This window comes from Armatimonadota bacterium (assembly GCA_029907255.1).
Lineage (GTDB): Bacteria > Armatimonadota > UBA5829 > DTJY01 > DTJY01 > JAIMAU01.
Genome location: JARYMF010000004.1, coordinates 115344 through 230686 on the forward strand (window position 1 = coordinate 115344; position 115343 = coordinate 230686).

The 115343-nt window shown below is 47.7% G+C and carries 93 protein-coding genes, 1 other RNA gene, 1 pseudogene and 1 riboswitch (2 of these 96 cut by a window edge); of the genes and pseudogenes, 52 read left to right on the forward strand and 43 right to left on the reverse strand.

Annotated elements, in window-relative coordinates; translation table 11 throughout:
• From QHH26_04500 to dnaN, 3 genes are all read left to right on the forward strand, one after another.
• A protein-coding gene (locus QHH26_04500; protein ID MDH7481225.1) for a 4Fe-4S dicluster domain-containing protein crosses the window boundary here: on the forward strand, positions 1 to 342 show its end. 687 nt of this gene lie to the left of the window's left edge; only the last 342 of its 1029 coding nucleotides appear in the window; its start codon lies beyond the left edge, outside the window; it ends in the stop codon at positions 340 to 342.
• A gap of 47 nt (positions 343 to 389) precedes the next feature.
• On the forward strand, positions 390 to 1223 hold the full coding sequence (locus tag QHH26_04505; protein ID MDH7481226.1) for an FAD/NAD(P)-binding protein: 834 nt from the start codon (positions 390 to 392) through the stop codon (positions 1221 to 1223).
• A gap of 296 nt (positions 1224 to 1519) precedes the next feature.
• The gene (dnaN, locus tag QHH26_04510; protein MDH7481227.1) at positions 1520 to 2620 is read left to right on the forward strand and encodes a DNA polymerase III subunit beta; all 1101 of its coding nucleotides are present in this window, start codon (positions 1520 to 1522) and stop codon (positions 2618 to 2620) included.
• On the opposite strand, the gene QHH26_04515 is transcribed toward dnaN, so the two are convergent.
• Both QHH26_04515 and QHH26_04520 read right to left on the reverse strand, forming a co-directional pair.
• Positions 2621 to 3742, reverse strand: coding sequence for a serine hydrolase domain-containing protein (locus QHH26_04515; GenBank protein ID MDH7481228.1), 1122 nt, complete (start codon positions 3740 to 3742; stop codon positions 2621 to 2623). It abuts the gene before it with no gap.
• A complete protein-coding gene (locus tag QHH26_04520; GenBank protein MDH7481229.1) occupies positions 3739 to 4914 on the reverse strand; it encodes a family 10 glycosylhydrolase in 1176 nt (391 codons plus the stop codon). The genes QHH26_04515 and QHH26_04520 overlap by 4 nt, the downstream gene beginning before the upstream one ends.
• Before the next feature lie 240 nt (positions 4915 to 5154).
• Here QHH26_04520 and QHH26_04525 point away from each other — a divergent pair, with 240 nt between their 5' ends.
• The 22 genes and pseudogenes from QHH26_04525 (at position 5155) to QHH26_04630 (ending at position 28711) form a co-directional block, all read left to right on the forward strand.
• Positions 5155 to 7680 carry a TIGR03960 family B12-binding radical SAM protein gene (locus tag QHH26_04525; protein MDH7481230.1) on the forward strand — a complete coding sequence of 842 codons (2526 nt, stop codon included), beginning with the start codon at positions 5155 to 5157 and terminating at the stop codon, positions 7678 to 7680.
• A gap of 6 nt (positions 7681 to 7686) precedes the next feature.
• Positions 7687 to 9417 (forward strand): Rne/Rng family ribonuclease, encoded by a 1731-nt coding sequence (locus QHH26_04530; protein MDH7481231.1) that lies wholly within the window; start codon positions 7687 to 7689, stop codon positions 9415 to 9417.
• A 244-nt stretch (positions 9418 to 9661) separates the two neighbouring features.
• On the forward strand, positions 9662 to 10081 hold the full coding sequence (locus QHH26_04535; protein MDH7481232.1) for a MarR family transcriptional regulator: 420 nt from the start codon (positions 9662 to 9664) through the stop codon (positions 10079 to 10081).
• A 65-nt stretch (positions 10082 to 10146) separates the two neighbouring features.
• A complete protein-coding gene (locus QHH26_04540) occupies positions 10147 to 11457 on the forward strand; it encodes a TolC family protein (GenBank protein ID MDH7481233.1) in 1311 nt (436 codons plus the stop codon).
• A gap of 1 nt (position 11458) precedes the next feature.
• Positions 11459 to 13147: an efflux RND transporter periplasmic adaptor subunit gene (locus QHH26_04545; protein MDH7481234.1), complete on the forward strand. Its 1689-nt coding sequence runs from the start codon at positions 11459 to 11461 to the stop codon at positions 13145 to 13147.
• Between the two features lie 14 nt (positions 13148 to 13161).
• Complete coding sequence (locus tag QHH26_04550; GenBank protein ID MDH7481235.1) at positions 13162 to 13887, forward strand: ABC transporter ATP-binding protein; 726 nt, start codon at positions 13162 to 13164, stop codon at positions 13885 to 13887.
• Positions 13884 to 15098 carry an ABC transporter permease gene (locus QHH26_04555; GenBank protein ID MDH7481236.1) on the forward strand — a complete coding sequence of 405 codons (1215 nt, stop codon included), beginning with the start codon at positions 13884 to 13886 and terminating at the stop codon, positions 15096 to 15098. Before QHH26_04550 ends, QHH26_04555 begins: the two co-directional genes overlap by 4 nt.
• Before the next feature lie 71 nt (positions 15099 to 15169).
• Complete coding sequence (locus QHH26_04560) at positions 15170 to 15745, forward strand: hypothetical protein (GenBank protein MDH7481237.1); 576 nt, start codon at positions 15170 to 15172, stop codon at positions 15743 to 15745.
• 163 nt (positions 15746 to 15908) lie between these two features.
• Positions 15909 to 16214 (forward strand): annotated as a pseudogene (gene rplU / locus QHH26_04565) (50S ribosomal protein L21).
• Positions 16215 to 16325: 111 nt separating this feature from the next.
• Positions 16326 to 16580 (forward strand): 50S ribosomal protein L27, encoded by a 255-nt coding sequence (gene rpmA, locus QHH26_04570; protein ID MDH7481238.1) that lies wholly within the window; start codon positions 16326 to 16328, stop codon positions 16578 to 16580.
• A gap of 135 nt (positions 16581 to 16715) precedes the next feature.
• A complete protein-coding gene (gene obgE, locus QHH26_04575) occupies positions 16716 to 18017 on the forward strand; it encodes a GTPase ObgE (protein ID MDH7481239.1) in 1302 nt (433 codons plus the stop codon).
• 16 nt (positions 18018 to 18033) lie between these two features.
• Positions 18034 to 19140, forward strand: coding sequence for a glutamate 5-kinase (gene proB / locus QHH26_04580; protein MDH7481240.1), 1107 nt, complete (start codon positions 18034 to 18036; stop codon positions 19138 to 19140).
• 62 nt (positions 19141 to 19202) lie between these two features.
• Positions 19203 to 19802 carry a nicotinate-nucleotide adenylyltransferase gene (gene nadD / locus QHH26_04585; GenBank protein MDH7481241.1) on the forward strand — a complete coding sequence of 200 codons (600 nt, stop codon included), beginning with the start codon at positions 19203 to 19205 and terminating at the stop codon, positions 19800 to 19802.
• A gap of 7 nt (positions 19803 to 19809) precedes the next feature.
• Positions 19810 to 21048, forward strand: coding sequence for an LCP family protein (locus QHH26_04590; GenBank protein MDH7481242.1), 1239 nt, complete (start codon positions 19810 to 19812; stop codon positions 21046 to 21048).
• A gap of 8 nt (positions 21049 to 21056) precedes the next feature.
• Positions 21057 to 21470: a ribosome silencing factor gene (gene rsfS / locus QHH26_04595; GenBank protein MDH7481243.1), complete on the forward strand. Its 414-nt coding sequence runs from the start codon at positions 21057 to 21059 to the stop codon at positions 21468 to 21470.
• A complete protein-coding gene (locus tag QHH26_04600; protein MDH7481244.1) occupies positions 21448 to 22095 on the forward strand; it encodes a DUF5683 domain-containing protein in 648 nt (215 codons plus the stop codon). The genes rsfS and QHH26_04600 overlap by 23 nt, the downstream gene beginning before the upstream one ends.
• 45 nt (positions 22096 to 22140) lie before the next feature.
• Positions 22141 to 24417, forward strand: coding sequence for an amylo-alpha-1,6-glucosidase (locus tag QHH26_04605; protein MDH7481245.1), 2277 nt, complete (start codon positions 22141 to 22143; stop codon positions 24415 to 24417).
• Positions 24418 to 24548: 131 nt separating this feature from the next.
• A complete protein-coding gene (locus QHH26_04610; GenBank protein MDH7481246.1) occupies positions 24549 to 25223 on the forward strand; it encodes a hypothetical protein in 675 nt (224 codons plus the stop codon).
• A 194-nt stretch (positions 25224 to 25417) separates the two neighbouring features.
• The gene (locus QHH26_04615) at positions 25418 to 26224 is read left to right on the forward strand and encodes a polysaccharide deacetylase family protein (GenBank protein ID MDH7481247.1); all 807 of its coding nucleotides are present in this window, start codon (positions 25418 to 25420) and stop codon (positions 26222 to 26224) included.
• Positions 26214 to 27476, forward strand: a complete 1263-nt coding sequence (locus QHH26_04620; protein MDH7481248.1) for a DegT/DnrJ/EryC1/StrS family aminotransferase — start codon at positions 26214 to 26216, stop codon at positions 27474 to 27476. The genes QHH26_04615 and QHH26_04620 overlap by 11 nt, the downstream gene beginning before the upstream one ends.
• 20 nt (positions 27477 to 27496) lie before the next feature.
• On the forward strand, positions 27497 to 28348 hold the full coding sequence (locus tag QHH26_04625; protein MDH7481249.1) for a DUF4382 domain-containing protein: 852 nt from the start codon (positions 27497 to 27499) through the stop codon (positions 28346 to 28348).
• A 174-nt stretch (positions 28349 to 28522) separates the two neighbouring features.
• Complete coding sequence (locus tag QHH26_04630; protein MDH7481250.1) at positions 28523 to 28711, forward strand: hypothetical protein; 189 nt, start codon at positions 28523 to 28525, stop codon at positions 28709 to 28711.
• Positions 28712 to 28839: 128 nt separating this feature from the next.
• On the opposite strand, the gene QHH26_04635 is transcribed toward QHH26_04630, so the two are convergent.
• On the reverse strand, positions 28840 to 29487 hold the full coding sequence (locus QHH26_04635; protein MDH7481251.1) for a GNAT family N-acetyltransferase: 648 nt from the start codon (positions 29485 to 29487) through the stop codon (positions 28840 to 28842).
• A gap of 541 nt (positions 29488 to 30028) precedes the next feature.
• Between QHH26_04635 and QHH26_04640 the strand changes: the two genes are divergently transcribed.
• A complete protein-coding gene (locus tag QHH26_04640) occupies positions 30029 to 30685 on the forward strand; it encodes a hypothetical protein (protein MDH7481252.1) in 657 nt (218 codons plus the stop codon).
• A 119-nt stretch (positions 30686 to 30804) separates the two neighbouring features.
• Here QHH26_04640 and QHH26_04645 read toward each other — a convergent pair whose 3' ends face one another.
• Positions 30805 to 31716: a hypothetical protein gene (locus QHH26_04645; GenBank protein ID MDH7481253.1), complete on the reverse strand. Its 912-nt coding sequence runs from the start codon at positions 31714 to 31716 to the stop codon at positions 30805 to 30807.
• A 164-nt stretch (positions 31717 to 31880) separates the two neighbouring features.
• Positions 31881 to 33422 (reverse strand): sodium-dependent transporter, encoded by a 1542-nt coding sequence (locus tag QHH26_04650; GenBank protein MDH7481254.1) that lies wholly within the window; start codon positions 33420 to 33422, stop codon positions 31881 to 31883.
• Between the two features lie 200 nt (positions 33423 to 33622).
• Between QHH26_04650 and QHH26_04655 the strand changes: the two genes are divergently transcribed.
• Positions 33623 to 34906 (forward strand): alpha-glucosidase/alpha-galactosidase, encoded by a 1284-nt coding sequence (locus QHH26_04655; GenBank protein ID MDH7481255.1) that lies wholly within the window; start codon positions 33623 to 33625, stop codon positions 34904 to 34906.
• Between the two features lie 10 nt (positions 34907 to 34916).
• On the opposite strand, the gene QHH26_04660 is transcribed toward QHH26_04655, so the two are convergent.
• The 3 genes from QHH26_04660 to QHH26_04670 form a co-directional block, all read right to left on the reverse strand.
• Positions 34917 to 36077, reverse strand: a complete 1161-nt coding sequence (locus QHH26_04660; GenBank protein MDH7481256.1) for a multiheme c-type cytochrome — start codon at positions 36075 to 36077, stop codon at positions 34917 to 34919.
• A gap of 84 nt (positions 36078 to 36161) precedes the next feature.
• The gene (locus tag QHH26_04665) at positions 36162 to 36332 is read right to left on the reverse strand and encodes a hypothetical protein (protein ID MDH7481257.1); all 171 of its coding nucleotides are present in this window, start codon (positions 36330 to 36332) and stop codon (positions 36162 to 36164) included.
• Positions 36333 to 36710: 378 nt separating this feature from the next.
• Complete coding sequence (locus tag QHH26_04670) at positions 36711 to 37589, reverse strand: phosphate ABC transporter substrate-binding protein (GenBank protein ID MDH7481258.1); 879 nt, start codon at positions 37587 to 37589, stop codon at positions 36711 to 36713.
• A gap of 429 nt (positions 37590 to 38018) precedes the next feature.
• Here QHH26_04670 and QHH26_04675 point away from each other — a divergent pair, with 429 nt between their 5' ends.
• Positions 38019 to 38267, forward strand: coding sequence for a hypothetical protein (locus QHH26_04675; protein ID MDH7481259.1), 249 nt, complete (start codon positions 38019 to 38021; stop codon positions 38265 to 38267).
• Positions 38268 to 38291: 24 nt separating this feature from the next.
• Positions 38292 to 38573: a hypothetical protein gene (locus QHH26_04680; protein ID MDH7481260.1), complete on the forward strand. Its 282-nt coding sequence runs from the start codon at positions 38292 to 38294 to the stop codon at positions 38571 to 38573.
• A gap of 106 nt (positions 38574 to 38679) precedes the next feature.
• On the opposite strand, the gene QHH26_04685 is transcribed toward QHH26_04680, so the two are convergent.
• Together QHH26_04685 and QHH26_04690 are read right to left on the reverse strand one after the other, a co-directional pair.
• A complete protein-coding gene (locus tag QHH26_04685; GenBank protein ID MDH7481261.1) occupies positions 38680 to 39798 on the reverse strand; it encodes a site-2 protease family protein in 1119 nt (372 codons plus the stop codon).
• Between the two features lie 165 nt (positions 39799 to 39963).
• A complete protein-coding gene (locus QHH26_04690; protein MDH7481262.1) occupies positions 39964 to 42372 on the reverse strand; it encodes a DUF4838 domain-containing protein in 2409 nt (802 codons plus the stop codon).
• A 342-nt stretch (positions 42373 to 42714) separates the two neighbouring features.
• On the opposite strand from QHH26_04690, the gene QHH26_04695 reads away from it, so the two are divergent.
• A complete protein-coding gene (locus tag QHH26_04695; protein ID MDH7481263.1) occupies positions 42715 to 45108 on the forward strand; it encodes a PQQ-binding-like beta-propeller repeat protein in 2394 nt (797 codons plus the stop codon).
• A 39-nt stretch (positions 45109 to 45147) separates the two neighbouring features.
• On the opposite strand, the gene QHH26_04700 is transcribed toward QHH26_04695, so the two are convergent.
• The 5 genes from QHH26_04700 to QHH26_04720 all read right to left on the reverse strand — a co-directional run bounded on the left by QHH26_04700 (position 45148) and on the right by QHH26_04720 (position 53246).
• Entirely contained in the window at positions 45148 to 46407 is a 1260-nt protein-coding gene (locus QHH26_04700; GenBank protein MDH7481264.1) for a DegT/DnrJ/EryC1/StrS family aminotransferase, read from the reverse strand.
• Between the two features lie 64 nt (positions 46408 to 46471).
• The gene (locus QHH26_04705) at positions 46472 to 48136 is read right to left on the reverse strand and encodes a sulfatase-like hydrolase/transferase (protein ID MDH7481265.1); all 1665 of its coding nucleotides are present in this window, start codon (positions 48134 to 48136) and stop codon (positions 46472 to 46474) included.
• Between the two features lie 3 nt (positions 48137 to 48139).
• A complete protein-coding gene (locus QHH26_04710; protein MDH7481266.1) occupies positions 48140 to 49402 on the reverse strand; it encodes a right-handed parallel beta-helix repeat-containing protein in 1263 nt (420 codons plus the stop codon).
• A 93-nt stretch (positions 49403 to 49495) separates the two neighbouring features.
• Positions 49496 to 50806, reverse strand: coding sequence for an alpha-L-fucosidase (locus QHH26_04715; protein ID MDH7481267.1), 1311 nt, complete (start codon positions 50804 to 50806; stop codon positions 49496 to 49498).
• A gap of 166 nt (positions 50807 to 50972) precedes the next feature.
• A complete protein-coding gene (locus QHH26_04720) occupies positions 50973 to 53246 on the reverse strand; it encodes a hypothetical protein (GenBank protein MDH7481268.1) in 2274 nt (757 codons plus the stop codon).
• A 206-nt stretch (positions 53247 to 53452) separates the two neighbouring features.
• Between QHH26_04720 and QHH26_04725 the strand changes: the two genes are divergently transcribed.
• The 3 genes from QHH26_04725 (at position 53453) to QHH26_04735 (ending at position 57379) form a co-directional block, all read left to right on the forward strand.
• Positions 53453 to 53872: an SRPBCC family protein gene (locus tag QHH26_04725; protein MDH7481269.1), complete on the forward strand. Its 420-nt coding sequence runs from the start codon at positions 53453 to 53455 to the stop codon at positions 53870 to 53872.
• 106 nt (positions 53873 to 53978) lie between these two features.
• Positions 53979 to 54116: riboswitch (cyclic di-GMP riboswitch) on the forward strand.
• 427 nt (positions 54117 to 54543) lie between these two features.
• Positions 54544 to 56919 (forward strand): diguanylate cyclase, encoded by a 2376-nt coding sequence (locus tag QHH26_04730; GenBank protein ID MDH7481270.1) that lies wholly within the window; start codon positions 54544 to 54546, stop codon positions 56917 to 56919.
• Positions 56920 to 56929: 10 nt separating this feature from the next.
• Entirely contained in the window at positions 56930 to 57379 is a 450-nt protein-coding gene (locus QHH26_04735) for a DUF5658 family protein (GenBank protein MDH7481271.1), read from the forward strand.
• Between the two features lie 117 nt (positions 57380 to 57496).
• Here QHH26_04735 and QHH26_04740 read toward each other — a convergent pair whose 3' ends face one another.
• Positions 57497 to 58108 (reverse strand): hypothetical protein, encoded by a 612-nt coding sequence (locus QHH26_04740; protein ID MDH7481272.1) that lies wholly within the window; start codon positions 58106 to 58108, stop codon positions 57497 to 57499.
• A gap of 331 nt (positions 58109 to 58439) precedes the next feature.
• Here QHH26_04740 and QHH26_04745 point away from each other — a divergent pair, with 331 nt between their 5' ends.
• Genes QHH26_04745 through QHH26_04765 form a run of 5 tightly spaced genes read left to right on the forward strand, consistent with a single transcriptional unit; the run spans position 58440 to position 62178 of the window.
• The gene (locus tag QHH26_04745; protein ID MDH7481273.1) at positions 58440 to 58694 is read left to right on the forward strand and encodes an Lrp/AsnC ligand binding domain-containing protein; all 255 of its coding nucleotides are present in this window, start codon (positions 58440 to 58442) and stop codon (positions 58692 to 58694) included.
• 13 nt (positions 58695 to 58707) lie between these two features.
• Positions 58708 to 59736 (forward strand): anthranilate phosphoribosyltransferase, encoded by a 1029-nt coding sequence (gene trpD, locus QHH26_04750; protein ID MDH7481274.1) that lies wholly within the window; start codon positions 58708 to 58710, stop codon positions 59734 to 59736.
• Positions 59733 to 60428 carry an indole-3-glycerol-phosphate synthase gene (locus QHH26_04755; GenBank protein MDH7481275.1) on the forward strand — a complete coding sequence of 232 codons (696 nt, stop codon included), beginning with the start codon at positions 59733 to 59735 and terminating at the stop codon, positions 60426 to 60428. The genes trpD and QHH26_04755 overlap by 4 nt, the downstream gene beginning before the upstream one ends.
• A gap of 3 nt (positions 60429 to 60431) precedes the next feature.
• Positions 60432 to 61112, forward strand: a complete 681-nt coding sequence (locus tag QHH26_04760; GenBank protein MDH7481276.1) for a phosphoribosylanthranilate isomerase — start codon at positions 60432 to 60434, stop codon at positions 61110 to 61112.
• 10 nt (positions 61113 to 61122) lie between these two features.
• Complete coding sequence (locus QHH26_04765; GenBank protein MDH7481277.1) at positions 61123 to 62178, forward strand: uroporphyrinogen decarboxylase family protein; 1056 nt, start codon at positions 61123 to 61125, stop codon at positions 62176 to 62178.
• Positions 62179 to 62257: 79 nt separating this feature from the next.
• Here the strand turns inward: QHH26_04765 and QHH26_04770 are convergent, their stop codons facing one another.
• From QHH26_04770 to QHH26_04785, 4 genes are all read right to left on the reverse strand, one after another.
• Positions 62258 to 63271, reverse strand: a complete 1014-nt coding sequence (locus QHH26_04770) for a stalk domain-containing protein (protein ID MDH7481278.1) — start codon at positions 63269 to 63271, stop codon at positions 62258 to 62260.
• A 44-nt stretch (positions 63272 to 63315) separates the two neighbouring features.
• Positions 63316 to 63996, reverse strand: a complete 681-nt coding sequence (locus tag QHH26_04775; GenBank protein ID MDH7481279.1) for a D-lyxose/D-mannose family sugar isomerase — start codon at positions 63994 to 63996, stop codon at positions 63316 to 63318.
• Between the two features lie 21 nt (positions 63997 to 64017).
• Positions 64018 to 65043 (reverse strand): uroporphyrinogen decarboxylase family protein, encoded by a 1026-nt coding sequence (locus tag QHH26_04780; protein ID MDH7481280.1) that lies wholly within the window; start codon positions 65041 to 65043, stop codon positions 64018 to 64020.
• A 121-nt stretch (positions 65044 to 65164) separates the two neighbouring features.
• Positions 65165 to 67129, reverse strand: a complete 1965-nt coding sequence (locus QHH26_04785) for a hypothetical protein (protein ID MDH7481281.1) — start codon at positions 67127 to 67129, stop codon at positions 65165 to 65167.
• 297 nt (positions 67130 to 67426) lie between these two features.
• On the opposite strand from QHH26_04785, the gene QHH26_04790 reads away from it, so the two are divergent.
• Positions 67427 to 68866, forward strand: coding sequence for a sulfatase (locus QHH26_04790; GenBank protein MDH7481282.1), 1440 nt, complete (start codon positions 67427 to 67429; stop codon positions 68864 to 68866).
• 18 nt (positions 68867 to 68884) lie between these two features.
• Entirely contained in the window at positions 68885 to 72259 is a 3375-nt protein-coding gene (locus tag QHH26_04795; GenBank protein ID MDH7481283.1) for a hypothetical protein, read from the forward strand.
• 89 nt (positions 72260 to 72348) lie between these two features.
• On the opposite strand, the gene QHH26_04800 is transcribed toward QHH26_04795, so the two are convergent.
• From QHH26_04800 to QHH26_04810, 3 genes are all read right to left on the reverse strand, one after another.
• On the reverse strand, positions 72349 to 73698 hold the full coding sequence (locus QHH26_04800; protein MDH7481284.1) for a sulfatase: 1350 nt from the start codon (positions 73696 to 73698) through the stop codon (positions 72349 to 72351).
• Between the two features lie 98 nt (positions 73699 to 73796).
• A complete protein-coding gene (locus tag QHH26_04805; GenBank protein MDH7481285.1) occupies positions 73797 to 75224 on the reverse strand; it encodes an MFS transporter in 1428 nt (475 codons plus the stop codon).
• A 73-nt stretch (positions 75225 to 75297) separates the two neighbouring features.
• Entirely contained in the window at positions 75298 to 76599 is a 1302-nt protein-coding gene (locus QHH26_04810; protein ID MDH7481286.1) for a GDSL-type esterase/lipase family protein, read from the reverse strand.
• 244 nt (positions 76600 to 76843) lie between these two features.
• On the opposite strand from QHH26_04810, the gene ahbD reads away from it, so the two are divergent.
• The gene (ahbD, locus tag QHH26_04815; GenBank protein MDH7481287.1) at positions 76844 to 77911 is read left to right on the forward strand and encodes a heme b synthase; all 1068 of its coding nucleotides are present in this window, start codon (positions 76844 to 76846) and stop codon (positions 77909 to 77911) included.
• A 48-nt stretch (positions 77912 to 77959) separates the two neighbouring features.
• Complete coding sequence (gene selD / locus QHH26_04820; protein ID MDH7481288.1) at positions 77960 to 79009, forward strand: selenide, water dikinase SelD; 1050 nt, start codon at positions 77960 to 77962, stop codon at positions 79007 to 79009.
• Positions 79010 to 79181: 172 nt separating this feature from the next.
• Here selD and QHH26_04825 read toward each other — a convergent pair whose 3' ends face one another.
• The 9 genes from QHH26_04825 to QHH26_04865 form a co-directional block, all read right to left on the reverse strand.
• Positions 79182 to 80348, reverse strand: a complete 1167-nt coding sequence (locus tag QHH26_04825) for a hypothetical protein (protein MDH7481289.1) — start codon at positions 80346 to 80348, stop codon at positions 79182 to 79184.
• Between the two features lie 45 nt (positions 80349 to 80393).
• The gene (locus QHH26_04830) at positions 80394 to 83426 is read right to left on the reverse strand and encodes a hypothetical protein (GenBank protein ID MDH7481290.1); all 3033 of its coding nucleotides are present in this window, start codon (positions 83424 to 83426) and stop codon (positions 80394 to 80396) included.
• Positions 83427 to 83725: 299 nt separating this feature from the next.
• Entirely contained in the window at positions 83726 to 83926 is a 201-nt protein-coding gene (locus QHH26_04835) for a cold-shock protein (GenBank protein ID MDH7481291.1), read from the reverse strand.
• Positions 83927 to 84137: 211 nt separating this feature from the next.
• A complete protein-coding gene (locus QHH26_04840) occupies positions 84138 to 85772 on the reverse strand; it encodes a beta galactosidase jelly roll domain-containing protein (protein ID MDH7481292.1) in 1635 nt (544 codons plus the stop codon).
• 27 nt (positions 85773 to 85799) lie between these two features.
• Positions 85800 to 87068, reverse strand: a complete 1269-nt coding sequence (locus tag QHH26_04845) for a Gfo/Idh/MocA family oxidoreductase (GenBank protein ID MDH7481293.1) — start codon at positions 87066 to 87068, stop codon at positions 85800 to 85802.
• On the reverse strand, positions 87068 to 87649 hold the full coding sequence (locus QHH26_04850) for a nitroreductase family protein (GenBank protein MDH7481294.1): 582 nt from the start codon (positions 87647 to 87649) through the stop codon (positions 87068 to 87070). Before QHH26_04850 ends, QHH26_04845 begins: the two co-directional genes overlap by 1 nt.
• 118 nt (positions 87650 to 87767) lie before the next feature.
• On the reverse strand, positions 87768 to 88244 hold the full coding sequence (locus QHH26_04855; protein MDH7481295.1) for a hypothetical protein: 477 nt from the start codon (positions 88242 to 88244) through the stop codon (positions 87768 to 87770).
• A 94-nt stretch (positions 88245 to 88338) separates the two neighbouring features.
• On the reverse strand, positions 88339 to 88710 hold the full coding sequence (locus tag QHH26_04860) for a DUF2752 domain-containing protein (GenBank protein ID MDH7481296.1): 372 nt from the start codon (positions 88708 to 88710) through the stop codon (positions 88339 to 88341).
• Positions 88711 to 88995: 285 nt separating this feature from the next.
• Entirely contained in the window at positions 88996 to 90300 is a 1305-nt protein-coding gene (locus QHH26_04865) for a thymidine phosphorylase (protein ID MDH7481297.1), read from the reverse strand.
• Between the two features lie 200 nt (positions 90301 to 90500).
• Here QHH26_04865 and QHH26_04870 point away from each other — a divergent pair, with 200 nt between their 5' ends.
• The 4 genes from QHH26_04870 (at position 90501) to QHH26_04885 (ending at position 95778) form a co-directional block, all read left to right on the forward strand.
• Positions 90501 to 92144, forward strand: coding sequence for a hypothetical protein (locus QHH26_04870; GenBank protein ID MDH7481298.1), 1644 nt, complete (start codon positions 90501 to 90503; stop codon positions 92142 to 92144).
• 27 nt (positions 92145 to 92171) lie between these two features.
• The gene (locus QHH26_04875) at positions 92172 to 94004 is read left to right on the forward strand and encodes a hypothetical protein (protein MDH7481299.1); all 1833 of its coding nucleotides are present in this window, start codon (positions 92172 to 92174) and stop codon (positions 94002 to 94004) included.
• A gap of 64 nt (positions 94005 to 94068) precedes the next feature.
• Positions 94069 to 94264: non-coding RNA, 6S RNA (gene ssrS, locus QHH26_04880), on the forward strand.
• Between the two features lie 125 nt (positions 94265 to 94389).
• Positions 94390 to 95778: an AAA family ATPase gene (locus QHH26_04885; GenBank protein MDH7481300.1), complete on the forward strand. Its 1389-nt coding sequence runs from the start codon at positions 94390 to 94392 to the stop codon at positions 95776 to 95778.
• Between the two features lie 95 nt (positions 95779 to 95873).
• Here QHH26_04885 and QHH26_04890 read toward each other — a convergent pair whose 3' ends face one another.
• Both QHH26_04890 and QHH26_04895 read right to left on the reverse strand, forming a co-directional pair.
• Positions 95874 to 97265: a glycine--tRNA ligase gene (locus QHH26_04890; protein ID MDH7481301.1), complete on the reverse strand. Its 1392-nt coding sequence runs from the start codon at positions 97263 to 97265 to the stop codon at positions 95874 to 95876.
• 165 nt (positions 97266 to 97430) lie between these two features.
• Positions 97431 to 97943 carry a CAP domain-containing protein gene (locus QHH26_04895; protein ID MDH7481302.1) on the reverse strand — a complete coding sequence of 171 codons (513 nt, stop codon included), beginning with the start codon at positions 97941 to 97943 and terminating at the stop codon, positions 97431 to 97433.
• Positions 97944 to 98352: 409 nt separating this feature from the next.
• On the opposite strand from QHH26_04895, the gene QHH26_04900 reads away from it, so the two are divergent.
• Positions 98353 to 100047, forward strand: a complete 1695-nt coding sequence (locus QHH26_04900; protein ID MDH7481303.1) for a proline--tRNA ligase — start codon at positions 98353 to 98355, stop codon at positions 100045 to 100047.
• A 6-nt stretch (positions 100048 to 100053) separates the two neighbouring features.
• On the opposite strand, the gene QHH26_04905 is transcribed toward QHH26_04900, so the two are convergent.
• From QHH26_04905 to QHH26_04920, 4 genes are all read right to left on the reverse strand, one after another.
• Positions 100054 to 101232, reverse strand: coding sequence for a galactokinase (locus QHH26_04905; GenBank protein ID MDH7481304.1), 1179 nt, complete (start codon positions 101230 to 101232; stop codon positions 100054 to 100056).
• A gap of 32 nt (positions 101233 to 101264) precedes the next feature.
• On the reverse strand, positions 101265 to 102242 hold the full coding sequence (galT, locus tag QHH26_04910) for a galactose-1-phosphate uridylyltransferase (GenBank protein ID MDH7481305.1): 978 nt from the start codon (positions 102240 to 102242) through the stop codon (positions 101265 to 101267).
• 185 nt (positions 102243 to 102427) lie between these two features.
• Positions 102428 to 103420: an ROK family protein gene (locus QHH26_04915; protein MDH7481306.1), complete on the reverse strand. Its 993-nt coding sequence runs from the start codon at positions 103418 to 103420 to the stop codon at positions 102428 to 102430.
• Positions 103421 to 103495: 75 nt separating this feature from the next.
• Positions 103496 to 104563, reverse strand: a complete 1068-nt coding sequence (locus QHH26_04920; GenBank protein ID MDH7481307.1) for a sialidase family protein — start codon at positions 104561 to 104563, stop codon at positions 103496 to 103498.
• A gap of 143 nt (positions 104564 to 104706) precedes the next feature.
• On the opposite strand from QHH26_04920, the gene QHH26_04925 reads away from it, so the two are divergent.
• A complete protein-coding gene (locus QHH26_04925; GenBank protein MDH7481308.1) occupies positions 104707 to 105387 on the forward strand; it encodes a glycosyltransferase family 2 protein in 681 nt (226 codons plus the stop codon).
• Between the two features lie 12 nt (positions 105388 to 105399).
• Here QHH26_04925 and QHH26_04930 read toward each other — a convergent pair whose 3' ends face one another.
• Positions 105400 to 106128, reverse strand: a complete 729-nt coding sequence (locus QHH26_04930; protein ID MDH7481309.1) for a polyprenol monophosphomannose synthase — start codon at positions 106126 to 106128, stop codon at positions 105400 to 105402.
• A 242-nt stretch (positions 106129 to 106370) separates the two neighbouring features.
• On the opposite strand from QHH26_04930, the gene QHH26_04935 reads away from it, so the two are divergent.
• Together QHH26_04935 and QHH26_04940 are read left to right on the forward strand one after the other, a co-directional pair.
• Positions 106371 to 107570, forward strand: a complete 1200-nt coding sequence (locus QHH26_04935) for a hypothetical protein (GenBank protein ID MDH7481310.1) — start codon at positions 106371 to 106373, stop codon at positions 107568 to 107570.
• A gap of 184 nt (positions 107571 to 107754) precedes the next feature.
• Positions 107755 to 108459: a LysE family transporter gene (locus tag QHH26_04940; protein ID MDH7481311.1), complete on the forward strand. Its 705-nt coding sequence runs from the start codon at positions 107755 to 107757 to the stop codon at positions 108457 to 108459.
• A gap of 38 nt (positions 108460 to 108497) precedes the next feature.
• Here the strand turns inward: QHH26_04940 and QHH26_04945 are convergent, their stop codons facing one another.
• Genes QHH26_04945 through QHH26_04955 form a run of 3 tightly spaced genes read right to left on the reverse strand, consistent with a single transcriptional unit; the run spans position 108498 to position 111701 of the window.
• Positions 108498 to 108965: an AAA family ATPase gene (locus tag QHH26_04945; protein ID MDH7481312.1), complete on the reverse strand. Its 468-nt coding sequence runs from the start codon at positions 108963 to 108965 to the stop codon at positions 108498 to 108500.
• Between the two features lies 1 nt (position 108966).
• Positions 108967 to 111015 carry a family 10 glycosylhydrolase gene (locus QHH26_04950; protein MDH7481313.1) on the reverse strand — a complete coding sequence of 683 codons (2049 nt, stop codon included), beginning with the start codon at positions 111013 to 111015 and terminating at the stop codon, positions 108967 to 108969.
• Positions 111015 to 111701: a hypothetical protein gene (locus QHH26_04955; protein MDH7481314.1), complete on the reverse strand. Its 687-nt coding sequence runs from the start codon at positions 111699 to 111701 to the stop codon at positions 111015 to 111017. The genes QHH26_04950 and QHH26_04955 overlap by 1 nt, the downstream gene beginning before the upstream one ends.
• Before the next feature lie 145 nt (positions 111702 to 111846).
• Between QHH26_04955 and tsaB the strand changes: the two genes are divergently transcribed.
• Positions 111847 to 112581, forward strand: a complete 735-nt coding sequence (gene tsaB, locus QHH26_04960; GenBank protein ID MDH7481315.1) for a tRNA (adenosine(37)-N6)-threonylcarbamoyltransferase complex dimerization subunit type 1 TsaB — start codon at positions 111847 to 111849, stop codon at positions 112579 to 112581.
• A 131-nt stretch (positions 112582 to 112712) separates the two neighbouring features.
• Positions 112713 to 114302, forward strand: coding sequence for a phosphoglycerate dehydrogenase (gene serA / locus QHH26_04965; protein ID MDH7481316.1), 1590 nt, complete (start codon positions 112713 to 112715; stop codon positions 114300 to 114302).
• A 716-nt stretch (positions 114303 to 115018) separates the two neighbouring features.
• On the opposite strand, the gene QHH26_04970 is transcribed toward serA, so the two are convergent.
• Positions 115019 to 115343, reverse strand: partial view of a hypothetical protein gene (locus tag QHH26_04970; GenBank protein MDH7481317.1) — the end only. The gene runs 2768 nt beyond the window's last position; 325 of the gene's 3093 nt are visible here — the last part of the coding sequence; its start codon lies off the right edge, out of view — the gene reads right to left on this strand; the stop codon is at positions 115019 to 115021.

The window sequence follows — 115343 nt, forward strand, 5'->3', positions numbered from 1 at the left end:
CTTGCGAAGAAATGCCTAAGCTGCGGTGCATGCGCATTTTTATGCCCAACATGCCACTGCTTCGACATACAAGAGCATCCAAAATTGAAAAAAGGCAGCAGGTACCGCTGCTGGGACACATGCCAGTTTGAAAAGTTTACGCTAATGGCATCCGGTCATAACCCCAGGGAGACAAGGAAAGAACGAACTAGACAGCGTGTTTTTCACAAATTCAAGTACTCGCAAGAGCGGTATTGCATGCTCGGCTGCGTAGGATGCGGCCGATGTATTGCCGCTTGCCCTGTGAACATTGACATTCGGAAGGTATTGGAAGAGCTTGAAAAGACGGCGGTAGCAAAATGACAACACCAAATATCGAAACTACAGCTTCAAACGTCGAAAAAGGAACGATGAGAATCGAAAACCCTTATATTCCAAAACTGGCGACAATTGAAAAGATAATCACCGAGACCTGGGATACCAAAACTTTTCGGGCGGTCTTTAAGGACGAAGAGCTCCGTGAGAGCTTTACCTATGAGCCCGGCCAATTCCAGGAGATTTCTGTTTTTGGAGTCGGCGAGGCGCCATTTTGCCTAACCTCATCGCCCACACGAAAGGGGTTCGTCGAGTTTTCAGTAAAGAAAATTGGGAGCGTAACCTCTGCACTCCATGAAATTGATGAGGGAGCAACCATCGGCATCCGTGCGCCGCTTGGCAATTGGTTCCCATATGAGGAGTTCAAGGGCAAAGACCTTTGGTTTATTGGGGGTGGGATTGGTATGGCTCCCCTCCGTTCGCTCCTGAATTTTTGCCTCGACAACCGCAAAGATTACGGCAAAGTAAACATTATTTATGGCGCAAGATCATCGGGCGACCTTTGCTTCACATACGAGTTTGACGAATGGCAGAATTCACCTAATACCGAACTCTTCCTTACAATTGACAAGGAAGAGGAAGGGTGGAACAAGAATGTCGGTTTTGTGCCAGCATATGTCATGGACCTTAAGCCATCTCCGAAGAATGCCATTGCCATAACTTGTGGGCCACCGATTATGATTAAATTCACTTTGCAAAACCTCAAAGAACTTGGGTTTGAAGACAATCAAATCTGGACGACGCTCGAGATGAAGATGAAATGCGGCATTGGCAAGTGCGGACGATGCAATATCGGCCCTAAATATGTTTGCGTTGACGGGCCAGTGTTTTCTTATGCTCAATTGAAAGAGCTCCCGCCCGAGTACTAATTAGGCAGCAATGCAATTATCCGCGCTCCAAAGCCTTCGGCCTGCCGAAGGCTTTTTTCCTAAAACCCACCAAAAACCAAACGCTGATAGAATGCTTCACCACGTGCCAACGCCGGCATAGTATCCCAATTGCCAAGCAGCAACATTCAAACAACACTGCACCATTCAACTGGCTAGCGGTAACACAGAAACTTAGTATTGCCTCCTCGATATACTTGTGATATACTGATGTGGCTTGTGGCCGTAAAAGAGGCGGTTGGGCCATTTTAAAGCAATCTTCACGCGGAGGGAAACGCATGAAAGCAATTTGCGCCAGAAAGGACTTCTACGAAGGTGTTCAGACAGTAAGCAGGGCAATAGCTGGGCGTAGTGCGCTCCCAATCTTAAACAATGTTTTGATTAAAAGCGAGGATGGCAACCTGCGGCTCGTTGCTTTTGACCTCGAACTTGGTATGCAATCTGTCATTCCAGCCACCATCGAAACAGAAGGAGCCCTCACGGTCCCCGCAAGAGTGCTGGCGGAAGTTCTCGCTACCCTGCCCGACTTGGATGTGGTTGTATCTGTTGACGAAAATAACTCAGTAAATCTGAAATGCGAAAAATCCGACTACACAATATTGGGCCTTCCGCCTGAGGAATTTCCCGCCCTTCCTGACGTGCCTGACGACCAAAGCTTTGAGATTACACAAGTTGCCCTGCGCAACATGATAAAACAAACAATATTCGCCGTCTCGCCTGATGAATCACGAGCAATATTGACCGGCGTTCTGCTTGTGCTCAAGGGAGATGAAATTCGTCTAGCCGCCACTGACAGTCATAGACTGGCAATTCGCACATCACCAGTGGCAAATGCAAAAGGGGAAACAAGCTGTATTGTTCCTGGCCGTGCGCTAAACGAGCTTGGCCGAATGCTTGGGGAAGAAGACACTCCAGTGAAGGTTGCCATCTCAGAGAACCAAATTAAGTTCACAGTTGGCGATGTCACTATGGTATCCAGGCTTATAGAAGGGCAGTTTCCGAATTACGAACGAGTTATACCAACGGCGTGCCAAAGAAAACTTACCATGCAAGCAGAGGGTCTCCTCAGCCGCATACGCCGTGCATCCATAGTAGCCCGCGAGAACGCCAACCGCGTGATTCTCAAGACGGAAGGCGACAGGCTAATGGTCACAGCAGAAAGCGGCGACGTGGGAAGAGCATACGAGGAAATCGAAATTGTGAAAGAAGGCGATGATATAGAAATTGCTTTTAATGCGAAGTATCTAATAGATTTCCTTAGTGCGCTCGATACCGAAGGTGTCAGCTTTGAGCTAAATGGGTCGCTTGAACCAGGCCTCTTACGACAGGTGGGCAAGGAAGATTATATCTATGTTGTCATGCCGATGCAGATAATGTAATCATCGAACTGCCGAGGCGACGATATTATGGAACAAGCGCCTTCGACGCAGAAAGTCAGGTGCCTCACGCTTCTTATAGACCCTATTCGTTAGAAGGATAACAAACATATCATATTCTGGATCTATCAGGAGCGACGTTCCTGTGAATCCTGTATGCCCTGCGCAACGCTCAGAAAACAAATCTCCGCATGGAGTCATCTCGTTCGGCGGCGTAAAGAATCCAATTGACTGCCCACCAATTTCGGGGCTAATTTGACTAGTCAACATCTTCCGCACACTCAGAGGGCATAGTATCCTTACCTCTTCCTGCTTGTCCGATTGTCGAACCGAACCACCGTTGATGAGCATCTGGGCATAAGTGGCGATATCAGGAGCCGTTGAAAACAGCCCCGCATTCCCACTGTTACCCTGCATCGCATGTGCGTTCTCATCGTGGACTTCGCCGCAAAGGACTCGATCACGTCCCCGACTATTTGCAGTCCGAGCAATACGACCCGACTTTTCAGCTGGCGGATTAAAACAGCTATCTACCATTCCCAGGGGCTCAAAAATATTTTTGCGAGCAAACTCCTCCAAAGGCATACCCGCCGCCTGCTCTATTACCAAACCCAGAGTGATATAGCCCAAACAACTATAGACATGCTTCTTCCCAGGCTGGTTTTCAAGTGGGGTTTGCAGAAGCCGTTCAATCGCTCCCTCACGCGTCCCGTCCTCCGAAAAAAGATCACACCATGCCGGTAGACCCGAGGTATGAGTCGCCAGATGTTTGACGGTAACACCCGAAAGGTGCGGGAGCTTTCTGTTCGGGAAGAAGTCAGTGACCGGCTGGTTTAAATGCAGTGCTCCGCGTTCCACAAGTATCATCAAAGAGGTAGCAGTGGCGACTGGCTTAGTCACTGATGCCATATCGAAAATGGAGTCAGGTCTAGCAGGTGGGTCACTTTCTTCATCACCCAGACGCCCTATTGCCTCCCACACTGCAACTTTTCCATGCCGCGCAACAAGCCATACGGCGCAAGTATACTCACCGTTTTCAAGCCCCCGAAAAAGCAGCTCCTTAGCAGCTTCCAATCTCTGTGTATCAAGGCCAATATCAGCAGGATTAGCAAAATCTAAAGTCATTTTTGTGTAAGCCATTCCATTACTGGAACTTGCGCAGGTTCCTGGTAAACCGTCTCTTTAATCTTCGCAAGATATTCGTCGTCCGTGCCGTCCTTTGTAACCGAGCTGTAAGCGAAAAAGCTAACTCCCTGTGCACCAAGTTCCCTAGCTTTCAATATTCTTTGGATTGACCCCTCAACATCCGTCTGCCATGCGCCAATGCCCAAATATACGTGCCGACCGCTAGCATTTTCCACAGCATCTTTTGCGTATTTAACCCAGCTGTCGAAATTCGGCGTGTAGTTCATTGGGCAAAGTAGATCCATTATGCCCATCTTCACCCAAAGTTTCCAATCTTGGAAGCGGTTGTTGAATGCATCATCGTAATCGGGAAATACATCAGCGGAGACTATAATATTAGGCTTAATCTCGTGTGCCCTACGATAAATTTGGCCAACTAAGTCAGTGATTTGCTTGCGCCTGAAATCATCCCACTTCTTTGGGAACGCCTGCACATATGCCAATCTATCCTTCATCGCGGAGAGCGCCTCAATCTTATCAGGGGGAAGTTCCTTGTCCATCCATTCTTTGAACCGGCTTAGACAACCGTCGCAGTAGCAATAATCCCCACTCGGATAGCGCACATAGTCAAAATTGATGCCATCTACGTCGTAGTTTTCTACCACATCGAGAAAGCAGTTGCGTATATGCTCTTTGACTTCTGGGTTGCTTGGGCAAGTGTATGCCCCCTCAGCTTGTCCAGCAGGCCCAAGCGTAATCTTATTTTCCGCATTTCTCATCAACCACTCAGGATGCTTGTTTACGATGTGTTCCGGCGATTTTGGCGGCGTACTCGAGCTCCAAGTGTAGTGAGTATTCAACCAAGCATGAATTTGAATGCCAGCTTTGCGGCATTCCTCAATGTACATTTGAAGCGGGTCAAAATCCTCAGGTTGCCCCTCAAGAGCTTCCGCTCGGGGCTCATAGCGAGACTTGTAGAATGCGTCCCCTCGACCCCTAACCTGCACAATTAGTACATTAATGTTGTTTTTCTTTGCATAGGAAACTGCATTGCGAATCTTTTCCGGCGAAGTCGTGTCAAACCGAACTACCCATATTGCCCTGGCTTCCGCCCTGGCGTTTTTAGCGTCGCTACCCAAAGCTGCTACCTCCGCTTGTAGTACCGCGATCATTACGACCGCCAAAATAATCATAAATCTCAATACCTAAACACCGCCTTGTCTTCTAGCCAACGGCCGATGTCTCTCCAGATATTTTACTTTCCAAAAGATGCCATGTCAATCAATTAGAATTGACATTTCCATTATTTTATGGTAGTATTTAAAAACCGGAGCAATCCTGTGCGTGCTGGCCTCCCGAAATATCGGGGGCGCCAGCTTTTTTCTTGCCTGCTCCCCAGGCGCTGATGAGACATGCTCGAACTGCTGGATAATGTGTTATCGAAAGTAGCAAAACCTGCAAGATATATTGGCGGCGAATTTAACGCTGTAATTAAAGACTTAAACAGCGTGGACGTTAAATTTGCGCTAGCCTTTCCCGATGTCTACGAAATAGGGATGTCGAACCTCGGTTTAAGGATAATATATGAGATCCTAAACCGGAGGCTCGATACTGCTGCCGAGCGCATATTTGCACCCTGGCCTGATATGGAAGCGGAAATGAGAAGATGCAGGCTTCCTCTATTTACCCTAGAAAGCCATACGACGGCGCGTGAATTCGATATCATCGGTTTCTCGCTCAGCTATGAGCTCACATATACCAATGTGTTAAATATGCTTGACCTAATTGGAATACCAATTCGCTCTGCAGAGCGAAACGAAAGCCACCCTTTGATAATCGCAGGTGGATGCTGCGTGTATAATCCCGAACCTATGGCGGATTTTGTGGATGCTTTCGTAATCGGAGAGGGAGAGGAAATCGTCCACGAGCTAGTCGAAGTATTCAAGCTTAATCGCTCACTCAGCAGAAAAGCACTGCTTGAGAAGCTTGCAGAAATTCCTGGTGTATACGTGCCAGCTCTCGGACAACACCCGGTCAGAAAGCGGCTTGTTAAAGATCTTGATACCGCAGAGTATCTTGAGCGTCCCATAATTCCATTCATCGAAACAGTGCACGACCGCCTGCCAATCGAGGTTATGCGCGGATGCTCTCGTGGCTGTCGGTTCTGCCAAGCTGGGATGATCTACCGGCCTGTTAGAGAGCGGTCCCAAGAAAGAATCCTCAAGCTGACAGAGCGTTTGAATGCCCACGCCGGCTACGACGAAATAGGTCTGCTGTCGCTATCTACTGCAGACTACACCGGCATCGAAGATTTAGTTCATAAACTAATCGAAAAGTACGAACCCGAGAAAATTGGAGTCTCACTTCCTTCAATTAGAGCCGATGCTTCGTGCGTCGAGCTGGCATCGGAGATTCAGAAGGTGCGGAAGTCGGGATTAACGCTCGCACCAGAGGCAGGCACGCAACGGCTTAGGGATGTAATCAACAAGAACGTTACAGCGGAAGATCTTCTCAGCGCTGTGGAGGCAGCTTTTAGGTATGGCTGGCGAACCATCAAGCTATATTTTATGATAGGCCTTCCTACAGAAACCGATGAAGACGTTCTAGGAATTGCACAGCTAGCCGAGAAGGTTTCCCAAGTCGCCAAAAAGATGGGAATTCGACCGACAGTAAATGTGAGCGTCTCATCCTTCGTGCCGAAACCCCACACGCCATTTCAGTGGCGGCCGCAAGATACGATCGAAGAGCTACAACGGAAGCAGTCGCTTCTCCGAAGTGCAATTAAAGATAAAGCCATTCAACTTAGTTGGCACGACGCCCGAATCAGTGCTCTTGAGGGAGTGCTTTCACGAGGTGACAGGAAAGTTGGGGAAGCCATCTACCATGCGTGGAAAAACGGATGCAAGTTTGACGCCTGGGATGAGTATTTTGACTATGAAAAGTGGCTAAGCGCATTCTCTGCTGCTGGCATAACCCCTGCATCTTATGCGAATCGGCCTAGGGACTATGCCGAGCCGCTTCCTTGGGATCACATTGACTGCGGGATTAGCAAGCAATTCCTAATCAACGAAGATAAGCGTGCCAACAGAGGAATTGTCACACCCGATTGCCGCGAGGAAGGCTGTGCTGGGTGCGGAGTGGCCCTAATCAGCGGGGGATGTCCTGTCTCGAAAAACACGAAACAAGAGCATGATGAACTGCCAAACGCCAAACTTCAAATGACAGACGGCAGGCAGCAACCAACAATTTCTCAACAAGCACAGCCGTCCCGCCATCTTGTTATGCTCCAACTACGTAAGGGCGAAGACGTCAAATATCTAGGGCATCTCGACATGCTCAGAACCTTCGAGAAAGCTTTGCGGAGAGCGAGAATTCATTTAGCTTACACAGCTGGATTTAACCCACGCCCTAGAATGTCATTTGGAACCGCAATAGGCGTCGGCACTACCAGCGACGACGAAAGAATCATTATTGAACTCACCTGCCCAGAGTCAGTTAAGGAAATCCAGGAGAAGCTGAACTCCCAGCTTCCCCCAGGACTGCGAATACTATCGGTAGAACAAGTGCAAAAGGAAGCAAAGTCCCTGCTGACCGGGCTAAATGTTTCCGTATTTCGAATCGCTGCCGAATGCCAGGAAGCTTTAGACTCGGCCGTAGCAAAAAAATTGCTTGAAAAAATGCTCTCTTGCCCAGAACTTAGAATTTCTCGCATTCGAGCCAATAAGAGTAAAGAGATAGATATACGTCCATACATACTTTCCGCGAATGTGATAGAATGTTCACAAAAACTTATCGAGTTCGAAGTCACACTTAAAACCAACGGTTCGGGGGGAGCAGGCCCGCGTGACTTCTTGGAAGCGGCTCGGCTTTTCTTCCCCGGCCTAGAAGCAAAACGCATTCACAGGATAAAACAAACAACCGAAGACGAAAGGAGGTGAAAAACAGTGGCTAAGGAGATTATTGTTAACGTGGACTCACGCGAAACGCGAGTAGCACTCATTGATGGTGGCAAACTCGTCGAGCTCCACATCGAACGCGAAGAACAAGTTTCTGGAAGTATATACAAAGCTAAGGTAGCAAACGTCCTGCCTGGCATGGATGCAGCGTTCGTTGATATAGGCCTTGAGCGCAACGCTTTTCTCTATGCGGGCGACGTCCTTCCTGAAGCCGGAGAAGAATTCCCAATGGCAAAGAAAGAGGCCGAGAAATGGGTAAGCATAAAAGATCTTCTCAAAGTTGGCCAGGAGGTCCTAGTCCAAGTAGTCAAAGGCCCTCGCGGCACGAAAGGAGCAAGAGTCTCAACGCGCATATCGCTGCCCGGTCGCTACCTAGTTTTGATGCCCGAGGCAGATAATATCGGCATTTCTCGAAAGATAGATGATACCGCCGAACGAGAAAGATTAAAGAAAATTGCTGAAAAAATCAGGCCTATGGGCTTTGGCATAATCGTGCGAACCGAAGCTGAAGGCAGGGGTGAAAGGGAACTGCAAAACGATTTGGAATTCCTCCTTCGAATGTGGGGACAAATCCAAGAAAAAGCAAAAGTTACACCTGCCCCCGGCTTGATTCATCAGGATTTGAGCTTGATTTACAAAACAATTAGAGACGTCTTCAGCTCCGATGTCCAAAGGATGTTCATAGACTCTCCTGTGGAATATGAAAAGTGCCTCGAATGGATTCAGCTAATTTCGCCTAGATTGAAGTCAAGGCTCCAACTTTACGATGAACCGGAACCAATATTCGAGCACTTCAGCATCGAGAACGAAATTGAACGCCTTTTAAAGCGCAAAGTTTGGCTAAAATCTGGCGGGCACATAACAATTGACGAAACCGAAGCGCTTACAACAATCGACGTCAACACTGGAAAGTTTATCGGCAGCACCAGCTTGTCAGATACGATTCTGAAGACGAATCTCGAAGCCGCCGCTGAGATTGCAAGGCAGATAAGACTGCGCGATATCGGCGGCATCATCATCATTGACTTTATCGACATGGCGAGCGCGCGTGACCGAAATCACGTGGTTCAAAGTTTAGAAAAAGCGCTAAAGAAAGACAGAACACGCACGAAGATTTCTCACATAAGCCCGCTGGGACTAGTTGAAATGACACGAAAGCGCACAGGAGAAACGATCTCTGAACTTGTAAACGAACCATGTCCTTACTGCCAGGGCCGAGGAGAAATTCTATCGCCTGAATCCGTAAGCATTCAAGTTGAACGCGAGCTCAGAGATCGTGCTGTCCATGAAGATGAGGAGGCTTTCTTAGTAACCGTTCACCCTGAGGTGGCAGCTTATCTCATAGGAGCGCGTGGCGAGACAATCCAGTCTATTGAACAGCGTATCGGTCGTCCGGTTTATGTCCGAGCAAATGAAAACCTTCACATCGAGAAATATGAGATTGTAGCCAGCGACGTCCACGAGATAGAAAGCCAAGTGCTCCCCTTCAAGCGCTCGGAAATTTTAGAGTGTGAGGTAGTAAGAAATCCATTTATCAGCCTCCCAAGGTCAGCAGCATGGGCAGACGGGTACATGCTCGATCTCGTAAATGGCGGAAAATACATTGGCCAGAGAGTAAAAGCACGCCTTACATCCATTGGCAGGTCATACGGAGAAGGAGAAGTCGTAGGCACGGTCAAGACCGCGCATAGCAGCGACTTGGAGAAATCCCAATCCTAGAGTGAAGTCCAATATTGTTTAGCAACTGGCATTCAAAAAGCCCAGGGCAAAATCCCTGGGCTTTTTATAATAATCCCAAAACCACACCTGCTCAAACTACGCTATGCCTCGTAATCCCACTCCACAAATGATTATTTTTCCAAAATTTCGCCACCTTCACGTTGACAAACGCCACCGCAAAAAATATACTTAGAATATGCAATTATTAGAAAAGCAAACTAACCATTATCATTGCGCAGGCCTAGTGCTAGACATAATTCCCCAAGTTATGCGCCTGATACGCTCTGAAATTCGCAAGCGCAAGCCTGCGGAATTGTCGGTGCCCCAATTCCGCGTCCTTGCCTATCTGCGGCATCATGAAGGTGCCTCGCTCTCCGATTTAGCTGAGCACACTGGCCTTACATTGCCAACCATGTCTAGGATGGTGGATGGACTTGTCGCACGAAAATATGTAACGCGAGAAAACTCATCTGATGACCGTCGGCGCATTGCGTTGAGGCTTACACATAATGGTAAGGCGGCGTTCGACTCTGCCGCACGCGGAGCGCAAAAGCGAATAGCCGAACTGCTGAGCAAACTCTCGCCTGAGGAGCAGACCACCATTATCCAAGCTATGGAGATGCTGCGACTCGTTGTAGACGAAGTAAAGAAAAAAAGCGTCTAATATCAGGCGATATCTCCATCTTCTATAACTTGGGAAGAATGCACTTTGGAAAGGCAACTTTGCATATGAGGTTCTTTAGAATTGTTTGTCCAATTATTCTACTATTTACTGCCGGCCAAGCGACCTTGAATGCCGCGAATCATTCCGAAACCATACCGCTAGATAGACCTTTAACGCTTAAAGAATGTATAAACATAGCCTTGCAGAACCACAGTAGCGTCTTGACGGCCGAAAAGGACGTAGAAGCAAGCAAAGCGGGGTTAAAGCAGGCTAAAGCAGGATATCTACCCGACATTACCTTAGGCACTGATTACTCAAAATCGGGATATGAGGGCGGCCAAGTAGGCACGGGATTGAGGCGCGTAGGCACATTTACAAACAACCAAACAACGCTCAGTATCACCCAAACGTTCTTCGACGGCGGACGCACCCGAACCGCAGTACGGCAAGCGCTCGCTCAAGAACAAATTGCCAAGGCCGAGATGGAAATGGCGAAACAAGAACGGGTGCTTGCAGTTACACAAGCATACTTCACCGCCCTGCTAACCAAACGACTTGCAGACATTGCCAACCAATCGGTCAAGGAAGCAGAACAACAGCGAGAGATGATTCAAGCTAGGATTGAAGCCGGAGATGCCGCACGAGTAGATTTGTATCCAGTGGAGGTACAGGTCGCAAACGCAAAGCTGAGCAAGCTCCAAGCGGATAATAACGCACGAATTGCCGCTAACATCCTCAGAAATGTTATGGGTTTAGGAAAAGGCCCCGAGCTTCAATTGGCAGAAGTTGAGGCGCCCGATTTCAACATCCCACCACTGGAAGAATGTCTGGCACGTGCACTCAAAGACCGCCCAGAGGTAGCACGCTCGAACGCACAAATAGATTCAGCTAAGGCGGCGCTCTCGCTTGCAAAACAGCAGCTTTTGCCTGTTCCAAGCGCAAACTTAAACTATGACCGCGGACTGGCTGGCAGCGGATATGACAGTCAATGGTCTATCGGGGCCCGATTAAGTTTGAACGTATTCGATGGCGGCGCAGCAAGGGCCGCAGTGGAAACCTACAAGGCAAGAGTCGAATCTCTAAAGCTTGCCTATGAACAGTTAAATAAAGATATTACAACCGAGGTTGAGGAGGCACACCTCAACCTAACCAACGCTCTCGAGCGGCTGGCAGCAAGCAAAGCCAACGTCGAACTCGCACGTACAAATCTTGAAGTAGCACGTGAAAAATACAACCAAGGCCTTGCCATTCCGCTTGAAATAGTAAGCGCTCAGATTTCCTATGCGGATGCCTTAGCCAGCAATGCTCAGGCTCTTTATGACTGCTACATTGCGCATGCGCAACTCGAAAAAGCTATGGGGAAAAGGAGTTATTAGAGTGAAGCGTCGTTCAAAAATAACCATTGTAGGATTGGCAATGTTGTTGATTGTCACCTGGGTTGTGGTTGGAAAGATTCGAGCCGCCCAGGCGAACAAACCAATAATCGAAACTGCGCGAGTGGAAAGGGGCACGGTCGTTAGCTCGGTTTCCGCCAGTGGCGTTTTGCAGCCGCTAACGACAGTTGATGTAAAATCAAATGCAGCCGGCCGCGTAGACGTTCTAGCTGTTGATGTCGGCAGCTTCGTGCGCAAAGGTCAACTGATAGCTAAGATTGACCCAACCGACAGCCTTACTGCCCTAGACCAAGCCGAAGCCGACCTCGCCGCCGCAAAAGCCCGCCTTTCACAGTCAAGAGAATCCTTGCTCCTACAAATAGAACAAAACTCATCGCAAATCAAACAGGCTGAGGAGGCATACCTAGCAGCGAAGGCGCGGCTAGCACAGGCGGAAGCACAGGCAAAAGCTCAACCTGCCATTACCAAATCTGCCATTCAGCAAGCCGAAGCAAACTACAAGTCCGCAGTGGAGTCGCTGCGGCAATTGAAAGCGGCTGGTATCCCCCAAGGCACTGCCCAAGCCAAAGCATCTTACGACCAAGCTAAAGCGTCGCTAGACAAAGCTAAGCGCAATCTGGACCGCCAGGAAAAACTATATTCAAAAGGGTTCATTTCTCAAAATCAGCTCGAATCCGCAAGGCTCGAATATGAAACCGCAAAAGCACAGTTCGATTCAGCAAGCGAGCGAATGAATACCCTCAAGGAAGAATATGATGCCGAATTGAAAGCCGCTGAGGCACGAGTGGAGCAAGCCCATGCGGCCCTGGAGAATGCAAAGGCAAGTGCAATTCAAGATGAAATCAGACGAAAGGAAGTTATAGCAGCACGCTCTGCACTTAAACAAGCGGAAGCAGCTCTTGCCGCGGCAAAGGCAAACCAGCGCCAAGTTCCCATAAGGGCGGGTGATATCCGTGCCGCCGAAGCCCAAGTCATTCGAAGCAAGGCACAGGTTAAGAATGCCCAGACCCAACTCGACTATACGGTAATAAGAGCACCAAGGGATGGCATCATCTTGAAAAAATACGTCGAGGTGGGCACGATTATAACCTCTGGACGTTCTTCGTTCGCAGGAACAGGTCAGGGCACGAGCATAGTTCAGCTTGGCGATTGCAGCCGAATGTTTGTGCTAGCCTCGGTTGATGAAACCGATATCGCCCAAGTAGAGGTAGGACAAACAGTAGACATAACTCTTGATGCCTACCCTGATGAACTGTTTGAGGGAAAGGTGACAAAGATAGACCCTCAGACTGTAGTAGAGCAAAATGTAACCACCATACCGGTGACCGTTGAGATAGAAAACCCCGACGCACGCCTAAAGCCCGGCATGAATGCTACTTGTGAGTTCATAGTCGAGCGAAAAGAGAACGTACTAGTTGTTCCAACAGAAGCTGTGAAAGACCAAGATGGTAAGTACACTGTCACCGTCATTAAAAATGGAAAACAAATCGAGCGCAAGGTTGAAATAGGCATAGCCGGCGATGAATTAACCGAAATTGTCTCCGGGTTAAAGGAAGGCGAAGAAGTCGTGACCTCCATAATCGAACGACAGGCAACTGCTCAGCAGACAGGAGTAGGAAGCAGAAGCAGGTTTGGAGGGCCAATGGGTTTCGGTGGAGGACGACTGCGCTAAACAAGGTTACCGATATGATAGAAGTAAGCAATCTCAGCAAAGACTATCGGTTGGGCAACACTTGTGTACATGCCCTCCGTGGAATCTCACTCAAGGTCGAGACCGGCGAGTTCGTGGCAATAATGGGGCCGTCGGGCTCAGGCAAATCTACATTTATGAATATAATAGGCTGCCTGGACACTCCGGATAGCGGTTCGTATTATTTGGACGGAGCCGACGTCAGCCGCCTGACAAGCGACGAACTTGCCAATATTCGAAATACACGGATTGGCTTCGTATTTCAATCGTTTAACTTGCTTCCCAGAATGCCTGCGGTTAACCAAGTTGAGCTACCTCTGCTTTATAACGGCACCCGTGACAGGCGTGAACGCGCACTTCGGGCGCTTGAACGCGTTGGCTTAAGAGACCGTGCCAACCATAAACCAAACGAACTTTCCGGTGGGCAGCAGCAAAGAGTGGCAATCGCACGTGCATTGGTCAACAACCCAGCGATTATTCTTGGCGATGAACCCACAGGGAACCTCGACACTCGCACAGGAGAAGAGATATTAGCGATTTTGCAAGAACTCAACCGAGAGGGCAAAACCGTTTTAATTGTTACGCACGAGCTAGATGTCGCTATGCATACAAAAAGAATAATTAAGTTCAGAGATGGCAGGATAGTGAGCGACGAAAAAGTTGACAAGCAGCGTGACGCTCGAGAGATACTTGCCTCAATGCCTCCGGAGGTAGAGGAATGAACCTTTCAGAAAGCATAAAGGTTGCGCTCGATGGACTGTCAGCAAATAAAGTGCGCTCAGGATTGACAATGCTCGGGGTGATTATCGGCGTAGCCGCTGTCATCGCAATGATTGCAATCGGCCAAGGTGCGCGCCAGAGAACCATGAGCATGATTCAATCCATGGGTACCAACGTCCTAACGGTGATATCCGGGCAAGCTAGGTTCGGTATGGTTAGAGCCGGCATGGGCTCCGTGCAAACGCTTACCTATGATGACGCTCTTGCAATTGAAAAAAGCTGCCCAGCCGTTGACAAGGTAGCACCCGAACTTCGAATGCAAGCCCAGGTAAAATACAAGAACATGAATACCATGACCTCCATTATCGGCACAACCCCAGATTACCCATCTATCCGTAACTACAGATTAGAAAAAGGGCGATTTTTCACCGAAAAGGATTTACGCTCAATGCGAAGGGTCGGCGTCATTGGCCCCACAGCTGCTTACAACCTGTTCGGGCAAAACTCGGCTTTGAATAAGATAGTGCGAATAAACGGTATAAACTTCAAGATAATCGGCATTACCGCAGCAAAAGGCACGGGAGGCTGGATGGACCAGGATGATGTTATATTCATTCCCTTGACGACCGCAATGAAGCGCGTTTTCGGAGTTGATTATATCAGGTCAATCAGTGTCCAGGCGAAAAGTTTAGATAGGATGACAGAGGCTTCTACCCAAATAGAAGAACTCCTAAGAAAAAGACATAAGATTGGGCCCGCTAGCGAATCGGACTTTATGATTCGCAACCAAGCCGAATTTTTGGAAACCGCCGAACAAACAAGCCGCACGTTTACTATGCTTCTTGCAGGTATAGCTGCAGTATCCCTTCTGGTGGGCGGCATCGGCATAATGAACATAATGCTTGTTTCAGTTACAGAACGTACTCGCGAGATCGGAATTCGTAAAGCTGTGGGGGCAAAGGGACGTGATATTCTCCTCCAATTCCTCATAGAATCCATGGTTCTTTCAGTTTTCGGAGGGTTCATAGGCATTCTAGCTGGAATAGGAGGAGCAAAGTTACTTGGGAAAATGGCAGGCTGGGATACACTGATTTCTATGCCTTCAATTATACTAGCATTTGGATTCTCAGCCGCAGTAGGGATATTTTTTGGCATCTACCCTGCACAAAAAGCATCTTCGCTTAAGCCGATAGATGCATTGAGATATGAATAGCTAAGTAAGTTGTTAGACAACTTAAACGCCAACGCAAATCAGACATCCAACCTAAGAAAGGAGAGGAAAAAATGAGGAGATTTATAGTACCTATTGGAATTTGCTTGCTCGTGGTATTCACTGCAGCCGTGGTTTGTGCCCAGCAACAGCCCTCTGGCGCAAACCAATTCCAGGCATTCCGAGAAAAACACAAATATACGTTCCAGCTAATGCAGATGGTTAGGCACATTGGAGAGATAAACAAAGACAAGAAATACACCTTGACGCCTGAACAGGCGAAAAAGGTCCTTGCCGTTTTGAAACCACTTCGTTCCAAGCCAAAGCTTACGCAAGATGAAGCAAAAAAGGCTTTGAAAGATCTCAAACCAATCTTCACAGCGGCTCAACTAAACGCCATGGCGCGTATCAAGCCGAAGTTCGAACAGCACCGTGGCCCCGGTGGACCCCCAGGCGGACCAGGCGAACAACAACGCAGACCGCCACAAAACGTTGAAAGACGAAGGCCCAATCTGAATGCAATGAAAGACTTCAATCCATTCTATTCCAAGGTGCCAAAGGGCGATGAGCGTGCCGCCGAACGTGTAAAACGCATGAATGAATTCTTCGCAGCTTTAGAGAAGAAGGCAAACAGCAAGAAGACAAAATAAAACAGCAAGCACCAATATAGCATTAATGAATTTCAGCGCTTGCTTCTAAAGAAAAATAAACGTTTACTTAATATTGACAAGTCAGCCTCGGCGTGGTATTATATCCAGGCTTGCCAGAACTTTAAACGGCGTTGGCATCCTTTACTAAGAGGGGACTTTACAGATGTACGCAGTTTTGAAAACGGGCGGAAAGCAATACACCGTTCACGAAAACGAAACTATCAAAGTAGAGAAGCTGGATGTACCGGTTGGCGAGGAAGTAGTATTTGACGATATTCTTTTCGTCAACACAGATAAGGCTCAAATCATCGGAACACCGACTGTATCCGGTGCGAAGGTGATTGGGAGAGTCCTACGCCACGGACTTGGAAAGAAAATAATTGGGTTTACGTATAAACCCAAGAAGCGCGAACGCCGAAGATTTGGTCACAGGCAGCCATTTACAGAAGTTTCAATCGAGAAAATCGAATACAAAACTAGAACAACACGTAAGGCCGAGGCACCCAAAGCCCCAAAGGCTGAGGAAGCAGGCGAGGCAGCCGAATAGACTTGCCCACGGCCCGTTTGGAGGTGAAAAGAATTGGCGCATAAAAAAGGAGTAGGTAGCTCACGGAACGGACGAGACAGCAAGTCGAAGAGGCTGGGCGTCAAAGAGTTTGCTGGAGAATATGTAAAAGCTGGAAGCATTCTTATTCGGCAGCGTGGCACAAAGATCCATCCCGGCTTGAACGTCGGTCGCGGTGGGGATGACACCCTATTCGCCCTGGTGGATGGCTACGTGAAGTTCGAAGGCAAGAAGACGCGCAAAGTAAGCATATATCCTTCCGTAGCGTAGAAAAGCAGGAGCAATATTATTTCTCCCATAATCTGACGGGAGGGATAATATTCTTCTATACAAAGTTCTTGCGACTCGATTATCGTTCCGATGATCGAGTCGTTTTATTATGGCGCCTTCTCAAGGAGGGCAGCAATGTTTGTTGACGAAGCAACAATCAGCGTAAAAGCAGGCGACGGTGGCGACGGCATGGTAGCCTTTCGCCGTGAAAAGTTTGTGCCTCGAGGCGGTCCAGCAGGCGGCGACGGCGGCAGAGGTGGCAATGTTATCCTAGTCGCAGATGGCCGGCTCACAACCCTAATTGACTTCCATTACAAGCGAAGTTACAAGGCACCCAGAGGCGGCGACGGCGGCCCTAATAACATGACTGGGAAAGACGGCGAGGACCTTTATATTCACTTGCCAGTTGGAACCCAGGTCTACGATGCCGACTCTGGCGAACTCCTTGTTGACCTGGACACAGAAGGCCAAATGTTTATTGTTGCACGAGGAGGACGAGGCGGCCGTGGAAATGCAAGATTTGCCACCCCAACACAGCGTACGCCAAGATTTGCCGAGCCCGGAGAACCAGGAGAAGAACGAAATCTTCGGCTTGAACTTAAGCTACTTGCAGATGTCGGACTAATTGGTTTCCCGAATGTTGGCAAATCCACGCTAATAGCAAAAGTCTCGGCAGCCAAGCCCAAAATTGCAAATTATCCCTTCACTACCCTTACGCCAAACCTTGGCGTCGTGCGCGTTGATGAAGAAAACTCCTTCGTCATGGCGGACATACCCGGCCTGATTGAAGGTGCTCATGCGGGAGCAGGACTCGGAGACAGGTTCCTTCGCCACATAGAGCGAACCCGACTTCTAGTGCATATCCTCGACATATCCGGCTTGACGGGGAGAAACCCTTTGAATGACTTCGACGTCATAAACCGCGAGCTTCGTCTTTATAACCCTGAATTGGCCAAGCTTCCCCAGGTCGTCGCATTGAACAAAGTTGACATAACCGGAGCCATGGAAACAGCTAGAGAGCTTGCACCCATATTCGAATCAAGAGGATTCAAAACATTCGCAATCTCAGCGGCCACCGGCTTTGGAGTCCAAGAATTAATTTACTTCCTTGCAGAAGAGCTTCGCAAACTAGACAAAATAGTGCCAACCCCCGCTGAAACACACGAAATAGTCCGCATCGCACCAGAAAAGAGAGATCTCAAGCGCTGGGAAGCCAAGAAAGTCGGCGACCACGAGTTTGTCGTCGAAGGAAAACGCCTGGAAAGCGAGGTAGCGATGACTAACATAAATAATGAAGTGGCAATTCGCCGATTACACCGCAAGCTTGATCGCTTAGGTGTGCTGAAAGCTCTCAAGGAGCTTGGGATAGAAAACGGCGACACTGTCAGAATCGGGGCAATCGAGTTTGACTACATAGCAGAAGAAGAAGTAGAATAAGGCAGTAGGTACTAAAGTGGACAAGAAGGCTAAAAGGGTTATTATTAAAGTCGGCACAAGCACCCTAACAAATAACTCAGGCAAAATAGACCGCCCGTATTTGACTTCGCTAGCCAGTCAAATCGCGAACCTTAGGTCGCAATCAATCGACGTCGTGCTAGTCACGTCTGGAGCAATTCGAGCCGGGATGGAGCGAATGGGGTTGCCTGAGCGCCCGATGACAATGCCTGAAAAGCAAGCTGCCGCCGCCGTCGGGCAGGGTCTACTTATGCAAATGTATTCCGAGATATTTGAATGGCACGGCCTCACTACTGGTCAAATACTCCTCACCCGCGAAGACTTTGGCGATCGGCGGCGCTATCTCAACGCTCGTAACACCATGCTATCGCTCCTTCACCATGGCGTAATACCAATAGTCAATGAAAATGACACTGTTGCGGTAGATGAAATACGGGTGGGCGATAATGACAATCTAGCCGCCCTCGTTGCTTCAAGCCTTGGAGCAGATTTGCTTATTCTGCTTTCTGATGTACCTGGACTATGCAAGACAGATCCAGCAAAATCTGCGCCGTCCGAAGTTATCCCGCTAGTTACAAAAATTGACGACAATATCTGGGCAATCGCTGGCAAAGCTCGAAGTGGCACTGGCGGCATGCGCACAAAAATTGAAGCCGCAAAGATTGCAACAAAATCAGGCGTTACAATGATTATTGCCGACGGGAGGCTGCCAAACGTTATCGTTGATATCGTTTCTGGCAAGCAAATCGGTACGAAATTCGTTCCACAGAGATCAAGCCTAAGTGGTCGGAAGCGGTGGATTGCATTCGGAGCCCATGTTCGCGGCGAGATAATTATAAACGAAGGCGCAAAACGCATGATTCTAGAAGGAGGTAAGAGCCTGCTTGCCGCCGGAATAACAGGAGTGCAGGGAAGCTTCTCCACAGGCGACCTAGTAAGAATCGTAGACGAAGAAGGAAACCAAATTGCTCGAGGATTCGTCAATTATAGTGCAAGCGAAATTGAAAAAATCAAGGGACGGCAAAGCTCAGAAATCGAAGATATACTTGGATACAAGGACTTCGACGAAGTAATCCATCGTGACAATATGGCATTGGGAGTATAGCGCTCTTTTCCCACTAACCCCAAGCTAATGCAGGCAAAAACCTGTAAAAGCAGGATAAAGATATGTCTCGAATTGGCATAATGGGCGGCACATTTGACCCTCTGCATTGGGCGCACTTGATTATAGCAGAGGAATCGCGGGAAAAATTCAACCTGGGGAAAGTGATTTTCATCCCGGCCGGCCAACCCCCACATAAGCTTACATATCCGGTTTCCGATGCCGAGCACAGATACGCTATGACGCTACTTGGAACGGCGTCCAACCCATATTTTGAGGTCTCTAGGCTTGAAATCGAACGTTCCGGCCCTTCATATTCAGTCGATACTATCCGCGAAATAAAAGGAATTTATGGGCGGAAAACGGAAATATATTTTATAGTAGGCGCAGACGAAATACTTGAAATTGAGAGCTGGCATGAAGCAGACCAGCTTCCCAAACTGACGCGATTCATCGTAGCACCTAGACCTGGTTTTGACCTAACGGCGCTTGAGCAGCATCTGCCGCTCAAGTTCTTAAAAAGCATTGAGATACTTCCCATAGCACCTGTGGACATCTCGGCAACTAATCTAAGAACAAGAATCGCAACGGGTAAAACTATTCGATATCTTGTACCTGAAGAAGTCGAGCAGTATATCCACAAGCATGGCTTGTATCTGGAGTGAGGGTACGATGGCACGCAGGCTCCCTCATTTAACAAATAATAATCGTGGTGTAGCACCAATACTGCTTGTTCTGCTTATCATCCTCTGCTTTGCAGCAGCAGTTGGCTTAGGAACACTCCTTGGCTACTACACCACTCACAGTGGATTCTCGCGTAGGGTAAAAGAAATTATCGAGCCGCCTTTCGATGGCAAGAAAACCGTCCGCATACTCGTCATTGGCGAAGATGACACAGGAAAAAGAAACGAAACAAAACGCGGCCTCTCTGACTCAATCATAATCGCCTCCGTTGATTTTGATAAACAGCAAGTGGCAGCTCTCTCCATTCCTCGAGACACAAGGGTAGACCTCAATGGATATGGAGGCATGCAAAAAATAAACGCAGCGCATGTGTTTGGCGGACCCATGCTCACCCGCTTAGCCGTTGCTCAACTTACTGGCATCGAGGCAGACTATTACATAAAAACAAACACCAAAGGGTTCAAGAAATGCGTGGATATTCTTGGCGGCGTGGAAATTGACGTCGAAAAAAACATGCATTACAGAGACAGATGGGGTGGCCTATATATAAACCTGAAGAAAGGCCGGCAGGTTCTTGACGGCGAACACGCAATGCAGTATGTTCGCTTCCGCCACGATGCCCTAGGTGACATCAGCCGCATCCAGCGGCAACAGAAATTCCTTCGTGCCCTAGTAAAAAAAGCAGTCTCACCAATCAACCTGCCAAAGCTACCCCGATTGATTTCTACCATGCTCGAAAATGTTGAAACAGATATGACTCCGCGTGATTTGATTGCGCTGGCAAACCTAGCATCCAAACTGGACCTAAGTCAAGTAGAGATGGAAACACTTCCCGGCGCACCGCAGAATATCAATGGAATCAGTTATTGGATTGCAGACTCGCAAAAAACCGCAGAGGTCGTTGCTAAGCTTTTCTTCAAACCAGACCCAACGCCAATCCCAGCAAAAATTGAAGTGCTAAACGGAAGCGGAGTACAGGGTGTGGCAAAAAAAGTTGCCGAGAGTTTAAAGCAAAGCGGCTATGAGATAACATCAGTCGGCAATGCTCCCAACTTCAACTACACCACCAGTGAGATAGTGTGTCGGATGAGAACCGACAAGGCAGCACGCCATGTTGCCGAAGTCACAGGAATCAGCGTCATTAAACGCGCAACAGATGAATCCGTTGGAGCCGACCTTACGATAATCATCGGGAAGGACCGAGCATTAGCATTTCAAGGGACTTAGAGGAAGCATTGTCACCTAAAGCTACTCTTACTTCGGAGAAAAAAGCAAAGCTTGCACTATTAGCGGCTGAGGACAAAAAGGCTGTCGATCCAGTTGTGCTCGATGTCCGCGACAGAACAATCATGACCGACTTCTTTCTCATTGTTACCGGCACATCCGATGTCCACGTTAAAGCAATTGCTGACAATATCATAGAAAAGTTTGCAGACAAAGGCATAAAAAACAAGCGAGTTGAAGGTTATGAAGAAGCAGTTTGGGTGCTCCTGGATTATGGTGACATAATCATTCATATCTTTGCACCACGCGAACGGCAATATTACAATCTCGAGTCATTTTGGACGGGCGCTGAAAGTAGTAGCCCTCCACCTCTGAGCCCAGAAGAGAGGCATGGTGAAACTTATGTCGCAGGAACTGAGCTATGAACAAGAACGTGAGATTGAAAGGTTAATTGCGCTTGCAACCCTCCAACGTATGCGAGGGCAGTTGACAGATGCCGAAACTTCCGCCCGGAAGGCTCTCGATATCAGCCCAAAGGACGTAACAATCCGTGAACTCCTAGCCGACATCCTCCACGAAAGCGGCAAACTCGAAACAGCACTGAGCGAATACCGGTTGGCTCTCGACCTTGCACCGGGAAAGAAGTCACTTGAGATAAAATTTGCCAAAGTAACCCTCGAAATCGCTCAGCGGGAGCGCGAACGGGCATTAGCAAAAGACATGCTCGAAAATCCTCACAAATACGCACAGCCCGAAAGAAGCCCTCTTTTTGCCTTGATTCTTGCGCTCGTGCCGGGTTGCGGACAGTTCTACAACCGCGACTATTTCAAAGGCTCGATTATTCTAGGAATTTTTATGGCGTTTCTTTTTACTTTCGCCTTTCTATCTCACTCCTACAGCGGAGTACGTGACATCCCGACGCTTATTCAGAACACGCACCCAGCCGCAATTTTTATGGGCGTTGCGACACTTGCCTCATATATATACGGCCTCTTCGATGCTGCATTCTCTGCAAGCAAGACAAGCCGTAGTGAGAACATCGAAACTTAAGCCAGCATATCAATAGCTGCTTCAACTTTTAGGAGGAATCACTCTTTGTCTAGCTCTCATACACCTCTAAAACGACCTCACGGAGCATCTTTCGTCCTTCCGGGAACTTTGGTAGACTTCCAACCTATACAAAAATTCGAACTGCCCAAATCAGGCTTATCGCTGACGCGCGCCTGCAAGCATGGGCAGTTCTATGCAGTAATAGGACATAGGTGCGCCCTTCTCGGCAAGGAAGCTGGACCTTTTGAGGTGTGGGGACACCCATTCAAGTATGCCTTCAATTGCAAGCTGACATTCGAAAAAGGCGGAAAAACGTTCCAAACAAGCGACTTGTGCAGTAAAATCGATGTTACCCCCGAAGCAACGTTTTTTAATTATGAAGGCAAGGGCATCAAGATTAGAGAAATCATCATTACTCCGATTAAGCAACCTGGAGTAGCTATTCTTTTAGATATTCAGGAAGGTACGCCGCTTAAGATAATATTCTCATTCCAGTCCGACCTCAAGCTTATGTGGCCAGCGGATTGGCAGGCGCGCCAGCCCGATTATGCGCTTGACGAAGCAACGGGGGCGTGGGCAATAATCTCCGGCGCAGAAGAACACACCGTCTTGATTGGCGCACCAGGAGCAAGAGCATGCAGCCTTGGCATTCATGACGAAAACCGCTATATTGCAATCGATGTTTCTGCCGAAGAAGCAGCTACTTCGTTTGTGCCACTCGTCATATCAGGCGACGTAGGCGGAGTTAATCAAGCCAGAGAGACCTTCATCGAAATTGGACAAAACATACCAAAAATCGCCGCTGAAAACGCTTCATACTACCGCAACCTCATCGAGACCACTTTGACCATTGAGACGCCAGATGCCGAAATCAACGAAGCATTTACGTGGGCAAAGGTTGGCCTCGATAAATGTTTCATGGAAACACCTTCAATCGGTGCAGGTTATGTCGCAGGATGGAATACATCAAATGACAGTGGTAGACCGGGCTTTGGATGGTACTTTGGGCGTGACTCAGTATGGGAATCGCTTGCTGCATGCCTTTACGGCCAGTATGAGAAAGTTAGGCGCAACCTCGACCTCCTAGCAAAGCATCAAATTCTCTTTGGCGAAAACCGAGGCAAGGTGTACCACGAGCTAAGTGCCGCCCATGACTTCTGCTTCGACAAGAACTATGCTTACGTTGCCGGCGACTCAACTCCACTTTTCGTCATATGCATGGCTGCTTTTCTCCGCTGGACCGGCGACCTCGACTACATTAAGATGAACTGGGGCCGAATTCGATATGCCATGGATTGGTGCTATCGTATGGATATAGACCGCGACCTACTTATAGACAACCCCCCCGCTGGCCATCAATGGTACGACTATGGCGAGAAAAACATGGTAGATCTTGTCGCAATTTGGGCACATGCTCTTGACCAAGCCGCCTGGATGGGCCGACTGCTGAATGATTCCGACGCCGAACGATGGGCGGCAGATGCCTCAAAAGTGCGCTTAATACTTAACTCAGATTTCTGGAACACTAAAAGGGGATATATCTATGATCGCAAGCTCCCAGATGAGACCTTCTGCCAGCTTACTACCGCCAATCCAGCAGTCCCACTCCTTTGGGGGCTTGTTCAACCTGAAAAAGCACAACGGACAATCAATGTGCTTTTCAGCCCTGCCATGTATACTCCTTGGGGTACAAGAACAAACTCAAACCAGGACGACATCTACAATCCGTGGGGGTATCACGAGGGAACTGTATGGCCGCTGGTAACCGGCTGGGCGTCCCTGGCGGCTTACGAGAATCATCGGCCTGAAGAAGGTCTCCGCGCGCTAAAGGCAAACGCGGAGCTTACAAAGGACTTCTCCTTAGGTTATATTCCAGAGATACTCTGCGGCGACGAACGAGTCGCAGGTGGGTGCCCACACCAAGGCTGGTCGGAAGCAATGATAATAATGCCACTTGCCAAAGGGATGCTAGGACTCGATGCAAATATCCTCGAGGGAACAATTCGCTTCGGCCCACACTTGCCTCAGGAATGGGATAAAGTTCGGGTCCGCAACTTCCGCGCAGGGAATAATACTTTTGATATCAGCTTTGAAAAAACTGAGGATTTAATCTCCACCGTTGTTCGCCGTACCTCCGGTTTCAGACATTTGAGCCTTCACTTTAATCCAGCAATTCAAAAAGATGCCAACGTCAAACTCGTTACAGTTAACGGAACAGTATTACCGGAAGCTGAATGGAATACACGGACAACAGCAACCGACAAGCACATAGAGCTAGTACTGCCAATTGGGGACATGTTGGAAATAGCAATAACCTTCTAACATACCAAGATATCCAGCAGGAGGTTGTCACCTTGAAGAAGGAACTACTCCGTCGTAGCCCCTCGCTTGATATTTTAGAGCGTTTTGGTTAAACTTGCTTAAAAGCATTCCTTAACCCAGGAGGTAGGAGCATGAAACGGCTGATTTCTTTCTTAACTTTCATATTATTCGCAACTATAAACGCAACGTGGGCTCAGGATGCGGCAAACCCCGCAGACACATCAGCCGCCGGCACACCTAAACCTGCAATGATTGGCGATAATAACTCAAAAGACGCCAGCAATCCAGCCGAGTCGCAATATGAAATCGAAAAGGTAAGAAGGCGGACTGTTCCGTTTGCTGTTACAATTGGCGTATATTACCCAACCAGTAAAAAAGTTAGAGACATTTTCGGCAGCAAATGGACAAGGTACGGTCTAAGGCCCCTCCCGATGGCAGAACCGCGAATCTGGCGACCAACATTTGATATTTGTTATTACAGGATGTCGCGAACCATTAATTCAGCCGAAAACTCCGTTACTCTTATCCCGGTAACAGTAGGGTTAATTCGTGGATTTGGAACACCCGAAAATGTGCGCGGCTATGCCGCTGTCAATGCCGGAGTATATTTTTGCAACCTGGATGCCCCTACCGCGGGTGTGAGTAAAGATGGCATTGGGCTAACCACAAATGTTTCCTTGGGCTTGCTTCTAGGAAAAAGATTCTCTGCAGAAGGCAGATATGAGTTCATGGACAAGTTTGCTGGGTTTGACTTCGGTGCGTTCACACTATCCGCGGCATTTACAGTCTTTACAGCCAAATTCTAGAGGGATTCAGATCGCTTAGAGAGACCTCTCAAAATATTATCCACGTCGCGGCTGAGCTATTTTTGCTAAGCTTAAATACCAATTTATATATTCGAAACAACCTCGCCTTATGCTTTAAAAAGGACAACTTTTATATTTTATAGAATCATCTATTACCGCATTTTTGCTCGTTTCTATTCAAAGGACGGGTGACTATGGCAACACTACTTATAGGTTACGATGTTGAGTGTGAAAGTAAACCAGAGATTACAAGGCATTTCTTACATACGGTGGCGGAAGTCCATGCTAAGCATCCATGCACTTTGTTCCTACTAGGCCTAGTCATCGAAAAGAATGCTGATTATTTAAAGAAAGTTGCAAACAATCCAATGTTTGACTTTCAACAGCACACTTATTCACATAAACTTTTGAAAACCATCTGTATTGATAGAAGAAACGGAACAATCGAAGTCCACAAAGGAGTCTCGCTTCAAGAGATTGAAGAAGAAGTTGCAAAAACCTCAGAACTCATCCGACAAGAATTCGGCAAAGAATGCATTGGCTTAACCGGCCCATGGGGATATTATCGAGGGCTAGCAGACCGCCCGGATATCCTCGAAGTACTTCATCGGCTTGGAATACGCTTCACGCGGACATATGGCCGTGACCAATTTGATTTTCAACCAGTAGCTTTCGAGATTCAACCCTTCTGGTATGATGCCCAGGGCTTCCCTGATATATTGGAAATCCCAATCCACGACTGGCAAGACGTTTACTGGCGCGGAATGCACGGCTGGGACGATATCAAAGGCTATTCTGACCACCTTCTATGGTGTCTTGATTACGTTGCACAAAGAAACCTCGTTTGGAGCTACGCCTCCCACGACTGGTCCAGCATTTTAAAGGATTCCGACATGACCATTATACGCACGCTCCTCGAAGCCGCGGATAAGCGAGGGGTTAAGGTTCAGTCATACCTAGATTATTACATGGAGCAAAAGGAGAAAAGAAATGCACAATAAATTGGCAATTGAAGGTGGCACGCCTGCGAAAACCACTCCAGAACCGCCAATGCTTCCAGGCGCATGGGAAATAGGAGAGGCAGAAAAGAAAGCCGTTCTCGAGGTGCTCGACGAAAAAATTCTCTTCCGCTACTACGGACTGCCGAACCGAAAGTCTAGAGTGCAAGAGTTTGAAGAACGATTTGCAGCTCATATTGGCACAAAATATGCGCTAGCAGTGAACTCAGGAACAAGCTCTCTCATTGCAGGCCTCGTAGGAGCGGGAATTGGGCCAGGCGATGAGGTCATTGTGCCAGCATATACATTCGTTGCGTCGCCTGCTGCAATAATTGCAGCGAAAGCTATCCCAGTCATCGCTGAAGTTGATAATTCACTTACGCTCGACCCGAATGATTTCGAACGCAAGATTACAAAATACACGAAGGCTGTAATGCCAGTCCATATGCGCGGAACTCCCTGCGACATGGACCGAATAACAAACATTGCAAAAAAGCATGGCATAAAAATAATCGAAGATGTAGCCCAATCGTGTGGTGCAAGCTACAAAGGCAAGCCGCTCGGTACTTTTGGCGATGTCGGCTGTTTTAGCTTGCAAATGTACAAGGTTATTACCTCAGGTGAAGGCGGAGTCGTTGTTACTGATAATTCGGACATATACGACAAAGCACGCATGTATCACGACGCTGCCGTTCGCTTCTGGGGCGAAGACACAGGCATGGCCATCTTCCCAGGTGTAAACTTTCGCATGAGCGAGCTTGCTGGTGCACTAGCCCTCGTTCAGCTTTCAAAGCTGGAGGATTTACTTGCACGGATGCGAGAAAACAAGCGTCGGATTAAGAGTCAAATTGAACCCAAGAAAGGTTTGGAATTTCGCAAGATTTACGATGAAGAAGGCGAGGCAGGTCTTAGCTTGGTTATGTTTATGCCGAATCCTGAGATAGCAAAACAAGTTGCGGCCGCACTCCAAAAAGAAGGTATTGGCGCCGGGACAATCTACAATCAGGGGATTCCAGACCGCCATATTTACACTAGTTGGGTTGAAATTTTGTCAAAGACCCCTGATGTGCAAAAAGGATGTCCCTTCACCTGCGCTTTTTATAAGGGAAATGTCGAATATTCACCAGATATGTGTCCACAGACACTAGATTATCTTGGCAGGGCAATACACTTAAACGTTAGCCCACTTCTTAGCCCAGAGGATTGTGATGCGATTGCCTTTGGTATAAACAAAGTAATGACAGCAATGCTGTAAAAAGAAAGGAAGGATTAATTATGGGACGAAAAACCATGAAAATTCTCATTATTTTTGGGATAGCGGCAATATGTGCATGGGTTCTTACAGGCTGCGGTGGGTCATCAAGCAGAAACGGGCATATTCAAATATCCTTGACGGATGCCCCATTCGATGCCGACCAGATTAACATTAGTATAAAGAGCATAGATGTACATAAGGCAGGCGGCAGCTGGACCAATGTTAAAACGTACGACATACCACTAAAAGTGAACCTTCTAGACTATGCTTTCGGTAATCCTCCGCTCCTGCTTGTGGATGCACCACTTTCAAGTGGCCATTATACTCAAATCCGTCTGATGCTCGATTCGGCTGAGATAGTCAAAGGAGCCGACAGGTATGATGTTGATCTTCGAAATGTTGAGCAAACCGGCGTCAAGTGTGTTGGCGAGTTCACAGTTGAGCCCGGCCAGCTGTGTGCCATAATCCTCGACTTCAATGCCGGCAGGTCCTTTGTAAATAACCCACCTGGGAGCTCTAACTTCATGCTCATACCCAAGCTAACAATGTCGCCTTTGAACATTGCAACCAAAGTATTCGGCAAAGTTGAGGTGAAAGACCAAGGTGGCACACCCCAACCGATACCTGACGACGCCGTCATCAATGTCTACGCCGCTGGCCATATTGGTGAGGCAGAGTTCCTAATCTCCACTGCTGACATTGAACCCTCGGATGCCAATCCACTGATAGGATTATTCACAATCTCAGTCCTTCCGCAAGGAAACTATGATTTCCAAATCGTCTTCAATGGCACGGTTGTAAAAGAAATTACGGGCCAAGCAATCACACCACCCGAAATCGACCTCGGTACAATTCTTATAACGCTTCAGTAGTTCCAACCGCAGGAGCGTTCGGCTAGGCTGAACGCTCCACAACCCCTATATATTTAAGAAACCAGTATTTTTGCGAGTACTAACCGTCTCCAAACCCTCAGTTGGTTTTCCGATAATCCCAAATGAGTGCAAAGTAACGGCTGTGTCCGTTACCGTCTATCGAGGGAGGTTCTGATGTCCGAGTGCCATTTCTGGTGGAGAGCCGGTGAGGTCCAATGGTGTGATATGACTGGCGAGTCCTGCAAATGTGGCGGCTGGGAAGAGAACTGCGATATGCGAAAGAAAAAGCGCTCAAAAGAAAAAGCCCGGCTAGTCGCAAAAGCCCATGCTTTGGCAGATGAAGATTTTTACGAAGATTATTAGGCAAAGTTTCTGAATTAACTTAAAGGTGACTCGCTTGCAATGTTGACAATGTAAATCCCTTATGCAAACGCCCACAGCTTCATGACAGAAGTGTGGGCGTTTGCCAATATTTTACTTATAGATTCCAATCAAAGCAATTCTTCTAATGAACCTAGACGTACATTCAAAGGAACTTCCTCTTTTCGACCCTTGAGATACCAAAGCCAATCCTCAATAATGCGAGCTATCTTTGGGCCATCGCACTTGCTTCCATCCAAAATATGGAGCATAAGGTCGAGCCTTACCTCGTCATGCGGCGGTATTGGCTTTTGAAAGAACTCATAGCCAATTATTATTCGTGCGCCAAGCCTTTCGTAAAATCGCAGGCGTTTAACTGGGTCCCCATAGATTGGATGTGGCGGCGTCGAAATCGGGTCAACCTCGAAGATCATGCTCGTGGCACCCTCTTGTGCAAGTAGTTCCAGAGTTCTCTGATAGAGACGAGAGCCCAAACCCAACCTTCTTGCTGAAGGTGCAACACACAAATACCAAAGGTAGCCGAGTCGAGCCTCTGGCGCAAATTGAAAAATACTTAAGCCAACGACTTCATCGTTGTCCAAAGCTACAATCATACGAGTGCGCCTTGGAACTTCTTCTTTCTCAAGCAAAGTGCGTAATTTGTCAAACGGGTGGCGTTCTGGTGGTGGAAACGATTCCTCGTAGAGCCATTCCACCTTCTCCATCAACTTGTCGAACCCTTCGGCTGAAGGAAAAACCTCTTTCAAAACTATCTTCATTTTCACTACACCAAAAATCTATTATACGAACAAGTAGTTTCTTTCCTCCCAGAAGGTGACAGAACGCCTCCTGTGAAACCTTTGGAATTTCCCGGTCTGGTTAGAAGCTCAAGGATAACCGCTGAACCCAAAGCAAAAACCTCTTAACAAGACATTTTGGTGAAACTTATCATTACTCTGGGTATTTACAATAAAAGGTCTCTTAGTAAAGTTGGCATAAAAACAATCATTGACATGGGAATGACTTTGCCAGATTTTTCGCAAGTATAATTTTTACAGGTCAACCGCCTAATATTTTACTAAAGGAACTCCTTTCTAATCGGAGAAAATCTCAAAAACATGCATGGTATAAGAAATGCGGAAAATTTAGGTATTTTTACCTGTTGCCTGAAGCGTTTAGAAGTGCTAAATTGAATAAGAAGAATATTACTAATTTCAAACTTATCACCAACGAACAAAGCTCAAGTTCAGTGGAAGCTAAGCAAAGTATTGACAAAGCATAAGGGCAGTCGTATAATCTGCCAATGGGAGGCTGAGGCCAATGAAAAAGTTTTTGATTTTAGCGCTAGCAATAATGACACTCGCGGTCCCTGCTACTGCTGGCATCACAACGTTCACCTCGCCAATAGAGGGGAGCCCAGATGCGATTTGGCCAGGATGGAACCTAATTGCCTTACCAGGAATCCCACTTAATCCAGACCCACCCTCAATCTTTGGAAGTATTCCCATCACTCCATCCAAACTCTATCGCTTTAATGCGGCTACGAAGTCTTTCATCCCCTACGACGAGTGGGCGCCATACGAATTCGGCGGCATGCTCTTAACCGACGGATACTGGCTGAATTCGGATACATCCTGCAGATTCTCTTATGAAGGGCTAAATGACAATGAATCAATGGATATATGGGTTAGCCTGCCGAAGACAGGATGGACTTTGATGGGAAATCCTTTCAACCGTGAATTCACGTGGGCAGACGCAAAAGTCACAGACGGCAATATAACTGTAAGCCTTGAAACTGCAGGCCGCACACACGGATGGCTTTCAACTGTAGCGTGGTGGTGGGATGCACAATCCCAGAGCCTAAGGACGCTCGGGCTTCCAGACGATTTCCCTGCGGCAGAAAGCATGGCTGCCTGGCATGGATATTGGGTCGAAAGCTTTGTAGACAAGATTGCTCTAATATTTGAGACCCCATAAGCAGCAAACACCTAAGCCAATCCAAACTCTAACATTTCAGAGCAATCAGATTGAATTGGAAATTCACCGGCCGCCGATATGTTCGAGTCTTAATTGCATATCCGGCGGCCAGCTTGCTTTTATTTCTCCGAGCCACTACCTGCCGTTGTGAGATGGGCAACACGAGCATTCAGCGCATCTGCCGCGCCTGGATTGTTTAGGATTCCCACCAACATGTCAAACAATTGCATGCGGACTTCCAGCTTTGGCCTGAGGTACGAGCATACATTGTTAATTGCTATCTGCCTAAGCTTAGAATCTGCAAACCGTATTTTAGTCAACAGCTGGCTAATTTCGGTCTCCATCTGCTTGACATCGGTTTCCTTCTGCTTCTCAAGCTCTTTGCGCGCGTTTTCACGCTCCTCGCTAGTCAAACCTTCTAGCTTTTCCTTCTCCGCTTTGTCCCATTCAACCTTTTTATCCACCTTGCCGATTTCAACTAACTCAGCGGTCAACTCCGATAGCTTCTGAGGCCACTTATCCTCAGGAGTAGATCGAACTTCCGCAACGATTTCAGCCGCCCTCTTTTGAGCCTCCGGGCTTCTTGTAAGAATGCGTATTTGCTTCTCGGTCATCAATTGGTTCACAGCACCAGCTGCGGACATAAGCTCCTTTTGATAACTCATCCTAAGCTCTTGAAGTTCCTTTAGCTTTGCTTCGGCAACACTCGAGACCGACGAAGGCACAGGTTGGCCTGCTGCAAGCTTGTCTCTCATTTGGCGAAGAGGTTCTTTGATTGAGGCGAGAATTTCATCCTCGCGCTTCTGAAGCTCCTCTCGCTTCTGCTTAAGCGCCGTAGCTTTCGAGGCAAGCACCTTGATTTGATTCTCATCCAACTGCAAATCTACAACCATCTGAAGCACATCCACCTGCTGTCCAAGCTGACGAGGACTCAGCTCTGGCGATGCCTCCTCGGCGCAGAATGATATTACTGACAATGAAGCCAAAATTAATGCCGTCAGAACGATTAAGCTGACTCGAACAAAGCGCATTATTATTCGCCACCTTCCAAGCTATATAAGAGGGCTACTCCAAAGGTGTTACATCTTCGCCTGCCGGTTTTTTTGAAGTCAGGATTTTAAAGATGCAATAGGCGCACAATACTGTAATAACTACCCATGATGTAATCATAAACACCCAGCCAGCAGTAGTCATGTTAATCATTTCCTGATTCACCATTTACCACCTCTTCCCTTAAACGCTTGGAAAACCTGACAAGTATTATCATTGCAACAATCAGTCCAAATACAAGCGCCCGTGCACCCCACTTCCAAGGGATTTGTTCCGGCGGGGTGCCGTTAAGGGTTATCACGTCAAATCCCTGCTGAATTATGAACCCTACGAGCACTCCAATCAAGTACAAAGGGGTCACATACTTGAGGACATAGTAAAATATCCTCGGAACTCTTATGTCGGCTCCAGAGGTTATCTCCTCCCAACCCCTTTCCATTCCAAATATCCATGCGAATATGATTACTTCAATTGCAGCAAAAAGCACAATTCCAGCTGTCCCGGAAAGGAAATCAAGCTCGTCCAAGAATCCCTTTCCAAATATTACGAATTGACAAGCTATAAAAACTAGCACAAATAGACTGATACTCGACTTTTTTCTCGACCAGCCAAGCTCATCCTCAAGGAATGTCACCGCAGGTTGAGCCAAAGACACGGAGGACGTAATACCCGCGAAGAAAAGCAAGCCAAACCAAAGTGCCCCCAGCAACCCCCCTAATGGCAAATGTCCAAACACAATGGGCATTGACATAAAACCTAAGTCAAAGGCACCTGCCTTTGCTATCTCACTCATCGCAACGGGGCCGAAAAATGCAAATGCAAGGGGTATCGCAAGCGAGCCGCCGAGAACCACCTCTGCAAACTCATTTGTGGCAGTAGTCGCCAGACCACTTAATGCAATGTCGTCATTCTTCCTAACATAAGAAGCGTATGTTTGGATTACACCATATCCAAGGCTCAGCGTGAAGAATACTTGTCCAGCAGCCGCAAGCCATATCCTTAAGTCGCCAAGCTTTTCAAATCTAGGATTCCACAAGAATGCCAAGCCGTTGATAACATTCCAATCCGGATGTTCAGGCGTTATTCCACGAAGAGTAAAAACTCTTATGACGAGAATGACTGCAAAGAGGAAAAGGATTGGCATGGCAATCTTCGCTAGCGCCTCGATACCTCGGGTGATTCCACGATAGATGACGACAAAATTAAGCAAAATTGTGATTATAAAGAAAATATATGCGGTCGTATATCCGCCACCGCCAAGAAAATTGCCTAGAAATTGCGCCATTTTTTCACGCGTCTCAATTCCTGCATATGCGCCGGTAAGCGAAAAATAACTGTATGCTAATGTCCATGACTCAACGTAGGTATACCAAATAAGAACTGTAAGCGGAAAAGCAATTCCAAGAACACCTAAATATTTGGATATGCGCCCGGGCCACAATAGCTTAAAAATGCCCGGAGTTGTCCCATGACCGCGAACTCCTCCAAACCGCCCCATTGCCCACTCTGCCCACATGAGAGGCACCGCTAATAGAATTAATGCGGCAAAATAAGGAATCATGAAGGCCCCACCGCCATTCCCAGCGGCTTGAACAGGGAACCTTAGAAAGTTGCCGAGCCCAACAGCGCTCCCAGCCATTGCAAGCACTAATCCAATCCTGCTTGCCCAATGCTCTCTTTGGTTCATCGCAAACTCCCTCAAAAGACCGGAATTTTTATGAAAAAACAATGCTCAATTCGCGGAAATTATAGCATATTCGTTCTCTTTACTGCCACAGCCCGATAGATTAATTGCCGTCATACAGGTTTAGTAGTATAACTTATTGAAATTGTTATTTAATCAACTCGTCGCTTTTTTGGATTGCAAATTAAAAAGGAGGCTTCTGAATGAGAAACGTGAAGATAGTCCTGATTGGCGTCGGTAGCGCTTCCTTTGGACTCGGCGCTCTAAGCGATCTTGTAAATATACCATGTCTTAAAGGTAGCACCGTTTGTCTTGTTGACATAGACAGTGCCGCACTTGAGGCAATGGGTACCATCGCCCGAAAGATGAACGACCAGGCTGGTGCTGGCTTGAATATTGAGCAAACAACAGACCGCACAAGAGCACTGCCAGACGCAGACTTTGTCGTCATCTCAATCGCGGTTCGACGGAATGAACTTTGGAAACTTGACTTCGAAATCCCGCTAAAATATGGGGTCAAGCAAGTGCTTGGAGAAAATGGCGGCCCAGGTGGACTTTTCCATGCGATGCGAAATATACCAATAATTCTTGATATCTGCCATGATATTGAAAGGTTATGCCCGAACGCTCTTGTGTTTAACTTTACCAACCCCGTGCCCCGCATCTCAATGGCGGTAAACCGATATACCAACGTTTCATTCGTTGGCTTATGTCATGGAATTGCCGGCGAACTTTGGCGACTTTCCAAGGTTATGGAGGTTGACCAAGAAAACCTTGACGCAAAGGCGGCCGGATTGAACCATTTTACATGGATTCTGGACCTCCGCTTTAAGGACACCGGGGAAGATGCATACCCACTTCTTCGCGAAAAGCTAAAGGACTACGATCCAAGCTTCCAACCGCTATCGAGGAAGATGTTCGACACTTTTGGCTATTATCCATCACCTGGCGACGACCACATCGGCGAATACTTGCCATTCGCTTGGGAGTATTGTGGTCTAAAGGGTTTCGACTTCGCCAGCTCGGAAAAATACAAGGCAGACGTTAGTGAACGGATTTCGAGAATTTTGCGGGATGATGAACCCGTTACGCCTTTAATTGAACACCGCTCCGGCGAACGTGCGTTCAGCATTATCGAGGGGATTCTTACTAATAGCAACCACGTTGAACTTGCTGTGAATATCCCAAACGACGGCCTTATTTCAAACCTGCCGATGGATGCCATCGTTGAAGTACCAGCAGTCATAAGTGGCGCCGGCATCTCTGGAATCTCAGTTGGCGCTCTGCCGGCGGGGATAGCCGCCTTATGCAACACACAAATCGGGGTTCAGGAGCTGGTCGTAGACGCAGCAGTTACAGGCTCACGACAGATTGCTCTCCAAGCACTGCTTGCCGATCCGGTCGTAAATTCGGTTGACTCAGCGGAAAAAATCCTAGACGAACTCCTTGCGCTAGAGGCGCCATATCTGCCGCAATTCCAAAAATAAGAAGGAATCACTACTGGGCGGCTGCATCAGCCTTGTGCAAAATCTTTTCTCGGTAGGCTTTGAAGTCAAAATTCGGGCTGTTCTTTGCATCATGACACTGCGTACATGATGACTGAAGCACTGCCCCAAAACCTTTTGCCGGCCTGCGAGTGTGGATAACGCCTGCGCCATGGCAAGCCTCACATTGAACACCCTGAAGCTGTGGAGTGGCATATTCACTCGTGAAACCGCCCTTCGACTTGTAGCCAGTGGTGTGGCAGCTTACACACTCGGGGTCTGTAGTGCGATTATCCTTCCTCAAACTTTGAAACGCTTTAGCATGTGCCGTTTTCAACCAGGAATCATATTCCGAGCGATGGCACTCACGGCATTTCAGCGCTCCCACAAACGGCCTCGGCTGTGACTGACCAACCTCTCCTGTTGAGGCCGATGCAGGAGATGAATATTGCGCCCGGAGACTAGCTATATAGGCTTCCCACTGCCTGTCGTGTTCTTCGATGACCTTAACCATCCTTGGGTCATCGGCCAGGTCAGAGGTTAAAGGAACATACTCGCCCGCTGCATTTGCAATTTTCTTTTCCTGGTTAATATCAAGAACAAGCTTGCCAATGTGAGTTCCGGTGCTCTTGGCTTGCATTAAAACTGTAGAGCCGATGTTTTCAACCGAGGCGGCAGGCGATGAAGCTGTTTGGTGGCCAACCAGAATAACATCAATTCCAGGAATCTCAGTTGCAATGCGCTTGGCAAGGTCATAACCGGTGTGGCTTAAAAGAACTACGAGGTCAACCTTCTTGCGCAGTTCGTCAACCTGTTTGCGCACAGCCTCCAAAGCATCGGTTATTTTCAGCTTTTCATTGCCAGGCAAAGCTCGGAATATGAGATTGTCGCCAACTACCGCCGTGATGCCTACTTTTAGACCTTCTTGAGTCTTTTTGACAATATAAGCCCTATCAGCAAGCGGCTTGTTGCTACCTGCATCGAACGCGTTTACTGCTAATAAAGGAACATTCTTCCCATAAAGTTGCTTATTACCACATTCGGCAACGTACCTAGCCTCTGTCTCACCCATTGCAACGGCGTCGTAGCCCATATATGCCAGCGCCTCAGCATATGCGGCAGTCTTAATTTCAGCTTGCTTGCCTACTCCGACTATTGCATCACCAGTATCCACTAAGATGAAAGAGCTGCCGGACTTCCGAAAATTTTCTAACCACGTTGCTCGTTTTGGAACCCCACCGAGGCTCTCTTTGTTGTGTCACCCACATGGGGCTTTAATATTCCCCTGGTCGTCGCCCGTGAATAGAATTGTGAGCTGATGTGGGCTAAATTTCTTTTCCGCAAAGGTAACAGAAGAAAATAACGCCAATCCAATAAACAAAACAGCAAGAAGCAACAAGATTCTCGGTTTTGCGATTTCTCGTTTCATGACCGCCAACCCACCTTGCAAAAAGAAAGCATAAGAACCATATCTAGTATAGCATTATTCCAGCTAAAAAACTACCTTTCAAATTGTTTTGAGGCTGAGGGGAATAGGTGAAAGTAATTACTTGCCAGCGAAAGCGCAAACACCCAAAACCGGTACTTGAAGGCAAAATAAAATCTTGGCCGGAGAGGGGCCCAGCATACCCTCTCCGGCCGTTGGCAAGACTGATTTCTCAGCCCTGCCAAAAAATACCCGCAATCCACTCCTTGCTTAGGTAGTCAGAAAACTTTCTGTTACTGGTTCAGCTACAAACTATTTTCGCAGATTTTTCTAATTTTTGCAATACCTTTCCAAAAATATTCCTTCTTTTGGCAAGAATATTTACTTGCTAGCTTCTTTTGCCACCGTTCTAATCGGGACAAATTCCAGCTTGGCAACTATTCTCTGCCCAGCGTCACTAAGTACAAAATCTATGAAATCCTTGACGTTTCCAGTGGGCTTGTTCGGCGTATAAAAGTAAAGCTGCCTGGCAACCGGATATGAACCGTTCAAGACATTTTCAACAGTAGGCTCGACATAAGGGTATCCTGCTGCCTTGGCAACAGCAATCGTCTTGTGCTTAGACCTGTCCACATAACCCATCCCGACATAGCCTATCGCATTCTCATTCTGAGCCACTTCTTCGGCAATTGCCTGAGACGAAACCTGCATCAGAACGGACCTTCCATACTCTTCGGTACCTTTTGGGTTGCCCTTTCGAACTACGTGCTCAAGGAAGAACACATGGGTCCCACTGCTTTTGTCACGGGAAAGCACAACAATGGGAGCATTCTTGCCGCCAACTTGCTTCCAGTTTGTGATTTTACCAGTATAAATATCCGAAAGCTGTGCTATGGTCAGTTTGCTCACAGGGTTTTTTGGATTTACGATGACCGAGAGGCCATCCTGCGCGACTACAAATCGTTGGGGGTTCAACCCCTTCTTCTTTGCTAGATTCATTTCCTCCTGGGTCATTTCTCGAGACGCCTGAGCTATATCGGTGTCCCCATTTATTAACGCTGCGATGCCAACGCCTGAGCCACCCCCAGTTACCGCAATACTCGTACCTGGATGTTCTTTCATGTAGGCTTCTGCCCATGCTTGGCCCAGATTGACCATCGTATCTGAACCTTTGATTTGCATTGCCACCCTGCGACTGCATCCTTGAATCATTGCCAACACCAAAGTAACTAGCATTAAAATTGGCAAAAACTTTTTCATAACTTGCTCCTTTTTGTTGAAGTTTGCTAAACATTCTACTACTTAACCCGTAGCTACTAGGATATAAGCAATTCTCACCTCCCTCCCAAACCTCAAAAAATAATTTGCATAATCAGCAAGCATCTCCAACGGCACAAGAATATACGGAAGCCTTACAATCGCTACTTCCAATCAAGTGCCACCCAGGCTAATTATAAAAAATTCAGGAGACCTTCTCTAGCTCTGATAAGATAAAATATACCTCAAAATTTATTCTGAGCGGAGATTCCCCGTTGGCAACCTTGATTATTATATTCCGGCTTCTCCTCCCCTAATTTTCCCGCATAATTCGCCTCCAATAAAATATCAACGGACCCTCTCCAGCAGTTTAGCACTGCGCGGCGTTTGGGTAGACAAAAACAAAATTACAAAATTCGGGGGGTGAAGAAAATGCGCGAAAAAATTGGAATTATACCGCAGGAAGTTGACAAGCTACTCGAGCTTCCAGACCTCGACGAACTTCCACTCCCTGTGGTTTCGGACTGGGATTCCCTAGTATCTAAGGCAAATGATATGGCAAAAGTGATTGATCGTCATCTCGATTACGAGTCAATATACCAAGGACACGATTTGAATCCAGCTAGCCTGTGCCCTCAACAAAGGGTTAATCTTGTGTCCGACCTTGCAGCGGTTGTGTAAAATATACCTTAGTGGAGATTTGGAATGCGGAAAATTTTCCAGTTTGCACCTGATGTTCCTCAGTCGGTTGCCAACAAAGCAATCGAAATAATCGAACGCCAATTCGCCGCTTACGGAGTGAAGCGTGCCGAGGACCTTCCAGAGGAAAGCAAGGTGCGGCTGTTGAGAGAACTCCAAGCATTTTTTGCCGACGAGTTTCCGCCTGACATTCGAGATAAGAAAGCTACTCGTCACTCACAGGGCATCTTTAGACAGCTGTTGAACTGGTTGCGTAGCCTATTTTCCAATGGCGATTCGAGAACCTAAGCATATCTTTAAAAGTTTTAGCAAGGAGGAAAATAATAGGCCGGTCTAAGCTTCCAAGGCCGGCCTTTGGTTTTTTTACTGCATTTTGCCACTCAAAACCTATCCTTTAGACTCCAAGCTGAAGCTTTTTGCGTAATAAATCAACAATACTATCCTGTGTCACCATTCCTTTCAGCTTTCCATCGCTCATTACTAAGAGCCGCCGGACGTGCCCCTCCGCCATATGCATTAGTGCATCGAAAGCATCATCATTTTCGTTGATCTTCTTTTCATCATCCGGCTGCTTCGCCACAGCTCTTACCGGCGTAACGTGCCACTGCTCACGCGGCACATGTCTGACCTCACCAACACCTACAACGCCAATGAGGTTATCATCTTCTGTAACAGGATAAGCCTGATAGTCGTATCTCAAAAGATAGTCATGCACAAACTCATCAAGTGGCATGTTGGGATTGATATGTGGGAAATCCTGCGTCATTACTCGATGCACATCCACCCCCGAAAGGGCCCTGCGAATCACGAGTTGCTGGTAGCTCTGCTGTGCGGCATTGCTCAAAAACCAGCCGATAAAGACGAGCCAGAGCCCACTCAACAGGCCTCCGAAAAGCATTATCCAAAAGCCGCCAATTATAAATAAGTAGCCGAGCCCTTGCCCAACAGAAGAAGCGTATCTCGTCGCCTTGTCTAGACTATCTAAACCTGCCCAAAGGATTGCCCGTAGCACTCGCCCGCCATCAAGCGGAAACCCTGGCAACATGTTAAAAATGCCAAGAAAAAGATTAATTACCGCCAAATACTCTACTATCCTTACTCCAATATCGCCCAAAAGAGGCTGACCACCCAGCAATGCCAGTAGCCAAAATGCGCCTGCCAAAAAGAAGCTCGTCGCCGGCCCTGCAAGTGCCATTGCAAGCTCTGATGCTGGGGTCTGGGGTTCATCTTTCAGCTTCGATACCCCGCCGAATATGAAAAGGGTAATCCCCCCAATCTCAATGCCATTCTTTTTAGCTACATAACTATGCATGAGTTCGTGAAGCAACACGCTTGCAAAAAGTAGCAGAGCCGCAATTAACCCTGCCAACCAGTTCATTGCCTTTGTAAATTCGGGACTTGCCCTTGGAAAATAATATTCCGCAAGGGTATATACAATTAGCGCAAAGATTACAAACCAACTTATGTCTATGCTAATCGGAACGCCGAGAAGCCTTCCAAGCTTTATATTCATGTGACTCGCCACCTTTTCAGCTAATGAGCTTTCTCGTTTGCTTGTTACCCACCATAGGTACTTGTCAAACCTACTTGCAAAAGCAACAACCGCTTGCTACCTTGAGGCTCACTCGTATACTCTACTAAAGTGTTTCCCCATGCTCACTTTCCATAACTCGCAGACCTACTTTTGCTCATCTTTCACCAGTACGAATCGGTCAATATAGACTGCCTTCAAAGAATTTAAATCACCAAGCGGCGAAACCCAAAGGTACATCCCGGGTCGGAGTGCATGGGTTCCAAGATAATAGGTCTTGTAGTGAGACTCATCCGCCTTTGCAGCAAATGGTCGAAACAGAGCCACATGTCCACGGTTAGCATCGTATATGCCACATTGGAATAACCCGCCCTTATCTCCTGTTTCACAGCGAATCACGACATAGCAGCGCCATTTCCCTTGAAGCTTTTTTGCCAAAGTGTCAGTAATGTGGAGCTGGGTTGCCCATTGAGTATGACTGCCTGGCATCCTCGCCGCTGAGCCATTCGACGCAGATGGGTCGCTCACTGCTTGAACCCAACCTTCATTTACGCCAATAAGCTGCACTTCACTCTCTTGGAACTCAATTTTGTCATCCGATGGGAGGTTAGTCAGCTCTTCTGGTGTAGGCGGAGTGATGAACCTTGCCTCAAGCGCAGGAACATATGATTCAAATGATTGACCCTCAGTGGCATTTCGATTTCCATATTTTCGTGCCAATTGAATGAACTCTTTGCATAGCTTCATGGGGTCATCTGGACCCTCAAACGGAATGCCGTTTGCCACAGCTTCCTGCTTGAGTTCGTGATATCTTATAAGCCATACATGGTCAAGCACAAGTCGCTCCCGCCTGACTCGCGCTGATAGCACAGGGTCATTCTTTACAGCTTCCTGTGCTTTGTTGAACAAACGCATTGCCTCATTCATTACCGAAAGTGGAAGAAATCTAAGGTCCGTGTTATAGCAACTTAGGTGCATCCCTGTATTCTCGGCCGAATCATGTACTAAATCAAGATACCGCTGAAGATATGGCCCAGCTGCACCATAATAACCATTCAAAAATTCCCTAACTAGAGCTTTATCATCAACATCTGGGTTCCAAAGTGCATGCGCAATAACCCACACGCGGAGCTTATCAAAGTCGCCGATTGTACAACCTGGATTGCCCTGTTCGAAAACGCCAATGGCATTGTTCGCGGCGAAAAAGCGAATATCGGGCACAAGAGACCGCATATTTGGGTGTGGCTGTATGTAAGCGGCGAAGTCAGTAACGTAATTCCAAATATAGAGATTCGGTGCAATCGCCGCCCACTTTCGCACGTCATCTCTAAAGGAAGCATTGTAGTCGCTGTCTAACGGATGGAGGAAATTGCACTCAATTGAGCAGAGACGGACGACCACATTTTTTCTCGGCTTCACGTGTAGAGGCGGCTTCCGAGTATATTGGTATGCAAGCGTCTCAACCAGCACATTGGGAAACTCTTTCTCAATATCTTCTGCCACCTTGTTTATGAATCGAATAAGCGAACCCGATGGCGAGCCCTCTTCCTGGTCCACCGCCTTGCATTTTGCACACTGGCAATATCCATGCCAGTCATTTTGGCTGATAGAGATGATTCCAGCGTCAGGATTCTTGCGTATCCAATCGAGCGCCTTCCGTGTAAGCTCTTCGCGCATTTCTTCATTGGAAAGGCAAAGCTGCGCCCAGTCTGCAGTTCTTTTGCCGTTTATTTCGCTATACCATTCCGGATGTTTTGGGAAATAGATTTGGGGAGGCAGCAATGAATAAAAGGTATGACACCAACCTAGTATTGAATAATGCCCGCCATACTCCTTTGGAATTGGCGTAAAATGCCCATTCAGCCTAAGCTTTACGGCAAACAACGGATTAGAGTTTGTATCTTCATAAAATGCCTCGCGATAGAGAATTTTGGGCTTATAAACTATATCAAGCTTGGGTATGATGAGGGTTTTCTTTACTGGGATGTAACTTTCTGTGCTAGTCCACCAGCGAACTCCTACGATATCCTCGAGGAAAGTGTATACAGCGTACAAAGTTCCCCTCGGCTTCCCACCGGCGAGGAGGAGGGAATCGCCCACGGTCCGAATGATAATACCGTCATGCCCCAGCGCATCCCAATCCACACCCACCAAAAGGCGCCTTACAGTTCGGCTCTGGCCTATAAGAATTTTGCCGCCATTTGCCTTTGCAGCCTGCTCACTAACTATGGAAAAGTATGCTCCAGTCACCTGCCCAAGGTACTTTTGCAGTTCTCGGGCAGCCGTCATCTCTGGAGCCGATGCAGATAAACCCCTCGGAACGACAATTGAGTAGTCCGTCTGACTATTCCGCGCAAGTATCAGCTCTCCCGTTAAATCCCCACGCTGCTTTGGAACAGCATGCAAATCGAATCGCGCGGGATTAAGCGTTCCAACACCCACGCTTCCTGCCAATGAAAGCTGGCTAGGGTAAGGATTCACCCGCTTGAGTCCCATAATCAACGCGAGCACCATAATCGAAAAACATAACAGCCGTTTGTTCGAGTAATTTGACATCTTTTGCATCCTCACGTTTTAGAATTATTTTGATTAAAACTAGATGACTAGCCACCAATTCCAAGCAAAGGACAGCTAGTCATGAGGTAGCCGAAATTACAGCCTAATCAGCCGAACTCCCTAGATTTCTAACCATGCCCAAAAACAAAAATAAATTTCTTTTCCGAAATTCAGACCAACGCAAGTTCTACAGTCGGCTCAGATAATGGATGGTCTGCGAAATAAACACAAATCCTTGGATGCAGATTCTATAAAATGTTATCGAATTCCTTGTAACTTAGTTTTCGAACAAGGAATTCCCTCTGCGTACGACACAATATCAAAATAGAGGAGGTTAAGGAAATGCGTCTGAATAGAATCAATTTTTGTTATATAGGGATCCTCCTTTTATTGGTTGCAATCCCTGCTTTTGGATTAACAATCACCGGCAAAGTATTCGTGGATGTAGACGGCGATGGATTGGCCGGAGCGCAAGACATCCCCCTTGACAAGGTGGCCGTTTCCGATGGGCGGGAGGTAGTGCTAACCGATGGTTCGGGCAATTACACTCTGGAAACCGAAGGCGGCAGAATTGTGTTTGTGTCTCTTCCGAAAGGCTATCGACCTGCAAAGAGCTTTTTTAGCGAGGTTGGGAAAGTAAAGCGTATTGATTTCCCTATGGTTCCCTGGCCAGAATCCCTCTCAAAGACTCTGCGTTTCGTCCAAATTACCGATATTCATGTGAACAATGAAGAAACCGCCAAAACGTTTACCGAAGACATAGATGAAATCAACGCACTTACCCCAAAACCTGCTTTTGTAATCCTTACTGGGGATTTAGTTAATGTGGGTTCAAATATTGAGGAATACGAAAACTACGTACGCGCTCTCTCCCGATTTAAAATTCCCTTTTTTAATGTAATAGGAAATCACGATGCATGCAGGGGAGAGGACCGCCTGGCGAATTATCACAAATTCCTTGGCCCAGATTACTATTCGTTTAACGTTGGGGACTACCATATATTAGTCATAAATTGCCTAGACTTCGATGCAAATAATGTGCAGAAAGAGTGGATTGCAAAAGACTTGGCGGCTTCCCCCAAAGGAACGCGGCTAATCCTCGCCCAACATTTCTGGCCCAGCCGTGAGCAACTAAAATATTTCGCAAGCCTCGGAGGACTCCTCATTGTCTCAGGACACTGGCACGGAAATCGAGTAAGCAACGGAAATGGGATACTCGACCTTAACACACCACCGCTCAGGTTTGGAGGGATTGACCGCAATGCCCGCGGTTTCAGAATAATAGAGATTTCTGGCGAAGAGGCATCAAGCGAACTAAGACTCGCAGGTTTTAGCGAGAATGTTACCGTGGTAAGTCCGGCTGGATATTCCTTTGCCCCAAAAGGCAACCTAAAGCTGTTAGTAAATGCATATGACACGCGTTCAAAAATTGCAAAAGTCGAATGCGAAGTAGGCAAACGAAAAACTTCGCTAAAACCAGCCGGCAGTTGGAGCTGGGTGGGCGAGATCAAAGTAGACTCTCAGTCCAGCGATGCTCAAAAGCTTATTGCCACTGTAACTGACATAAGCGGCCGGACGTGGAAAACTGAATCCACATTTCAAGCAGTGGATAATATGCCCTCCATCATAACAGGAGCAGATTGGCCTCAATTCCATGGCGACCACCACCATCTTGGTAGCTCTCCCGACCGCGTTTGTCCACCTTTGAGATTAGCATGGGCGACGCATGCGGGAGGATTCATCGGAATATCATCTCCAGTGGTTGGGGAGGGCTTAGTTTTTGTGGGCACCAACGATCTTGGCAATTTAAAAGACTGCGGCGTTTATGCATTCGATGCTAAAAGTGGAAAACTTAGATGGCGCTTTAAAACCGATAGCGCAGTCAAGAATTCGGTTGCATTCTCCAAAGGCCGAGTATTTGCCATAAGCGTAACGGGTTACCTATACTCTCTTGATGCACAAAATGGGAGGCTTTTGTGGAAGCAGGGATTGAGAGCTGAAAACGAACGATGGGAAATCGCCGCTCCTGTAGTGTTCGCTAATGTGGTCTATGCGGGTGGAACAACTTACTTGGCAGCATTCAAAGCTGACAGTGGGGAGCGGCTTTGGGAGGTGGACCTAGGCGGCCATGATTGGTGGCCAAGTTGTCCACTTACGCCAATGATTTCGGGTAGCCAATTAATTATTACGTCGCGCACTGGAGCATTTGGAATAGACCGAAAGACGGGCAAAAAAATCTGGGAACTGGACGGCAATTTTCGGGGTTGCTCAGCAGTCGGGGAATTCATCTACGCTATACGAAACGGATTTCCTGTTGCAATCAACCCCATAGATGGAAAAACCGTTTGGGAAAGCACTGAAAAACTCGGCGACAGTGCATCAACACCTGCAATCTCGGGAGAAACAATGGTCGTCGGTGATGCAGATGGACGCATATGTGCTTTCTCTACAAAGGATGGAAAGCTTCTTTGGACCTTCCAAACAGGCCCAAGTGTTTCTTCCCTCCAGCCATACAAGCGAGGCGGCAGCGATGTCAACTCCTCACCTGCCATTTCTGGCAACACAGTGTACATTGGCGCAAGTGACGGCAAACTGTATGCCTTGTCGCTTACAAGTGGTGAGGAACTTTGGAGCCACAACCTTGGTGTTCCAATTGCATCCTCGCCGGCTATTTCGGGAAATGCGGTCTATGTCGGCGCCTATGATGGAAATGTTTACGCATTCATAGGGCAATAAATCATTTCTAAGCGACTCTTACCATTGAAAAGGTGCGGATTACAACCTCTTCCGCACCTTTTCCGCTGTATTCCGAATCCCTGCTATCATATCCTCAATCTCACGATCGGTCAGTCGAGGATGCATTGGTATGTTAAACTCCCGCCGATAGAAAAAATCCTCATGCACAGGACAAAGGTGGTCGCCATATCCGAGTTTCTTCAAGCCATCAAAATGATATGTCGGCTGGTAGTGAAGAATACCCTGAATCCCTTCCTCACGGTAGAGAACACGCATAAAGTCATCCCGGCTGGCACCCAGCTCTTCTTCCTCAATACAAACAGTATAGAGGTGATAAACATGCGTGCAGTTCGGGTCTTCATAAACCGGAGTTACTCCCTTTATCCCTTTGATTCCCTCGGTAATCCTTCGTCCAATCTCCCTGCGCTTCTCATTTAGCATTGGAAGCTTCTTGAGCTGAACTCGCCCCACCGCCGCCTGAACTTCATTCATGCGATAATTGCAACCCCACTTGCCGTTTACATCCACGACATTGAAATGAGACGGAATCCAATAATCGGTTTGATTCTCCCAAGGCTGAAGATTCATGCAACGAAGTTTTTCGATGGCATCCACCATATCATCGCGATTGGTGGTTATCATGCCACCCTCCCCGCATGTAGTCATGTTTTTTAGAGAGTGAAAACTGAAACATCCAAAGTCGCCAATGCTACCTGCCTTGCACCCCTTATATTCAGCACCAGGAGCGTGCGCACAATCCTCGAGCACTGCAAGATTATATTTCCGCGCAATCTCCATAATTGGATCCATGTCGCACATCTGTCCCCCGTAATGAACAACATAAATAGCCCTAGTTCGACTTGTAATCTTGTCCTCAATCTGATTTGGGTCAATATTGAAAGTCCTTGGATCAATGTCTGCGAAAACTGGCCGCGCGCCTTCTTTCAATAAAACAAGCGAAGTAGCAATAAAGGTGTTCGGTGTGACAATAACCTCATCGCCAGGCCCAATCCCCAATGCCTGGGTGCAAACATGCATAGCTGTCGTACAGTTTGAAGTAGCAAAGGCATATTTCACTCCGCACATTTCCGCAAACTCTTTTTGGAATGCCGCTACCTGGGGTCCCATCGTCAATGTGTCTTGCTGCATTGCCGCCCATGCTGCATTTCGCTCTTCTTCATCATATATCGAGCCAAAAAACGAATATGGAACTTTCAAAACGACTCCGTCATCAACGCTGTAACTGCTGGTGATGCCGCCTTCGGTATCGGCCCCCGTGTATTTCTTCTTTTCTTCCATCTCATACCTCCCAAGTTCTTTTCAATTTGATTGTATACTGCAAAAACCTAAGCGTTTGGCTTTCTCATGTGCAATAATTGGAGCTTTGCGCTTCCCAGTAGCCTCTAGGATGCCGCTTTAATACATAACGCCGTCTCGGAAGAGGCAAAGAATCCTGTACGCGAAGCCGCCATTTCAACATCTCCCCAATCAATTCCCTTTCCACTCGACACAGCATTGCAATCGAACTTATTCCATTATGGCAAAGCCTTCTTGCAAACTCTTTCCCTCGCATGCCAGCACAACGAACGAGGACCTCCTCCAAATCGTTCTTCAGTGCACTTACGTTATTAGATACGCCTTGAGCGAGGACAGTGGAAAAATCATACAGCTCCAAGGGATCATCAATAATGTTGTAGAGTTGCTCACGCCCATCCATATCAAAAATAAGCTTCCAATCTTCTTTACGCACCATTGCCATCGTGCCACTTTGCGTCCACGAGTTCAGGCAGTCAAAAGCTCCCCAATTAGCCTTATCTAAAGTACAAGAACCGTCAAAAGTACTTACCGTCAGTCCATCAGCAGTCGGATCAAGATCTTCGTCCCCCGTATAATGAAGCCCACCAAAACCATGCTCCACATAGGCGCTGTTGAATTCCCCCTCTGGATAACCTTCGCCTGTTAACAATGGCCACAGACTCCTTCCTTGAACTCCATCGGGAAGTTGGATGCCAACCGCCTCGCAAAGCGTAGGCATGATGTCAACAATTGAGACATGGGCTGGGTGTGGATTCTCAATACGCCGAATCCCAGGTCCAAAAAACTGCAGTGGTATTCTCACGAGCACCTCCGCCAGCCCCGGGCCTTTGCGAAGAAGCCCATACTCGCCAACAAAATCACCATGGTCGGAAAGAAAAACTATAATTGTATTCTCAAGCAATCTTTGGGCATCTAGGAACTCAACAAAGCGGCTAATTTGATCATCGAGCAAGCGAAGCATCCCTAAATAGCTAGCCCTTGCTCGTGGTATTTGTTCTTTAAAGCCTGGGAAAGCTAGCTCGAAACACGCGCGGCACCAGCAGTACTTAAATCCTTTTACCTCCAAAGTACTCTCATCCGCCCGAGGCAATGGCAGAATCTCAGGCGGGAACATTGACCAGTACGGCTCAGGAACTTGATAAGGATTGTGCGGCTCAGGAAAGCTAAGCCATAGGAGGAACGGCCGCCTCCCAATTGACTTGACCCATTCCTCAGCCTTTGAAACTAAGCGATAAGGAATCTGGCACTCAAGTGGAAATGGTGTCGGTTCAAGGGACATGTGGAAATGGGTTTCCTCCATCCACTTGTTGAAGGCTCTCTCCTGCTGAGAGAGACCATCTCCGTGAATTCCCAGGTGGCCGCACTCAAACCAAAAGTCGCATTTTTCAGGCGAAAGGTGCGAATGGTTTTTGCCAATAAGGGCAGTAGAGTATCCATGCCTTCTAAAGACATCGAAAAGGTCCTCGGTATAGTATGCATCCTCTATGTTGTGGTTTGTCCTGACCCGATGGGCACTTGGCCACCTTCCAGTAAGCATGCTCACCCTTGCCGGCGCACAAACGGGCATAGAAGTGTACGCCTTGTTGAACCAAACCCCACGCCTTGCAAGCAAATCAAGGAATGGCGTAGTGTCAAGGGGAAAACCCTCCCTTTTACACAAGTCTGCTCGCTGTTGGTCTGTCATGATAATGACAACATTGGGTTTGTCCACAAATTACCTCCAGTTTGACTGCAGACCAATTATCCACTCGGCCCTGACTTCAACTGATTTCCTCTCAGAACCTTGATCAAGAATGATTTCCCCAAAGACACTTTTAGGGGGAACTTTAACATAATTGTCTTCATATATAACGGGCGCTCGATTCTTTAAGTTTCTAATGAGACATTTATGGAACTCTATCCCGCCAATTGGCTCTTTTGAGCTTTTTTCGACCTTTAAAAGTATTGGCGGCCCACCCTCTGGGTCGAGAATCGAGCAATCCATAAATCGAACTTTGCACCCACTCTCCGGCTTGTTCACAATGAACAGTCCGCCGTTTCGTCCGCCGCGGAAATTACAATTCACAAACTCGACTGTTCCCTTGACAGCATCTTCCTTCGAGTTACCTGTAGCAAGAAATACTGAGTGATTATTGCCGATTGACGTGCAGTTCTCAATTCGAATCGACACTGGCTCTGACATCGCTTTTAATGGTGAAAGATAGAACTCGTAACCATCTCCTTGATTATCACGCGCAACGCAATCGCGCATCACAATATTTACAAGCCGTTCGCTCGGTAGGTTTGGCTCAAAATCAATCCCTGCCTGGGGCGGAGTTCCCGCAGTGCCGCACATTATAGTTTTCTCGATTAGGAGATTTTCTGCGTTTATGACACTAATGCCCTGCCGATAATTCCTAATGCATTTCACGTCCCTAATGATTATATTCTTATTCACTTCGCCATTTCGCCCTGAACCAAGGTAGATTCCATCGCCGCCGCTCTCCGCAAGCGTCAAGCCATACACCTTAACATTAGTGCAACCACAAATAGAAAGCACATGACGCCATTCCGCTTTCTCATAACCAGGTCCATCATAATCGGCACGACGCATGCGCAAGACTGCACCGTAGCCAATGAGTGTAATATTCTCCTTGCCGTTCGCGCGAAAAAGGCAATCGCCTTTCCCCTTAAATTCCCCTCGTTTTGCAATGACTTCGACTCCCGGCTCAAATACAATAGTTTGGTTGCTAACCAGCATAATCGATTTAACAATCCACGGCGACCCAACATTATCAATAACCAGCTTTCTGACGCCGGAATTTATCGCATCCTGGATTGCACTAGTTGAATCTGCCGCATCGAATCCCCACCACGATGCCCGAGCAACCTTTACTTTCCCAGTCTTTACAAGGTCAATCATAGATTGGTTTCTTTGGGCTCCAGCCCCAGAAACAAAAAGCAAGCTAATTAGGCACATAATGATAACTCTGTACATACCTCATCCCTCAACAAGCCATTGAAAAGCATCTGAAGAATTGCCAAGTCTTTTGTAGTCAGCCGTTGTTTCTCCAATAACAATGCACAGGCATCACTCAATTGGTAAGATATCACCTTTGACCTCAAGCGCCACTACAGTTGCCACCGGGTCGGGCGCAGTAATTGGGACAACGATGCCAATGCCATTTTCAGTCTTTATTGTTATCAACGGCTTTTCAGGCTGAGCAAGTAGGTATGCCTTCTTTACTTCTCCCTTCATCGGCACGCGTAGCATTTTATCCTTGGGCCAGTCGAAGACATGTAGATAAAGAGTTTTGCCTTTTCTTGTACAACGCCCCCAAGGCAGATTCTTGAACGGACTTGCCGTCGTTCCGTAAATCGCCTCGCCATTTACCTTCATCCACTTACCTATTTCACGTAAGCGGTCTACGCTTGGCTGTGGGATTACCCCCTCTGCTGTTGGCCCAACATTGAGCAGATAGTTTCCACCCTTGCTTGCTATATCAATTAGGTTGCGAATAAGCGTCTCCGTTGACTTCCAGTTATTGTCATAGGATTTATAGCCCCATGTGTCGTTCATCGTCATGCAGGTCTCCCAGTCGCGGTTGGCATAACCACTTTCTGGAATGTGTTGTTCAGGGGTTTCCGTGTCGCCCGGGTAAATTCCAAGGCGATTATTGGTTATGATTCCCGGTTGAAGTTTGGTAAGAGGCAGAAGCATATCAGCCATTTCTTTTGTCATGCCGCACGGCGTATCCCACCAAAGTATTGAGACGCGCCCATAATTAGATAGAAGCTCACGGACTTGGGGCACAGCAATGTTTCGAATATAATCCATCATATCGCCTTCCTGCGCCTCGTCCCAATGCCCTCGGCATGCGCTCCCACCTCGATGATGCCAATCCTGCGCCTGAGAATAGTAGAAGCCTAGTCTTATGCCGTGCCTTCGGCAGGCGTCTGCCAATTCCAAGAGGGGATCACGCTTAAAAGGCGTGGCGTCGTAGATATTGAATGGGCTTGCTTTTGACCGGAACATAGCAAAACCGTCATGGTGTTTTGCGGTGATAACGATATATTTCATCCCTGCCTCCTTCGCCAAGCGAACCCACTCATCGGCGTTGAACTTTACAGGGTTGAACTGCTTTGCCAGCTCAGCGTATTCGGCTACAGGGATTTTTGCAGTGCACATTATCCATTCGCCAATACCAGGGATTTGCTGGCCCTTCCACGTACCCGCAGGGACTGAATAGATTCCCCAATGGATAAACATGCCGAACTTTGCCTCGCGCCACCATTTCATTCGAGCATTTCTTTGCTCCGGAGATTCCTCGGCTACTGCGGTCCCAATTAGTACAATACTTGCAAGAAAACAAGCAAAGAGGACCCTTAAAGTACAATTCATAACCGCTTTCCCCCTCTAAAAAATAAAAATTGCCTCCTATTCCCTTTCGGTGTGCGAATCTGGTTTCCCTCTTCAGAGAAGATACTTAATCGAATATCAAAGGCTGAACTTCTTAGAATAAGCCAGAAGAGGAAGCTTAATAGTGAGAGCTTTTGTGGATAACTTTCTAAAAATTTTCCAATATAACTGCTACCGAAACATGCTCGCCTGGCAGGCGGATGTCAAACTTACCATCAACCAATGTTGCAGCTCCGTTGACCCACTCACCGGTTTTCGTATCGTAGCACCTATACCTTGCGCTTTTTGGGCCGTTTGGCCAAGATAAGCAAATATTCATCCGCTCTGCTTTCGGTGCAGCAACCCACACAAGTGCACATTCCTTCGTGCTGATTGAACATGATACCCAGCCTTCCGGGACCGGCACTTCAACCGTGACTCGATTGCCGACCAACTTTCTCCACGGAACTTCCTTAGCAAAATGACTCATAAGCGCGAGCGTCCGATACATGCCGTCGGATAGATGGTGGGGATTCCGATAGGGCCACCTAAGGCCGCTTCCTGCACCACCAGATGCTAGATGTGCCCATGACATATTATGAAAGACTTCGTTATCCAAGTTCACATCAGCAATCCAGCGGTTAATCGGACCATTCTCGCCGTCAATATATGGGCGATTGTCTTTGATTTGAGAAATTGCATACTCTACACCCTGCTTTTCAGTAAACGCAGGACCTATTGGCTCATCCGGGGCATTCGAGACGCCAATATAAAGGTGAGTTGTAGCGAAATCCATCCCTGGTAAATGATATGCAAGATCATCCCAGCCTTCTTTTGGCATTGGCCGGCCTGTTGAGATGCAAATGAGATGGTTTCTACCCCACTTACTTTTCTCATAATTGCGGACAAAATCGCCAATTTCCTTTGCCCACGCAATGACTTGCTCCGGAGACGCCCCCCACCAATAGTCAGCTTCATTAAGCAGCTCCCAGGCGAAGATTGCGCCAGTATTGCCCCAGCGGTCAATGATGTACTTCCAACGTCGTTTTTGTGCCTCAATCACTTCACGCTTAGTGATGAAATCCACTTTCTTTTCTACCGGTCCGCCATTCTTCACGTTGTAAGGGTTCTCATCCCACCTGTGGTTCATCCAAAAAGTATCCCACGGCGTTATCATCAGCTTGATATCATGCTTTCGCGCCAGCTTTACTATTTCATCAATCCACAAGACGTGTTCTGGCACAAAGACGCCAATGGGTTTCTCTATAAGAGAACTGAGCGGAAGGTCAATCATCATCCTTAGCAGATTTACTCCAGAATCCTTAAGACGCTTGAAAAACTCCTCCGCAACTGCCAAATCATACCCTGGCCTACCAGGTGCACACCTATTGAGCGGCGTCCATTCAGGATTATGATTATAGCCTATTGGGGTAAAGAATCGGCCATCGGAATGTACAAAGTACCGGCCACCAGGGGCAACCCGAATATAATCTTCTTTCGTAGGGTCAACATCAAGAAGAGCCCGTGGAGCCTGCATATAGCAATGAAAATTGTCCCACGCTGCATTGAACCGCCTCTCAAGATCAAAAGCCGCCTCGCCGAGCATGGCTGAGAGCACATCGGCATTTGGAGGAGGCACTGAGAGCCGCTTTCTCCACGTGGTCAAGGACGTTTGAAGAGGGATGGCATTATCCTTTATCTCGGAAAGCCAGGGCGTCCAAAAAGTGGACTTCGCCTCCCACTTAATGTATTGGTTGAGTACGTCCACATCCAAGCTACCCTGCTTGCCAACTGCCGTACGGAGAAGCACAAGGGCCAGACTTTCTTTTTTAGCCGGCTTTGAGTTAATGTCTAAAACTTCCCTTAGATGGGCAATCGGCAAACCATTAGTGCCTACGATTCGAGCAATCAGTCCCCAACCCCCAAAATGCTGGTCAACCTTGAAAAGAATGTGATTGACACCCTCATTAAGCCGAACTTCCAACCGCTCCTCATCACGCTTGACGCCTCGTGTTTGATGGCTTACGTGCAGTAGTTCTCCATTGACCCATACTTTCACGCCATCATCGCTTCCCACCAGGAGATGCGCAGTTATATTTGATTTACTGACAATCCCCGCATAAAGATAGCCAACTGCGGCCTTTGAATTCGGGAAAACTGAAAGCAAATCTATGCCATTCTCTTTCGTGCCCACAGCAAGCCGCCAGGAGAGGGAAAACAACTCCTTGCGACCTTCGATAGGTCGGGCTTTAACCTCTTTGCGAAGGTAATCGGTTTCGAATCCTCTGCAAGCTTTAAAATCCTTGTTATGCGGATTCGGAAATGGACCAGCAACTAGCCACGCGAGTATCTCACCTTCTGGCCCAAGGCGAAGATTGACTACCTCGGCTTGAGCACATCCGACCAATAATAAGGCTAACAACATGAATGCAAATCTCTTCATTCGAGCATCCTTTCAGATTGCTTAAAGGCTCACCTTTGTGCGCATATTTTGGCAACCAATATGCGGTTCTGTCAAGAGAGCAAACTGCTTCGGGAAGGAAGTCTTCAGGAAATTTCAGGATTCAGAAAAGCTGGATGTTTTAAACCTCTTCTTCTTTCGGTACTTCCACATTATACAAGCAACTAACATGAGAGGAGGGACCACAAATGGTGGTTCATGAAAAGTCCATTGTAATAAATGCACCTGTTCACCAGGTATTCCAAATGTGGCAGAATTTCGAAAATTTCCCCACTTTTATGTCGCACATCAAAGATGTTGTGATGCTTGATGGTAGAAGATCGCATTGGAAAGCTAAGGTTGCAGGCCTCGACGAAGAATGGGAAGCAGAAACAACCAAGGTCGAAGAAGACAAAGTAATCGGCTGGAGGTCGGTATCCGGACTACAAAACAGCGGCGAAGTAAGGTTCGAGCCGGTGGATGGAAAAACCCAGCTCACCGTCCATATCGAGTATGAGCCGCCAGCAGGCTTTCTAGGAGATGTGGCTGAGGCACTATACGTAGGCAGCCGCTTCGATTCCGAACTTGAGGAAGATCTCCGACGATTCAAGGCGAAAGTCGAGGGTTGATAACTTTATCCTTATCGGTAGCCTTAGACCAAAACCAGTAAATCTACGGGCACTCGAGCAGCAATTATATGGCATAAATAAAATGGAAGACAATTTGGTCAAGGCTTACCGAAAAAGGCAAATCCGACCGAAAGGCGGAGACGCAAAGCTATGGGTCTAAACCGAATGTGGCGCCGGAAACTGCCGGAGGATGAGTGAAGAATTGAGCTGGCTGCTGCGTTCGGATGACTGCCAGGCTGCCGAAGCAAGCGAAGATTAAAGAGCGCTAGGAATTTCGGCAGCCTGGTTTGCGTTTGGGGATTTTCGGATAAACGGCATGGGGGCTCAAAGGCCATTAGCCAAGGAGGATAAAATGGCTAATGTATGTAGCAACTACGATGTGAGAGGGTGCCCCGCGAGCTTTTATCTAAACTGCCCCGCGTACTTAACCGACCGCAACTGCTGGGACGTCGAAAAAAGACCCTGCTGTCATAAAAGAGATTCTTCCGAATGTCAAACTTGTTGGGTATACCAAACCGCGTTGAAATACTTAAACCAAGAAACAAAAACATAACTACGCAAAGCATTATCTAGCAAGTTAAGCCTAAAGAAAAAAGGCTACTAAACCGACGCTAAGAATGGGAGAAATATACTACTAGGCTTGAATGACCAAGCCAACTTAATTACAAAAGATGAAGAACGAACGACTAGCTACTATCACGTTTGCATTACTTTGGGTTACTATACTGACAGTTTTTTCCTTCGGGTCCCACTATGCCAATGCGCTTGTAGTCCACGCTCTGCTGGCAATTCTTACAAGCATTAAAGGATGTTACCTGTTTCGGCAAGATGGAGGCCGTTCATCAGCCGGCACACTTACTTATGCCGCGGCAATTAATTTTGGAATTGCTGGTGGACTATTAATTGGAGCCATAACCGCCACGTGCCATGCCGGACCTGATGGTAAAACTGTTATTGCTCCAAGAAATAAGTTCGTAGCAAGGTTCATGGGTGGCGCAGTTGCTGGAGCCTTGTCAGCCATCATCTATGCAAAACTTAATGCTCTCATTTGTCCCGCTAATTTCCTTTCGGAAGCAGTCGTGCTGCTTTCGCCTGCAATTGTATGCTTTGCCATAATCACGTTTGCAGAAGCGATGACAACAAAATTGTTGGCAGGGAATTCGCTCCGCGAACGACTAGAGCTTAACGCACCCCCCATGGTCGAATTGGCTTCGGGAATCGCTCTCGCGTTGGGTGTCCGCGTGCTCTATGAACTTTACTCATGGGATCCAATGCTCCTTGTCCTACCAATCGTCTATTTAGCAAAGCAGACATACATGGAGCTTTTACCACCCCAAAAATCCATCCCTAGCAGTGCACTTCCAAATAAACTTGCGGACGTATACCTGTCAACTCTCCAGTCAATAGTCACCGCCATCGATGCAAAGGACCGCTTTGCAAGGTCTCATACGGCAAACGTCGAGTCAATCTCCGTGGCAATCGCACAAGAAATGGGCTTGTCCCCAACCGAAGTCGAAGGAGTTCGGACTGCGGCGCTCCTCCACGACGTTGGAAAGCTCGGTGTCCCCGAGCATGTTTTGCTGAAGCCAGGAAAATTTGACTCCCATGACATGACAACCATCCAGACACATTCAGCTCTTGGCCAAAAGATACTCGACAGCGTAAGTTTCCCATGGCCTGTCGGTGCAATGATACGTAGCCACCATGAGCGGTGGGATGGCACAGGGTATCCTGATGGCCTCAAGGGTGAAGAGATTCCTTTAGGTGCAAGGATCTTGGCTGTTGCTGATGTCTACGACGCAATGACTTCCAAGCGTTCTTATCGTCCAAGCTATAGCCCCCAGCAAGCCTTGGACTACATTAGAAAAGCAAGTGGCACGCAGTTCGATCCAGCAGTTTTCCGCGCCTTCGAACGAGCGATTGCAAAGGGAAATATCCCCGGCCTAAATAACGAGGAAATCGCCGAGATTTCTGCAAGCCTCGATACAAAAAAACCTGGGAAAGCTGACAAACCCAAGACACCACAAACTAGTGTTGCAGAAGAGCTTTCCAGGGCAAGCCATGAGTTCCTAGCAATGTTTGAGATAGCGCAGACAGCAAGTACAAGTCTCAATCTCGACGAGGTACTAAACCTAATAGCTAACAAGATAAGCAATATGATTGCGTGCTCAACGTGTGTCATATTCCTCAAAGATGAAGAGTCAAACAAGCTTCTAGCACGGATTGCCGTTGGAGTAAACGCTGATTACTTTGAGGGAGGACGCACAATTATAGGCCAAGGTCTTACCGGCGTAGTCGCTGAGACTGGTGAGGGCCTTATAGCCGTATATGACAGAAACGATGTAATGCTCAGACAGCTCTTTGGACGCTGGATTGAACTAAAAAGCGTAATGATAGTACCAATCACACATGGAGACAAAGTAATCGGCACCATAAACCTTTACGATACTAAAGACCAAGCCTTCAGCGAAGAAGACTTCCACATCCTTTGCACGGTTGCCCCGCAGGTAGGTAAGGCAATCCAAAATGCTCTACTCTTTGAGCGCACGAAAGAGTCCGCCCTTACCGATGCCTTGACTGGCTTACACAACGCAAGATATCTTTTTATGCACCTTGAGCAAGAACTAAGCCGGGCAAAGCGCACATTTAAGCCAGTATCTGTTCTTGGCCTTGACCTTGACAACTTCAAGCCCATAAATGACACCTTTGGGCATCAGCAAGGAGATATCGTGCTTTCGGAGATTGGTAAAGTCTTCCTTTCTCAAGTGCGGGATTATGATTTAGTATGCCGGTGCGCTGGGGACGAATTCATTATCGTTCTCCCAGAAACCGAAAAACATGAAGCAATTGAAACTGCCGAAAGAATAAAAGCCGCAGTTGAAGAGTATGTCCCTCACCTTCCTCATGATAAGCCGTTCCGCCTTGGAGTTAGTATAGGCGTTGCAACTTATCCTGAAGATGGTTCGGATGTGCGCACACTCATTGCAAAAGCTGACGAGGCAATGTACGCAGACAAAAGACGCCGAAAAAATATGTGTGCAGCTTAAACAATCTATCATGAAATCTCTGACCGATAAAAAATACGTGAAAATTGATGCACAATCTATGGAAGAGTTTAAGCGCCTCCAGCCTGCGAAGGAAAGCTATATCCTGCTAGCCATCTGCCTAATAGATCTTATGCTGACAATCTGGCTTGTTTCCACACGGAGAGCTACGGAAGGAAATCCTCTAATGGCATTCTACCTTAAAAAGGGCTGGGATTCTCTTATAATTGCTAAAACTCTCTTAGTAGTACTCCCACTCTTTATTGCTGAATGGGGAAGAATACACCGACCAATATTTGTAAAACATGTCCTTAGGTTCGCAATTATCGCATACCTAGTTACTCTTTCTATTGCTTTTATAAACAAAGACATGCTTGCTTTAGAAAGAAAACATACCCAACACCTAACAGCTCCGACTAGGTCGTTCTCCGCCGAATTGCCCTCCCCGAGCCATCACCAGTAACAATTCAACAGCCCACAAAACAAAGGTAATAATCAATCCGGTCAGCCGCTCAGGAAAAAATAGCCGCATAATTATACAACTAGCTTTGGTCTAGCAAGCAAAACTTTCGGTGCTTTCCTAACAACTTTGGCGGCTTTGGGAGTTCGCCAGTGTAAGGTTGTTATACCCAACCGCAAGTAGTAATTGACTGAGTGCATAAGAGAAGAAAATGCCTACACAACAGGCAAAAACGCCAACTGAACCTATGACAAACACAAACAATTGGAACAACATTGCTTGCCAAAAATTCATAGTGATGAGGCTGAAACCTTTAGATAGAGCCTGCCTATAGCGAACGTCTTCCTCGCATAAACCAAGCGCTGTGAAGTTAATCCACAAAGCTAACAGAAGCTCAATTGGAAACAACAATAAACTGTAAAAGCAGGGCAACCAACCAAATATTCCACTTATGGCACTGGGCCACAGGCCGAGCATAAAGCAGTCGCCCCATTTACGAAATCCTTTACCCAGCGGTTCCCAGCCAAACAATCCCGTACGCACATAGTTGAGCATCACCGCAAATGCTCCAACAACCAAAGGCGTTAAGAAAACAGCATACAACAACAGATAAATAAGTCTAAATTCTAGCCTTTGAACAACTAACTTTGAATGAGAAAGAAAAAAAACGTACCTTGGTAAAAAAACCAAACATCCTGCAAAAAACTGAATAAGCACGACGGCTGCCAACATAAAAGGTTTTGCCTTGAAAAGCCTCCAAGCCTGGCCAAACCAAAGGACTATGTCATACTGCGGCCGCCCCGAATGCACGATTTGGTTATGCTGAGGCAATGTTGACCTGTGATTGCCATTTTCGATATCTTGCATGAAAGTTCTCCTTTACAAGGAGTTATTTAAAGTGCAATTCTAGATAAATCTTAAAATTCCTTTTCGTTGCATATTTATCTTCACCAAGACCCTAGTTTAGCCAGAGTGACAAATTTGCGCTGGTTGTATAGTTACAAAAGCCGTGCTATACTAGCTCTACAGCTACCTACTACCACTACTATTATTGAAGGGAGATGTGGAGTTGGTCAGAGCGCTAGTTTTAATGAATGTCCAGAGAGGACAAGTTCCTAAGACCGCCAAACAGCTTGCAGACATGGATGAAGTTGTGGATGTATACTCCGTCGCCGGCGAATACGACCTTGTGGCAATCATCCAGACTGAGGAATATGAACGGCTAGCTGAGGTAGTCACGGAGAAGCTCCAATCGCTAGATACGATTCTCCGCACGACCACACTAATGGCTTTCAGAAGCTACAAGTTTTCGAGTTAATGGGGGGCTAGACATGATCCAAACGGCTTTGAGAAAGTTAACCGTTGGTGAACATCTTTCTGAAGAAGAGATATTTGAAATAATCGGAGGCATAAGAAGCGGCGACATCACAGATGTGCAAATCGCTGGGTTCCTTGTTGCACTGCTGATGAAAGGCCCAACAATCAGGGAAGTAGCTTCAATTGCACGGGCTATGCGGGCAAATTGCGAGCAGATTTCACCAAAAGTAGACGGTGACTTAATTGACACATGCGGCACGGGTGGCGGGCGAACAACGTTCAACTGCTCAACCGCTGTTGCCATCGTAGCTGCGTCATCTGGTTTGTACGTCGCCAAACACGGAAGCCGCTCCCTTTCATCGCTTTCTGGAAGTGCGGATGTACTCGAAAAGCTGGGTGTGGCGATTGACCTTACACCAAAACAAGCGGAAAAGCTGATAGAAAAAGCAGGGATTTCCTTCCTCTACGCTCCTAATTTTCACCCAGTTATGCATAAGGTGCTTCCCCCTGAGGCCGCTCTTGGAATTAAGACAATCTTTTACACCATAATCGGACCACTTATCAATCCTGCAGATGCAAAGCGCCACATCTTAGGCGTGTATCGGTTAGACCTTGTCGAAATGGTGGCAGACATCCTCGTCGAGCTTAAGTTCAAGCATGCTCTCGTTGTGCATGGCCTCGACAATCTCGACGAGATTTCAGTAATTGGCAAGACGTCAGTAGCTGAGGTAAAGGACGGCTGGGCAAGAAAGTATGAAATCAAGCCAGAAGACCTCGGTCTTCCCAGATACACTTACGAAGAGCTAGCAGGCGGCACTCCTGAAGAAAACGCAGCAATCCTTAAGGCTATTCTCCGCGGGGAGGAGAAAGGTGCAAGGCGTGACATGGTAGTTGCCAATGCCGCGGCCGCTTTAATGGTTGGTGGCAAAGTTGACAACCTTCGCGACGGCGTCAAGCTTGCCCAACAATTGATTGATAGTGGGGAAGCTTGGAAAAAGTTCGAACAGTTTGCAGCCGAATCAAACCGAATAGCTTCATCATGAAGTTCACGGAAGCGCTTGCGGCGGCTCGAGAAGCCGGCCGCGCACCAGTGGTTGCCGAAATTAAAAGCAGAAGCCCAAAAGAAGGCGATCTCCTTAGAGGCAGAGATCCCTCAACCCTTGCTCGTGCCTATGAAGCAGCAGGTGCAGCATGCATCTCGGTGGTAACCGAGCCCACCCATTGGGGCGGGAGCATGGACCTATTGAGGACAGTCGCAAGCGCTGTCACAATTCCAGTGCTCCGAAAAGACTTCATTAACTCTCCTGCGGACGTCCATGCAACAAAGGAGGCAGGCGCATCATGCTTGCTTCTCACAATATCAAAGCTCGACTGGCATCTCCTCGTCGAATTGCATAAAGAAGCCCACAGGGTCGGACTTGAAACGCTTGTCGAGGCGCACGACGAGGCACAGGTTCGCATGGCTCTGACTTTGGACCTTGACCTACTCGGTATCAACAATCGCGATATAAATATCTTAGAGAAGGATGACGGCACATTCAGCAGAACGCTCGACCTGATACGCTACGTCCCGCACAACGTTCGCGTGCTCAGCGAAAGCTCTATTTCATCTCGCAGTGAGGTTCGCGCAGTAATTGAAGCGGGCGCCCTTGGCGTCCTCGTTGGAACCTCTATCCTCAAAGCGGCAGATCCAGCGGCCGCTGTGAAAAATCTTGTCTCTGCCCTGGAAACTTAACACATGGTTCGCGTGAAAATTTGCGGCAACACCGATGCCGAACAAATAAAAATTTGCGTAGAAGCCGGCGCAGATTGCGTGGGCTTCGTGGTGGAATATCCTATCTCGGTGCCATGGAATCTAACGCGAGATGAGGCGGCTGACCTTCTCTCGCTTGTTCCCCCATTTGTGACCAGAGCTGTCGTTACAGGCGGCTCTGCTGAGTTCGTCCTGGGCATTGCTGACCACCTTCGTCCTGAAATAATCCAACTGCATACCGACAACCCCATCCATGAGACAGCAGAAATTGCAAAAAAGCTAACCAAGCGTGGCATCCGCCTAATACGTGCCCTTCGGATTGACGTGGCGACTGGTAAAGCAGGCGGAGAGATTGAAGACCCCATTTCGGCAGCTCGTGCCCTCGAAAATACAGGCATTTCTGCATTATTGTTGGACGCACATACGGCAGATATGCCCGCCGGCACCGGCATCACTGTAAGCTGGGATATCGCAAAACTAATCCGCGAATCAGTAACTGTCCCCATCATCCTGGCGGGGGGACTAAACCCAAGTAACGTCAGAGACGCTATTAAAGCAGTCAGGCCTTATGCGGTAGACGTCATCACCGGCGTTGAAGCATCACGCCGAGTAAAGGACCCCGTGCTCGTTCGTGAATTCGTTCGCCGTGCGAAGACTATAGAATGAGGAGCAAGCTATGCCAAGGGAAACAATGAGTCCGCGAGAACGATGGCTCGCAGTTCTAACTCGACAAACTCCCGATCGCGTTCCGATGGACTACTGGGCGACTCCTGAGGCGACTGATAGATTGCTTAAATACCTTAACTGCGATTACGAAGAAATGCTCCGTCGCCTCCACATTGACAAACCCGTCCACGTTGGCGGGAGATATGTCGGTCCACCGCCAAAGGAGGGTGAAGATATTTGGGGACTTCGAACCAAGCCTGTGGATTACGGCTCGGGGGTTTACCATGAGACAATAAACGCCCCATTAGCTCATTTTACCTCTGTCGAAGAAATCGAGGCTTGCTACAACTGGCCAAAACCAGATTACTGGGATTTCTCAGATTTGCCAGAGCAGATTAAAGGAAAGGAACATTTGCCTATACAAGGCGGCGGTTCAGAGCCATTCCTGCTCTACAAAAAGCTTCGGGGCGAGGAACAGGCGTTCATTGACCTAATCGAGAACCCAGATATCGTACACTACTGCCTCGATAAGCTATTTGACCTGGCTTATGAGAATACTCGCAGAATATACGAATCAATCCCAGGGAAAGTGCTTATTACTTACATTGCCGAAGACCTAGGCAGCCAGACAGGACTAATGTATTCACCAGACCAAATCCGAGAATTTCTCCTTCCGAGGATGAAGCGAATGATGGAACTAGCAAGGCAGAACGGGGCTTTTGTCTTCCATCATTCCGATGGGGCAATCCGCCCCATTCTTCCGGATTTGATTGAGGCAGGAATCCAAGTACTTAACCCTGTGCAGTGGCGCTGCCCAGGGATGGATCGCGAAGGTCTCAAACGCGACTTCGGCGATAAACTGATATTCCATGGTGCGATGGACAACCAATTTACCCTGCCATTCGGCACTGTGGAGGAAGTTCGACAGGAGGTCCTCGACAACTACCGCATTCTAGGTGACGGCGGAGGCTACATCTTGGCTCCTTGCCATAACATCCAGTCAATCACACCGCCAGAAAATATTGTCGAGATGTATGAAACAGGCTACGAATATGGCTGGCGCTAAGGTTTAACTCGAACGCCAACTTCGACCAAAGTCGCATACAGCTAAACTAATCGGTTAGTCTCTCAACGGCACCCTCTTCCTAATTTCCAATTGTCATCTTGATAGTTTTATTCGTCGAATCCCATGCGACAGAGCCACCTAGATACCTCACCACTTCAACAATTGGAACAATCAACCTGCTTTCATAGACATACGGCGCGCAAGAAAGTTTTACATTCTTATCGTCATCAAGCAATGCATCCTTTGAGCCAATCTTCATGCGAAGTTTGTGGTTGCCCGCGGCAATCGTGCATTCCTTGGTTTTGGGCTTCCACAACAACGCCGCCGGTATTTGAAGCGCCGCAGACATGAAAACCCCTGTGCGCTGAAAATTAGCTGCGTCCGAAAGGAAAACGGGCGCATTATTAAGAGTTGCCTTCACCTTTGGCTCCAGCCTGATTGATATGTTCTCGTGCGGCTCAAAATTCTTGAACTCCCATATCACCTTCCCTTCTCGGCAGGCATACCCTGCTGGCGATGGAATAATTTTGTAGAACTGAGCGGACGTCGAAACATCAACTGTAATTTTTGCGTTGCCAATCTTGCCCTTCCAATTCTTACCACTAGTTAGGATATAAGTAAAAAATTTGCCGCCCATCGAATCCACACCCAAAGGTGCCTCGTATTCGTTTACTACTACCCTTTTCTGCCCAGCTGAAAATGACAAGTCCTTCACATGCCAAGCCCTGTAAATAAGATCGCCGTTCTGCTCGCTCATTGAAGGAAAAAACTTTGTTTTTATTGGTTTACCATCAACCCAAGCTTTAAAACTTTTAAACGCAGGATGTTTTATTGGGCCAACATCACCGCTTGCTTCCTCTGGAAAGCCCATCTTGACAGAGGTAGGTCCACCATCATTTTTGAATACGAAATGGCAGCGGACAGCCGCCGCATCCCAACCAATCTTTGCGCTCACCTCTTCAGAAACCATGCAAACCGACGGATGTTGGTCTACCGGAGCAATCATTCCACTTATGCCGCGCACAGCGGCATCATTTGCCCATGCATAATGTGCAAGGATAAATCCGAAAATTGTGAAAACCAGTCGCTTCATTGAAATCTCCTTCACTTCATTACTACCAAAGCCACATACTAGGGTCACTTTGCCGACGGATACTCATGGCAAAGTAGTGCGATTGGCAGCTCGTCTTCCTCGATTGGCGGAAAGCGCTCGAAATCTTCAAGGAAATAGTTATCTGTTTTGTCATCACAGACGCTCGAGACCTCCCCACTAATTGAGGGTCCAGTGTTTTCCTCGCCCCAAAACTGGTGGAACGTGCCCGGCGGAAGGCATATACTCTCCCCTGGTCTCAGCCGCACCATCTCGCCAGGTTCAAGCTCACGGAGAATTCCATTTATTGAAAGGGTGAACTTATCATTTGAGGGCCTATTATCCTCACCGGCCTTCCAAACGACGATAACTATGTTTCCGCCACCACGGTTAATGATGTCCTCCATCTTCGAACGGTGGAAGTGAAGAGGCGCTCGCTGCCCCTCGGGATTGAAAATCACCTTCTCACCGTAAACCTTTGGATATCTTGGGTCGCCATGCTTTCCATTGCGAAGGGTAAAAAGCGTTCGCCCTATATGTGCGAAGTTGCCACTTCCGAAGTCAGTTACATCCCAGCCAAGCATGCATTCGCGTATTTCATCGGCTTCATGGCCAATGTTCTTCCATGTGCTGGGCGTCCAAAAGGCATAAGGTGGCAGTCGAAAACCCATTTTGTCAAAAAATTCTGCAGCCCGCCGGATAGCAAGGTTGATTTCAGAACGCTTCATATCGTTTACCTCTTCCTAAAACTAACTATACCATCCATATTTCTTGACTGCTCTTATCATAGCCACGAAATTATCAGGCTTGACCGAGCTATGAATGCTATTTGAGCTCGAGAGAATGAACCCTCCTCCACCTCCTGCATCTTCGATTGCCTGCTTTACAGCCCTTTCTACCTCTTCAGGCGTACCATGGGGAAGCAAGTGACCGCAGTCGATGTTCCCAACAAGACATACCCTATCGCCCACTAGCTGTTTCACTGTCCTCAAATCCATGCCTGCCGCGGGCTCGATGGGATTGATTCCATCACAACCAGTTGAGACTATGTCCTCAAGGATGGCGTATATATTGCCATCTGAGTGTTTGATGCAAAAGGCACCTTCACTTTTGATAAGGTCCACCATCTTAGCAAGTCGTGGCAGGATGAATTCTCGGAATAGTTTGGGGCTCATCATTAAGCCCTGATTGTGCGCATAGTCATCGCCCAGAACAATAATCTCCGCACCTGCTCTGATGGCATTGCGCACTATTTGCATGTTCACCTCGAGCACTTTGTCCATAACAAGGTTGGCAAACTTGGGCTCTTCGAGAAATGCGGCGAGTAGATTATCAAGCCCCATTAGATACGCCGACCACATAAACGCCGCTCGGTGGTGGAAACAAATCGCACGTTTGCCCTTATAGCGCTCGACAATTTCGGGAAGTTTCCCGAGACGGTGTGGAGCATTAGGATCAGGAGGAGTATATGCCCTCGCATCCTCAATCGTCTTTATAGGTCCACAAAGCGGATGGGCAACCGCCTCCGTACCACCCAACTTATATGTTACTCCCCACTCATCAACATAAGTACCGTCTGGATTAACTGCAACCGTGCGGAAAAATGCCCCACAACCAACCGCATCCATATCCATCCGGTCCATAAAGTCTTGGGCATCCAGAATATCGGGGATAATTGCTCGGGCAACCTTCTCATCGATTATGAACTCAACCACGGGAACCCTATCTGGCTGTTCAAGCCTCAACGCAGCATGCACCCGCTCAACTGAGTTCATAGCCCTTCGTGCCCTCCATTTCAGCAAAGATACGCGTCATCATAAAATCTAGACTTTCAGTCTTTCGAACGTTAGAAAAGAACCCCAAAACACTGACCAAGTAATACAACACATCCCACCATCAACACGGGAAACAACGGTACATGTGAATCCCAAGAATAGACCCTGCGAGTGCCCAGAGGCTTGACGTTATGTAGTCACCGAGCACAAGGCCCAAGAAAAATGGAAGTGCAATCCGATAGCCCTTGATCCCGCCGTACCGTATGATAAGCACTTTACACAACCAAGCTAACAGAAAAGGACACCAGAGCCAATACATTGTCCCCGTATTCGCAAGAACATACCCCGCTGGGTGAAATGGCCACCAAAAGAATTTCGTGCGTAAATAGCTCAAAAGAAAGGTGAATCCTGCCCCGAACGCCATAGCCATAATCCCAGAGACATCGGCTTTAGTGGGGTTGTTGATGTAAGCTGTAACTCGGTCAAACGGCACACGGCCCATATGCGTCCGCCAAGGCTCGACTTTAGCCGTCCCAGCACCGAACTTATACCACACAGCCAAACATGCCCAGAAGCCAACCGCAATTCCTGCGACAATTGCGATTAGAACTACAATTGTCATTATCCTCTGCCGCTGTCTGACTGACTGCGCCATTTTCATTGATTCAAGCTGCACAGGCATCGGACAGCACCTCATCTCAATGCTGAACCAATGAAAATATGCCAGCGATACTAGATTCCGCTGGCTAAACAAGCCTGTTCCTAGGGGCTGAACAAGTGTGTCCATTGCATCTAGACCCGGGCCCATCGTCCATGCTGGTCCTGCCTCGGCACGCAAGCGGGTTATGGTTGTTGCAAACATTAGGTAAATAGCAAGGTATGCCACCGCCACAAGTGGCGACATGCCGACATACATGCAAAACGCAACCATAACTGCAAATCCAGCAAGCAGCCCTCCTACTGCCATCTTGTAACTCATCGGCTCTTGAGAGCTATCAAGGTCTGAATCGGACCGAAATGCCTTCGTGAAGACCTCTCGCAGATGTTTTCTGGCAAGGTAAACCACCATTACAACTATTCCAAAAAATGCCCCAGCCGATTGTTGAGCTAGATATGGCGGCGCGCTTAGAACATTGCCAGGTCCAGCTTTCCACCCAATTGCCGCCGCAAATACAAACTCCAGCTTTGTCAGTATATAAAAGAACCAACAGGAGAAGCTCACATCCGCCGCAAGCACAAATCCAAGACCTATTGCCAAAGGATAGAATGTCGTCGGAAAGTAGCCGATTGCATTCCAAGGATGCGTGGTGAAATACGGTTGTAGGTCCCTTGCCTTAAGTTGAATATACGGTACACTTGGAAAGAGGAAATTCAAGCTGTTCATTGTCTCCAAAGACATTGCAATTAGGAAACCCATCCACATTAGTTTGTTCTTAAAAAAGCCAGTCTTCGGCTCCGTCATCTCCAGCGGCAGTTGAACTATCGGGAAAGTCAACCTTTCGCGCTCAACCCACTGCCTCCGCAGAATCGTATTGATGCACAACATGCAGAAGAGCATCGAAAATAGGAAGCCACTCCAAAGCAAAATTGGCGAAGTCCATGCCGACCAAGGAATTGGCGAATTGCCTTTATAAAAGCCATCAATCGCCGAGAGTTTTGGCAAAATTGTGGGCGGCACCATGTTAAGGTAATTCTCCCAGCCAAGACTCTTGTAATGGGGTACAGCACCTAGCGTTGTGCAAAGAAATTGAAGCATCCCCATGCCTGAAAGAATTACAGAAATCGTTAGCATTGCGTAAATGGTGATAAGCTCCGTCCGGCTGAGCACCCAAAGAGGCTTTATCTTTCTCAAAAGGCTATTTATTAGCAGAAGTGTTATTAGGATGAGAACCGGCGGCATCATGAGTGACATGGATGTCAAGTCGGTTTGCGATACGACATCGCCATACACACCCCAAAAAACCCCAGGAATAATAGCAATTAAACCAATGACAACGGCACGCACGGTTATGCCATTGTCCGGCATGGTATCTTGCCCAACATCCTTTCCCCTAATGCGCAAATTCTCGAGTTGTTCTAAAGACATTTTGAACCGATTCAAAATTAAATTGTGATTTTAATTTGTGGCATCCCAAGCCAAACAAAACCTTCTTTTTACTTTTTCATCTTCCGCCCATGCGTATCCTTTATGGTCGGTGCATAATACTCTGTACCTTCAATGATATCAAGGCAAATACCTTGATGAGAATCTGTCTGCAAGGGAAACCGCAACTGTATCTCAACTGTATCTAATGATGGTATTGTGCCAAAGAGGAAACTTTTACCTACCTTGAGAAATGTTCTAACTAAGGACCGCGATGCAAATGCCAAGAGGAGAATTAAAATGACGAAAGAACGAAAAGAAATTTCTCGACGTGAGTTTATAACCCGAGGTGCTAGTGTCGCTGGGGCAGCACTCCTAGGGACATTCCCCAGCATTGCTTCGTGTGCAAAAACCGACAGTCGAAAACCGAATGTTATCTTCCTATTTGCAGACCAAATGAGAAATGCATCTTTGGGATGCATGGGCAATACCGAGGTACACACTCCAAATATGGACAAACTTGCTAGCCAGGGCCTGCTATTCAAAAATGCCATTAGCGGCTACCCCCTTTGCTCGCCTTACCGTGCTATGCTACTTACCGGACGCTATGGCACTTCAACGGGAGTTGTTGGCAATTCAGTTGAGCTTCCTAATACTGAGATTACAATCGCAAAGGTTCTCAAAGAGCACGGATATAAGACCGGTTTTATTGGAAAATGGCACCTCGAAAAAAATCATAATCCGTTTGTACCAAAAGAACGCCGCCTCGGTTTTGACTACTGGGCTTCACGCAATCTTGGCGGCTCAGTATTTGATGACTTCTACTGCACGGATACACCCGAGGAAATCCACTACAAAGGATTCGAGACAGATATTCAAACCGACCTTGCCATAAATTTCATCAAGAACAACGCAAAGTCAGCATTCTGCCTTTTTGTAGCCTGGAGACCACCTCACCCACCCAGGGAAGTTCCCCAAAAGTACCTCGACATGTTTGACCCAAAGAAACTGACCCAGCGCCCGAACGTTCCAAAAGGCACCGACGACCGCGAGAATTTGCGAATCTATTATGCACAGATTGCAGCTTTGGATTACAACTTAGGCAGGATCACAAAAACGCTAGATGATCTCGGCATCGCGGACGATACCATTGTTTGCTTCTCAAGCGACCACGGCGATATGCTTGCCAGCCACGGCCTGCAGGGGAAAAATGTGCCATATGAAGAAAGCATAAATATCCCCTTTATTATGCGATATCCCCGAAAGATAAAAGCAGGACAGAAAACCGATATCCTCTTAAACTCCGTTGACGTAATGCCAACACTTTTAGGCCTGTGCGAAGTACCTATTCCAAAGAGCGTGCAAGGATTGGACCTTTCGCAAACAATTCTCGGCAAGAGCAGTAAAAAGCCAGAATCGGTACTCCTACAGCGAATAGTCTCAGTTGGTGGAAGGAAAACAACCGGCGAATGGCGCGGTGTAAGAACCCCCTGCTACACCTATGCTAGATTTCGAGACAAGGGTTACGTTCTTTTTGATAACATGAAAGACCCCTATCAGATGAATAATCTAATTGACAAATCCGAGGCAAAGGGTCTTCGCGAACAAATGGAAGCTGAGCTTCAAAAGTGGCTAAAGCGGGTTGGCGACGATTTCGCACCAACGGCGACCTATGTTAAACGATTTAAAGCACAAATGAACAAGCGCCTGCTCCGCGGCCTCACTGATGCAGATGAATAAGCGGCAAAGGAGGACTCAATGGCTAAAGCACTCCTTCTTATTCTGCTAGCCACAATGGCGCTGGCAAGCAGGGCGGACACCTCCAAGATGGCCGTCCTCGTCCTAGCCGAGCAGTTTCCCCACACCGACACGGCTTTCATCAAGGCTTTAACATCTTCGCTCAAAGCACAAGGATTTGCAACTAAACCTGTTAGCGCCGATACACTCGCATCTGAACTATCTAATAATGACGAACGCCGGCTGTTGATACTCCCAAATTCAGCATACTTCCCTGTTGACGCTAAACAAGCTCTTGTAAACTATGTAACCCACAATGGAAATCTGCTCACCATTGGTGGACCGCCTCTCTCAAAGCAGGTTGTGCGCCTCGAAGGCAAATGGCTCACCCAGCAAATGCTGCTCGACAAACTTGCAACCATGCAGATGGGTGAGAAAGTGCTCGACTTCAATAAAGTCAAGTGGTCCAATGAGTTTCGAGATACTGGCACACCCGATACAAAGGTCGAAGCGCGCACTGTTCCCACCAACATCTCAGAAGCGCCTTTTGCTCTTGAACTTAAGGCACCCAGCGTGAGATTTTGGGAATTCCAAGATATTCCCATCCAAAAAAGCATCCCACCGAACGAAACTGTAACTACATTCTGGGCTAAAGGCAACAAAAACGCTCGTAAATGCATCGTGGCATGGCTTGATTCGGACGGAGCTCGGTGGTACACGAATATTGAACTCACCACCTCGTGGAAGCGTTATGCCCTGACCGCCGATTTATTCGTGCATTGGAAAGGACCGGGTGGCCCTGACGACCGATTCCAGCCTCAAAAGGCGGTCAAGTTCAAGATTGGCTTTGAAAATCACAACCTCCACGACCGCGAAAAACCAGCAATGCTATGGATTAGCGATGTCCACACAATGCCCAACCCAGCTGGAAATCCAGACTTCACCCAGCCGCTTCTGGAAACGCTTAGCCCATCTTACAAGACCTACCGAACTACTGGGGAAGCGCTCATTCGCACGTTTGGGTCATACTATGACTTACCTTCAGAACCCGCCCTTAAAGGTCCTGTTAGCGTTGTTTGCTCGCTACCAAGATACCGAGGGCTAGGTTTCAACAAAACCGCCCCTCATCGTTGGATACCACAGTTGGCAGTGAGAATGGCAGATGGACATATTGGCGGAGCCGCAGCAGCCCTCTACGTTCAAGATGATGAACAATATTGTGGAAGCATTTGGGCAACATTAGGAATCGACGACCCCGATTTTCTAGCATCACATCGCCAAGAAATTGTCAACGAAGTAGTCAAACTAGTCCAACGAATTGACCAAGGAATATTCTTGCTTGCAGGGGGCACAGACCATGCATCCTACTTTGAGGAAGTGCCCACCGTGGGCGCTGTGGTGCTCAACCTTGGCTCACTGCAACGCCAAGTCAGCGTTGAATGCAAAATCGCAGATGACCCTGAGTATTCCAAAGCCAAGCCTGCCAAACCGCCGCTTTATGCCAAGAAGTCGCTATTTTTAAGCGAAAAACGCAATATAATAGAAGTTGGCTCATTTCCTAACCTTGCACCCGGCTTCTATGTCGTAACAACTTCGTTGTATGTCGATGGAAAGCTCATCGACCAGATACGCCAACCATTTTCGATTGTCGAATCCAAACCTGTCGACAAGAATGAAATCGTTACTATTAAGGGCGACCAGTTTATTTACAAGGGCAAACCGTGGTACTCTCTCGGCATTAACTATCGGCCAATTTACGTTGCCGCAATGGAAAGCGGCCCATTCTGGGAGCATTGGTGCCATCCTAACCAATACGATGCAGAAATCGTCGAAATTGAGCTTGATTTGATGAACAAAATTGGACTGAATACCGTCTCGTTGATTTATGAGAATCCAGTTGAGATTCCCTATGCCTTTGTAGACTTCATGGAGCGAGCACATAAGCATGGAATCAAATGCCACGTCTATATTGCTGGCCTTGAGCCGCTGTGGCCAAAGCCTGAAAAAGCACTAGAGCTGATAAAGAAAGCCAGACTTTGGGAACGTCCGGCAATGTTCGCCTACGACACGGGTTGGGAAGTTCGCATCGGCCGCGAAGAGAGGCGGCGGCTTTTTGACGCCGAATGGAAGCGTTGGATTGAAGACCAATATGGTAGTGTGGAGAACGCAGAGAAAGATTGGCAGTTTACCCTCCGCAAGAAGCCTGATGGCGGAGTACATGGGCCGACAGACGAACAAGTCTCCAGCGACGGTCCTTGGAGGCGAATGGTAGCCGCATATCGGCGATTCTGGGACGATCGCCTCAGCCGACAATACATGAAAACCGCACAAGTCATACGCAGCATTGATCCCTACCATCCAATCAGCGTTCGGAGCGGCTTTGGTGGCACTGGAACAATGGCTGCGTATGCACTTCCCCAAATGCCGGTTGACCTCTGTTCAGGCGCAAAACACCTTGACTTCATATCACCGGAGGGCTACAACTTCGCCGGCGACATGCAAAGCTTTCGAGAAGGCGGGTTTACCACCCTCTACGGCAAGTTCGTAAGCGGCGGGAAGCCGATTTACTGGGCTGAGCTTGGATATTCTGCATCCCCAAACCCTACTCCTGAGACCCTCGAAGCACAACGAGAATACTATGAGAAAATCTACAAAGTGTTTTATGAAACCCGTTCGGCTGGCTCGGCAGCCTGGTGGTGGCCTGGATACCTAATCTGGGAAAAAAGCGACTACGCGGTTATAAATCCTGATTTTACTCTCCGCCCAGCCGCGTTCGAATTCACCAAGATGGCAAAAATGGCTGCAAAACCATACCCTCTAAAGAAGCCTGACTACTGGATAGAAATTGACCGCGACCTCCATACCATCGGGTACGCAGGCATTCTTGCCGCCAAGCGTGCAGAATATGGCATGGCAGTGAGCAAAGGAAAGACTGTCGGCTTGAGAACCAAAGGCACGGGCACTGATTCCTCTAACTTCCCGAGGATTGCTGTGGGCGGAACACCGCTTAACGGCAATAATCCACCAAAGTTCTTAAATGCAGAGTTTAATTCGCTTGAAATCCAAGATGCATCGGGCAAATGGATTAAAGTTGAGGATGGTGACAAAATTTCCATAAAATCGAACACGCCAATATTCGCCCGCGCATCTCTTGGAAATACAAATGAGGTGAAATGGCTAGCGAAAGGGGAGTCGGCAGTATACCTCCGCGCAATTATCGGTGAATCGAAGGTCCTAGCGCCCATCTCACAGGATACTCCCTTCCTATGCGACGCTGAAGTTCGGGCTTTCAAGTTATCAGATGGAATCACGACTGAGACCTTGGTGAGCTTTCAGATGGTAACTGGCGATATTGCTTTTGGGGAGAAAAGGTATGTGAGTCTACTGCCAAATTGACATTCCCTTGGATGCGCAGCCTCGCAAATTACGCGCCCTGTAAGGAAATAGTGCGCCCCCAGAAAGCAGACTAAAGAAAAATTCTGCGGCTATCCACGCTGGCTAGCCTTTGCGGGATCATAATCTGGGTTTGGAGCTGGCATTGCCGCACCTACGGACTTCCGCCAATCTGCAAGCATTGTTCTTAACTCCGCGGCTTTCTCCGGCATTTTGGCAGCAAGATCAGTAGTCTCGCCTACGTCATCCTTTAAATTATAAAGTTCGATGCGTCCGTCTTCGAAATACTCGATTAGCTTCCAATCGCCACATCGAATTGCGCCTGCTGGGCTGGTTCCGCCTGGATGATAGTGCGGATAGTGCCAGTATACAGCCTTTCGATTTATGCCACCTGTTTGCTTTAATAGCGAGACAATGCTCACACCATCAATTGGCTGATTTTCCGGCGGCTTGACGCCTGCTATTTCGCAAATCGTCCGGTAGTAATCAGTACTCGTCACGACCTCATTGCATATGCTTCCTTCTTTGACCTTGCCAGGCCAGCGCACGATTAGCGGGTCTCTAATTCCTCCCTCATAGAGAGTACCCTTGCCAGCACGTAGAGGGGCATTGGATGTAGCTTTGACGTAGCCACCATTATCCGAATTGAAGATGACAACTGTGTTGTCCGCAATGCCCAATTCGTCAAGTTTAGCCATTATTCTGCCCACGCTTTCGTCAACGCTCTGAATCATTGCGGCATAAACAGGGTTATATTGGCCATCCTTTGGTTTCGGCTTTGCCTCGTATTTGCTTACATACTCCTTCTTCGCCTGGAGCGGCGTGTGCACTGCGAAGTGCGGCATATATAGAAAGAAAGGTTTGTCCTTGTTCTTTTCAATAAACTTTTCTGCCTCATCAGTAAGTCGGTCGGTAAGGTATTCACCCTCTTTGCCAGAAGATATTGTTGGAATATTGTATGGATAGAAGTAGCTCGGTGGGCTGCCTTTATTCGTACCCCCAAAGTTCAAATCAAAGCCATGTCTCTCAGGGTAGTATCCCTCCTTGCCTAGATGCCATTTGCCTATATTTGCAGTTGCATAACCAGCTCTTTTTAGTGTCTCGGCGATTGTGATTTCCTCAAGTGGCAGCTCTTGGTGGAATGCTGGCGGCTTCAATTTTGCCCAAGGAAAATTGTGACCCGGTATCCAATCGGTTAAACCAATCCTGGCAGGATATTTTCCTGTGAGAATACTTGCACGTGTCGGCGAGCAAACGGGACACGCCGAATAAGCGTTCGTAAACTTTATCCCTTGGCTGGCTAGCTTATCTATATTCGGCGTCTCATGGAACGTATTCCCGTAGCACCCCAAATCTGCCCATCCCATATCATCCATAAGAATAAAGATAAAATTCGGCTTTCTCTCGCGAGCAAAAACAATATTTGAACCCACTATATTCATCGCACTTGCTCCTACCGCTCCCCAGCTTATTTTGGATAAGAATGTTCTTCTGCTTATTTGGCTCATCCTTTGCACCGCCTAATCATTAATCAATCATTCTAGGCTATTCTGCATGCATCACTATTCATCCTCTCCTGACCCTTCACCGCCGAAGTTATCACACCAATGGTGCATATAATAGCTGCCACTAAGAATGCATCCCTGAATGCGTTAACCCGTGCGGCAACATCATCTAGCCTTGTTTGGTAATACATCAGCCTGCTCGAGTATACCGCTTGCGAAATTGCCACGCCCGTAACCATTCCGAGGTTGCGCATAGTCGCAAGCATTCCACCGGCGACACCAAGCATTCCCTTTGGAACCGAACTCATCAGTGCGTTGTTATTTGGCGATTGAAAGATAGCAGTACCCAGCCCCACAACCACCAACGCAATAACTACGCGAATATGTGAAGGCGAAGCCCCAAGGCAGCCGATAAGCACCAAGCCAATGCTAGCTAACCCAAGCCCAATCGATCCTAAAACTCTCGAGCCTATTCGGTCAGATAGATTACCACTCAGAGGAGCAACCAAAGCTACCGTAATCGGTGTAGCGGTTAATGTCAACCCCATGCGCCGAGGTTCATACCCAAGCACTTGTGACAGATAGAATGGCATAAGAAAAGCAACGGAGAACGTCGAGGAGAAATTAATGAAAGCGCTTGCACATGCCGCGGCAAACAGTCGCTGTCGAAAAAGTGTCAGAGTGAGTATTGAATGGGGCGTCCTCTTCTCGTGCAATATAAACAAAGCTCCGAAGACAACGCACGTAATTAATAAAGCAACAATCTCGTTAGAATTCCACCCTTTTTGAGGACCCTGGCTTAGCGCCATCGTCAGGGACACTAGGCTTACGAGAAAAAGAGCGGCGCCAAAAATGTCAAAATTTTGTTCTAACCGCAGCTGTTCGCATTTGAGCACTCTTTGAACAAATATCATGCCAAAGACGCCAATGGGCAAGTTAACAAAGAAAATCCAAGGCCATCCGGCGGCTTCAACTATGAACCCTCCCAACACCGGCCCAATCGTAAGCCCGCTAGCAACCACCATAGCGAACATCCCCAATGCCTTTCCCCGTTCACCAATTGGAAAGGCATCGGTGATAACGGCAGGACCGTTTGCCATTATCATTGCTGCACCAACCGCCTGAATACCCCTGGACGCAATGAGCAGGAATGGACTTCTAGACAAGCCACAGAGGAGTGAACCAATTGTGAAAACTGCGTATCCCCAGACTAAAACCAGTTTGCGGCCCGCTAAATCGGCAAGACGACCTAGCGTCAAGAGTAGGCCGGTGATTACCAGCAGGTATATTGCAACAACCCATTGAATCGTGGGCAGGTTGGTCCTCAAAGAGGCCATAATAACGGGAAGCGAGACATTTACAATGCTCGAATCCACGGTCGCCATAAAAGTGCCAATGGACACCGCAACCATTGCAAGCCACTTGTACTCAATTCGTCCCACGTATGACCCTTTTTCTTGCATGAGATATTTCCCAAAAATATTCTCTTGCGACTTGGAAATCTTGTCAAACAATGGCAAGCTGATGAAGAATTGTCTAACGAGGCGACATCAGGGCCATTAGAGTCTCGGCAAAAAACTTATGGCCTAGGTCATTTGGGTGGTTTATGCCATTGGCTTGAAGAATCATGTACGGAATGCCGATATCTCGAAGATGCGCCCATATATTTGTTGTATCGCCCAAGGCTACCTTATTTTCAAAGGCAGCCTTGCGCATTGCAGGAACGGATTTGTCGAAGTTACCCATCCAATCTGGCATTACAAAATGAGGAGTTAGAATGATAAACTCGATAATAGGATTTTTCGCCCTAGCCCTGGCAATGAACCAAGCGTAATTCGATGCTATGTGCTCAGGGGTCATGCCGGCATCATTCACATACTCAACAGTGATGAGATCGGGATTATGTGAAAGAACTTCTTGGTCGAACCTTTCTCGGCGAGAATCGGTGTTTGAGCCGCCTATTCCCGCGTTAATAACTATAATCTCAGCTTTTGGATAGGCAGCCTTTAACTGTGCACGAAAGAGCTCGACATAGCATTTATCATGGGAGCTGGGAGAGCCTCCCGCTGTAACGCTGTCGCCCCAACATACAATTGTCACCCGTTTACCTTTGGCAAGAAGTTCTAGCGTATGCGCCAGATACTCGCGCCCAGAAACCTTGATAAAATCTCGCCAAGTAATATCATCGCTAGGCAGAGGGTAAATGTTTTCACTTGTAATTGCCTTCGTGCGGTAAGGGACATAAATGTGTGCAAGGGGAGTCATCCCAGGATGAGGCTCAGGAATCTCGGCATTTACAGCCACAGAGCGTTCTTTTCGTATCACTACAGCCCCAAGAGGAGAAACTTCTATCAAATCTACACGCTGTAGGTAAACCTCATAATCTATGTAGACTGGCTTATCCTTTGGAATGCTGCCAGTCTCCAAGCGCGAAATCCCACCCCAAACATCATCGAGGAAGTAGTCCTTCCCCTCTTGATATATTGTGCCACCATTAGGAGATGAATGAACCCTTACCGAGTCTGGAACAATGGCATATGGGAGGCGTGTGCCTGTATCCACTGGTCCAAGGGTCTTTTTAAGTGCAGTGCCAGAATGCCAGGCGATTGGCTTTTGGTCGCTTAATACATGCTCTTCGTTTACCACTCTGATTTTGTCAGGAGGCTCGATAGCTAAGTCGGTAGTCTTACTGACCTCTACCACGTGTCCGCGCACTACATATTTCCCAGCCTCCACGCGAACTCCCATTCCTGGTTTTTCGAGAGGTAGGATGGCAGAGTAAGCAGCGGAGCAGTAAAGCATCAAGAAGACAGCTATTATGCAAGAATATGGCGACATTGCTACTTTCTCCTAATAAACAAACTTACAATTTGTTCAAAACTATGAGTACGAAAAGCCAAGGTTAAAGACCTATTCCAACAAGCGCATGATTAAATAGTTTTTTAAAGCTATCCTGTTAGTAAAATAACCCAAATTGAAACAGAGTATATCAAAGAGTATGACGGCAGTCAACAAACATCGAATGGAATAAGCTTAAGCTGGATGTTATAATCTAATAACATCTATGCGAAAGAGCAATCCCATGAAATATTCACATCGCGGTGAGTTCACACCAAGACTCGTGTTTTGGGAGCTTACCACAGCATGCAATCTGAAATGCATCCACTGTCGAGCCGTTCCCACTGAGAAGCGGTCGCCGGACGAGCTTTCGACGTCGGAAGCAAGGGTTCTAATTAACCAAATCGCTTCTTTTGCAAAACCAGTTATTGTGCTTAGCGGCGGCGAACCACTTGTTCGTGCTGACGTCTTCGAAATAGCATCCTATGCTAAGTCGAAGGAACTGCCGGTCGCGCTGGCAACCAATGGCACGCTAATCACACCAAAAATTGCTCAAGCAATCAAAGAATCAGGGATTCGGCGTGTAAGTGTGAGCATCGATGGCCCCGACGCCGCCTCCCACGACAGATTTCGACAAGCCTACGGCTCATTTGATGCCGCTTTGCAGGGAATCGAATATCTAAAAAGAGATGGCATACCCTTTCAAATCAACACGACAGTTACGAAGCAAAACGTAGACCAAATCCCAGCAATCCTCAAACTCGCGGTCAGCCGAGGGGCGGCGGCACTGCATATCTTCCTTCTTGTCCCAACGGGCTGTGGAAAAGAAATAGCCGACGATGAGATGATCGAACCAGCGGAATATGAGCGCGTGCTTAACTGGCTGTATGATCGGTCGAAAGACTCTAAAATCAACTTGAAGGCTACCTGCGCTCCCCATTACTTTCGAATCATTCACCAACGCGCCCGAGCAGAGGGCGCCAAGATCGCCTCGGAAACACATGGCTTTGAGGCAATGACAAAAGGATGTCTTGCTGGGTCTGGGGTCTGCTTTGTTTCTAGCAAAGGCGAAGTGTATCCCTGCGGTTATCTGCCAATCTCGGCCGGGAACATACGCCAGGCCCACTTCAAGGACATATGGGATAATGCCGAAGTTTTCCGTCGCCTTCGTGACGAAGACAATCTCCACGGGAAATGTGGTTATTGCGAATTTCGGCGAATATGCATGGGATGCCGCGCCCGTGCCTACGCTCTTACCGGCGACTACCTTGCCCCAGAACCATATTGCATATACGAACCCAGGAAAAGGTGATTCTTCAAATTGGGAAAAATAATAATTGCGTGAAAGGTGGTGATTCCGGTGGCTGAAAGCAAAATACGATTGACCTTGCTGACCCACGGCGGCGGTTGAGCGTGCAAGGTCAGCCCAGCCGACCTGGCGCAGGTTCTGCGCCGTCTACCACCAATCACAGATCCAAATGTCCTTGTTGGCTTGAATACCGCAGACGATGCGGCGGTCTACAAAGTCAGCGACGACCTAGCGATTGCCGCTACGGTGGATTATTTCACGCCGGTGGTTGATGACCCTTATGACTTTGGGCAGATTGCCGTCGCGAATGCACTCAGCGACTGTTATGCAATGGGTGTTCAACCCTCAATCGCGCTTAATCTCGTCGGCTTTCCAGTAAGGACTCTCCCGCTATTTGTTCTTGATCAAATTCTGGCTGGCGGAAGTGACAAAGCAAAGGAAGCAGGGGTAACCATCGTAGGCGGCCATACGATTGACGACCCCGAGCCAAAGTACGGCATGGCAGTCATCGGGTTCACCACACCAGAGGCGCCAGTCACGAATGCCGGAGCGCGGAGGGGTGATGCCCTTGTTCTAACAAAGCCACTTGGGATTGGAATAATTACCACCGGCATCAAAGCTGACGAAACTACACCTCAAGCCGCACACCAGGCTATTGAAATTATGAAAACTCTCAATCGGACCGCTTCCATAGTAATGACTGAAATCGGAGTCCATGCATGCACCGACGTAACAGGCTTTGGATTGTTAGGCCACCTCTGGGAAATGACTTCAGCAAGTAAAGTTGGGGCCGAAATATTTCTTTCCAGAATTCCTGTACTAGCTGAAGCATGGCGGCTGGTGGAGGAAGGAGTCATCCCTGGTGGCGCCTATTCAAATCGCGAATATGTGGCGGCTAACGTTACGTTCGCACCCGAGATAAAAGAAGACGCGCAGCTTATACTGAGCGACCCGCAAACCTCAGGCGGCCTTCTCATGGCGGTTGCGCCAGAAAAGCTCGATAATCTTGTCGCGAAACTCAAATCGGCAGGCGTTCCTACCGCGGCTGTCATAGGCTCAATAACCTCGGACCTTCCAGGACGAATCAAAGTCTTTCCATAAACTTCTTGTAATTTTGTTAGCGCTAGTATCTTCTTATTAACCGACAATTCCTTAAGTTATATAGCTGTTGTTCAAACGCCGCTGCCGCTTGAGAATGAATTACCTCCTTGCTTTCTATTTTTCAAACGATGTGCTGCGAACATAAAAACCTCTGGGAAATGTGTTATAGGCATCAGCTTAAGCAAAACTTGTACACGTGTACGTCGTTTGGGCCAAAAGAATCCGTGAACGAACCACTTCTAGCTTTGATTGCGCGATTTTCAAATAAGACTTCGATATCGCCATCTAAGAAATCGCCCAAGAATGTAACCGGCGTCTCAGCGCTCTCACGCTTGGCAGCGAAAATGTATACGTTCGATCCTACCTTTCTAGTAGTAAACTCAATGTCGGGTGCACCTGTTGCGCTTAAAGGCAGGTCCGAAGGGGGAGCAACAAGCGCTGAATACAATTCTGTTCCTTTTTTAAACTCACTAAGGAGCGGCCGCAAGACCTCTTCCCAAAATGTCCAATTATAGCCTAGCTCTGCATTCTTGCCCTGCAAGGCAACTGGCATACCAAAGAAAACAAGGCCACGCGCACCTTTGATGATAGCCTGGTAAGCCATATAGCGCTCCTGGTGAAAAGTTGGCATTACAAGAATCCTTTTTGGAGGCGTAACCCCGCTCCAGCAAACCTGGAGGACCATAAAGAAAGGCTTTTTCCCGCGCACAGCACGATTGATGAAGTCAGCATAATCACCTACAACGCTGATATTTTTGTTTGGCAGATGACTGTGAAGGCCCATCGGCACGGAAATTGGGTAGATGTCAATGCCAGCTATATCACATGCCTTGCAATATTTAGCCAACAGCTCGACAGTATCCCTAGGGGCATGAACCATCCATGCAGGGTGATCGGGGTCAATTTGCTTGAGATACTTATAAGCTGCCATCATTCCAGGAATTGAGTGCTTACCCCAAGCCGGCTCGTCCATGGTTTTGTAAATTGCCAGCGCTGGATGCTCTTTAAAGCGCTCGACGAACTGTCGAAGCCGTTCCTTCCTTTCAGGATGTTTTGGGTCAAAAACTGTCATATCGGCAATGTACGGCCAGCCATAAACCCCATGCTCAGCAAACCAGTCGAGATACTTTTGGCATTCTTCGTCCTCGGCAGGGTCATTGTGTCCTCTCCCAATGCGAAAGGAGTCCACGCCACCCTCCGCCAACACCTCAATTGCGTCTCTCCCTGTCGGATCCTTCGCTCCCAGAGGCGGCGCAAACGGAGTAAAGCAAATAGGAAACCACGGCTCGCCATTAAGAAAAATGCGTCTGTTTTCGTCAATGGTAACTTTGTTGGGCATTTTCTCCTCCACTCAACCTCATTATGTTTATTGATAATGAAGCAATCACCAATCAATCTCCCATGGCTTAACGCCACCGGTAGTAAAGGCAAAAGCATCAAGGAACTTGCAATATTTATCGCCTTTCTTGCGCTTTGCAATCACACGAATTTCAAGGGTATTATCACCTTCTCGCAGCTGGGCTTTCCCATAATTACGCCAAGCAAACACTATTTTTGAATCATCGTAGAGCGCCCACGGCCCGCAGAACTGCTTGTCATGCTCCTCAAGCTTGTCCGGAGCGAGGGTCCACCTGCCTCCATTCACCACCCAATGGCAAGGCGATTTACCAACCCATTCTCTAACCCAAAGGTCAAACTCGCCAGCTTGCTGGGATTTGAACGTATATTTCGCATAGTAACCAGTCTCAGGAGAAGGGTCAACAAATGTGTCAAGAGCCCACAATGCGCCGTTCGAGAGCCTAGTCATTCCGCCATATTTGCCTAGATTGAAGTTGCTGTCAATGAAATCCTCTGCTTCAATCCAAATATTTGGAGGGCAATTCGGCGCTTGATAGGCTGGAAATATCTCTTCCGGTTTGGCAATGTCCTCTGGAGCTAAACCATCTATTATAAGTGCCTCCTCCCATTTCTCAGTAGGACAGTGCTTACCACGAATATATGGCACGTCAACTTCAACAATTTCAGGCTGTCTCTTCAATGGAATACGCAAGTTGAGCGAGCCGTCTTTCGCCTTGCCGCCAGCTTTCTCGGAATTAGCATATCGTGCCTTGACCTTATTAGCCTTTTCAGGCGATATCCGGATGCTCGATTTCATTTTTTCCGACCAAAGATACGTAATAGGTCGACCAGCTAGAGTAAAGCTAAAGCCACGTATGTCAGGGTCGAGACGAAACTCTCGCACACCAAGAACCTCGGCTAGGAAACGCTCTGGCTGGTGTATCTGGTCTACTAGGGGAATGCGAAGGCCTTCTGGCTGCCAGCCTTCCTTGTCCTCAACTTCCTTGCTAATGATTTGAAGGTTGCCTTCAATCATATTCCACACATGACCATCGGGGCTCTTAGAAAGCACCTCGCTCTTAGGTCCAGGGTTAAGAACCTGAATCCTTCGACCATCGGCGTCAGTAGCAAACTTGCTGGTGAAGTATTTGTCAAGCGACGGAATGGCACCTAGGTCCAGCCGGAAGCCAATATATGTAAGCAGCGGTTTGCCCGCCTCGATAATCCTTTCTAACTCTGCACCATATTTCAAGCTTGCCGGCGAATCATTTAGATTCGCAATGATTAGCGGCGTGTCCACCGAAGTTGTCCATGTTGGGAGAATCCATGTACCGTCTGGTCCTCGCATGATCGCGCGTGAATTACCGCCGCTGTATCCCGTCCAACCACCATCAATGCCAACAAAATCACTCAGGGGCAGGCTAAACGCACTAGCCTCCATACGCCGTGCAGGGAACCTATAATAATACGTAGGCCGATAGTCTGGAAGCTTTGTACTACTTTCTATAATTCGGCGGAAGGTAGCTATCCACTCAAGCTGTCGAGGATCGCGGATAAACTCGCTCTTCCAGAACTGACCGCTATTCCAAGGGCCAAATGCAAGCCCGAAGACGAAAATCCCTTTCGCACCTGCACCCAAAAGAGCACTCATATCGGCATACATGCTTTCGCGGTCCATATGCCCAATATTTTCTAGCTGATTTTCAAAGGCGGCCTGTGAAAACTCTGTTACCACTAACCACATATTCCGCGCCGACTGTTCTACCTCCGACCAACATACGGCGGCATTCATTGGGATAAGCGTTTCACCAACGCCATATGCCTCCATCCCGATTCCGTCAAAACCTGCTTGTTCAGGGTTGATTCTGTAAGTTGCAATTGGCCCAGAATGTTTGAAAACAATCGGCACATCTGCGATTCTTTCTTTGAAAAATTTACACAAGGCATTACAGTACCTAGCTACCCGTTCACCCAAAAAGTCTATAAAGTCATACCACGCTTGAGACCGCTTAGCATCAGTCTTGTAAATCTTCCCTGTATTCGGGTCGAAAAATACGCCAATGGCTGAGGGCTTGCAGGTTTCAACCACTCTAATAGGCACAAAACGACCGGCAGTCTCGAAATCAGGGATTTTGCTTGTCGCCGCCCATGCCTCATTTAACTTTTCAATAGATCCATACCTAGCGACTAGCCATCTTGCAAATTGCCTACCATACTCTTGCGAAGCCGGCAGGAAAGTATGTGAAATATTCATCTCGTTTTGAAGAGGATCGACAACAAACCTAAAGCCCTTGCCAAATTTGACCTTACTAAAGTGCTTAAGTAACTTCTCCTGATACTTTTCAAGGCCGCCCTCCCAGAAGTATGGTTGTCCCCCAATCACCTTTGGAGTAAAGCAGAGGCAAAGCGTCCGATTTGGCGGACAGTGTACATCAACTTCGAGCCCCTTCTTTTTGACAATCTCAGGCTGGCCGTTGCTGAGGTTCTTTCCGGTTGGCTCCTCCCGCTCATAAATCTTTGCCCAACCAGCGTCAACTATCTCGCAAGTCTGCCCATCTAGGAGAACATAGATTCCACTTATTGCGTCTGGACACTCAACTCCGTAAGTCCCAGACCTTGTAATGCCATCAACCTTCAAACCTTCATTCTGTACCAAATAGCCCACCCCAGGTCCTGGTCCATCTGCAAGTTCAATGCCATATCTAAAGCCCTTTACCTCTAAGTAATCAATCACCCTTTGGAGACATTCCGGCGGACATGCCATGCAAAAGTGGATATATATGTCAATTACGCCTTTTTCTTTCAGCATATCAATCTGATTCTTAGTAAGCTGCCAGCCAGTTTCATTCTGCTCCCATATATAAGGCGGACAATACATACCGCCAACTGGCAAGTACGGCCTTCCATCCCATATCAAAGTGTGCGCTTGATTCACATGCCAGGGGTGCTTAACGCCGTCTCGGTCAACATAAACGCCAGAGCATGGGGGTTTGGCAATCATTGCAGCTTGCTCGGCATGTACGGGGAAACCAAACAATGCTAGAGAAACGCTAACAAGCAAAGCTAGAACAAAAGCCACCTTCAACACCACCCTTCTGGCTTTTGCGAAATGATAATTTCCAACCGCTCAAAAGCCTCTTCCTTTGTGCACAGCTTAAAACAACTGGTAGTTAATCTTGTTCTTACACCCAGCAAATCTGCCCTTTTATATAAACATACAGTTCCTTCTAGCTGTATTTTAAGTTACAAAATTGTGTCTTCCTTCAATTTCCAACTTGGTAATGCAAAGAATTGCATTAAGCAGACAAAAAAGAAAACCCCCGCACCAACCCGGAGCGGGGGCTTCGCTATCTCTAGCTATTTCAGCAGGGCGAAAAATCAGGCCGGTTCCACGTTCGCCGCCTGGGGTCCCTTCGGCCCTTGGACGATGTCGAACTGGACTTCCTGTCCCTCGAAGAGATTCCTTCTACCGGTTCCGACAATTCCGGTGTAATGGACGAAGATGTCGTTCCCATCGTCCATGGCTATAAATCCATAGCCTTTGGTTTCGCTGAACCATTTGACCTTGCCGGTAGCCATCCCCAAACCTCCTTTTCCAGCCAAGCGTTAAGTTCGCAACTAGGAGGTCTGGCATTACAGCCGCTTTGCCTACGAAGTTGTTACTTAAGCACTTGCGGTATTTCAGGCGTCTTTGCGCCTTTAGTTGCAGTATAGCACTTTTTTTGCAAAATGCAAGGCAATTTTTTAAAAAGCGCCTGAATACGAAATTTTGGCATATAAAATTGCGCCCTTATTTTGTCATCAGCTTGACGGACTTCCAAATTCCCCCTGCGCCGGCGGTGTCCAAAACCTTCACTGCAAGGACGTTTTCGCCAGGCTTTAAATCCTTTGTGATATCTAGCTTAAAAGGAATAAGCCAGCCAATTCCGCCAAGATCGTGTTTGCCGACAAAACTGCCATTCAACCATACCCAGGCTGACTCATCCACCGCCCCAAAAACGAGAAAGACCTGCTTCCCTGGCTCAATTTTCGGCGCGATAAACTTCAAACGATACCAAGAAAAACCATCATAGTTCTCGCCCTGCTCTTCCCAAAACTTTCCAATACTAATCGTTCGCCATTCCGAATCATTAAAAGTCGGCTGAGCCCATCCCTGTTTTTCACCAGAATTAGATTCATCCCGACTGAATCGCCACCCATTCTTTGGTAGGTCATAAACCTCCTCTAGAGTCTTTCGAAACTCAGCGAAAGTCTGCTCATCTGAGTAGCCAGGCTGTTCTGCGGCACGCGGCACACCTACTGAAAGCTGACGAGGCTGCCAGTTGCCAGGTCCGGGACCGCTTTTCGCAAGAGCAAGGGCCTCGATATATTCGCTCGGCACGTTGAAGTCCCACCACCGCAACCTCTCGGAGTAAATCCACACATAGCCGTCGCTGAATTTTAGAGCAAAGTGGACGGATGCCCTGAGCGCTGAAGGCGAAAAGTAATTTTTGGTAAAATCCTCAGGATGCCACCCAAGCTTTCCGCTTGAATAATCAGCCCAGATGCCGAATCCCGCTTTAACATGCTTTGCGAAAGCCTTTGGTGCAGTTGAAATCGTTTTAGCACCCTCAAGAATTGCGCGCCGCCCTTGTTCAAAAGGTTTTTGTCCAATGAAGCCATACGACTGCTCATAGCCATCTATGAGAATTGTGCCCGGAGTTGCCGCCTCGCAGATTCCATCATAGAAAGCAGCAAGGAGCGAGTAATCCGCATTTTCAATGCCACCACATGCAACTGATTGCTCGTATGGTAGCGCTGGACCAAATAGAGCTAGGATTGTAATATCTGGGAACTCCTTATTGATTGCACGGATGAACTCCCTACCCCGCTCCCTAACTTTTGCCACGTAGTCACCATAAGTATGCGCCGCCTTTGCTTCGGCAGGCTGTGCCTTGTAGCTCCAAATCTGATGCTCACCATACATCTCAGGATCGAACATTATCCCTTTGCATCCACCGAGCTTGGCAACTTTCGCAAGACAGGCAGCATTATAAGCCACTGCTGACCATTCGGGATCAAACCAATCAACATCGCCGGGCATGGCGATAACCTGAATGAAATTATCCGTCAACTTAGAAGATTTTATACTGGCAAGATCTTTTATTGCGTGGGCATACTCAGATGGCCTAAACTTTACTTTAGAAAATACCCGCCAACCCAGGCTCCACCCCCCTTCTGGGTGAGCAACTTTGATTACCACGCCATCGAAAGGCAACTTTTCCATTTCCTTGACGTTCTTCTTAAAGAAAGCCGTAGTCGGACAATCCCAACCATACTCAATGAGCTTTTTTTCAGAATTAGCGGCACACCCAAGATGCGTTAGCGTACATAAAGCGAACATAAGAGATAGAATAACCATTCCCATGCAAAGCCTACGGTTCATTTTGAATCCCCGGCTGCGACCCCTTTCCTAAACTGGCCTTACTTGCTCAGTCTTTTGGTCAAACTCCATCACTTTGCCTTCCTTGTAAGAGCGAACGCCCATGTGGAGAACGGTCATAACCTGATAGCCAAGAATTTCGTGGCTCCTGGGCTTCTGGCGGCTGCGAATACACTCCAGGAAGTCACGGAAATGTTCCTCTAGCGAGAAATTCCGTGCGGCTTTGATCTCTTCCCTGGATCTTTTCTCGCCTACAACCGCCTTCTGTGGCTCGATGACTGCACCATTTATGTCGAGGTTGATTGTGCCCTCATAGCCTCGTATTACCCAAGGCAAGCCAGCATTCGTCGCAAGCGAAGCAACAAGAAGCACCGATGGGCCTTCAGGATACTCAGCAGTGATTGTGAATATATCCGGTATCTCGCGCCCATCTTTGTGCTGATATTGGCCTCCCGTGCCGATAACACGTTTCGGGAATCCAAGACCCATCGCTCGAATAAGCGGCGTTAATGAATGAGGGAAGAAGTCAGTGCCAATACCGCCCGAGTAGTCCCAAAACGAACGGAATGCAAAGAACCGACCAGGCTCCCACGGCCGTTTTTTTGCTGGACCAAGCCACATTTTCCAATCTAGGTTCTTTGAAGGATCAGCCTGCCCATCATTAGCATTTGGGTCGTAGACTCCTATATAGCCATTACGCATATCGCTTGCTTGAGCGTGGATTAGCTTGCCGATTGCACCAGCTCTAATGCGCTCGTTTACCTCTTCCCATATGCTTGATGACATATATTGCGTGCCAACTTGCATCACGCGCTTATTTCGGGCGATTGCGTCAACAACATCCTTAGCCTCTTGGAGATTCCGCCAGTGAGTCATTGGCTTTTCGCAGTAGACATCTTTCCCCGCATCTGCAGCGTCCACAACCATGCGCGAGTGCCAGTGGTCGGGAGTAGCGATTGTGACTGCATCAATATCCTTGCACTCGAGAAGTTTGCGATAATCCTGATATGCCATGCCACTTGTTCGGCTTGCAGCAGCATCTAATCTGGGCTGGTATACATCGCATACGGCAATTATTTCGACCGGATAGCCGGAACCCTTCAAGGCGAGAAGCGCATTTATGTGAGCATTACCCATGCCGCCACAACCAATTACGCCAACATTTATGCGCTCATTAGGCGAAGTTGACTTACTATTGGCCCCAAGAGCAGATAGATTGCCACTCAGAAGTGCAATCCCACCTACAACTGCCGACTGCTTTATAAACTCCCGCCTGCTTACCCGCTTGTCTGTTTTCACTAAACCCCACCTACCTTAAGGATAATCTCTTCCAATGGCCGCTTGGGGACATGGTGGACATCGTGAGAATCACGGTAGTACTTGATACTCCCATCAGGACCGACGTCCTCAAGAACCACCTTCTCACTGGGGTAGCCAAGTGCAATTACAAGCAGAATTTCATACCGCTCAGGAAGCCCAAGTACCTCACGAAGTCTCTGCCTATCTATAGCACCAATCATGCATCCGCCAATCCCTTTTTCTGCAGCACCAAGCATTATGCTCTGAGCAGCGATGCCATGGTCGCAACCAAAGTTCTTTGTTATTTCTGTATCGCCGAGAATGATTATGTAAGCAACGGGCCGCTCGCCCTCCGCTGGCCCCATCCAAGGCCGCAAATAGCCTGCCCATGCAAGAGTTGGAAATATTCGTTCATTCAAATTACGGTCGGCAGAGATAATATATTTCAAAGGCTGAAGGTTAGCCGCCGATGGCGAGAGCCTCGCTAGATTGACCAAATATCTGAGTGTGTCCTCGCTTATAGGCTTGTCTTCATGAAACCTTCGATAGCTCCGACTTGCTTTTATGATGTCTTCAATCATCCTTTCACCCTCCGCTTTTATAATTGCTTGGTATGTTAGAATTGAGAATACACATTGTCAAGAGGCACAAGTGATACTGGGGTCACCGCCAAAAACCACGGTATTTAAATGAAACACTTTAATCCATTCTCGGGCAAGGCCAGGCTCTAGCCTGCGAGAAAACGTCACTAAGAGAACGGATAGTCAAGCCAAATGCCATTGCCCCAAAAAGCATGCCAAGCGCACCCGCAACGATTACCCAAATCCCCATTCGGTCACCGCGACCATACGCGACTGAACCTAATACTATCGAAACTGCGCCCAGCAAGAATAAAGGACAGCACATAAAGGAGAGCGCCGCAAGAATGAAGCCTCCGATAATAAGTCCACTTGTGCCTCCCGAAGGCTGACTAGACGGATATTGTGGATATTGTTGTGCTGGAGGAGGCGTCGCCTGATTCATCTGAGGCTGGGCTATCGGCGGGGGTGTCTTCGGTTGTTCCAGCTGCCCTTCTTGTGGCGGTAGCGGCCGACCGCAGCGCCAGCATATCTCGCTAGAAAGAAAATTGTTCGCTTGACAATATGGGCAAACTTTTCTATTGGTTGACTCTGACATGCAAATTGCTCCGCTGATAGAGTTAACTTATTTCTTGTTCAACCAATATAGACAATTATCCTGCATCGCCCATATTGGCATACTTTTCATGAAATTACATCAAAAGTATCCGAAGCATATCCCAAGTAAGAAGTACAACAAACCCCAAGACAACCAAAATATTTAGGTGACGGCTAAACCAATCATCAAGCCATGTTCTCCGGCCATAGACGGTCTTGTAAACTAAATTACCCCACCATACACCGAAAGCTGCAATAAGAAGGGGAGCCAGTGCATTATAAGCAAACGCCTTATGGAAATCTAGGCGTGTCAGAGCAATAACCGACCTCGTCATGCCACAAGTTGGGCAAGGATAGCCAGTTAGTTTATAAAACACGCAGATGCCTGGCATGTGCTCGTACGGAAAAAACTTTGCCGCAACGATGAGTACAGGAAACGACGCAACCGAGGCAAGCTTTTTCAACACGAGTTCAAATCCTAAAAAGCTTCTCCTTGACGCAAAATGTGCTGTCCAAACAATCAAAATAGTGTTATACGTATGGCAACTTCCGGACCGGAAGTCGGCGACTTACCTCACGGACCCCCTTTGCACCCGCCAACTAACGCCGAAACAACAAGTGCCAAAATTACTAGCGCAATAGTCTTGGTTTTCATATCCGCCCACTCCTATCAATTGGAATTTATTATTTTACTGGCGAATTCACAAACTCTATTGTTGCCAATTTCCAAACTGTGTTTTCAATTCGCCTCATTATGCAATAACCTCGTGAACTATCGGTTGGGGAGGCGGCGGTTCTGAGTTAAAATTGTATGCACTAAGCACAATTTCCTCCGCCGTTAAGGCGAGCCTCTCGTTCCCGGCATGAATTTCCCCCAAAACCTCGCCAGCCGACACTTTATCACCAACCTTCCGATGCAGAACAATCCCAACCGTTGGATCTGGTGATGCTCCTACCTCGCCTCTGCAGCCTCCAAGTTCTACCTCTGCTCGAGCAACTTTATAGGCATCCAACTGCCAAATATAACCACTAGCAGGCGAAACAATTTCCCGAACCACAGGAGCCTTCGGAAGAAGCGTTGGGTCATCTACAACTGCTGGGTTGCCTCCCTGAGCTTCGATTATCTCTTTGAACTTTGCGGCCCCGCTCCCCGAGCAAAGTGCTTCGTGGACCGCTTTTTCTCCCTCAGCCAGTGTTAAAGCCTTCCGCCCCAGCACCAACGCTATGCTTCCGAGACGCACGCAGAGTTCAACCAAGTCTGGCGGCCCATTCCCTTTCAGAGTCTCAATGGCCTCCTTTACCTCAAGTGAATTTCCAACAGCACGTCCAAGCGGCTGGTCCATATTGGTTATGACGGCTACAGTTTCCTTACCCACATTTTTGCCAATACTTACCATAGTTTGTGCTAGTTGCTGAGCCTCAGCGATGGTCTTCATGAATGCTCCCAACCCTGCCTTAACGTCAAGGACAATTGCATCAGCGCCGGCTGCAATCTTCTTGCTCATCACACTTGCCGCAATAAGTGGAATGGATTCCACAGTGGCGGTGAGGTCTCTTAGCGCATAAATCTTCTTGTCAGCAGGAACTAGGTTTTCTGACTGGGCCACAATAACCGCACCTATTCGTCTCACCTGGTCTACCATTTGCTGAGTCGAGAGCTCTGTTCGAAATCCCGGGACTGACTCTATTTTGTCAATTGTGCCACCTGTAAAACCAAGGCTTCGACCAGAAACTTTTATCACCGGGAGTCCGACAGCGGCTAAGAGAGGAACCAAAACTATAGTAGTCTTGTCGCCGACACCCCCAGTACTGTGCTTATCAACCTTTCGCCCAGGAATGCAGCTAAGATCAAGGGTACAGCCACTTCTAACCATGGCCATAGTGAGAGCGGCAGTTTCACTGGCACTCATGCCGCGAAAGTAGACCGCCATTAACCAGGCAGCCATTTGAAAATCGGATACCTCGCCACGAATGTATGCTTCTATGAAAAAATTAATCTCTTCAGGAGAATTTTCTTCGCCATCTCGCTTTTTGCGAATAATATCCAGGGGCCGCACTTTTATCCTCTTTCTCTAATAAGTTCCACACTTTTTCAAGCTAAGTTTCTCTAACCCTATGACTCTTACCTCCAAACCCATAAGCTATTCTCGTTGCAAATGCAAAGACCTCTACCACGACAAAAAAGCCCTTTGACCAAGAAATACGGTTGACAATTCACCCTTTCCGACATATAGTTAACCCGAGGTGAAAAGTAAATATGATGCCAGCGCCCAAAAAAGTCACAACGTTTGCTTTCCTCTTCGTTTTCACAGTCTGCCTCTTTATTGGCCTCAGCCAATGTGGTCTTTCCGAGCTAGCAAAAGACCCTCGGCTAGACCAAAAAGTAAGCGTAAAGGTATCAGGACAACCTCTTAACGATTTTCTCGCAAATATCTCAAGGCAAACCGGCGTCAAGTTAAGAACCCATGCAAACGTAGGGGACCTTAGATTAATAGTTATGGCAAAGGATATCCAATTGGGAAATCTCCTTGACTCGGTCGCCCAAGCACTCCACCTCCAAATATCCAGAAAAGGGGTGGAGGGGCAGTGGGAATATGTATTCTACCAAGACGCCAAGACCGCCCGGGAGGCAAATACCTTAAAGAAGAATGCAGAGCAACAGCTTGCACGCCAGATGGCGCTAGCTGTGGAAACTTTGAAGCTGCCTGAAGAAGAAATTCAAAAGAAAATCAAGGAAGACCGTATTGTTGCTCCCTTTATAGACCAAAAAGAGTTTAGAATGGCCGTTGCCCTCTACGGCTGGCTCGATGATGCAAAGAAGTCTCGGCTGTGGAAAAATGGCACACTCCCAATTAAAATTTCTGAGCTACCTGCTGATTTGCGCAAACGCATCATTAGCCATTTTGATGAAAATATCAAGTATCGCGAAAAATCCGAGAACATAAAACTTGGCGATAAACTAGTAGCTATATGCTTTGAAGCTCAGGATGACCCTTTAGGCGGAAGATCTCTCTGGCTAACACTAAAGGGCAGCAACAATAACAACATGAGCCTTGTACTCAACCCATCTCCAGAATCAGGTGTTGATATTGCGCAGAACACAGACCTTTTTATGATAACAACCGAGCCCGACCCAGTATTAGGTGAAGTCTACAAAGTTGTGCCAAAAAAACCTCTTGAAGGCCGTCTTGCAGAGAAAGCAAAGACGCAGTTTCCTAAGTCAGTAGTTCTCCCGCAAGCTCTAGAGCTAATGTGCGACGCTGAAGGCATTAACTTTGTTTGCGATTATTTTGTACCTCGCTATCTAACCTCTATGGGAGTCAATGAGTGGATCTTTGTCAGTGGGGACTCGCTCGCACAACTAATCGAGAAGGTCGCCGGCCTGTTCTACTGCCGTTGGAAGATGAATGGCCCAACATGCATACTATATGGCAAAGAATGGTACTATGACAGGGATAGCAACGTACCCCAAAGCAAGATAGCCCATTGGATGGATGTACTAAAAACATCAGGCAGGCTCGGATTGAAAGAGTTAATAGAGATTGCCAACCTAAATGACAAACAAATAAAAGCACTGAGATTCATGGGGGTGCCTTATCCGCCATCACTCTTGGATGCTGTAAAGCCCTTGAAATTTGCATACACCCTCAATAGCGAACAATGGAAGCTAGCCGAAAGCAAACAAGGTCTGCCATCCAAGAAATTATCCCAGCTTCAGAAGGATAGATTAGTTGCATGGCTTGAGTCTGCGATGCCTCCTGACCGTGATCCTTCGAAATTTTTTGCGCCGGATGCTGAAGGAGCAACTGTTTGGATTAAAAAGCAGGGGGATGACAATGTTGTATTTAGCGTTAAAACTCGAGACGGCCGCATCAGAACAGATATTTTGAAGCTCAAATAAACTCACCCAATAATAAGGAGAAAAACCATGCGCAGACGCCTTGCCCAAGTTTCCCTTTTCTTTGCGATCTCAAAGTGCCTTACATTGTCAACCTACGCAGCCGAAAACCCGAAAGTTAACAATTTCGCAGATGATAGCCGTCTTGTCAACAAAGTGAGCATAAGGGCAATAGGGATATCCCTCACGGAATTTCTTGAAAAGTTAAGTGCAAAAACAGGTGTGAAATTTACCGCCGACAAGGAAGTCTCAGAAAGCAAGCTCGCTGTTTTCGTCAAAGACATTCCGATTCTGAAATTGCAGAGCGCCATCGGGGCAACTCTTCACCTTCAAAGTTCACGGGAGAAAGGCAAAGACGGGAAATGGCAATATAACTTCCAAATGGATTCTACGGCACGCGCTGAAGCCGCAGCAAATAGGCGGCGTGAGATCGAGAATTTGCGTAAATATGTCCAAGAGCTTGCCGCTGCATCTAAACTTTCGCCTGAGGAACTGAAGAGCAAATACCAGGAAATCGACCCGATTTACCTTGACCTTCGGGACGAAATCAACATAATGATTCTTCGCCTATATGACGCTTTGCCTACTTCCAAAAAGAACATTTTGTGGCAAAGCAGTGAGCTCAGGATAAGTAGCCAACAGATGACGCCAGAGTTCTCGGCTTTGCTGCTAGCGGCCCTAAATCAAAGAACAAATGAATGGCAAGAGGCGGCGGAGCAACAGCTCCAGACGGATTCTGAAAATCAGACGGCAAATACCAAAGCCACAAACGCAAAGGCTGCCTCTTGGAAATCTATTGGAAGCATTGTATTCACAATTAAACAAGACGACCTAGATTTTGGCACAGTCCTGGAATGCACTATTTACGGAGAAAAAGAAAGGACTTCTGAAAAGGTAGCAGATGCGAAAAATTGCACGCACGTAATTACTTTTGCCACCCTCCCCAGGGAGGAAACATTAAAAGACAACGAAGCCGCTGATGAAAAAGCTGATGGAGCATGGCCAAAACCAAAAGCACCAACGCGGCCACCTGTGCAACTCCAACTTAACAAGCCACTCGCGTTGTACCACCTGCTCGATGAGATTGCTCAACAAACAGGAATTCCAATTATCACCGAATATTTTACATACCTTGCCCAAAATGAATGGGAACCAGAAGAGCTTGACGAACCAGAGCCACCCGAGTCATTCATATACCGAATTGCATTCTTGACCGACTGCGAAGTAGCTGAGTTAGACGGAATCTATATCATATCAAGCCCAAACTGGTTCAGATACAGACAAAGAGAAATCCCTTGCAAATTGCTAGCACGCTGGAAGCAAATTAAAAAGCAGCGCGGGTTAGGATTGCAGGAGTTATTTGAAATTGCAGCATTAAATGACAGACAACTAGACGACCTCAGCTTCTACGGGCTAGGCGACGGCAAGGAAATAAAAAACAACAAGCGACTCCTCTTATTTCTGGGCAGCCTCACCCCACAACAACGTGCAAAAGCCGAAACTAACGATGGCCTTCCATTCGATGAGCTAAGCGAAAACCAAAGAAAGCTTCTCAAAAGCTGGGCAACTTCAGATGAGTATTCTGCATCAATATGGAAAGATCAAGCCTCTGATACAAGGAATGAACAGTCCGAATTTGTTACCCTCAAGCTAAAACAAAGCCGCATGCGTATTGGTAATGGACCTTGGATACCCATATGGAGCATTTCAGTTCACCGCAGAAATGGTACCGGCTCCGGAACTTTTTTAGATACTGCGCAAATGCTCAACCCTGGCATGGAAAACGATATGGATAACCCCGACTCCTGCGGGTGGATGGAGATTGGGACAACAAATTCCCCTGCCAAGGCAACGGTCAGGTAAGAATACTAGGTTGCAAATTCCACTATCATATGGTATTATCAAAATAGCACCACAGGATTGTCGAGAAACCCTGCTGTGTTCGTGATTTAGCCGAGGAAGTTTTGAGCCGACACTCAAAGTAAAAATGGGGCCTGATTCGGTTGTGGCGTGGCAGCCCCGCTCAAAATTTCTTTTGGGGAATCGCAAAGCAATCGTGAGGGCACCCGCCCGTGCTTTACGGGTTCAAAAACTTGTTAGGCACACGGCACCGTGGGGTTTCTAATCTAGCGAGTAACGAGTAACTAGCAAAACAATTTCCATTTATATTTAAGGGCAAGGGAAAGGTTACTCGTTACTCGTTACTCTTTTCAGTGCCATGCGAACCTCTGCGGAAAACTCCCAGCCAATGGATTTGTTCGACCATGCGGCGGAGTCACATTCTGAGATGCCGCTTGCTGCTCGAATGCGTCCTCGGACGCTAGATGAATTCGTCGGCCAGGAACATATAATTGGACCAGGAAAGCTTCTCCGTCGAGCAATCGAAGCTGATGAGCTCCAATCAGCCATATTTTGGGGACCTCCTGGATGCGGGAAGAGTAGCCTAGCAGCTATTATTGCGAAGACTTCTAAAGCTGCATTCGAAAACTTTAGTGCTGTTACCTCAGGCGTCGCTGACATCCGCAAGATAATAGAAAGAGCAAAGGAACGCCAGAAACTCCATGGCAGAAAAACAATCCTCTTCGTAGATGAAATACATCGCTTCAATAAAGCTCAACAAGATGCGTTTCTTCCACACGTGGAAAATGGCACAATTGTGTTAATTGGCGCAACAACCGAAAACCCTTTCTTTGAAGTAAATTCGCCCCTAATCTCACGTTCTCGCATATTCAGGTTTGAGCGCCTTACAGCAAAACAAATCGAACAGCTAATCCGAACAGCAATTGAAGATAAGGAGCGAGGCCTTGGCAATTGGAATGTCGTTATAACTGACGAAGCAATGGCACACCTGGTTGATGTGGCAAATGGCGATGCTCGGGTCGCACTAAATGCTTTAGAACTAGCCGCTCTAACCGTCCCGCCAGACGAAAACGGGCGCCGGGTTGTGACCCTCCAGGTCGCCGAAGACGCCATCCAACAGCGAGCGCTAGCATATGACAAGGATGGCGATAATCACTACGACGTAATCTCGGCGTTCATTAAGTCGATGCGCGGCTCAGACCCAGATGCCGCCCTTTATTGGCTAGCTAGGATGATTTACGCGGGCGAGGACCCCAGATTCATTGCCCGCCGAATTGTAATCCAAGCAGCCGAAGACATAGGGAATGCAGACCCCATGGCGCTTGTTGTAGCAACCGCTGCCGCTCATGCAGTAGAATACGTCGGGATGCCAGAGGCACAAATCCCACTCGCCCAAGCTACTATCTATCTTGCATGTGCACCAAAAAGCAATGCCTCATACAAGGGTATAAACCGTGCCCTCAAAGACGTTGCAGAGAAAGAAACCAAGCCAGTGCCAATTCACCTTCGTGACGCAAACTACCGCGGAGCCAGCCAGCTGGGCCATGGAAAGGGATACAAATACCCCCATGACTTCCCAGATAATTGGGTCGAACAACAGTACATGCCCGACGGAATAAAGTCAGGCCCATATTACGAGCCGACCGACCATGGATACGAAGCAAAAATAAAAGAAAGGCTGGAACAGCTGCGAAGCAAGCAAGAAGCTTCAAAGGAAGTTGCCGAAGACTCCATGGAAACAAACAAACCGCCAAACCCTCAAAGCACTGAGCACTAAAAACTGAACGCTGGTGAGCCTGACCAAAGAAAGCCAGCTAATATCTCTTAAGAACTTCTCCCTAAAGCTAGCCAAAATTCCAGCAAACCACAAGCTTAGCTTTCTTCCAACTTGTCACGAACCCAATCTTTCACCTTGTCTAAAGAAATACGTACCTGCTGCATCGTGTCGCGGTCGCGGATGGTGACCGCCTGGTCCTCTAGCGTCTGGAAATCAACAGTCGCACACCAAGGTGTTCCAATTTCATCTTGGCGCCTGTAGCGCCGGCCAATGCTTCGAGCATCATCGTAATCTGCAAAGAAATACTTACGAAGTTCCTGGTACAACTTTTGGCCAATCTCTGGTAGGCCGCTCTTTTTGGAAAGAGGGAGAACTGCAATCTTGATTGGTGCAATCCTGGGGTGTAGCCGAAGTATGACCTCGACCTCCGCACCAGCTTCCCCGCGCCCACCAGGGATTTCCTCATAGGCATCTGATAGAAACGCTAGTAGCGTCCGGTCTACGCCGCCCGATGGCTCAATTACATAGGGCACAAATCGTTCACCCGTTTCCTCATCAAAGTAACTAAGGTCCTTCCCGCTGAACTCCATGTGGCGCTTGAGATCATAGTCCGTCCTGTTCGCAATCCCCTCAAGCTCGCTCCACCCCATGGGGAACTTGTATTCAACATCAGAGCATGCACTAGCATAGTGGGCTAACTCATCCTCGCCATGTGGCCGAAGCCGCAGATTATCCCGCTTTATGCCAAGGCTAACATACCAATTGTAGCGCTCTTCCAGCCAATATTTATACCACTCCTCAGCCTCCTCAGGACGCGTAAAGTATTCGATTTCCATTTGCTCGAACTCCCGCGTTCTGAAAATGAAGTTGCCAGGGGTAATCTCGTTGCGGAATGATTTGCCAATTTGTGCAATACCAAACGGCAGTTTCTTTCTAGTAGCATTTAGTACGTTTTTGAAGTTTACAAAAATTCCTTGTGCCGTTTCAGGCCGAAGGTACACGATTGCCGCACTTTCCTCCACAGGCCCCATGTAAGTCTTGAACATCATGTTGAACTGCCGCATAGGAGTAAGCTCACCGCCACATTCAGGACACCTTACGCCTTCGAGTGCCTTCTCAAGATTCCTTAACTCCTCAGGCGTGCGCTTGACGGCATCCTCCTCCGTCCGCATTGCCTCAACTAGGTGGTCGGCCCGGAAACGCCGCTTGCATTGCTTGCAGTCAACCATTGGGTCAGTGAACGACTCAACATGACCGCTTGCCCTCCAAACATCTGGATGCATCATGATTGCAGCGTCAAGTCCAACTATGTCGTCACGCTCTTGAACAATAGACTTCCACCATTCGGCTTTGATATTGTTTTTCAATAGGACGCCAATAGGTCCGTAGTCCCAAGTCGAACCTATCCCACCGTATATCTCACTTGAAGGGAATATCAATCCTCTTCGCTTACAAAGGTTCACAATACTATCCAAGCTTTCGGCCATGCCAAATCTCCAGAAAAGTAAAAATTAAGCAGAAGAATATCCTAAAGATTATAGCCGAACTGATGGGCTTGATTCAAGTGCGGGATTGCAGTAAGCAAGGCTCAAAAGAAAAAGACCGCCCGAAAGGACGGTCTCCTAAGGTTATAGCAATTCAGGCCAGGGAAGTTAGTCAGTTTTAGCTAAAAACATTTGGGTTACGTAGAATTCGCCGGACTCCGTGATATAACTGCCCACACCAATCGCCGTAAATCTGGGCTCAAGGATATTTGCTCGGTGGCCTTCGCTATCCATAAGCGCCTGATGCCCACGCGCCACATCAACTATCGAACAGTAAAATAGGTTCTCTCCAACAAGAGCCCAAGTTGGTCGGCGCTTGAGCGCCGCAAGATATCGGTCCATCGCGGTTTTTAATCCAGGCGTCGGAGAGTTATGAGAAAAATAGTGCTTTACTGCCATCTCCTCGCTGTGGGCTCGCGCAACCTGTACTAAGAGCGGATCAACCGTAAGCTGTGGGAGTCCTCGACTAGCTCGTTCTTTATTGACTAGCTCTACGAACCTAATCTCTTCCTGGGTCATCACCACGCTGTCATATCCGGTAGGCGGACGGTTGGTTACCGTGGTGGATGTAAAGTTACTTACGGTCATCAAAAGACCGAGGAAAAGCGATATCTTGGTCATTCATCCCTCCTCCACTACCAACCTTATCATTCCATACTTTTGCGCTAAAGCGTGGATGGAATTTCGGCGGCAGACCAACAAATGTATGCGTAATTTTAATGCATCAAGATAACTATGTCAAGCCATAAATAGAGACCTATTCTCTGATAGTAGTAAATGCTTTCTCGCCCCCTATTCCACCCAGGGATTGGTTCCCTTTTAAAATCAGAAATTGAAAACTCTGTCGTAAGTCGTCCAGTGACTTTACTATGAGTAGCCCATTCTGATAAAATTGGCGGCGATGTACCTCGCCTTCAATTAAACAAAAGGCTGGGTTCGCTTATTGAGATGTCTACTTGTAAAGCGGATGGCTCTAGGCAATATTTAGGTTCAAATTGCTAATTAAAGACTGCATGGGAGGTAAAAGACCTTGCGTTATTCTCGCTTGTTTGCTCCTACACTCAGAGAAGTTCCTGCTGATGTCGAGATGCGGAGTCATGTTCTGCTATTAAGGGCAGGATTTATCCGCCAGCTTGCAGCTGGAATCTACGAATTCCTACCACTTGGGTGGCGAGTGCTTAACAAGATATCGGACATTATCCGTGACGAGATGAACAAAGCCGGCGCTCAAGAGCTACTTCTGCCCACGCTTCACCCAAGGGACCTTTGGGCGGAAAGTGGCCGTGAGGCGGCAATGAGCGATGTTCTTCTCAGCACAGAGGACCGCAAGGGTACGAAGTATTATCTTGGGCCCACGCACGAAGAGGTCATTACCGATTTAGTAAAGCGAAACGTGCGCTCATACCGTGACCTGCCGCTCAACCTCTATCAGATACAGATGAAGTTCCGCGACGAACCAAGGCCACGCGGCGGGTTAATTCGCGCACGGGAATTTCTAATGAAAGACGCTTACTCATTCCACAGCAGTGAAGCAGACCTTGACGCAGAGTATCTTAAAATGTATGACACATATACCGCCATTTTTAAGCGATGCGGCCTATCCACAATTGCTGTTGATGCGAGCAGTGGTGCAATTGGCGGCAAGGAAACAAAGGAGTTTATGCTCCTCACTGATGCAGGTGAAGATTCGATATTCCTGTGCCCATCTTGTGGCTATGCAGCAAACCAGGAAGTCGCGGACTTTCGGCTAATCATTCCGGAAGTTGCCGAGCCAAAGCGAGAGATGGCAGAAGTGGACACACCCGGCGTTCACACAGTTGAACAAGTTTGCGAATTCCTCCGCACAACCCCCGACCGCTTACTCAAGACCCTCATTTACATGGCGGATGGCAAGCCCGTCGCGGCGCTAGTTCGGGGCGACCGAGAGCTAAATGAAGGACGCTTCAAAGCAATTCTAGGAGCTAAAACGCTTGAGATGGCAACTCCTGAACAGATTCAAGAATACACGGGCGGACCACTTGGCTTCAGCGGTCCTGTGGGATTAAAAATACCGATGTACGCAGACGAAGAGACGCGCGGCATGGTGAACTTCGTGACAGGAGCAAACAAGAAAGATACCCATTTGGTGAACGTAAACTGGTCCGACATCAAACATCCAGTCACATGGAAGCGCCTGAGATTCGCTGTTGCAGGCGACATCTGTGACATATGCGAAACTCCGTTCGAAGAAAAGCGCGGCATTGAGCTTGGCCACATTTTCAAGCTCCGATATGCAATCTCAGAACCACTCAGCGCAACTTTTACCGACGAGGACGGAGCAGATAAGCTCATAATTATGGGTTGCTATGGGATTGGCGTCAGCCGTATCATCTCAGCAGTCGCCGAGGTTAGCAACGACGAAAATGGCCTTATTTGGCCGCCTAGCATTGCTCCATACACGGTCCATCTAATCTGTGCGAACATCACGGAGGAAGCCCAACAGAACCTTGCTGAAAAGACTTACGACCTCCTATGTAAAGCTGGCATTGAGGTGCTTTACGACGACCGCGAGGAGCGTGCTGGGGTAAAATTCAAAGATGCCGATTTGATTGGTATACCCATCCAGATTGTTGTCGGCAGGACAGCTGCGGAAGGCAAGGTCGAAATTCGCGATCGAGCAACCAAGACAAGTGAAATGGTCGCCGCAGAAGAAGTTGTCCAGTCTGTTCGCCGACGACTGGAATAACTTTGCTTAATTACACGCGATAACAGCGGCCCCATCTGACGGGGAGCATACATATACGTGCGGAGTTATCCCTATGCGCGCTTTGTAATCTTGAGGCACGCGCTCAAGAAATTCATCCACAGCTTCGTTGGCGACTAAGCTAACAGTGCATCCACCAAACCCGGCTCCCGTCATCCTGCTTCCATACACGCCGGGTATTTTCCAAGCCGCCTCAACCAGCGCATCGAGCTCCCTACAACTGACTTCATAAAGATCTCTAAGCGATTCATGCGACTGGTTCATCAACCGACCGAAGATGGAGAGCTTGCCATGACGTAATGCCTCAGTGCTCTTAAGAACGCGCTCATTCTCGGTAATTACGTGTTCTGCCCGCCTGCGTACCGTTGGTGGAAGGTGGTGACCATATCTACGAAAATCCGAAACCGTCACATCCCGAAGGGCACGTATATGCGGAAGGTAGCGCCTAAGTATTGATACCGCCTCCTCACACTGGGCACGCCGAACATTGTATTCAGAATCCACCAGCCCCCTCTTCCGTGTGGTGTCTGCAACAATCACTTTTACCTCTTCTGATGGTAGGGGCACAGGTGAGGATTCCAGAGTCCGACAGTCAATAAAAAGTGCGTGATCTTTGCTACCCAAGCGTGAAATGAACTGATCCATGATGCCACAGTTCACGCCTACAAACTTATTCTCCGCAGCTTGACAAAGAAGCGCCATCTCCTCGCCGGTCATCTCAAAACCATAAAGCGCCTGGAATGCCATAGCTGATGCGACCTCAAAGGCGGCAGACGAGCTCAAGCCTGCACCTAAGGGCACATCTCCGTGTATGACCATGTTTGTTGGTTCTATGTGCTTTCTGCGCTTTTGAAGCATCCACGCCACGCCCCGAGGGTAATTGCTCCATTTGTTTTCTGGGTCTTTTTGAATGTTGTCTAATGAGAAAACAGCAATTCGGTCGAAGTTGTCTGAATACAAGTGGAACATCGAGTCCGACGACTTAGAAGCGGCTATAAGTATCTCACGGTCTATTGCAATTGGAAGCACATATCCATCGTTATAGTCGGTATGTTCACCGATAAGATTCACGCGTCCCGGAGCGCGTACAATTACTTTAGGAGGCCCGGCAAAGACTTCCTCAAACTTCTCTTTTAAATGCTCAATACGCTGCTTAAGATCCGCCATAATTCAACCCTCGATAAACGAAACTATCCATATTAGGTCTTAGGCTTTGCTTCCCGAAGTTCCTTTGCTTTTTCTTCTGCAAGTGTATCATTAATAAAAACCCCAGCGCCCGACTCCGACCCCGCAAGAAATTTGAGCTTGGTTGGCGTTCTGTAGGGAGGATAGAATTCAATGTGGAAATGATAGTACTTGTACTGCTTTCCGTCGGTCGGCTTTTGATGAAGCACCATCATATAGGGCAGGTCAAAACCCCAAAGGTTGTCATATTTAGTCAGCACTGTCTTTAAAATCCGAGCAAGGTCCAATCTCTCGCCTTCGGTAAACTCCTTAAGCGAACGCTTGTGGTCTCGCGGGAGTATGTGCACCTCATACGGATATCTTGCATAAAATGGGACAAACGCTACGAAACTTTTATTAGTATCTACAATTCGTCGCCCATCCATAATCTCGCGCTCAATAATATCGCAAAGTAGGCACCGCCTAGTCTTTTTATAATGCTTTCGACAAGAATCAAGTTCCTTTTGAATGATTGGTGGAATGAAAGGATATGCGTAAATTTGTCCATGGGGATGCGTAAGCGTGACGCCAATTTCCTTACCCTTATTCTCGAATATAAAGACATAGTCTACAAAATCAAGGCGGCCAAGCTCACAATAACGGTCAGTCCATACAGCAATCAGGTTTTTAATATGCTCAACACTCATCCCCGTCAGCGTGCCCTGATGCTCTGGCGAATAAAGAACAACCTCACAAACCCCGGCAGCTGGGCGGACTTTGTATATATCGTTCCCTTCTATGGCTGGTTCTGGAGGTCGTCGCTGAAGAGATGGAAACTTGTTGTCAAATGCAACGATTTCATAGTTTTCCGCCGGAACTTCCGTTGGAAAACCGCCTTTCTTGGTAGGACACAGCGGACAATAATCGTCAGGAGGGAAAAAAGTCCGGTCCTGGCGATGTGTTGCAGTAATTACCCACTGCTCAAGCAGAGGATTCCACCGTAGTTCTGACACTTGATACTCCTTTTGAGGCTAAGCTTGACTTATGAAGTGTATTGCAATTCTTAATTGGTAGAGTTAGACGCTAGCTTTCTTGTTACAATGCTTTTTTGCACTCCACTTTTTACGTTTATTGCTAGAGTGCGTAAACCAGTAATATGTGAGTAAACGGCCATCTTCCTTCACAATTGTCTGCTTTTTCATTTGCACGCTTCCAACTCCTGAAGCACCAACACAACGCCGCCAAGTATCCCTGCATCGTCTCCAAGCGCAGCAGGCACTACTTGGCACACACTCAACGCCTCAGCAAGAGCGTTTGCCTTAACAGTAGCCATAAGAGGTTCCCACAGCACTGGCCCAGCCTGGGAAATCCCGCCACCTATAACAACCATCTCTGGATTCAGGAAGTTTATGGCATTTGCCACTCCAATCCCAACCCAATATCCGGTTTGACGCATAACTTCGCGCGCGACTTCATCGCCTTCGGTTGCCGCCTCCGCAATCATCGCAGGCGTTATGTCATCAAGGTTTGGGCCGCCGCGCTCTAGAAGAACGCTCTTATGGCCAGCGCGAATCATTCGCTGGGCTCGCTCAATTATTCCTGCTTGCGCCGCTTCCGCCTCAAGGTCGCCAAACCGGCCGCATCCACACCGAAAGCCGCTATTCGGATTCACAATTTGATGCCCGATTTCGCCGCCACCTTCATTTGCGCCAAGCCAAAGTTTTCCATCGAGAATAATCCCGCCGCCGATTCCTGTGCCAAGGGTCAGCATTACCAAGCTGTTGACATCCTTTCCTGCACCGAAACGAAATTCGCCAAGTGCTGCAACATTGACATCATTGCCCATATAAGCCGGCACTCCAATTGCTTCGCGAATAGGCGCAAGAAGTTGAACGCCGCCCCAATCTTTGAAATTTGGTGACCACAGTACGATGCCTTCCTTGGAAATATGACGGCCTGGAACGCCCATCCCAATTCCGCAAATATCATCAACGTCTACCTTGGCAGCGGAAATTGCATCACGAATCGCCTGAATAATCTGGGCAAGTGTAATCTCAAAGCCCTCCATTGCCAGCGAAGGCCGACGACCTTCTCCTAAGAAATTGCCCTCTTTATCGGTGATTGCGGCCCGGACGTTTGTGCCGCCTAGGTCTACACCAATTATGTATTTGCCATTTACATTTGGTCGCACGAGCCAACCCTCTCCTACAGGTTTGATTTTCTCAAAAGTATAACGACCGCGCGCAAGACATGTCAATCACCGTCGTCAAGGTTGATAGAGCCATTCAAGTGGTATGCTCCGGAATTTAAGAGATAAGCCATCAGTCCAGTTTTCTGTCTCATAATAAGTCAGCAGCACGTTTTTCCCCACGAATAGGATGCTCGCATAAGCCCATGACTTTCCTGGTGCGGATTCAATGTTCCTAATGTTGGTCCAAGTTTTTCCGCCATCGTGGGATATGCCCACCGTCAAAGGATTACGTATGCCCCCATGGCTTTTCTCCGGCTCAAAGTTGTTGTTCCAAACTAAAAGCAAGTCGCCAGTTCCCGGAATCCGCTTGATGCTTGCCGGCGACTCCGGTGAAACTACACCCATTGGCCTTGCCTCCTCCCAATGTGCCCCACCGTCGCATGAGTAGGTATGATATATCCTCCCTGTCTGCGTTCGAATTATCATCAAGACTCGTCCGTCTGCAAGCTCGACAACGCCGGGTTCCATTGCGCCCCTCTTCGGCGCATGGATGTCTGGCGACGACTTTTTCCACGTGCGCCCTTCATCGTCAGAATATAGCACAAACGAAACTGCCGGCGTTGGCTTGCTGATATCCGGCGTATAGGCAATAGGAGCTAGAATTCGCCCGCTGGATAACTGAATTACCCTGTCGTTGTTCATGACGTTGTAGCCTTCATCGGGCGTTATACGCATCGGAGAACCCCAGGTTTTGCCTTCATCCGAAGAATATCTAGCATAGGCCTGCAAGTCGCTTAGCGAGTTTTTTACTAAATAAAACATGCCTATCCTTCCAGATTTCAGGCGAAGGAGGCTTACCGACATAACATTGCATTTCCCAATGTTCTCCTGAAGCAGGAATGGCTTGCTCCATGACCGACCGCCATCGCTGGAAGTAACTCCCGCAATCACCGCCCCTGCATTATCAGCCGTGCCACCATAGAATTGGGTCCATGCAAGTAAAAGTCGGCCATCCTTAAGTTCAACTACTGACCCCTCGGTATTTCTTGGAAACATATTGGTCGCTGGGGCCACCATGTTTGTAAATCCCACATCTATGCTCGTTGTTATTGCATAACCAAGAATCGCAAGTATTCCAAACAAACTCCCCACCTCCACCAACTTTAGTATATCATGCCGATTATTTGCATGTCTTGACTGCCCGAAATTAAACTGGGTATAATATTAAAGAAAAACCATACTTCTTGTGTGCGCCCATCCAAACCGGACTCCATCGGAGGCATCCTTTGAAACTTTCGGTCATAATCCCTTGCTTCAATGAGGTTCAGAACATTACCGACGTCCTTGACGCAGTCAGAGCCGTAGACATACCTAAAGAGATAATAGTTATTGATGACGGCTCCACGGACAACACCGCCGAGGTATTGCAAGAATATAGCAAACGCTACCCAATAGTAATCCACTCGTCCGCAAAAAATGCAGGCAAGGGCGCGGCGATTCGCAAGGGACTTGAATATGTAACTGGAGACATTGTAATAATTCAAGATGCCGACATGGAATATGACCCAAAACAGTATCCTGAATTAATTAAGCCAATACTTGAAGGCAAAGCAGATGTTGTATACGGCTCACGCTTTCGTGGGAAAATAGAAGGGATGCGATTGCCAAACCTAATTGCCAATCGCATACTTACCTTGGCGGCAAACATCCTATATCGAGCTGGTATAACCGACGAAGCCACCTGCTATAAGGCATTTCGCGCCGACGTTATAAAAAAACTTCCGCTTAAGTGCATGCGGTTTGAATTCTGCCCAGAGGTAACCGCAAAACTTCGGAAGCGAGGCATAACCATCCATGAAGTCCCCATCCACTATAAAGCACGAAATACTGCGCAGGGGAAAAAGATTAAATGGACAGATGGTGTGCAAGCTCTCTGGACGCTCATCAAGTACCGATTCGTAGATTAGCCACGTTATTCATTAAGGTTTACAAGATTTGGAGGGACGGAAGCGGCTGAACCTTAAACGCCAAGGCATTAACGCAGCTTCAAACATTATTTTTCTTGACATCTTTGAGCTTCCCTCTCTCCTTTCAGTGAATATGATGGGAACTTCTGCTATGTCAAAACCACACTTATATGCGCGATAAAGAGTCTCAACAAGGAAAGAGTAGCCGTTGGATTTGATTGTATCAAGATTAATCGATTCAAGCACGTGCCTTCGAAAACCTCTGAACCCAGTTGTGGGATCTCCAACCTTTAAACCGGTGATTAATCGTACATACTTTCCGGCAAATACGCTCAGAAAAAGCCGAAACAAAGGCCAGTTCACAACGCTCACGCGACCTTCAAAGTATCGCGAACCTAGTACCATATCATGTTCTTCTAATGCCTTCGCCAAGCTTGGCAAACTTTCTGGATCATGCGAAAAATCCGCATCCATGCTGAATATCGCATCATATCCGTTTTCAAGCGCCCACTTGAAACCATCAACATAAGAAGGGCCAAAACCTCGATTCCCAGTGCGCTTCATCAGATGAACCCGGGCGTTTGTCAAGCTTATTTGTTCAACTAAATCGGCGGTGCCGTCGGGGGAGTTATCGTCAACAATTAGCATGTCCAGTTCTATCGGGATTTTCATCACGGCCCCAATTAACTGAACAATATTGTCCCTCTCATTATAAGTTGGCACAACCACTATGCCACGCATTGCACCCTCCATGCGTACTTAAACGCATGAGCTTAAACATTTACACAATTGACATTATAGTATTTGACATTCACCATAATCAACCCAATACGCTAACCTCGAATCAACCCCCAATACATCTTTCAAACATAAAAAGCCTACATGTGCAAATAAACTAAATCGTAAAAAATTCGAAGTTTTTATTAGCCTAAAAATTGGAAGATTATACTGATGCGAATGACGCTCGAAAAGGAGGAAGTTATATGAAAACAAGCACTTTAATTCGCGCCACGCTAATCTTGAGTTTGGTTTTGCTAGCTAGCTGTGCACTAATGGCACAGGCAAACCAACAACTTCGTGCTACAGTTAAAGCGGCTCCCGCTATGCACCCCGGCTTGCCGGCAGCGGCGGATATCTTCATAGACGGCCGATTTGCTATGCGTATTCCTGCTTCGGCAGGAGGTATGAGTCCTATGCAACGCGCCAGAATCGTTGCTGAAAGGCTCAACAATGCCTTCTCAGCAGGTCAGAACTGGGAAAATATGCGTGTCGCCCAGGTAAACGGCAATTGGGTAGTTGCCCTTGGCGACCACGTGATTGTTACCGCAGACTCCAAATCAGCACGCGCCTTTAATAGGACGCCTGGCAGACTTGCAAGTTTATGGGCGCGAACAACCGTAGTAGCTCTTGGTGGCCAGCCTAGCAGGATTGCAATGCAAATCGAGCCAATAGCCGTAAGAGTTGCCGGCGCCCGTGAAGAACTAATAATGTGGCAGAATTCCCCAACAAAAACGCTGCCTCTGCTGGATTCATCTACCGGCAATACATTGGGTAGTGTGACCGTAGCAGGTCCCCAGAGTAGGCTTGACCTCGTGAAATCTGTAGTATACTACTCATCAACTTCGGACGATGCAGTGGTCTGGACATTTGTGCCGATTACTGGCACATCAATTACAGGGACGCTTACGCGAGTAAATGGTGTAGGCGTTGTAAGCATGCCGTCGAATTTCATATCCATGGACATGATTCGAACAGGCATGGATATCAGGGATACTATCAACAGGATGCGCTCAAGCTGGAACCAAATGATTAATAATAAGCTAAAAGAGCACAATCTAGCCTTCCCAGCCGGCGTAAATACGAAGATTGTTCCAATTTGCTCACACGAGACTGGGGTCATTATTGGAGCCGCACAAATAGTTGGCACTTCAAGCGCCATTTCCAATGCTATGTGCGTAGCAACCTCTTCCGAGGACAACTTTATGCGCTTCGACGTGAGCTCAGAAGCCTGCAGGGCATTTGCTGAAAAGCCGCCCACTCTAAATAACGCGGTGATTTCATCGCTTATTATGTTTCCAAGACAGAGCGGAACTATGACTATGCCGGGAGTCTCCACGACGACTTCACCACAGACAAACCAGGAAGAGATGTCTCCCGCACCAATGCCCGAAGAGGAGATGTAGGCTTAGTGGTTATCGTCAAATTAAAATAGATAATCAACCACTAAGAAGTGGAGTATCGCATTATTCCCTGCTGCGGTACTCCACTTTTTAATTTCCCATTCGCTTCTTTTTTGATATACTAATAATCCCGATGAGTGCATAATAACTCAGAACCTCCAAAGCCTGAAATAAAGGAGAAACCGCTTTGACGCTTAGCGCAATCTTTATATCATCGTTCATGGTGGCCCTTTCGGGAGCACTTATGCCTGGACCTCTACTTACGGTAACCATTGCCCAGACTGCAAAGAAAGGCTTCGTTTCGTCAGTTCTTCTCGTTGCAGGTCACGTAACTTTGGAACTTATTGTAGTTATCTTTCTGCTTTCCGGCTTGGGTCACCTCCTTAGGATAAAGCCAATAACAGGCGGAATCGCCATTATCGGAGGAATTATGCTTCTTTTTATGGGCTGGAGCATGTTTCATGACGCTCGGCGCGGTGCCCTCGACCTTCCATCAACAAAAACAGCTAACCAAGAAACCCAATCCACGGGTTCCATGCTAAACTCCATGCTTACCGGAATGGTAGTAAGTATTACAAATCCTTACTGGGTTATCTGGTGGGCAACAATTGGTCTCGCTGGAATAACATTTTTCGCAGGACTTCGGCAAAACATGCTCTGGGCACTCGGGGCATTCTATATAGGCCACAGCATGGGAGACATCATATGGTACTTGATAGTGGGCGCGGCTGTCGCTAGTGGACGAAGGCTCCTGAGCACAAATATCTATCGCGCAATAGTGCAAATTTGCGCTCTATTTCTCATTTTCCTTGGCGGCTCATTTATCTATTTAGTCGCTACAGGCAACCTTTGGAAAATTCAAATGGCTACGGATTGGGCAAAAAGTTGGTAATGTTAACCAAGGTATTGTTGCCTCAAATCAAGAGCACCCTAATCAACAGATTGCCCGGTATCGACCACAACCGCACCTTCATCTTCGCCAATTGGCTCAAATCGTGCCTTAACCTGGTAGTAAAGGTCTTCATTCCGATCTGCAGCCGGATGGTCCTGCAGAGCAATTCTCCGGAGCGCAACCTCATCTGGACAAACGCAATAGAGCAACTCGAATTCTGCACCCACCTCCTTCGCAAGCGCTCTTGCCGCATCACGCTCGGACCGCTTAGAAAACGGCATTCCTTCGAGGATAACGTCCCTGCCTTGGCTTAGAAAATACCGGGCAATGAAGAGCATTGCACCGAAAGCTAAAGCCTTCTCGGAATCTGAGTAACTCGGTGGGGTGAAGAGCTTTGCCCTAACTTCATCACGACTCAACCGGAGTGCGCCCATCTCATCTGCTAGGCGCATAGCTAGGTGGGTTTTGCCAGTGCCAGGAAGTCCAGCGATACAGATTAGCTTCATGTCATGGCACCTGTTTGCCAATCGCCTCCAAAGCCGCTCTCAGACCAGAAACATCGCCGACAAGTATATAGCCCCTAAGGTTTTCATCTTTCGCCAATTTAACAACTCGGCTCAGTGCTGTAATTTGCTCAGCTAGCCTTCCAGCACCAAACTCACCGGCCGCCGGGATTACTGCAGCAGCTTTGAGAGATGCACGGTTCAAGCTTACTATCGCCTCTGCCTCGCTTTGTGAATAAACATATGTGCCCTCACTCTCGGACTTTTCCAATGTAAGTTTTGGAATGAGAGCATCAACTCTGGGTATCTCCGCCCAGTGAACAGGTGACTGGCTATCAGAAGCAAGATCAACGGTCACCGCAAAAATGCTGTTAGGATTGTCCATCTTAAACTGCTTTGAAAGTTCCGTCAAAAGACCTATGAGCTTCCCCCGGCGGAACTTATCCCATAATGCCAAAGCTTGCACATCAGCGTCAGTTCGCGCCCCCCATAAATCAACATCAATAGGGTCAATATGGTGAAGGCGAATCATCTCTTTTCGCACCTCCACCGTGTATCCAAATGGCGGCGTGAGGTCCTGCCCAGCCACTATAAAAGGCTTACTATGTGCATAATCAACTCGATCGAGGCAAATACCATCAAGCTCATAGTTAAGGCTCAATTCGGCTAATAATGATTTCAGAAGCCTTGCCGCCTGGGACGAAGCTGGGCAGATGTAAACCTCCTTGCCAGAGGTTTTAGTCTCCGCAACCGGAATAACGTCAGCAGAAATCGGTTTGAGATTTTGCATCTCGGCGTTTTGCCAAACCTCTTGCTCAGCATAGCGCCTGCCGAGAAGGTTGCAATCTTGGATACTGGGATGGCTTGCAATTACCAGAGGAGCAGGATGCTCGGCATCACCCCAAAGTGTTACATCCAACACACCAATTAACTTTAAGCCTTGCCCATGTGCCAAAGCAATTGCCCTCTTAAGCGGGTCATCGTCAGCATATTTCTTATCTTGAGTAAATATTTTGCTTGGATAGATTGGCTGTCCAGCTTTGAATATTGGAATGAAAATAGTATCAAAACCTTGTGTTTTAGCAAGCCTCACAACATCATCTAGGCCATCGAAATCTACATCAGTAATCCATAACCCTTGGAGCTTGTCCTTAATTGCAATCTTTTTTTCCTCTCCCTTATCCCTGACTTCATCAATTTTAATTGTTCCAACTTTGGAAGGCGCAGGCGGAACTGCCTTTGGCACAATAGGCATAAGAGGCTTTTCAATGAGAAAATCTCCGCTCTTCGAACGAATTATCATGGCAGCGTTTAGTTTCACCGGGATTTCTCGAAGATCCACTGCAAGCTGGTCAACTGGCGTCATTACCTCGCTTGTCTTGAAACCAGCGGCACGAAGAGCAGCGTTCAGCCAATCTATCTGCGCTGGTGTCAAGGTAAGTAACGAGATCGCTTGCTGATAGGCAATCTGTTCTTGCTGGAGTGGCGTAAGCTGCCAAGCAGGGTCAACGCTCGGCAGGAATGGCATAGTCATGTTAAGCCAACGTCGAACATCTGCCTCAAGATTGCCAGCCTCTTGAGCTTTCTTGGCTTCCAAATATCTTTCTTTCCAAGCCATTACTGCAGAACCGCGGGCATCTCGTGTGAGAAAAAAGACGTCATCCACTAACCGCCATTGGAAGCCAGTAATTGCCTCAACCATGTTCATTATGCTTTTTAGGCGAGTTTCTCCAATGTGAACGACGATTTTTGTTTCCTCAAGCCTCTGGTCTACGTAAAACTCCGAGCTTGTTTGTTTGCTTAATACTGAGCACAATTCCTTCAAAGGCATCACTTTAGGCGGAATCGTGACCGATGCAATCATTCTCTCATCCGCCGCCCAATTCAACTCTCCCGCGCGTTCGGTTTGGGCAAGCGCACAACCCGCCGAAATAACTAGCAGGGTTACTAAGAAAGCCTGCATAAGTTGCGAGAAGCTAACCCTGTATCTTCTCCTCGAGAATGTCGGTAAATCAGAACTCAAGTTCTCAATTTCCAAATTTGCTATAGCCATTAAGGCACCATCACCTTCTTTAAGTATATGTAAGGCATCGAATCCATGCGCAAGGCAAGATCTTCCTTCCCACCAGGCTTTGGAATAAGCAAGTAAGGAATTACACGAAATAGCAACACTGTTTCCTCGGGCTTTGGCAAAGATTTAACAACCTGCCCTGTATCGGTCAGGCCAACTGTGGGCGAAGCAAGCATTGCCCTGAGAATCTCCTGCTGGAAAGGAGTAAGCTCAAAATATGAAAGCGGAAACCCACGCGAAAGTCTAAAAAGCTGAGCGCCATCGAGCGATTTTAGTACCTCAGTCATGTACTCTTCCGGAGTGAGCTTATCTAGCGGCTTTTCGGGCACATCTTTTGTGGATATCTCCGCTGGCCGCCGGAATACAATGATGCTGCCTTCAATATACCAAGATAGACCTGTCATCTTCGTAAGCATATCGAGGACCACCTTGAGCGGCTGACCCTTTAGGCTCGTGCTAATACCTTTTTCGGGGAAAGCTGGAGCGGCAATCTCAATATCCGCCTGCTTTGCTAACGCCTCCACTGCATCCATCATTGACCCGTTAACAAGCATAATGTCCACTGGCTTTTTGAGTTTCTCAAAGTCAAAAGTCTTCTGAGCAACCGCAGGCAAAGCGAAGGCAAGAATTAGTATAAAATACAAGAGGAATCCTAATTTTATGGGCACCCTCAAGGTTATCACTCCTTAATTGCAGAAAATGCCTAAGGCATATATGCCCAAACTGAGGGTCTACTATTCGCATTCTACCACGCAAGCCTTGGTTTGGCAACATTGACCGCATTGACACGTGGGAATATAATTACATGTGCCAATGAAAGTATTGACATTAGATACAACAACAGACACCTCGAGTATCGCAGTTGCCGACGAGAACAACCTACTCGCCGAATACAACTTTGCCCACAAAATGGACCTCTCCCGGCGGTTGATGCCAAATATTGTTTCAATGCTTAAAGACTGTGCACTGAGAATTAAAGACCTTAACTGCATTGGAGTTTCACTCGGACCTGGATCGTTTACTGGCTTGCGAATTGGAGTTGCAACAGCAAAGACCCTTGCACAAGTGCTCAATATCCCAATCGTTGGAATCATCACACTTGACCTTCTTGCCTACCAATTCGATTACCTTCCCAATGCGACCGTCTGTCCGCTTGTGAAAGTTCGAAAGGGTGAGGTATACTGGGCTTTCTTTAACACATGCGATGGGAAAATTAAGCAGATTACCGACTACTCGGCTGGACCAATAAATGAAGTAATTAAGATGGCCCAAAGTCTCTTCCCACATCCCAAAATAGAAAGCCAGAAATCAGAGCGCAGAATCATTTTCTGCGGGGACGGCGTAGAGGACGCATTGGAGGAGCTAAGCAAGTCGCTCGGCGACCGGGTAGTCCCGGCATCCAAATGGCTTTCCTATCCAAAGGCTTCAATTCTAGCAAGGCTGACCTCAGAAAAAATTGCCGCCGGTGAAACATCCGACCCCCTTTCCCTCGTTCCTTTTTACATCCGCCGGTCCGCTCCCGAGATGCGGCTCGAGCATGGCCAATAGTTCGGTTGACATTTCCACTTAGCTTGGTGTATCATCTCATTGTTCGCATTAATTAATTGCCGGCTACTCCAGGCATGCCCCGCATATGTGCCAAAGGGGTAGATGGCAAGAACTGGAAGGACGAGGTGGGTATGCCAAGGATCTTAGTAAGCGATCCTGTCGCAAAAGAAGGAATTGAAATTCTCCAGAAGCATTTCGACGTAGATGTAAAGACCGGATTGGAGAAATCCAAGTTAATCGAGATTATCGGCGACTATGATGCTCTGATTGTTCGAAGCGAGACAAAAGTCACAGCCGATGTTCTCGAAGCGGCAAAGAACATGAAAATCATCGGCCGGGCAGGCGTCGGCGTAGACAACATTGATGTCCCTGTTGCCACCGAGAAAGGAATCATTGTTGTCAATTCACCCGGCGGGAACACCATTGCTGCTGCTGAGCTTACAATGGCAATGATGTTAGCTCTCGCACGGAATATTCCCCAAGGGCATGCCTCATTGCGCGCTGGCGAGTGGAAACGAAGCAAATTCGTCGGTAATGAGCTCTATGGAAAAACACTAGGTATCTATGGGCTTGGAAAGATTGGAAGCGCTGTTGCCAAGCGGGCGCAAAGCTTCGAGATGGACATCATAGCATACGATCCATTCGTTTCCGAAGAGTACGCCAGCAAGATAGGCGTCGAGCTTGTTAGCATGGATGAACTCCTTAGAAGAAGTGACTACATTACAATTCACGTACCAGCAACAAAAGATACAAAGGGCTCAATCGGCAAAGATGAGATTGCAAAAATGAAGCCCGGAGTACGCATCATTAATGTTGCCCGAGGAGGAATTGTCGACGAAGCCGCCCTGGCAAAAGCAGTCGAGGAAGGCAAGGTAGCAGGAATAGCCTTCGACGTTTACGAGTCAGAACCACCTCCTCCAGACAACCCGTTACTCAAGTTGGACAAAGCAATCACTACTCCACACTTAGGAGCATCAACCGAGGAAGCTCAGATTAATGTTGCAATTGACGTTGCTGAGCAGATTGTGGACGTCCTTAATGGCAAGCCTGCTCGCAGTGCAGTAAACATGCCAGCCCTGAGCGCCGAAGTACTAGCTGCAGTGGAACCATTCATGCTTCTAGGCGAACGGATTGGTATGATGGCAACACAACTTACGGATGGTGCTGTCAAGTCTATCGAAATTGCTTACTGCGGCGATCTTTCCACTATGGAGTATGGCCCGGTCGGACGCTCTGTACTAAAAGGCCTGCTCCAACCGATTCTTACAGAACCGGTGAACCTAGTCAACGCCCCAGTCATTGCCGAATCAAGAGGCATTCGGATTACAGAAAGCAAGAGCGTAGGACCAGAAGACTATACCAGCCTTCTAGCCGTCAAGGTAAAGACCGACAGGGGCGAAAAGCTAATTGAGGGAACTGTCTTCGGAAAAAGAGATTTCAGGATAGTAAAGATTGATGGATTTATGATTGACGTAGTTCCCGACGGAGCAATGCTTGTCACGACCCACATAGATAAACCGGGAGTTATCGGCCGAGTAGGGACACTTCTCGGTAACCACAACATAAATATCGCCGGGATGCACGTTGGCAGAGCAGGCATCGGCAAGGAAGCAGTAATGGTTCTAAACGTTGACGACCCAGTGCCGGACCTAGTAATGGATGAGATTAGAAAGCTAGATGGCATAGAAACCGCAAAACTTGTGCAGTTCAACCAAAATTAAAAGGCAATACTTAATCGTATTTTAAGGGTGAGGCAATTAGTTGCCCCACCCTTAAATACCATTTCACCCAATTTTCACAAAAGGATTGGTTTTGCTTCTAAAACCCCTCTCTTGAATTTATACTCCTTGACAAAGCAAGAAAGCCGGCCTTTTAGCCGGCTTTCTTGCTTCCAGCACGTTACGTATCTCGGAGGCGAGAGCAGATTCCAACCCCCCGTTGGCGCTAGCCATTTGAACCGCTTCTCGCCCCCTCTGTAGTGCACCCTCTGCTAGGGGCACATCCATTTAAGTTTGACAACAAATCGCCAAAAAAGGTTCCACCTATGTTGAAAATACCCATCCTCAATTCATACAGTGTTCACACTTTGCATTAAAATCTATTTGAACACTTCATTTTCCTAGTTCTCAAAGCACCCCCAGTTCAGCAACACCGTATATTTTAGCCACTTGGAATATCGTAGATAACTGTTAATAATACCTGATTCTGGAATTTTGAACCAAAAATGATAAAAAAAGAGCCCCGAAGAAACGGGGCTCAAAACTAGCCGAGTCGCCGGCGCTCGGGACCTATTCAACAACCGGCGGCCCGGCCTGGGCAAGGAGGTATTTGGAAAGGAGCAAACTGCATCACGAATGTGTGCATTTTATTTATTTATACGGCTGTGATGGCTCAAATGTTCCCAATAGGCGGAGAAAATTGAACATTTATTCAATATTTAGTAAAAAATTATCTCGGCACTATTGCGCGGGCGGATTATAGGAACCGTCCCGACATCGAGATTTTGTGCTCCGACCACACCCGTGACCACTGCAAAATCGCCAATTTGAGGCGGAGATGACAAGACAGAAGCATCAACCCTGAGCCCGACGTTTGAGCTGCCATCCTCTAGGGATGAGCCATCGTCCACATAGAAGTAATCAACGCCAACGGAACTCACCTTACCCCAAACTGTAACCAGCAGTCCTGCGGTCGTCACACCCTCGCAAGCACCAAGGTTTATATCTCTGGCTGTAATTGCAAGTGGCTTAAGAAAAGCATTC

Excerpts from the sequence above, each read along its gene's own strand:
- QHH26_04505 (MDH7481226.1), top strand. The coding sequence starts at position 390 with ATGAGAATCGAAAACCCTTATATTCCAAAACTGGCGACAATTGAAAAG.
- dnaN (MDH7481227.1), top strand. The coding sequence starts at position 1,520 with ATGAAAGCAATTTGCGCCAGAAAGGACTTCTACGAAGGTGTTCAGACA.
- QHH26_04515 (MDH7481228.1), bottom strand. The coding sequence starts at position 3,742 with ATGACTTTAGATTTTGCTAATCCTGCTGATATTGGCCTTGATACACAG.
- QHH26_04520 (MDH7481229.1), bottom strand. The coding sequence starts at position 4,914 with ATGATCGCGGTACTACAAGCGGAGGTAGCAGCTTTGGGTAGCGACGCT.
- QHH26_04525 (MDH7481230.1), top strand. The coding sequence starts at position 5,155 with ATGCTCGAACTGCTGGATAATGTGTTATCGAAAGTAGCAAAACCTGCA.
- QHH26_04540 (MDH7481233.1), top strand. The coding sequence starts at position 10,147 with ATGAGGTTCTTTAGAATTGTTTGTCCAATTATTCTACTATTTACTGCC.
- QHH26_04550 (MDH7481235.1), top strand. The coding sequence starts at position 13,162 with ATGATAGAAGTAAGCAATCTCAGCAAAGACTATCGGTTGGGCAACACT.
- QHH26_04555 (MDH7481236.1), top strand. The coding sequence starts at position 13,884 with ATGAACCTTTCAGAAAGCATAAAGGTTGCGCTCGATGGACTGTCAGCA.
- QHH26_04560 (MDH7481237.1), top strand. The coding sequence starts at position 15,170 with ATGAGGAGATTTATAGTACCTATTGGAATTTGCTTGCTCGTGGTATTC.
- obgE (MDH7481239.1), top strand. The coding sequence starts at position 16,716 with ATGTTTGTTGACGAAGCAACAATCAGCGTAAAAGCAGGCGACGGTGGC.
- nadD (MDH7481241.1), top strand. The coding sequence starts at position 19,203 with ATGTCTCGAATTGGCATAATGGGCGGCACATTTGACCCTCTGCATTGG.
- QHH26_04590 (MDH7481242.1), top strand. The coding sequence starts at position 19,810 with ATGGCACGCAGGCTCCCTCATTTAACAAATAATAATCGTGGTGTAGCA.
- QHH26_04600 (MDH7481244.1), top strand. The coding sequence starts at position 21,448 with ATGTCGCAGGAACTGAGCTATGAACAAGAACGTGAGATTGAAAGGTTA.
- QHH26_04610 (MDH7481246.1), top strand. The coding sequence starts at position 24,549 with ATGAAACGGCTGATTTCTTTCTTAACTTTCATATTATTCGCAACTATA.
- QHH26_04615 (MDH7481247.1), top strand. The coding sequence starts at position 25,418 with ATGGCAACACTACTTATAGGTTACGATGTTGAGTGTGAAAGTAAACCA.
- QHH26_04620 (MDH7481248.1), top strand. The coding sequence starts at position 26,214 with ATGCACAATAAATTGGCAATTGAAGGTGGCACGCCTGCGAAAACCACT.
- QHH26_04625 (MDH7481249.1), top strand. The coding sequence starts at position 27,497 with ATGGGACGAAAAACCATGAAAATTCTCATTATTTTTGGGATAGCGGCA.
- QHH26_04630 (MDH7481250.1), top strand. The coding sequence starts at position 28,523 with ATGTCCGAGTGCCATTTCTGGTGGAGAGCCGGTGAGGTCCAATGGTGT.
- QHH26_04635 (MDH7481251.1), bottom strand. The coding sequence starts at position 29,487 with ATGAAGATAGTTTTGAAAGAGGTTTTTCCTTCAGCCGAAGGGTTCGAC.
- QHH26_04640 (MDH7481252.1), top strand. The coding sequence starts at position 30,029 with ATGAAAAAGTTTTTGATTTTAGCGCTAGCAATAATGACACTCGCGGTC.
- QHH26_04645 (MDH7481253.1), bottom strand. The coding sequence starts at position 31,716 with ATGCGCTTTGTTCGAGTCAGCTTAATCGTTCTGACGGCATTAATTTTG.
- QHH26_04650 (MDH7481254.1), bottom strand. The coding sequence starts at position 33,422 with ATGAACCAAAGAGAGCATTGGGCAAGCAGGATTGGATTAGTGCTTGCA.
- QHH26_04655 (MDH7481255.1), top strand. The coding sequence starts at position 33,623 with ATGAGAAACGTGAAGATAGTCCTGATTGGCGTCGGTAGCGCTTCCTTT.
- QHH26_04665 (MDH7481257.1), bottom strand. The coding sequence starts at position 36,332 with ATGAAACGAGAAATCGCAAAACCGAGAATCTTGTTGCTTCTTGCTGTT.
- QHH26_04670 (MDH7481258.1), bottom strand. The coding sequence starts at position 37,589 with ATGAAAAAGTTTTTGCCAATTTTAATGCTAGTTACTTTGGTGTTGGCA.
- QHH26_04675 (MDH7481259.1), top strand. The coding sequence starts at position 38,019 with ATGCGCGAAAAAATTGGAATTATACCGCAGGAAGTTGACAAGCTACTC.
- QHH26_04680 (MDH7481260.1), top strand. The coding sequence starts at position 38,292 with ATGCGGAAAATTTTCCAGTTTGCACCTGATGTTCCTCAGTCGGTTGCC.
- QHH26_04685 (MDH7481261.1), bottom strand. The coding sequence starts at position 39,798 with ATGAATATAAAGCTTGGAAGGCTTCTCGGCGTTCCGATTAGCATAGAC.
- QHH26_04690 (MDH7481262.1), bottom strand. The coding sequence starts at position 42,372 with ATGTCAAATTACTCGAACAAACGGCTGTTATGTTTTTCGATTATGGTG.
- QHH26_04695 (MDH7481263.1), top strand. The coding sequence starts at position 42,715 with ATGCGTCTGAATAGAATCAATTTTTGTTATATAGGGATCCTCCTTTTA.
- QHH26_04700 (MDH7481264.1), bottom strand. The coding sequence starts at position 46,407 with ATGGAAGAAAAGAAGAAATACACGGGGGCCGATACCGAAGGCGGCATC.
- QHH26_04710 (MDH7481266.1), bottom strand. The coding sequence starts at position 49,402 with ATGTACAGAGTTATCATTATGTGCCTAATTAGCTTGCTTTTTGTTTCT.
- QHH26_04715 (MDH7481267.1), bottom strand. The coding sequence starts at position 50,806 with ATGAATTGTACTTTAAGGGTCCTCTTTGCTTGTTTTCTTGCAAGTATT.
- QHH26_04720 (MDH7481268.1), bottom strand. The coding sequence starts at position 53,246 with ATGAAGAGATTTGCATTCATGTTGTTAGCCTTATTATTGGTCGGATGT.
- QHH26_04725 (MDH7481269.1), top strand. The coding sequence starts at position 53,453 with ATGGTGGTTCATGAAAAGTCCATTGTAATAAATGCACCTGTTCACCAG.
- QHH26_04730 (MDH7481270.1), top strand. The coding sequence starts at position 54,544 with ATGAAGAACGAACGACTAGCTACTATCACGTTTGCATTACTTTGGGTT.
- QHH26_04735 (MDH7481271.1), top strand. The coding sequence starts at position 56,930 with ATGAAATCTCTGACCGATAAAAAATACGTGAAAATTGATGCACAATCT.
- QHH26_04740 (MDH7481272.1), bottom strand. The coding sequence starts at position 58,108 with ATGTTGGCAGCCGTCGTGCTTATTCAGTTTTTTGCAGGATGTTTGGTT.
- trpD (MDH7481274.1), top strand. The coding sequence starts at position 58,708 with ATGATCCAAACGGCTTTGAGAAAGTTAACCGTTGGTGAACATCTTTCT.
- QHH26_04755 (MDH7481275.1), top strand. The coding sequence starts at position 59,733 with ATGAAGTTCACGGAAGCGCTTGCGGCGGCTCGAGAAGCCGGCCGCGCA.
- QHH26_04760 (MDH7481276.1), top strand. The coding sequence starts at position 60,432 with ATGGTTCGCGTGAAAATTTGCGGCAACACCGATGCCGAACAAATAAAA.
- QHH26_04765 (MDH7481277.1), top strand. The coding sequence starts at position 61,123 with ATGCCAAGGGAAACAATGAGTCCGCGAGAACGATGGCTCGCAGTTCTA.
- QHH26_04770 (MDH7481278.1), bottom strand. The coding sequence starts at position 63,271 with ATGAAGCGACTGGTTTTCACAATTTTCGGATTTATCCTTGCACATTAT.
- QHH26_04775 (MDH7481279.1), bottom strand. The coding sequence starts at position 63,996 with ATGAAGCGTTCTGAAATCAACCTTGCTATCCGGCGGGCTGCAGAATTT.
- QHH26_04780 (MDH7481280.1), bottom strand. The coding sequence starts at position 65,043 with ATGAACTCAGTTGAGCGGGTGCATGCTGCGTTGAGGCTTGAACAGCCA.
- QHH26_04785 (MDH7481281.1), bottom strand. The coding sequence starts at position 67,129 with ATGTCTTTAGAACAACTCGAGAATTTGCGCATTAGGGGAAAGGATGTT.
- QHH26_04790 (MDH7481282.1), top strand. The coding sequence starts at position 67,427 with ATGACGAAAGAACGAAAAGAAATTTCTCGACGTGAGTTTATAACCCGA.
- QHH26_04795 (MDH7481283.1), top strand. The coding sequence starts at position 68,885 with ATGGCTAAAGCACTCCTTCTTATTCTGCTAGCCACAATGGCGCTGGCA.
- QHH26_04800 (MDH7481284.1), bottom strand. The coding sequence starts at position 73,698 with ATGAATATAGTGGGTTCAAATATTGTTTTTGCTCGCGAGAGAAAGCCG.
- QHH26_04805 (MDH7481285.1), bottom strand. The coding sequence starts at position 75,224 with ATGCAAGAAAAAGGGTCATACGTGGGACGAATTGAGTACAAGTGGCTT.
- QHH26_04810 (MDH7481286.1), bottom strand. The coding sequence starts at position 76,599 with ATGTCGCCATATTCTTGCATAATAGCTGTCTTCTTGATGCTTTACTGC.
- ahbD (MDH7481287.1), top strand. The coding sequence starts at position 76,844 with ATGAAATATTCACATCGCGGTGAGTTCACACCAAGACTCGTGTTTTGG.
- QHH26_04825 (MDH7481289.1), bottom strand. The coding sequence starts at position 80,348 with ATGCCCAACAAAGTTACCATTGACGAAAACAGACGCATTTTTCTTAAT.
- QHH26_04835 (MDH7481291.1), bottom strand. The coding sequence starts at position 83,926 with ATGGCTACCGGCAAGGTCAAATGGTTCAGCGAAACCAAAGGCTATGGA.
- QHH26_04840 (MDH7481292.1), bottom strand. The coding sequence starts at position 85,772 with ATGAACCGTAGGCTTTGCATGGGAATGGTTATTCTATCTCTTATGTTC.
- QHH26_04850 (MDH7481294.1), bottom strand. The coding sequence starts at position 87,649 with ATGATTGAAGACATCATAAAAGCAAGTCGGAGCTATCGAAGGTTTCAT.
- QHH26_04855 (MDH7481295.1), bottom strand. The coding sequence starts at position 88,244 with ATGTCAGAGTCAACCAATAGAAAAGTTTGCCCATATTGTCAAGCGAAC.
- QHH26_04870 (MDH7481298.1), top strand. The coding sequence starts at position 90,501 with ATGATGCCAGCGCCCAAAAAAGTCACAACGTTTGCTTTCCTCTTCGTT.
- QHH26_04875 (MDH7481299.1), top strand. The coding sequence starts at position 92,172 with ATGCGCAGACGCCTTGCCCAAGTTTCCCTTTTCTTTGCGATCTCAAAG.
- QHH26_04885 (MDH7481300.1), top strand. The coding sequence starts at position 94,390 with ATGGATTTGTTCGACCATGCGGCGGAGTCACATTCTGAGATGCCGCTT.
- QHH26_04890 (MDH7481301.1), bottom strand. The coding sequence starts at position 97,265 with ATGGCCGAAAGCTTGGATAGTATTGTGAACCTTTGTAAGCGAAGAGGA.
- QHH26_04895 (MDH7481302.1), bottom strand. The coding sequence starts at position 97,943 with ATGACCAAGATATCGCTTTTCCTCGGTCTTTTGATGACCGTAAGTAAC.
- QHH26_04905 (MDH7481304.1), bottom strand. The coding sequence starts at position 101,232 with ATGGCGGATCTTAAGCAGCGTATTGAGCATTTAAAAGAGAAGTTTGAG.
- QHH26_04930 (MDH7481309.1), bottom strand. The coding sequence starts at position 106,128 with ATGCGTGGCATAGTGGTTGTGCCAACTTATAATGAGAGGGACAATATT.
- QHH26_04935 (MDH7481310.1), top strand. The coding sequence starts at position 106,371 with ATGAAAACAAGCACTTTAATTCGCGCCACGCTAATCTTGAGTTTGGTT.
- QHH26_04945 (MDH7481312.1), bottom strand. The coding sequence starts at position 108,965 with ATGAAGCTAATCTGTATCGCTGGACTTCCTGGCACTGGCAAAACCCAC.
- QHH26_04950 (MDH7481313.1), bottom strand. The coding sequence starts at position 111,015 with ATGGCTATAGCAAATTTGGAAATTGAGAACTTGAGTTCTGATTTACCG.
- tsaB (MDH7481315.1), top strand. The coding sequence starts at position 111,847 with ATGAAAGTATTGACATTAGATACAACAACAGACACCTCGAGTATCGCA.
- serA (MDH7481316.1), top strand. The coding sequence starts at position 112,713 with ATGCCAAGGATCTTAGTAAGCGATCCTGTCGCAAAAGAAGGAATTGAA.